At 70.8% G+C, this 112635-nt stretch carries 111 protein-coding genes (1 of these 111 only partly in view); 75 read left to right on the top strand and 36 right to left on the bottom strand.

Going from position 1 to position 112635, the window contains the following annotated elements; genetic code table 11:
- The 4 genes from QSK21_RS18265 to QSK21_RS18250 all read right to left on the bottom strand — a co-directional run.
- Nucleotides 1–307 carry the 5' portion of an arsenate reductase/protein-tyrosine-phosphatase family protein gene (locus QSK21_RS18265; protein ID WP_285697268.1) on the bottom strand. Its footprint begins 473 nt before the window's first position, so 307 of the gene's 780 nt are visible here — the first part of the coding sequence; it begins with the start codon at nucleotides 305–307; its stop codon lies off the left edge, out of view.
- A gap of 97 nt (nucleotides 308–404) precedes the next feature.
- Nucleotides 405–1406 carry a hydroxymethylglutaryl-CoA lyase gene (locus tag QSK21_RS18260; RefSeq protein ID WP_285697266.1) on the bottom strand — a complete coding sequence of 334 codons (1002 nt, stop codon included), beginning with the start codon at nucleotides 1404–1406 and terminating at the stop codon, nucleotides 405–407.
- Nucleotides 1403–2677 (bottom strand): hydroxymethylglutaryl-CoA reductase, degradative, encoded by a 1275-nt coding sequence (locus tag QSK21_RS18255; protein ID WP_285697264.1) that lies wholly within the window; start codon nucleotides 2675–2677, stop codon nucleotides 1403–1405. The genes QSK21_RS18260 and QSK21_RS18255 overlap by 4 nt, the downstream gene beginning before the upstream one ends.
- 99 nt (nucleotides 2678–2776) lie before the next feature.
- Entirely contained in the window at nucleotides 2777–4612 is a 1836-nt protein-coding gene (locus QSK21_RS18250) for a helix-turn-helix domain-containing protein (RefSeq protein ID WP_285697262.1), read from the bottom strand.
- A gap of 204 nt (nucleotides 4613–4816) precedes the next feature.
- Here QSK21_RS18250 and QSK21_RS18245 point away from each other — a divergent pair, with 204 nt between their 5' ends.
- The 6 genes from QSK21_RS18245 (at nucleotide 4817) to QSK21_RS18220 (ending at nucleotide 13525) form a co-directional block, all read left to right on the top strand.
- Entirely contained in the window at nucleotides 4817–6874 is a 2058-nt protein-coding gene (locus tag QSK21_RS18245) for a hydantoinase/oxoprolinase family protein (protein ID WP_285697261.1), read from the top strand.
- A 26-nt stretch (nucleotides 6875–6900) separates the two neighbouring features.
- Nucleotides 6901–9051, top strand: a complete 2151-nt coding sequence (locus QSK21_RS18240) for a hydantoinase B/oxoprolinase family protein (protein ID WP_285697259.1) — start codon at nucleotides 6901–6903, stop codon at nucleotides 9049–9051.
- Nucleotides 9052–9079: 28 nt separating this feature from the next.
- Entirely contained in the window at nucleotides 9080–10339 is a 1260-nt protein-coding gene (locus QSK21_RS18235; RefSeq protein WP_285697257.1) for a CaiB/BaiF CoA transferase family protein, read from the top strand.
- A complete protein-coding gene (locus tag QSK21_RS18230) occupies nucleotides 10339–11136 on the top strand; it encodes an enoyl-CoA hydratase/isomerase family protein (RefSeq protein ID WP_285697256.1) in 798 nt (265 codons plus the stop codon). The genes QSK21_RS18235 and QSK21_RS18230 overlap by 1 nt, the downstream gene beginning before the upstream one ends.
- A 103-nt stretch (nucleotides 11137–11239) precedes the next feature.
- A complete protein-coding gene (locus QSK21_RS18225) occupies nucleotides 11240–11752 on the top strand; it encodes a hypothetical protein (protein WP_285697254.1) in 513 nt (170 codons plus the stop codon).
- A 252-nt stretch (nucleotides 11753–12004) separates the two neighbouring features.
- Nucleotides 12005–13525, top strand: a complete 1521-nt coding sequence (locus QSK21_RS18220; RefSeq protein WP_285697252.1) for a high affinity choline transporter 1 — start codon at nucleotides 12005–12007, stop codon at nucleotides 13523–13525.
- 8 nt (nucleotides 13526–13533) lie between these two features.
- On the opposite strand, the gene QSK21_RS18215 is transcribed toward QSK21_RS18220, so the two are convergent.
- Nucleotides 13534–14139: a TetR/AcrR family transcriptional regulator gene (locus QSK21_RS18215; protein ID WP_285697251.1), complete on the bottom strand. Its 606-nt coding sequence runs from the start codon at nucleotides 14137–14139 to the stop codon at nucleotides 13534–13536.
- A gap of 115 nt (nucleotides 14140–14254) precedes the next feature.
- On the opposite strand from QSK21_RS18215, the gene QSK21_RS18210 reads away from it, so the two are divergent.
- Genes QSK21_RS18210 through atzF form a run of 4 tightly spaced genes read left to right on the top strand, consistent with a single transcriptional unit; the run spans nucleotide 14255 to nucleotide 21123 of the window.
- Nucleotides 14255–15088, top strand: coding sequence for an urea amidolyase associated protein UAAP1 (locus tag QSK21_RS18210; RefSeq protein WP_285697250.1), 834 nt, complete (start codon nucleotides 14255–14257; stop codon nucleotides 15086–15088).
- A complete protein-coding gene (locus QSK21_RS18205) occupies nucleotides 15085–15774 on the top strand; it encodes an urea amidolyase associated protein UAAP2 (protein ID WP_285697249.1) in 690 nt (229 codons plus the stop codon). Before QSK21_RS18210 ends, QSK21_RS18205 begins: the two co-directional genes overlap by 4 nt.
- Nucleotides 15767–19387, top strand: coding sequence for an urea carboxylase (uca, locus tag QSK21_RS18200; RefSeq protein WP_285697248.1), 3621 nt, complete (start codon nucleotides 15767–15769; stop codon nucleotides 19385–19387). Before QSK21_RS18205 ends, uca begins: the two co-directional genes overlap by 8 nt.
- A complete protein-coding gene (gene atzF, locus QSK21_RS18195) occupies nucleotides 19384–21123 on the top strand; it encodes an allophanate hydrolase (protein ID WP_285697245.1) in 1740 nt (579 codons plus the stop codon). Before uca ends, atzF begins: the two co-directional genes overlap by 4 nt.
- 16 nt (nucleotides 21124–21139) lie before the next feature.
- Here atzF and QSK21_RS18190 read toward each other — a convergent pair whose 3' ends face one another.
- Nucleotides 21140–21685: an alpha-ketoglutarate-dependent dioxygenase AlkB gene (locus tag QSK21_RS18190; RefSeq protein ID WP_285697244.1), complete on the bottom strand. Its 546-nt coding sequence runs from the start codon at nucleotides 21683–21685 to the stop codon at nucleotides 21140–21142.
- Nucleotides 21686–21785: 100 nt separating this feature from the next.
- Here QSK21_RS18190 and QSK21_RS18185 point away from each other — a divergent pair, with 100 nt between their 5' ends.
- A complete protein-coding gene (locus QSK21_RS18185) occupies nucleotides 21786–22322 on the top strand; it encodes an HXXEE domain-containing protein (protein ID WP_285697242.1) in 537 nt (178 codons plus the stop codon).
- Nucleotides 22323–22372: 50 nt separating this feature from the next.
- On the opposite strand, the gene QSK21_RS18180 is transcribed toward QSK21_RS18185, so the two are convergent.
- Nucleotides 22373–22753, bottom strand: a complete 381-nt coding sequence (locus tag QSK21_RS18180; RefSeq protein ID WP_285697241.1) for a hypothetical protein — start codon at nucleotides 22751–22753, stop codon at nucleotides 22373–22375.
- On the bottom strand, nucleotides 22731–23450 hold the full coding sequence (locus QSK21_RS18175) for a CBS domain-containing protein (protein ID WP_285697239.1): 720 nt from the start codon (nucleotides 23448–23450) through the stop codon (nucleotides 22731–22733). Before QSK21_RS18175 ends, QSK21_RS18180 begins: the two co-directional genes overlap by 23 nt.
- Nucleotides 23451–23832: 382 nt before the next feature.
- Between QSK21_RS18175 and QSK21_RS18170 the strand changes: the two genes are divergently transcribed.
- From QSK21_RS18170 to QSK21_RS18145, 6 genes are all read left to right on the top strand, one after another.
- Nucleotides 23833–24807, top strand: a complete 975-nt coding sequence (locus tag QSK21_RS18170) for an Acg family FMN-binding oxidoreductase (RefSeq protein ID WP_285697237.1) — start codon at nucleotides 23833–23835, stop codon at nucleotides 24805–24807.
- Nucleotides 24808–24935: 128 nt separating this feature from the next.
- The gene (locus QSK21_RS18165) at nucleotides 24936–26585 is read left to right on the top strand and encodes a CocE/NonD family hydrolase (protein ID WP_285697235.1); all 1650 of its coding nucleotides are present in this window, start codon (nucleotides 24936–24938) and stop codon (nucleotides 26583–26585) included.
- A 57-nt stretch (nucleotides 26586–26642) separates the two neighbouring features.
- The gene (locus QSK21_RS18160; RefSeq protein ID WP_285697234.1) at nucleotides 26643–27848 is read left to right on the top strand and encodes an ABC transporter substrate-binding protein; all 1206 of its coding nucleotides are present in this window, start codon (nucleotides 26643–26645) and stop codon (nucleotides 27846–27848) included.
- 34 nt (nucleotides 27849–27882) lie between these two features.
- Nucleotides 27883–28764 carry a branched-chain amino acid ABC transporter permease gene (locus tag QSK21_RS18155; RefSeq protein WP_285697231.1) on the top strand — a complete coding sequence of 294 codons (882 nt, stop codon included), beginning with the start codon at nucleotides 27883–27885 and terminating at the stop codon, nucleotides 28762–28764.
- A complete protein-coding gene (locus QSK21_RS18150) occupies nucleotides 28761–30578 on the top strand; it encodes a branched-chain amino acid ABC transporter ATP-binding protein/permease (protein WP_285697230.1) in 1818 nt (605 codons plus the stop codon). The genes QSK21_RS18155 and QSK21_RS18150 overlap by 4 nt, the downstream gene beginning before the upstream one ends.
- Nucleotides 30575–31285 carry an ABC transporter ATP-binding protein gene (locus QSK21_RS18145; protein WP_285697229.1) on the top strand — a complete coding sequence of 237 codons (711 nt, stop codon included), beginning with the start codon at nucleotides 30575–30577 and terminating at the stop codon, nucleotides 31283–31285. The genes QSK21_RS18150 and QSK21_RS18145 overlap by 4 nt, the downstream gene beginning before the upstream one ends.
- Here the strand turns inward: QSK21_RS18145 and QSK21_RS18140 are convergent.
- Nucleotides 31273–31977: an SDR family oxidoreductase gene (locus QSK21_RS18140; protein WP_285697227.1), complete on the bottom strand. Its 705-nt coding sequence runs from the start codon at nucleotides 31975–31977 to the stop codon at nucleotides 31273–31275. The genes QSK21_RS18145 and QSK21_RS18140 overlap by 13 nt on opposite strands.
- A gap of 89 nt (nucleotides 31978–32066) precedes the next feature.
- Between QSK21_RS18140 and QSK21_RS18135 the strand changes: the two genes are divergently transcribed.
- The 10 genes from QSK21_RS18135 (at nucleotide 32067) to QSK21_RS18090 (ending at nucleotide 43496) form a co-directional block, all read left to right on the top strand.
- Complete coding sequence (locus QSK21_RS18135; protein WP_285697225.1) at nucleotides 32067–32849, top strand: SDR family NAD(P)-dependent oxidoreductase; 783 nt, start codon at nucleotides 32067–32069, stop codon at nucleotides 32847–32849.
- A gap of 61 nt (nucleotides 32850–32910) precedes the next feature.
- A complete protein-coding gene (locus tag QSK21_RS18130; RefSeq protein WP_285697224.1) occupies nucleotides 32911–33738 on the top strand; it encodes an enoyl-CoA hydratase/isomerase family protein in 828 nt (275 codons plus the stop codon).
- Nucleotides 33735–35417 carry an AMP-binding protein gene (locus QSK21_RS18125; RefSeq protein ID WP_285697222.1) on the top strand — a complete coding sequence of 561 codons (1683 nt, stop codon included), beginning with the start codon at nucleotides 33735–33737 and terminating at the stop codon, nucleotides 35415–35417. Before QSK21_RS18130 ends, QSK21_RS18125 begins: the two co-directional genes overlap by 4 nt.
- 109 nt (nucleotides 35418–35526) lie before the next feature.
- Nucleotides 35527–36300: an SDR family NAD(P)-dependent oxidoreductase gene (locus QSK21_RS18120; RefSeq protein ID WP_285697220.1), complete on the top strand. Its 774-nt coding sequence runs from the start codon at nucleotides 35527–35529 to the stop codon at nucleotides 36298–36300.
- 109 nt (nucleotides 36301–36409) lie between these two features.
- On the top strand, nucleotides 36410–38005 hold the full coding sequence (locus QSK21_RS18115) for a flavin-containing monooxygenase (protein WP_285697219.1): 1596 nt from the start codon (nucleotides 36410–36412) through the stop codon (nucleotides 38003–38005).
- Nucleotides 38006–38013: 8 nt separating this feature from the next.
- Nucleotides 38014–39198 (top strand): acyl-CoA dehydrogenase family protein, encoded by a 1185-nt coding sequence (locus QSK21_RS18110; RefSeq protein ID WP_285697217.1) that lies wholly within the window; start codon nucleotides 38014–38016, stop codon nucleotides 39196–39198.
- A complete protein-coding gene (locus tag QSK21_RS18105) occupies nucleotides 39191–40231 on the top strand; it encodes an acyl-CoA dehydrogenase family protein (RefSeq protein ID WP_285697214.1) in 1041 nt (346 codons plus the stop codon). Before QSK21_RS18110 ends, QSK21_RS18105 begins: the two co-directional genes overlap by 8 nt.
- Before the next feature lie 25 nt (nucleotides 40232–40256).
- A complete protein-coding gene (locus tag QSK21_RS18100) occupies nucleotides 40257–41501 on the top strand; it encodes an acyl-CoA dehydrogenase family protein (RefSeq protein ID WP_285697213.1) in 1245 nt (414 codons plus the stop codon).
- Nucleotides 41498–42628 carry an acyl-CoA dehydrogenase family protein gene (locus tag QSK21_RS18095; protein WP_285697210.1) on the top strand — a complete coding sequence of 377 codons (1131 nt, stop codon included), beginning with the start codon at nucleotides 41498–41500 and terminating at the stop codon, nucleotides 42626–42628. Before QSK21_RS18100 ends, QSK21_RS18095 begins: the two co-directional genes overlap by 4 nt.
- A gap of 25 nt (nucleotides 42629–42653) precedes the next feature.
- Nucleotides 42654–43496 carry a FadR/GntR family transcriptional regulator gene (locus tag QSK21_RS18090; RefSeq protein ID WP_285697209.1) on the top strand — a complete coding sequence of 281 codons (843 nt, stop codon included), beginning with the start codon at nucleotides 42654–42656 and terminating at the stop codon, nucleotides 43494–43496.
- 176 nt (nucleotides 43497–43672) lie between these two features.
- On the opposite strand, the gene QSK21_RS18080 is transcribed toward QSK21_RS18090, so the two are convergent.
- Entirely contained in the window at nucleotides 43673–44557 is an 885-nt protein-coding gene (locus tag QSK21_RS18080; protein WP_285697413.1) for an SDR family NAD(P)-dependent oxidoreductase, read from the bottom strand.
- Nucleotides 44558–44581: 24 nt separating this feature from the next.
- On the opposite strand from QSK21_RS18080, the gene QSK21_RS18075 reads away from it, so the two are divergent.
- Nucleotides 44582–45139, top strand: coding sequence for a TetR/AcrR family transcriptional regulator (locus tag QSK21_RS18075; protein WP_285697207.1), 558 nt, complete (start codon nucleotides 44582–44584; stop codon nucleotides 45137–45139).
- Between the two features lie 576 nt (nucleotides 45140–45715).
- Here QSK21_RS18075 and QSK21_RS18070 read toward each other — a convergent pair.
- Nucleotides 45716–46033 carry a DMT family transporter gene (locus tag QSK21_RS18070; RefSeq protein WP_285697206.1) on the bottom strand — a complete coding sequence of 106 codons (318 nt, stop codon included), beginning with the start codon at nucleotides 46031–46033 and terminating at the stop codon, nucleotides 45716–45718.
- Between the two features lie 29 nt (nucleotides 46034–46062).
- Nucleotides 46063–46812 carry an SDR family NAD(P)-dependent oxidoreductase gene (locus QSK21_RS18065; protein WP_285697203.1) on the bottom strand — a complete coding sequence of 250 codons (750 nt, stop codon included), beginning with the start codon at nucleotides 46810–46812 and terminating at the stop codon, nucleotides 46063–46065.
- Between the two features lie 94 nt (nucleotides 46813–46906).
- Here QSK21_RS18065 and QSK21_RS18060 point away from each other — a divergent pair, with 94 nt between their 5' ends.
- Entirely contained in the window at nucleotides 46907–47491 is a 585-nt protein-coding gene (locus QSK21_RS18060) for a TetR family transcriptional regulator (RefSeq protein ID WP_285697201.1), read from the top strand.
- Between the two features lie 737 nt (nucleotides 47492–48228).
- On the opposite strand, the gene QSK21_RS18055 is transcribed toward QSK21_RS18060, so the two are convergent.
- From QSK21_RS18055 to QSK21_RS18045, 3 genes are all read right to left on the bottom strand, one after another.
- Complete coding sequence (locus QSK21_RS18055; RefSeq protein WP_285697200.1) at nucleotides 48229–49524, bottom strand: outer membrane protein assembly factor BamB family protein; 1296 nt, start codon at nucleotides 49522–49524, stop codon at nucleotides 48229–48231.
- Between the two features lies 1 nt (nucleotide 49525).
- Entirely contained in the window at nucleotides 49526–50521 is a 996-nt protein-coding gene (locus QSK21_RS18050) for an alpha/beta hydrolase (protein ID WP_285697197.1), read from the bottom strand.
- A gap of 214 nt (nucleotides 50522–50735) precedes the next feature.
- A complete protein-coding gene (locus QSK21_RS18045) occupies nucleotides 50736–52283 on the bottom strand; it encodes an MFS transporter (RefSeq protein ID WP_285697196.1) in 1548 nt (515 codons plus the stop codon).
- A 39-nt stretch (nucleotides 52284–52322) separates the two neighbouring features.
- Here QSK21_RS18045 and pgfA point away from each other — a divergent pair, with 39 nt between their 5' ends.
- Both pgfA and QSK21_RS18035 read left to right on the top strand, forming a co-directional pair.
- The gene (gene pgfA / locus QSK21_RS18040; protein ID WP_285697195.1) at nucleotides 52323–53336 is read left to right on the top strand and encodes a cell envelope lipid trafficking protein PgfA; all 1014 of its coding nucleotides are present in this window, start codon (nucleotides 52323–52325) and stop codon (nucleotides 53334–53336) included.
- Nucleotides 53333–54451: a DUF1214 domain-containing protein gene (locus tag QSK21_RS18035; RefSeq protein WP_285697194.1), complete on the top strand. Its 1119-nt coding sequence runs from the start codon at nucleotides 53333–53335 to the stop codon at nucleotides 54449–54451. Before pgfA ends, QSK21_RS18035 begins: the two co-directional genes overlap by 4 nt.
- A gap of 80 nt (nucleotides 54452–54531) precedes the next feature.
- On the opposite strand, the gene QSK21_RS18030 is transcribed toward QSK21_RS18035, so the two are convergent.
- Together QSK21_RS18030 and QSK21_RS18025 are read right to left on the bottom strand one after the other, a co-directional pair.
- Nucleotides 54532–55770 (bottom strand): alkyl sulfatase dimerization domain-containing protein, encoded by a 1239-nt coding sequence (locus tag QSK21_RS18030; protein WP_285697192.1) that lies wholly within the window; start codon nucleotides 55768–55770, stop codon nucleotides 54532–54534.
- Between the two features lie 117 nt (nucleotides 55771–55887).
- Entirely contained in the window at nucleotides 55888–56454 is a 567-nt protein-coding gene (locus QSK21_RS18025) for a TetR/AcrR family transcriptional regulator (protein WP_285697191.1), read from the bottom strand.
- Between the two features lie 224 nt (nucleotides 56455–56678).
- On the opposite strand from QSK21_RS18025, the gene QSK21_RS18020 reads away from it, so the two are divergent.
- The 6 genes from QSK21_RS18020 (at nucleotide 56679) to QSK21_RS17995 (ending at nucleotide 59914) form a co-directional block, all read left to right on the top strand.
- On the top strand, nucleotides 56679–57134 hold the full coding sequence (locus tag QSK21_RS18020; RefSeq protein ID WP_285697189.1) for an NfeD family protein: 456 nt from the start codon (nucleotides 56679–56681) through the stop codon (nucleotides 57132–57134).
- Nucleotides 57122–58198: an SPFH domain-containing protein gene (locus tag QSK21_RS18015; protein ID WP_285697188.1), complete on the top strand. Its 1077-nt coding sequence runs from the start codon at nucleotides 57122–57124 to the stop codon at nucleotides 58196–58198. Before QSK21_RS18020 ends, QSK21_RS18015 begins: the two co-directional genes overlap by 13 nt.
- A gap of 78 nt (nucleotides 58199–58276) precedes the next feature.
- Nucleotides 58277–58876, top strand: coding sequence for a hypothetical protein (locus tag QSK21_RS18010; RefSeq protein ID WP_285697187.1), 600 nt, complete (start codon nucleotides 58277–58279; stop codon nucleotides 58874–58876).
- Between the two features lie 129 nt (nucleotides 58877–59005).
- Nucleotides 59006–59332 carry a YciI family protein gene (locus QSK21_RS18005; protein ID WP_285697185.1) on the top strand — a complete coding sequence of 109 codons (327 nt, stop codon included), beginning with the start codon at nucleotides 59006–59008 and terminating at the stop codon, nucleotides 59330–59332.
- 7 nt (nucleotides 59333–59339) lie between these two features.
- Nucleotides 59340–59609 carry a sigma factor gene (locus QSK21_RS18000; protein WP_285697184.1) on the top strand — a complete coding sequence of 90 codons (270 nt, stop codon included), beginning with the start codon at nucleotides 59340–59342 and terminating at the stop codon, nucleotides 59607–59609.
- Nucleotides 59567–59914, top strand: a complete 348-nt coding sequence (locus tag QSK21_RS17995) for an MFS transporter (protein ID WP_285697183.1) — start codon at nucleotides 59567–59569, stop codon at nucleotides 59912–59914. Before QSK21_RS18000 ends, QSK21_RS17995 begins: the two co-directional genes overlap by 43 nt.
- Before the next feature lie 63 nt (nucleotides 59915–59977).
- Here the strand turns inward: QSK21_RS17995 and msrA are convergent, their stop codons facing one another.
- Nucleotides 59978–60484 carry a peptide-methionine (S)-S-oxide reductase MsrA gene (gene msrA / locus QSK21_RS17990; RefSeq protein WP_285697182.1) on the bottom strand — a complete coding sequence of 169 codons (507 nt, stop codon included), beginning with the start codon at nucleotides 60482–60484 and terminating at the stop codon, nucleotides 59978–59980.
- Between the two features lie 9 nt (nucleotides 60485–60493).
- Nucleotides 60494–60961 carry a peptide-methionine (R)-S-oxide reductase MsrB gene (msrB, locus tag QSK21_RS17985; RefSeq protein ID WP_285697181.1) on the bottom strand — a complete coding sequence of 156 codons (468 nt, stop codon included), beginning with the start codon at nucleotides 60959–60961 and terminating at the stop codon, nucleotides 60494–60496.
- Between the two features lie 186 nt (nucleotides 60962–61147).
- On the opposite strand from msrB, the gene QSK21_RS17980 reads away from it, so the two are divergent.
- Both QSK21_RS17980 and QSK21_RS17975 read left to right on the top strand, forming a co-directional pair.
- Complete coding sequence (locus tag QSK21_RS17980; RefSeq protein WP_285697179.1) at nucleotides 61148–61645, top strand: hypothetical protein; 498 nt, start codon at nucleotides 61148–61150, stop codon at nucleotides 61643–61645.
- Entirely contained in the window at nucleotides 61642–61941 is a 300-nt protein-coding gene (locus QSK21_RS17975) for a transcriptional regulator (protein ID WP_285697177.1), read from the top strand. The genes QSK21_RS17980 and QSK21_RS17975 overlap by 4 nt, the downstream gene beginning before the upstream one ends.
- Before the next feature lie 14 nt (nucleotides 61942–61955).
- Here the strand turns inward: QSK21_RS17975 and QSK21_RS17970 are convergent, their stop codons facing one another.
- From QSK21_RS17970 to QSK21_RS17945, 6 genes are all read right to left on the bottom strand, one after another.
- Nucleotides 61956–65657: a discoidin domain-containing protein gene (locus QSK21_RS17970; protein WP_285697174.1), complete on the bottom strand. Its 3702-nt coding sequence runs from the start codon at nucleotides 65655–65657 to the stop codon at nucleotides 61956–61958.
- Between the two features lie 96 nt (nucleotides 65658–65753).
- Nucleotides 65754–66878, bottom strand: a complete 1125-nt coding sequence (locus QSK21_RS17965; protein ID WP_285697171.1) for a mandelate racemase/muconate lactonizing enzyme family protein — start codon at nucleotides 66876–66878, stop codon at nucleotides 65754–65756.
- Nucleotides 66875–67933, bottom strand: a complete 1059-nt coding sequence (locus QSK21_RS17960) for a Gfo/Idh/MocA family protein (protein ID WP_285697170.1) — start codon at nucleotides 67931–67933, stop codon at nucleotides 66875–66877. Before QSK21_RS17960 ends, QSK21_RS17965 begins: the two co-directional genes overlap by 4 nt.
- Before the next feature lie 34 nt (nucleotides 67934–67967).
- Nucleotides 67968–68960: an ABC transporter permease gene (locus QSK21_RS17955; protein ID WP_285697168.1), complete on the bottom strand. Its 993-nt coding sequence runs from the start codon at nucleotides 68958–68960 to the stop codon at nucleotides 67968–67970.
- Between the two features lie 43 nt (nucleotides 68961–69003).
- Nucleotides 69004–70530 carry a sugar ABC transporter ATP-binding protein gene (locus tag QSK21_RS17950; protein ID WP_285697166.1) on the bottom strand — a complete coding sequence of 509 codons (1527 nt, stop codon included), beginning with the start codon at nucleotides 70528–70530 and terminating at the stop codon, nucleotides 69004–69006.
- Between the two features lie 5 nt (nucleotides 70531–70535).
- Nucleotides 70536–71642, bottom strand: a complete 1107-nt coding sequence (locus QSK21_RS17945; protein WP_285697164.1) for a sugar ABC transporter substrate-binding protein — start codon at nucleotides 71640–71642, stop codon at nucleotides 70536–70538.
- Between the two features lie 309 nt (nucleotides 71643–71951).
- On the opposite strand from QSK21_RS17945, the gene QSK21_RS17940 reads away from it, so the two are divergent.
- Together QSK21_RS17940 and QSK21_RS17935 are read left to right on the top strand one after the other, a co-directional pair.
- Nucleotides 71952–73127, top strand: a complete 1176-nt coding sequence (locus QSK21_RS17940; RefSeq protein WP_285697163.1) for a mandelate racemase/muconate lactonizing enzyme family protein — start codon at nucleotides 71952–71954, stop codon at nucleotides 73125–73127.
- Complete coding sequence (locus tag QSK21_RS17935; RefSeq protein WP_285697161.1) at nucleotides 73124–73906, top strand: SDR family NAD(P)-dependent oxidoreductase; 783 nt, start codon at nucleotides 73124–73126, stop codon at nucleotides 73904–73906. Before QSK21_RS17940 ends, QSK21_RS17935 begins: the two co-directional genes overlap by 4 nt.
- Nucleotides 73907–73969: 63 nt before the next feature.
- On the opposite strand, the gene QSK21_RS17930 is transcribed toward QSK21_RS17935, so the two are convergent.
- Nucleotides 73970–74281 (bottom strand): L-rhamnose mutarotase, encoded by a 312-nt coding sequence (locus QSK21_RS17930; RefSeq protein WP_285697160.1) that lies wholly within the window; start codon nucleotides 74279–74281, stop codon nucleotides 73970–73972.
- 128 nt (nucleotides 74282–74409) lie between these two features.
- Here QSK21_RS17930 and QSK21_RS17925 point away from each other — a divergent pair, with 128 nt between their 5' ends.
- From QSK21_RS17925 to QSK21_RS17910, 4 genes are read left to right on the top strand one after another with little or no spacing between them, the layout of a single operon-like run.
- Nucleotides 74410–75282, top strand: coding sequence for a sugar phosphate isomerase/epimerase family protein (locus QSK21_RS17925; RefSeq protein ID WP_285697159.1), 873 nt, complete (start codon nucleotides 74410–74412; stop codon nucleotides 75280–75282).
- Nucleotides 75283–75304: 22 nt separating this feature from the next.
- On the top strand, nucleotides 75305–76396 hold the full coding sequence (locus QSK21_RS17920; protein ID WP_285697158.1) for a LacI family DNA-binding transcriptional regulator: 1092 nt from the start codon (nucleotides 75305–75307) through the stop codon (nucleotides 76394–76396).
- Nucleotides 76393–77406 carry a thiamine pyrophosphate-dependent dehydrogenase E1 component subunit alpha gene (locus tag QSK21_RS17915; RefSeq protein ID WP_285697156.1) on the top strand — a complete coding sequence of 338 codons (1014 nt, stop codon included), beginning with the start codon at nucleotides 76393–76395 and terminating at the stop codon, nucleotides 77404–77406. Before QSK21_RS17920 ends, QSK21_RS17915 begins: the two co-directional genes overlap by 4 nt.
- Before the next feature lie 52 nt (nucleotides 77407–77458).
- Nucleotides 77459–78439, top strand: a complete 981-nt coding sequence (locus tag QSK21_RS17910) for an alpha-ketoacid dehydrogenase subunit beta (RefSeq protein ID WP_285697155.1) — start codon at nucleotides 77459–77461, stop codon at nucleotides 78437–78439.
- Nucleotides 78440–78898: 459 nt separating this feature from the next.
- Here the strand turns inward: QSK21_RS17910 and QSK21_RS17905 are convergent, their stop codons facing one another.
- On the bottom strand, nucleotides 78899–79750 hold the full coding sequence (locus QSK21_RS17905) for an SDR family NAD(P)-dependent oxidoreductase (RefSeq protein ID WP_285697153.1): 852 nt from the start codon (nucleotides 79748–79750) through the stop codon (nucleotides 78899–78901).
- Between the two features lie 70 nt (nucleotides 79751–79820).
- Between QSK21_RS17905 and QSK21_RS17900 the strand changes: the two genes are divergently transcribed.
- From QSK21_RS17900 to QSK21_RS17880, 5 genes are all read left to right on the top strand, one after another.
- Complete coding sequence (locus QSK21_RS17900; protein WP_285697151.1) at nucleotides 79821–80228, top strand: winged helix-turn-helix transcriptional regulator; 408 nt, start codon at nucleotides 79821–79823, stop codon at nucleotides 80226–80228.
- Between the two features lie 354 nt (nucleotides 80229–80582).
- Complete coding sequence (locus QSK21_RS17895) at nucleotides 80583–80954, top strand: hypothetical protein (protein ID WP_285697149.1); 372 nt, start codon at nucleotides 80583–80585, stop codon at nucleotides 80952–80954.
- Between the two features lie 30 nt (nucleotides 80955–80984).
- Complete coding sequence (locus tag QSK21_RS17890; RefSeq protein ID WP_285697148.1) at nucleotides 80985–81371, top strand: SCO5389 family protein; 387 nt, start codon at nucleotides 80985–80987, stop codon at nucleotides 81369–81371.
- A gap of 118 nt (nucleotides 81372–81489) precedes the next feature.
- Nucleotides 81490–81792 carry a phosphopantetheine-binding protein gene (locus QSK21_RS17885; protein WP_285697147.1) on the top strand — a complete coding sequence of 101 codons (303 nt, stop codon included), beginning with the start codon at nucleotides 81490–81492 and terminating at the stop codon, nucleotides 81790–81792.
- Nucleotides 81793–82107: 315 nt separating this feature from the next.
- A complete protein-coding gene (locus QSK21_RS17880) occupies nucleotides 82108–82563 on the top strand; it encodes a condensation domain-containing protein (protein ID WP_285697146.1) in 456 nt (151 codons plus the stop codon).
- A 187-nt stretch (nucleotides 82564–82750) separates the two neighbouring features.
- Here QSK21_RS17880 and QSK21_RS17875 read toward each other — a convergent pair whose 3' ends face one another.
- The gene (locus QSK21_RS17875; RefSeq protein WP_285697145.1) at nucleotides 82751–83158 is read right to left on the bottom strand and encodes a cupin domain-containing protein; all 408 of its coding nucleotides are present in this window, start codon (nucleotides 83156–83158) and stop codon (nucleotides 82751–82753) included.
- Between the two features lie 211 nt (nucleotides 83159–83369).
- On the opposite strand from QSK21_RS17875, the gene QSK21_RS17870 reads away from it, so the two are divergent.
- From QSK21_RS17870 to QSK21_RS17815, 12 genes are all read left to right on the top strand, one after another.
- A complete protein-coding gene (locus QSK21_RS17870) occupies nucleotides 83370–83927 on the top strand; it encodes a carboxymuconolactone decarboxylase family protein (protein WP_285697144.1) in 558 nt (185 codons plus the stop codon).
- The gene (locus QSK21_RS17865) at nucleotides 83924–85489 is read left to right on the top strand and encodes a sugar ABC transporter ATP-binding protein (RefSeq protein ID WP_285697143.1); all 1566 of its coding nucleotides are present in this window, start codon (nucleotides 83924–83926) and stop codon (nucleotides 85487–85489) included. The genes QSK21_RS17870 and QSK21_RS17865 overlap by 4 nt, the downstream gene beginning before the upstream one ends.
- A complete protein-coding gene (locus tag QSK21_RS17860; protein WP_285697142.1) occupies nucleotides 85486–86496 on the top strand; it encodes an ABC transporter permease in 1011 nt (336 codons plus the stop codon). The genes QSK21_RS17865 and QSK21_RS17860 overlap by 4 nt, the downstream gene beginning before the upstream one ends.
- A gap of 141 nt (nucleotides 86497–86637) precedes the next feature.
- Nucleotides 86638–87525 (top strand): sugar ABC transporter substrate-binding protein, encoded by an 888-nt coding sequence (locus QSK21_RS17855; RefSeq protein ID WP_285697140.1) that lies wholly within the window; start codon nucleotides 86638–86640, stop codon nucleotides 87523–87525.
- Nucleotides 87526–87643: 118 nt separating this feature from the next.
- The gene (locus tag QSK21_RS17850; RefSeq protein WP_285697138.1) at nucleotides 87644–88555 is read left to right on the top strand and encodes a LysR family transcriptional regulator; all 912 of its coding nucleotides are present in this window, start codon (nucleotides 87644–87646) and stop codon (nucleotides 88553–88555) included.
- 131 nt (nucleotides 88556–88686) lie between these two features.
- On the top strand, nucleotides 88687–89604 hold the full coding sequence (locus QSK21_RS17845) for a VOC family protein (protein WP_285697137.1): 918 nt from the start codon (nucleotides 88687–88689) through the stop codon (nucleotides 89602–89604).
- A complete protein-coding gene (locus QSK21_RS17840) occupies nucleotides 89601–91049 on the top strand; it encodes an NAD-dependent succinate-semialdehyde dehydrogenase (protein WP_285697136.1) in 1449 nt (482 codons plus the stop codon). The genes QSK21_RS17845 and QSK21_RS17840 overlap by 4 nt, the downstream gene beginning before the upstream one ends.
- An 11-nt stretch (nucleotides 91050–91060) precedes the next feature.
- Nucleotides 91061–91852 carry a fumarylacetoacetate hydrolase family protein gene (locus QSK21_RS17835; protein ID WP_285697135.1) on the top strand — a complete coding sequence of 264 codons (792 nt, stop codon included), beginning with the start codon at nucleotides 91061–91063 and terminating at the stop codon, nucleotides 91850–91852.
- A gap of 31 nt (nucleotides 91853–91883) precedes the next feature.
- A complete protein-coding gene (locus QSK21_RS17830) occupies nucleotides 91884–92225 on the top strand; it encodes a VOC family protein (RefSeq protein ID WP_285697134.1) in 342 nt (113 codons plus the stop codon).
- A 17-nt stretch (nucleotides 92226–92242) separates the two neighbouring features.
- The gene (locus QSK21_RS17825) at nucleotides 92243–93022 is read left to right on the top strand and encodes an alpha/beta fold hydrolase (protein ID WP_285697133.1); all 780 of its coding nucleotides are present in this window, start codon (nucleotides 92243–92245) and stop codon (nucleotides 93020–93022) included.
- Entirely contained in the window at nucleotides 93019–93483 is a 465-nt protein-coding gene (locus QSK21_RS17820; protein ID WP_285697131.1) for a GlcG/HbpS family heme-binding protein, read from the top strand. Before QSK21_RS17825 ends, QSK21_RS17820 begins: the two co-directional genes overlap by 4 nt.
- Nucleotides 93476–94528 carry a uroporphyrinogen decarboxylase/cobalamine-independent methonine synthase family protein gene (locus QSK21_RS17815; protein WP_285697128.1) on the top strand — a complete coding sequence of 351 codons (1053 nt, stop codon included), beginning with the start codon at nucleotides 93476–93478 and terminating at the stop codon, nucleotides 94526–94528. Before QSK21_RS17820 ends, QSK21_RS17815 begins: the two co-directional genes overlap by 8 nt.
- Nucleotides 94529–94576: 48 nt before the next feature.
- On the opposite strand, the gene QSK21_RS17810 is transcribed toward QSK21_RS17815, so the two are convergent.
- Nucleotides 94577–95503, bottom strand: a complete 927-nt coding sequence (locus QSK21_RS17810) for a LacI family DNA-binding transcriptional regulator (protein WP_285697124.1) — start codon at nucleotides 95501–95503, stop codon at nucleotides 94577–94579.
- Between the two features lie 178 nt (nucleotides 95504–95681).
- Here QSK21_RS17810 and QSK21_RS17805 point away from each other — a divergent pair, with 178 nt between their 5' ends.
- From QSK21_RS17805 to QSK21_RS17780, 6 genes are all read left to right on the top strand, one after another.
- Complete coding sequence (locus QSK21_RS17805; RefSeq protein WP_285697123.1) at nucleotides 95682–97034, top strand: hypothetical protein; 1353 nt, start codon at nucleotides 95682–95684, stop codon at nucleotides 97032–97034.
- A complete protein-coding gene (locus QSK21_RS17800; RefSeq protein WP_285697122.1) occupies nucleotides 97027–97887 on the top strand; it encodes a methylenetetrahydrofolate reductase in 861 nt (286 codons plus the stop codon). The genes QSK21_RS17805 and QSK21_RS17800 overlap by 8 nt, the downstream gene beginning before the upstream one ends.
- Nucleotides 97888–97898: 11 nt before the next feature.
- Nucleotides 97899–98144 (top strand): hypothetical protein, encoded by a 246-nt coding sequence (locus tag QSK21_RS17795; protein ID WP_285697121.1) that lies wholly within the window; start codon nucleotides 97899–97901, stop codon nucleotides 98142–98144.
- Nucleotides 98141–99001: a formyltetrahydrofolate deformylase gene (gene purU / locus QSK21_RS17790; RefSeq protein WP_285697119.1), complete on the top strand. Its 861-nt coding sequence runs from the start codon at nucleotides 98141–98143 to the stop codon at nucleotides 98999–99001. Before QSK21_RS17795 ends, purU begins: the two co-directional genes overlap by 4 nt.
- Before the next feature lie 13 nt (nucleotides 99002–99014).
- Entirely contained in the window at nucleotides 99015–99233 is a 219-nt protein-coding gene (locus QSK21_RS17785; protein ID WP_285697118.1) for a tetrahydrofolate dehydrogenase/cyclohydrolase catalytic domain-containing protein, read from the top strand.
- An 83-nt stretch (nucleotides 99234–99316) separates the two neighbouring features.
- Nucleotides 99317–100582 carry a hypothetical protein gene (locus QSK21_RS17780; RefSeq protein ID WP_285697117.1) on the top strand — a complete coding sequence of 422 codons (1266 nt, stop codon included), beginning with the start codon at nucleotides 99317–99319 and terminating at the stop codon, nucleotides 100580–100582.
- A 4-nt stretch (nucleotides 100583–100586) separates the two neighbouring features.
- On the opposite strand, the gene QSK21_RS17775 is transcribed toward QSK21_RS17780, so the two are convergent.
- Nucleotides 100587–100874: a putative quinol monooxygenase gene (locus tag QSK21_RS17775; protein WP_285697115.1), complete on the bottom strand. Its 288-nt coding sequence runs from the start codon at nucleotides 100872–100874 to the stop codon at nucleotides 100587–100589.
- A 174-nt stretch (nucleotides 100875–101048) separates the two neighbouring features.
- Here QSK21_RS17775 and QSK21_RS17770 point away from each other — a divergent pair, with 174 nt between their 5' ends.
- The 7 genes from QSK21_RS17770 to QSK21_RS17740 all read left to right on the top strand — a co-directional run bounded on the left by QSK21_RS17770 (nucleotide 101049) and on the right by QSK21_RS17740 (nucleotide 109478).
- Nucleotides 101049–102503 carry an aldehyde dehydrogenase family protein gene (locus QSK21_RS17770; RefSeq protein WP_285697114.1) on the top strand — a complete coding sequence of 485 codons (1455 nt, stop codon included), beginning with the start codon at nucleotides 101049–101051 and terminating at the stop codon, nucleotides 102501–102503.
- The gene (lhgD, locus tag QSK21_RS17765) at nucleotides 102500–103720 is read left to right on the top strand and encodes an L-2-hydroxyglutarate dehydrogenase (RefSeq protein ID WP_285697113.1); all 1221 of its coding nucleotides are present in this window, start codon (nucleotides 102500–102502) and stop codon (nucleotides 103718–103720) included. Before QSK21_RS17770 ends, lhgD begins: the two co-directional genes overlap by 4 nt.
- 16 nt (nucleotides 103721–103736) lie before the next feature.
- The gene (locus QSK21_RS17760) at nucleotides 103737–104597 is read left to right on the top strand and encodes an amidohydrolase family protein (protein ID WP_285697112.1); all 861 of its coding nucleotides are present in this window, start codon (nucleotides 103737–103739) and stop codon (nucleotides 104595–104597) included.
- An 11-nt stretch (nucleotides 104598–104608) separates the two neighbouring features.
- Nucleotides 104609–106312, top strand: coding sequence for a thiamine pyrophosphate-dependent enzyme (locus QSK21_RS17755; RefSeq protein WP_285697110.1), 1704 nt, complete (start codon nucleotides 104609–104611; stop codon nucleotides 106310–106312).
- A 40-nt stretch (nucleotides 106313–106352) separates the two neighbouring features.
- Nucleotides 106353–107402 carry an Ldh family oxidoreductase gene (locus QSK21_RS17750; protein WP_285697108.1) on the top strand — a complete coding sequence of 350 codons (1050 nt, stop codon included), beginning with the start codon at nucleotides 106353–106355 and terminating at the stop codon, nucleotides 107400–107402.
- A 17-nt stretch (nucleotides 107403–107419) separates the two neighbouring features.
- The gene (locus QSK21_RS17745) at nucleotides 107420–108271 is read left to right on the top strand and encodes a siderophore-interacting protein (protein ID WP_285697107.1); all 852 of its coding nucleotides are present in this window, start codon (nucleotides 107420–107422) and stop codon (nucleotides 108269–108271) included.
- 91 nt (nucleotides 108272–108362) lie between these two features.
- The gene (locus QSK21_RS17740; protein ID WP_285697105.1) at nucleotides 108363–109478 is read left to right on the top strand and encodes a cobalamin-independent methionine synthase II family protein; all 1116 of its coding nucleotides are present in this window, start codon (nucleotides 108363–108365) and stop codon (nucleotides 109476–109478) included.
- 327 nt (nucleotides 109479–109805) lie between these two features.
- Here the strand turns inward: QSK21_RS17740 and QSK21_RS17735 are convergent, their stop codons facing one another.
- The 6 genes from QSK21_RS17735 to QSK21_RS17710 form a co-directional block, all read right to left on the bottom strand.
- Entirely contained in the window at nucleotides 109806–110048 is a 243-nt protein-coding gene (locus tag QSK21_RS17735; protein ID WP_285697103.1) for a hypothetical protein, read from the bottom strand.
- A gap of 207 nt (nucleotides 110049–110255) precedes the next feature.
- Complete coding sequence (locus tag QSK21_RS17730; RefSeq protein ID WP_285697100.1) at nucleotides 110256–110687, bottom strand: IS3 family transposase; 432 nt, start codon at nucleotides 110685–110687, stop codon at nucleotides 110256–110258.
- Nucleotides 110644–111069: an IS3 family transposase gene (locus tag QSK21_RS17725; RefSeq protein WP_285697098.1), complete on the bottom strand. Its 426-nt coding sequence runs from the start codon at nucleotides 111067–111069 to the stop codon at nucleotides 110644–110646. Before QSK21_RS17725 ends, QSK21_RS17730 begins: the two co-directional genes overlap by 44 nt.
- Nucleotides 111070–111209: 140 nt before the next feature.
- A complete protein-coding gene (locus QSK21_RS17720) occupies nucleotides 111210–111437 on the bottom strand; it encodes a transposase (RefSeq protein ID WP_285697096.1) in 228 nt (75 codons plus the stop codon).
- Nucleotides 111438–111743: 306 nt separating this feature from the next.
- Nucleotides 111744–112013: a hypothetical protein gene (locus tag QSK21_RS17715; RefSeq protein WP_285697095.1), complete on the bottom strand. Its 270-nt coding sequence runs from the start codon at nucleotides 112011–112013 to the stop codon at nucleotides 111744–111746.
- 119 nt (nucleotides 112014–112132) lie between these two features.
- Complete coding sequence (locus QSK21_RS17710; RefSeq protein ID WP_285697094.1) at nucleotides 112133–112279, bottom strand: hypothetical protein; 147 nt, start codon at nucleotides 112277–112279, stop codon at nucleotides 112133–112135.
- Nucleotides 112280–112635 lie beyond the last annotated feature (356 nt).

The following is a 112635-nucleotide window of genomic DNA, read 5'->3' as shown; positions in this document are numbered from 1 at the left end:
CGGGCGGCGAGGAGAGCGCGGGGTGCAGGGCGGCACCGACCGCGGCCAGCCCTTGCCCGAGGCGCTCCAGGTCCAGGTGGTAGTAGCTGTCGCGGCCGTCGAAGCTGCTGCGCCGCGCGGTGACCAGCCCGCCCGAGCGCAGCAGCCGCAGGTGGTAGGAGACCAGGTTCTGCGGCTGGCCGACCAGGGCGACCAGTTCCCGTACGCGCAGATCGCTGCGCGCCAGCTCGCTCAGCAGCCGCCATCGCAGCGTGTGGGCGACCAGGCCGAGCAGCGGTGGTTGGGCGGCTTGACCGGGGAGCGACATGCCCCGCACGATACATCAAGCCCGATTGATGCATCAAATCTGGTTGATTTATGAGAACTGGTTGATGTAGTCCAGCGGCCGGAGAGGTGATGCCGGTCTACCTGCTGCCGCCGGCCGATCTCGCGCTGCCGAGCGGGCGTTGGCTGGACGGTCCCGGGCGGCGTCCGCCGCCGCCGTTCTGTAGCGCGCGGACGACCAAGGAGGGGCTGGGGCGGCCCAGCCGTTCGGCGAGCCAGGCGCTGGTGTCGACCATCTTCGCGAGGTCGATGCCGGTGCGGATACCGAGACCTTCGAGCTGCCAGAGGAGGTCTTCGGTGGCGAGGTTGCCGGTGGCGCTTTCGGCGTAGGGGCAGCCGCCGAGGCCGCCTGCCGAGGTGTCCACGGTGGTCACCCCGTGCTGGAGCGCGACGAGCGTGTTGGCGAGTCCCTGACCATAGGTGTCGTGGAAGTGCACGGCGATCCGGTCGACCGGGATCCCGGAGGCGGCGAGTGCTTTGAGCAGGGCGCTGACCCGTCCCGGGGTGGCCACGCCGATGGTGTCGCCGAGGCTGAGTTCGGTGCAGCCAAGGGAGGTCAGTGCCGTCGCGACGGTGACGACCTGGTCCGCGGAGACCGGCCCTTCCCATGGGTCGCCCCAGCACATGGAAAGGTAGCCGCGTACCCGCATCCCGGCTTCGCGGGCCTTGGCGATGACGGGAGCGAACATTTCGAGTGATTCGGCCACTGTGCGGTTGAGGTTGGCTTTCGCGAAGCTCTCGGTGGCCGACGCGAACACGGCTATGTCGGTGACGCCCAGGTCGAGGGCTCGTCGAAGACCTCGCAGGTTGGGCACGAGAACGGGGTACCGGACACCCGGGCGGCGGTCGAGGCGGCGGAGCACCTCCTCGGCGTCGGCGAGCTGGGGCACCCACGCGGGGTGGACCATGCTCGTCGCCTCGACGAGGGTGTGGCCGGCGTCCGCGAGGCGCTCGATGAACTCGACCTTCACGCCGGTGTCCACCGGCGCGGGCTCGTTCTGGAGGCCGTCACGGGGACCCACTTCGCAGATCGTGACGGATCCGGGGAGGCCCGGCAGCCGCTGGGTCCCGTACCCGTTCATCGTCCGGCCCGTAGTTCGGCCAGGACCTTCTCGGCGTGGTCGGCGCGGACCTTCCTGTCCGCGACGAGCCGGGCGACGAGGGCCGGCACCTCCTCCGGTGTCGCCCCGACCGTCGAGGCGATGTTGCGGGCGTGCAGGGACATGTGGCCGCGCTGGATCCCCTCGGTGGCCAGGGCCCGGACGGCGGCGAAGTTCTGCGCGAGGCCGACGGCGGTGATGATCTCCGCGAGCTCGGTGGCGGTGCGGACGCCGAGCAGGGCGATCGACGCCTGGGCGGCGGGATGGATCTTGGTGGCGCCGCCGACGAGACCGACGGGCATGGGCAGTTCCAGGACCGCGGCGATGTTGCCGTCGGCGTCCTTCTCGAACCGGGACAACGAGGTGTAGCGCCCGGCGGGGGAGACGGCGTGGGAGTGGGCGCCGGCCTCGACGGCGCGGGTGTCGTTGCCGGTGGCGAGCACGACCGCGGTGATGCCGTTCATGATGCCCTTGTTGTGCGTCGCGGCGCGGTAGGGGTCGGCCTCGGCGAGCGCGGCGGCGTGGATGATGTCGTCGACCACGTCGGGGCCGCCGAGCGTGGCGGCGTCGAACACCGCGCGTGCCCGGGAGAGCCGCAGGTCCGCCTTGTTGGTGAGGATCCGCAGCAGGCTTCTCCCGCCCGCGATCTCGGCCGCCCGGGCGGCGACGGCCTCGGCCATCGTGTTGACCGCGTTCGCGCCCATCGCGTCGCGGACGTCGACCCGCAGGTGCGCGACGACATAGGTGCCGGCACGCGAAGGGACCAGGCGCACCGCGATGTCGCGGACGCCGCCGCCGAACTCGACGAGCTTCGGGTCCTGGGCGTTGGCGAGCGCGATCAGCTCCTCGCGGGCCTCCAGGAGCCGTACCCGTCCCGCTTCGGGATCGGCGACACCCACGATCTGGATCTGTGCCTGCATGATGGGCGCGGTCGAGGACGTGGTGAACCCGCCATGGACGCGCGCGACCTTGGCGGCGTTGCTCGCCGCGGCCACGACCGACGCCTCTTCGGTCGCCATCGGCACGAGCACGTCCGAGCCGTTGACGACGAAGTTCGTCGCGACCCCGATCGGGACTCCGAGGATCCCGGTCACATTCTCGATCATGTGGTCGGCCAGCGCGGTGGTGAGGCCGTGCGCGGGGTCGAAGGCGGCGATCGCCGCGAGGTCGAGGCCGGCGGCGTCGGCGACGGACTTGCGCCGGTCCTCGATGGAGAGGTCCCGGAGACGTTGGATACGGCTGGTGCGCGGCATGTCGGTATTCCCGCCTACGTGTGGTTGCAGTACGGGAAGGACGTTAGTTCGCGCAAGATCGACCGGGAACGGACCGAACGTCCATGCTTGCCGGGTTTTCTATGGGCGATCGGTCAGGGAGGCGAGGCGGACCGCGACGGTGATCCGGAAGAGAGGGTCCGGTTCCTGCCAATCCTCGCCAAGGAGCTGGGTCACTCGTTCCATGCGTTGCAGCACCGTGTTCTTGTGCAGGTGGAGAGCACGCGCGGTGCTGACCGTGCTCATCCGGTTGCCGAGGTAGGCGGCCAGCGTGGGCAGCAGCTTGGCCGAGTGCTCGGCGTCCCAGTCCAGAACGGGCCCGATGACGCGCCGCACGTAGGCGTCCACCCGCGCTTCCCCGGGGCCGAACAGGGCCGTGTAGGGAAGGTATTCGTCGGTGGTGACGGCGGCGTCGTCCAGTCCGAGCGACGGCAGGATCCGGAGACACGCCGCGGCCGCGTCCACCTGCGCACGCAGATCCCCGGCGGCGTCGGTGACGCCGGCGCCGACCGCCAGGACCGGCACCTGGACCCTGCGGCTCACCGCTTGGTGGACGTGCGTGCTCGCGGTGCGCGGATCGGGATCGGGCGTGAGGGCCACGACATGCTCGGCGTGCCCGCCGGCCAGGCCGCCGATCTGACGCAGGGCAAGGAGGGCGTCACGGCGGAGTTCGGACGGCACGCAGACCACGACGACGGATCGCAGTTCACCGAGCCGGATGCCCTGTGCGCGGGCCCGGGCGGCGATGTCGGCCCGGCGTCCGGGGGAGTCGGACAGCAGGTCGGCGAGCAGGTCGCCGCGGACGCGCTTCTCTGCCTCGATCATGGCCTCTTGCTTGAGGTTGAGCAGCGCGGTGATCTGTGCGGCGCGTTCGGCGGTCCGCAGCTCGACGGGGCCGAACGCGACCTCGCCCTGCTCCAGCAGCAGGGCTCCGAGAGGGGTCGACCCGGCGACGACCGCCACCACGAAGGACCCGCCGCCAACGGGGACGCAACGTCCGCTCCGGCGGCTTCGCTCCACGGCCTCACGGAAGGGTTCGTCGGGATTGTCGGTGTCGAGCAGCCTGACGTGACATCGCAACGCCCGTCCGAGCGCCGTCGCCACATCGGGTGCGTCGCCGCCCTGGAGGATCAGGTTCGTGAGGTCGTTGTGGACCTCACTGGCACGTTCGACGGCCTCGACATGGCGGGTGAGCTCTCCGTAGGCGCGGCGTGCCTCATCGGCCGAGTCCCGTGCCCGGGCGAGCAGGCGGGCGGTCTGGAGCACGACCGCGGCGTGGTCGGCGAAGGCCGACAGCAGGGAGATCTCCTCAGGGGAGAAGGCGTGCTCGAAGCGGTTGGCGGCGAACAGCACGCCGAGCACTTCATCGTCGGCCAGCAGCGGGACGCCGAGCAGCGACACCAGACCCTCCGCCCGGACGGCGGCGTCGATGCCGGAGTCATGTGGCACCTGCGTCATCGTGGCGTACCTGGACGTCCAGCACGGCCGGCGGCCCTCGACCACCTGGCTGGCCAGACCGATGCCGGGAGGCACCCGCAGCCCCAGGAGGGACGGGGAGATCGAGCCGAGGGTGGTCCGCACCCGGAGCTCCTTGCTGTCCGCGTCGAACTCGGAGAGGTAGGTGACGTCGGTGCCCACCAGGTCGTGTGCCCGTTCGACGAGTCGGCCCAGTAGTTCGTCCACGTCACGGAGTTGTGCGAGCTCGCGTGCCGAGGAGAAGAGGGCCGACAGCTCCCGCCCGCGGCGGCGCCAGCGGTCCGAGGTCGCGCGCAGGCGCCGAAGCTCGTAGGCGATCTTGGCGGCGTCCTGCTCGGGCAGGGCCACCGTCGACAGGAGGCCGTCCACGTCGATCTCCTGGTCGGTCGACGCGGCTTGGAGCAGGTCGATGACGGTCTCGACCGGGATGGTGCTCGCCATGCCGCCCCTGCCTTGCTGTACCGATCGAACAGGAACTTTTCCGAGATAGTAGACGAATGATACATAGTCTGAATCGGTTGGCGGCCGTAGCGTCCACGGCGGGGATGGCGGAATCTCCGACGAATCGAAACCGACCGTTGGTGCGGACCTACCACCCGTCAGCCCGGCACGATCAGTACCAACCCATCCGAGGGGACGGCGAGCATGGCGCTTCATGTTGGCATCGACGTCGGTGGCACCTTCACCGACGCCGTGGCGATCATCGACGGGCGCATGATCCGAGGCAAGGCGTTCTCGACCAAGGACGTGACCACCGGGATCCTCGGCGCCCTGGACGTCCTGCGGGAGCGTGTGGGCATGGCCGAGGAGGAGTTCTTCGCCGCGGTCGACCGCTTCGTGCTGGGCAACACCATCGTCACCAACGCGGTGGACGAGCAGAAGTACGCCGCGGTGGGGCTGCTGACCACGCAGGGGTTCCGCGACACCTTGCGCATCGCCCGCTCGGCCCGCACGGACGAACGCGACCCGCACAGGATGTCGGCGCCGCCGGACATCGTGGAGCGCCGCCGCATCGTCGAGGTCGCCGAGCGGGTCGATGCCCACGGCACGGTCCTGGTCCCGCTCACCGAGGACGCGATCGCCACCGCGGTGGACGCGGTGCTGGCCGCCGGCGCGGAAGCGATCGCGGTCTGCCTGCTGTGGTCGTTCCGCAACGCCGCGCATGAACAGGCGATCGGCGATTACCTGGACACTCACCACCCCGACATCCCGTACACGCTGTCCAGCCGCCTCACACCGGTCTACCGCGAGTACGAGCGCATGGTCACCACCGCGCTGGACGCCGCCGTGAAGCCGATCGTGGCCAAGCACTTCGAGCACCTGGCCGAGGACCTCCGGAGCAGGGGGCTCCGCGCCCGGGTACAGATCATGCAGGTGCACGGCGGATTCCTGTCGGTGGAGGAGACCGGCAAGGCCCCGATCTCGATGTTCAACTCCGGCCCGGTCGGCGGCGTCACCGGCGCGCGGCTGCTGGGCAAGCGCCTGGGGCGCCGCCGGGTGCTCACCGCGGACATGGGAGGCACGAGCCTCGATGCCGCGGCGATCCTGGACGAGGAGTTCCGGTTGCTGCCCCGGGCCGAAATAGGCGGCCTGCCCACGAGCCTCACCGCCGTGGACATCGAGACCATCGGAGCGGGAGGCGGCAGCCTGGCCTGGGTGGACGGGCGGAACCTGCTGCGCGTCGGCCCGCAGAGCGCGGGCTCGACACCCGGCCCCGCCTGCTACGGCAAGGGCGGCACCCGGCCGGCGGTCACCGATGCCGCGCTCGTCCTCGGCTTGATCAACCCGGACTACTACCTCGGCGGCACCGTCCCTCTGTACGAGGAGAAGGCGCGGGCGGCGCTGCGCAAGCACGTGGCCGAGCCCCTGGGGATCTCCGAGGACGCCGCCGCCGAAGGCGTGTACCGGCTGGCGACGTCACAGATGTCCAACGCGCTGCGCAAGATCACCGTGAACCGCGGGCACGATCCGCGCGAGTTCACCCTCGTCGGCTTCGGTGGCGCGTGCGGCCTGTTCGCGGCGGCCATCGCCGCCGAGGCCGGGGTCCGGGAGGTCGTGATCCCGCGCAATGCCGCGGTCTTCTCCGCCTATGGCCTGATGCACGCCGACTCGGTCTTCTCCGCCGTCCAGACGAGCCCGTGGACGATGGACCAGCCGGCCGCGGCGCTGGAGAAGGAGTTCGCGGCCCTCGAGGAACGCGCGCGGGCATGGTTCGAGACCGAGGGGATCCCGGAGGACCGCCGGGAGCTCCAGCGCGAGGCGGACATGAAGTTCGTCGGCCAGATCTTCGAGGTCACCACCCGCCTTCCCGTGGGCACCTTCGGCGAGGCGGACAAGGAGGCGCTGCGCGACCGGTTCGTCGCCGACTACGAGGAGGAGTTCGGTACCGGCACCGCGTGGACGGAGGCCGACATCCTGCTCGTCAACACGCGGGTCCGGGCCATCGGCCGCAGCGACGTGCAGGCGGTGAAGCAGGTCGTGGGCGACGACGAGGAGCGGCACGAGCTCACCCGCCGCGCCGTGCTCGAGCCGCTCACCGGGGAGCACGCCGAGATCGACGTGCACCGGGGGTTCGGCGCGCTCGGCCGCGCCGACGGTCCCTGCCTGCTGGAGGAGCCCGACACCACGGTCTACGTGCCCAGCGGCGCCACCGTCGAGCTCACCGAGGGCGGCGACTTCCTGCTGAGCCTCGCCGACCGCTGACCCGTCCGCCGAAGGAGACGACCACAATGACCAGCACCCAGCCCAAGCTGCCCGAGGGATTCGACCCGGTCACCCTGGAGGTGATCCGGATGCGCCTGGACTCCATCGTGGAGGAGATGGGCATCGCGATGATCCGCTCGTCGGGGTCCCCGGTCATCACCGAGGCGGGCGACTTCAACACCGCCCTGTTCGACCCCACCGGCCATATCTACGCCTACTCCGACTACGTCCAGTTCCACATCGGATCCGGCAGCGTCGCCGTGCGGAACCTGGTGGAGGCCATCGAGGGCGAGCCGCTCGCGCCAGGTGACGCGTTCATCTGCAACGACCCGCACACGGCCGGCGCGAGCCACCCGCCGGACACCAACGTGATCTCCCCGATCTTCCACGGTGACGAGCTGATCGGCTGGGCGCAGTCGCAGGCGCATCTGGTCGACGTCGGCGGGATGACCCCCGGCGGCTTCGCGCCCGGCGCCCATGACTGCTACGCCGAGGCGCTGCGGCTGCCGCCCGGTGTGAAGGTCTTCGAGCGGGGCGAACCCGTCGAGTGGGTGCGCCGGATCCTGCTCAACAACGTCCGTGTGCCCACGCTGTACTGGAACGACGTGCGCAGCCTGGTCGCGAGCAACAACACCGGCATCCGGCGGCTGCTCGGCACCATCGAGGAGTTCGGGCTCGAACGGTTCCGCGACTACACCCGGCTCTCCTTCGAGCTGGCCGAGCAGGTCGTGCGCGAACGGATCCGCGCGATCCCCGACGGCACCTACAGCGCCGAGGAGTGGACCGAACACAACGGACACGTCGACGAGCTGTACCGCATCGCCTGCACCATGACCAAGAGCGGCGACCAGATCACCTTCGACTTCACCGGCTCCAGCGAGCAGACCGGCGGCTTCGTCAACTGTAGCTACGGAGCCCTGGTCGGCAGCGTCGCCACGGCCATCGTGCCGATCCTCGCCTGGGACGTCCCGTTCAACGAGGGTGTCATGACCGCGTTCGACATCATCGCCGAACCCGGCTCGATCGTGAACCCCCGGCCCCCGGCGCCGATCAGCAACGGGCACCTCACCACCGGTGCCCGTGTGAGCCGGCTGGTCACCAAGCTCATGAACGACGCGTGCCACCGGAGCGACGACGACACCGTCCGCAACCGCACGCAAGGGGTCTGGGGCGACTCGTGGACCGGTGGGATCTCCGCGGGCACCACCGACGGCGGCGAGTACTTCGTGCTGTTCAACATGGACGGCGGAGGGATAGGCGCCGGTGCCCAGCCCGATGGCGACGGGCTCGACTGCGCGGGGATGATGACGCAGGTCAACAACATGCTGCCCGACGTCGAGATGAACGAGATGCTCTACCCGGTGCTCTACCTGTGGAAGCAGCTCAACATCGACAGCGCGGGCCACGGCGCCCACCGCGGTGGCCTCGGCCTGCGTTTCGCCTGGACCCTGCACGGGGCGCGGGAGGTCACGCAGACGGTGTTCGCCCCGAGCGCCCAGGTGGTCGCCGACGGCTTCGGCGGAGGTCTCCCCGGTGGCGGCAGCGGGCACGAGATCTGGCGCCGGACCGATGTCGCGCGGCTCCTCGGTGACGGCCGGGTCCCCTCCCAGGACACGTTGAGCGCCGAGGAGAAGGAACTGCTGGCGATCAACCAGCAGTCCGTCACGGTCCGCGCCGGGGACGTGTTCGTGCAGTGGATCGCGGGCGGAGGCGGCTACGGCGACCCGCTGCTGCGCGACCCGCAGCTCGTCGCGGCCGACGTTCGCGACGGCTACGTGACCGCCGAGGCCGCGCGGAGGATCTACGGTGTGATCCTCGCCGATGGCGTCGTCGACGAGACCGCCACGGAGCGGGCCCGCGCCGGGCTCCGCCGGGAGCGGCTCGGCGAGAGCCCCGCTCGGCGGGTCCTGCCGGCCTCGCCGGCCGGGGCCTCCGCGCCGCGCCGTGACGCGGAGGGCTGGTTCGTCCCCGCCAGCGGTGCCCGCCTGGGCACAGGCGAGGATTGGCACCAGGCCGCGCGGAAGGTCACCAACGTGGCGGCCGACAGGCTGGCCGCGTACGGAGTCCGCATCCGTCCGCGCGCCAACGGGCAGCGCGTTCTGATCGACGAGTACTACAGCCCCGAGTGCGGCACCCTGTTGGAGGCCCGCGTCAGGGTCGACGCGGCGGCGGGCTGACCGGCCGATCTGGAGATCAGAGGCGAACATGACCATCAACGACTACGGCGCGATCGCGGACATGCTTCCCGGCGGGCCGTCCCGGGGCGCGCTGCGCGGCATCGTGGTCCTGGACATCACCCGGGTCGTCGCCGGCCCCTTCTGCTCGATGCTGCTGGCCGACCTCGGCGCGACCGTGATCAAGATCGAGAATCCCAGGGACCCGGACTACGCCCGGGACTTCCCGCCGAAGCTCAAGGCCGCTTCCGGCGAGGAGTTCAGCGGGTTCTTCGCCCAGTTCAACCGCAACAAGTTCGGTCTGACCCTCGACCTGTCCCAGCCGGACGGCAAGGAGCTGCTGAAGAAACTGGTACGGCGCGCGGATGTCGTGGTCGAGAACTTCCGGCCCGGCACGATGGACAAGCTGGGCGTCGGCTATGAGACGCTGCGCGCGCAGAACCCGCGGCTGGTGTACACGGCGATCTCCGGCTACGGGCAGTTCGGCCCCTACAGCCGCCGGCCCGCGTACGACAACAGCGCGCAGGCCGCGGGAGGGCTGTGGTCGATCAACGGGTTCCCCGACCGGCCTCCCGTGCGCGTCGGCACCATCATCGGTGATCTGTCGGCCACGCTGTACGCGGTCATCGGTACCCTGGCCGCGCTTCGGCACGCGGAGAAGACCGGGGAGGGGCAGATGGTCGACGTGTCCCAGCAGGACTCGGTGCTCAGCCTCACCGAGAACGCCGTGGTGTCCCACGCCGTCGAGGGCAAGGTCCCCGGTCCGCTGGGCAACGAGCACCCTTTCGTCAAGCCCTACGAGCTCTATCCGTGCCGGGACGGGTTCGTGTTCTTCGGCGGTTACACCGACAAGTTCTGGCGTCTGTCCTGCCACCTGTTCGGACAGCCCGAGCTCGCCGACGATCCCGAGATCGACACCATGGCCAAGCGGTTCGATCCCGAGGTCTACGAGCGGCGGATCCGGCCGCTGCTGCACAAGTGGTTCGAGGACAAGACGAAGGCCGAGCTGGAGGAGATCGTCGGCGACGCCGTACCGCTGAGCGCGATCAAGGACATCGGCGAGGTCGTCGAGGACCCGCAGATCGCCGCGCGTGACATGGTCGTCGATGTCGACTATCCCGACTTCGGCCGACTGCGCATGTTCGGCTCGCCCATCAAGCTCGACGGCACGCCCACTGAGCCACGCGGCCTGGCACCGAAGGTCGGCGAGCATTCCGACACCGTTCTGCGGGCTCTGGCCGATCTCGACGAGCACCGCATCGCCGAGTTGCGCGAGAAGAAGGTCATCTGATGGGCGGCATCACCCTCGACCGCGACGGGCCGGTCGGCATCATCCGTTTCGACCGGCCCGACAAGCTCAACGCGCTGACGCTCGCGATGTACGAGGAACTGGGAGCGGCCTTCGCCGAGGTCCGCGACGACGACTCGCTCGCCGTCGCGATCCTCACCGGCAGCGGCGACCGCGCCTTCTGCGTGGGGGCCGACCTCACCGAGTCGATCCCCGCCCTGGCACAAGGGCGGTTCGACATCTCCGAATGGGATGCCGCGCACCAGAAGCACACCACGCTGTTCAAACCCGTGATCGCCGCGATCAACGGTCTCTGCCTCGGCGGCGGCTTCGAGATCATGCTGTCCACGGACATCCGGATCGCGGCCGACACCGCCGAGTTCGGCCTTCCCGAGAGCGGCGTCGGCGTCGTGCCCGCAGGGGGTACCCTCACCAGGCTGACACGGCAGATCCCCTACGTGTGGGCGATGGAGCTGATGCTCCAGGGGGATCGGATCTCCGCGGCGCAGGCACTCCGATACGGACTGCTCAACGAGGTGGTGCCCGCTCCGGCCTTGCTGGAGTCCGCGCTCGGCCGCGCCCATCGGCTCGTGGCTCGCAGCGGCACCGCCTTGGGGATCATCAAGGAGGCCGTGCTCAGGCTCGGTGACCTCCCGCAGGATCAGGCGTTTCACAGCGAGGCCCTCTACGGCCAGAAGGCGTTCACCTCACCGGACGCCCGCGAAGGCATCGCCGCCTTCACCCAACGCCGCGCGCCGAACTTCCCATCTCGTGACGGCACGGTGAAGCCGACCCGGTGATCGGGCAGAGAACGCGGATTCCGCCCGATCAGGCATGCCGGCCTGCTCGCCGTCCACTCGAGACCAAGTTGACCGGCGGCCTGATCCATGCTTCTCATTGGCCATGCTCGGTAAAGCGCCAGGATGGGTGTTCATCGGTTCGGTGGGGTTGGCCTGTGTCTATTTGCTCTGGTCGGAGTGGACGGTCGGACTCGGCTTCAACTACGAGTTCGCAGCCTTCCTCGTCCTGGTGGTCGCTGTGCCCGCCATCATCGTGCGGCTGGTCCTGGCGTGCCTGCGGTCGCCGCTTGACGACACTGCTTTCCTGGTGAGGGTCTCTGCGGCTCCGGTACTGCTGGTGGGCACAATCGCTCTTCTGATGGGAGGGGTGCCGCACAAGGTCAGGTTCGGGCTCTCGGAGGACGCGCTCAACGAATACGCGAGGACCGTGACCGCCACGCAATGCGACCGCACCTCCTTCGAGAAGCGACGTGTGGGCCTCTACACCGTCGTCTGCGCGTCACGCTATGGCGACAGGAACGAGATGGTGGATCTGGAGATCCGGGATCGCCTGACGTCCGAGGACTGGCATATCGGCGGAATCCCCGGAGACTGGGTGTTCGAACTCCGCGACTAGAAGCGTGACGGTCCGCTCGATCCTTCACCGTGCCCCGGCCCGCAGCTCGGCAAGCTGCGGGCCGGTGGTGTTTCTGGGGCCGATCCACTGATGCCTGCCGCGGCGGCCGCCGGCCCGCACTCGGCGCGCGGGGGGCTGTGAGGACTGGTTTACCTGGCCGTTGCATGGGGCCGCCTTCGGCGTAACAGCAGGCGGGCTAACTGGACGCGACTATCGGTCGCTTGACAGAAATTCGAGCGTCCAGGAGGACGAATGATCATCGCCGGGGTGGGCCTGACGGTTCTGCTCGTGCTCGTGGTCGGCATCGCGGTGGCCCGCTTCGTCGACGGCGATTCCACCAACTATCTCGTCGCCGGGCGGCAACTGGGGGTGCCGCTGGTGTCGGTCGCGCTGGCCACCGCCGCCGTCGACTCCAACGCCACCATCGGGAACACCGACCTGTCGGCCGACCTGGGGTTCTGGGCGGGCGCCTCGCTGGCGCTGGGGCTGGCCATCTGCCTGCTGCTGGCCGGGCTCTTCCTGGCCAAGCCGATGAACCGGATGGGGCTGATGACCCTCGCGGACTTCTTCGCGCGCCGCTACACGCGCCGCGTCGAGGTCGGCGCGAGCGTGCTCATGGTCGTGGCGTTCACCGTGCTGCTGGCCGGGAACCTGGTCGCCCTCGGGTTCCTGATGGAGAGGTTCGCCGGGGTCCCGTACGAGCTGGGCGTCGTCGTCGCCGTCGCGCTCATCCTGGCCTACACCGTCGGCGGCGGGCTGTTCTCGGACGTCTACACCGCCGTCATCCAGGCCGCCATCACCATCGGCGCCACCCTCGCGCTGTTCGGCTGGGTGGTCGCCGACCACGGGATCAGCGTCCCGGACGGGGCCGGGCCCTTCGACCTTGGGCAGCTCACCGATCCGGCGCAGGGCGCCGCCATCAACTGGGCGACGCTGGTCTCGCTCGGCATCGGGGACCTGGTCGCCATCGATTTCATGCAGCGCATCTTCGGAGCCCGCAGTCCCGAGGCGGCGCGCCGCGCCTGTTTCGTCGGCGCCGGTTTCACCGCGCTCATCGGCGTGGTGTGGTCGCTGATCGCGCTGACCGGCGCCGCCGAGCTCGGGCTGAAGCCCGCCGACGGGCCCGTCGTCTACCAGTTGCTCGACGGCGGGGCGCCGATGCTGCTCGCCGTGCTCGTGCTGTCCGGGGTCGTGGCCGCGTCCTTCTCCACCGGGTCGGGTGCCGTGCTGGCCACCTCGGCGGTGACGGTCCGCAACATCGCCGGTCTCAAGCGCGGCGTCGAGCCGGGCCGCAAGGACCCGCTGCTGCGGTGGGTGCGCATCGCGATGCTGCCCGTCGCGGTGTGCGCCACGCTCCTGGCCGTACGGGTCTCGCAGACCGGCATCCTGCTGACGCTCGCGTTCGACCTCATGCTGGCCTGCCTGATCGGCCCGTTCCTGCTCGGGCTGTTCTGGCGGCGGTCGACGACGACGGGCGCGCTGGTGGGCATGGGCGTGGGGCTGGTCGTCCGGCTGGTGTTCCTCGCGCTGACCCCGACCCTCTACGGCGTGCCGAACGACCTCTTCCACATCGAGAACGGCCTGGTGGGGGAGGGGTTCGACGGATGGGCCACGCTGCTCGCCGGGGTGGTCGGCGTCGGCGCGTTCGTCCTGGCCTCGCTGGCCGGCCGCCCGCGCGACGAGGAGGAGCGCGACCTGCGGTCCTTCGACCACCGGGTGGTGGACGTGCCCGAGCCGGAGGCTCCGGGCGGCGTGCCCGTCGCCGGGGTGTGACCGGCCGCTCAGCGGCCGACGATCCGCAGCGCGGCCTCGGCGATGCGGTCCCCGGTGCCGGCGGGCATCGGGGCGCCGCCCGCGCGCTGGCGGCACAGGATCACGCTCTCGACGAGCCCGAACACGAGGTCGGCGACGGCCTCGTGCTCGGGCTCCGGGGCGTCCGGCAGGCACTGCCCGACCAGGGCGCGGTAGGCGCCGACCAGGCGGTCGCGCTCGGCGCGGAAGGGGGACAGGGCCTCGTCGGCGACCTCGGGCAGCAGGTAGAGCGCGCCGAGGTTGCGGGGGCTGGTCGCCAGGAGGTCGGCGTCGTAGGCGCACAGCCGGCGCAGCCGCTCGCGGGCCGGCAGGCCGTTCTCGCCGGCGATCCGCTCCGCCATGACGATCGACGGCCGGACCGTCTGCAGGAGCAGGGCGAGCAGCACCTCGTGCTTGTTGGCGAAGTAGTGGTACAGCGTCGCCTGGGAGATGCCCGCCGCCTTGGCCAGCCGGTAGGTGCTCACCGAGCCGAACCCCGCCGTGCAGAAGAGGTCGGCCCCCGCGTCCAGGATGTCCTGCTCCGTGCTGCCCGAGAGAGAGGGGCCCTTGGTCCGGGGTCGTCCGCGTCCTGCCATGTACGGAACGTAGCAGGACCACCGATTTACATGCCGTTCACACGTCTGAGATCTGGCGCGTCACCGCGCCCGTTTCACTTTCTGTTGATCGACAGAAATTCGGAGGAGGTAAGCCGTGCCCGCAGCGACCGCCACGACGGCAGGGGCCAGGGAACACGCCCGTGCCCAGGAGGGGACCGTCGTCTACACTGCGCCGACCGTCCCGGCCTCGGCGCAGACCGACGTCCCGGACGGTGTCGCACCGGAGGACGTCGTCTGGAGCGACCGCCTGCCCGGCGGCGGCTACGCCCATCGCGTGCTGGCTCCCGGCATGCGGGTGCGCCTGACCGACGTCACCGGTGACGCCTGCGCGCAGGTCGTGCTGTACCACGCGGACATGCCGTGGGAGCGGCTGAACATCGCCGACACCGCCAAGATCCAGTGGCAGGTGTACCCGCACGCGGGCTACCTGCTGCTCAGCGACCAGGCACGGGTGCTCGCGACGATCGTCGAGGACACCTCCGGTCACCACGACACGATCTACGGCGCGTCCACCAAGGCCCGCAACGAGCGGCGCTACGGGGACGGCTCCGTGCACGGCCCCAGCCCCGCCGGACGCGAGCTCCTGGTCAACGGGGCCCTCAAGAACGGCCTGGAGCGGCGCGACGTGCCCCCGGCGATCTCGTTCTTCCAGGGCGTGCGCATCGACGACGGGCGTCCCGTCTGGCAGGGGTCGGCGGGCGCGGGCGCGCGGGTCACGCTGCGCACCGAGCTGCCCGTCGTCGTGCTCGTCGCCAACGCCGCCCACCCTCTCGACCCGCGCGAGCGGTACACCTGCGGCGCGCTGGAGGTGCTGGCCTGGCGCGACCGCGTCACCACCCCCGAGGACCCGGAGTGGACGGCCACCCCCGAGGGCCGCCGCGCCTTCGAGAACACCGCCGACCACCGCGCAGGACGGAGCACCCGATGAGCGTCACCCATCTCGGCACGAAGACCCCGGGCGACCCGGCCGCCGCCGAGGCGTCCATCACCGCGGCCGTGGAGCGGTTCGGCGAGATCGTGCACCGCGAGACCGTGGCCCCCCGCGCCCCCTGGTCCCGCGTCCTGACGGCGGGGGAGGTCCTGACCATCGTGGACCTGGACGGCAACCAGGCCGTCGACTTCCTCGCCTACGACGCCCACGACCACTCGCGCGCGTACAGCGCCCAGGTCACGCTTCAGGAGCAGGACTCGGTGTTCCTGACCACCGGCTCGGTCCTGCGCGACAACGAGGGCGAGGCCCTGCTGGTCATCGCCGCCGACGGCGTGGGCCGCCACGACACCCTCGGGGGCGCCTGCTCCCGGGAGTCCAACACGCTGCGCTACGGCCACCACACCTACGCCCAGCACGCCTGCGCCGACAACTTCATCAACGAGCTGTCCAAGTACGGGATGGGCAAGCGCGACCAGGTCTCCAACATCAACTGGTTCATGAACGTCCCGGTCGACCCGGACGGCGCGCTCGGCATCGTCGACGGCATCTCCGCGCCCGGCCTGGCCCTGTCGCTGCGCGCGGAGAAGGACACGCTGGCGGTGGTGTCGAACTGCCCGCAGATCAACAACCCGTGCAACGGCTTCGACCCGTCCCGCGTGGAGATGGTGGTGCACCGTGGCTGACCGGCCACACGGGGGGCTCGGCGTCTCCACGGTCCTGGTCGCCAACCGGGGCGAGATCGCCTGCCGCGTGATCCGGTCCGCCAGATCTCTCGGCCTGCGCACCGTCGCCGTGTTCTCCGAGGCCGACCGGGGCGCCGCGCACGTCCTGGCCGCGGACGAGGCCGTCCTGCTCGGCCCCACCGCGCCCGCGCGGTCGTACCTGAACGCCGAGGCCGTGCTGCGCGCCGCCAAGGAGACCGGCGCCGACGCCGTCCACCCCGGATGCGGCTTCCTGTCCGAGGACGCCGACTTCGCCGAGGCGGTCGAAGGCGCCGGAATGGTGTTCGTCGGCCCGACCCCCGCGCAGTTGCGTACCTTCGGCGACAAGCACACGGCGCGGGCGGCGGCGGTGGCCGCGGGCGTGCCGGTCTTTTCCGGCACCGGCCTGCTCCGGGACGCCGAGCACGCGGTGGCCGAGGTCGAGCGCATCGGGTACCCGGTGATGGTCAAGGCCACGGGCGGGGGCGGCGGCATCGGCATGAGCGTGTGCCGGGACGCCGCCGAGCTGCGCGCGGCCTACGCCCGCGTCACGTCCCTGGCCGAGCGCTCCTTCGGGTCCGGCGGGGTGTTCGCCGAGCGGTACGTCGCCGACGCCCGCCACGTCGAGGTCCAGATCTTCGGGGACGGGGCGGGCGGCGTCGTGACCCTCGGCGACCGCGACTGCTCCCTTCAGCGCCGCAACCAGAAGGTCGTCGAGGAGGCGCCGGCCCCGGCGCTGCCCGCCGAGGTGAGGCGGCGGCTGCACGACTCGTCCCGGGCCCTGGCCGCCGGGATCGGCTACCGGTCGGCGGGGACCGTCGAGTTCGTCTACGACCCCGTGCGGCGGGAGGCGTCCTTCCTGGAGGTCAACGCCCGCCTCCAGGTCGAGCACCCCGCGACCGAACAGGTCACCGGTGTCGACCTCGTCGAGTGGATGCTGCGCCTGGCCGGTGGCGACGCCGCCTTCCTCGCCCCGTACGAGCGGACGGGCGCCGTGCCCGTGCGCGGCCACGCCGTCGAGGCGCGCGTCTACGCCGAGGACCCGGCCAACGGCTTCCGCCCGTCCGCGGGCCCGCTCACCCGCGTGGACCTGCCCGAGGGGGACGGTGTCCGCGTCGACGCGTGGGTCACGACGGGCACCGACGTCACCACCGCCTACGACCCCCTGCTCGCCAAGGTCATCGCCACGGGCGCCGACCGCGCCGACGCGCTGGACCGCCTCGGCGGCGCGCTCGCCGCGACCCGCCTGGACGGCATCGAGGTCAACCTCGGGATGCTGCGCGCCGCCGTGCGCCTGCCGGAGTTCCGGGCCGCCGAGCACACCACGTCCACCCTGACCGGCCTGGGAGACCCCGAGCCCCGCATCACCGTGGGGCGCGCGGGCCTCATGACCACCGTGCAGGACGCCGACGGCCGTTTGGGCCACTGGCAGGTCGGCGTGCCGCCGTCGGGCGCCATGGACGACCGCTCGCTGCGCCTGGCCAACCTCGCGCTCGGCAACGACGAGAACGCCGCCGGCCTGGAGTGCACCGCGGGCGGCCCCGAACTCATCTTCACCCACGACACCACCGTGTGCGTGGCCGGTGCCCCGTCCCGGGTCACCGTCGACGGGGCTCCGGTGCCGATGTGGGAGCCGGTGCGCGTCCCCGCAGGCGCCACGCTGGACGTGGGCGCGCCCGAGGCCGGGCTGCGCAGCTACATCGCGTTCGCGGGCGGCGGCCTGGACGTCCCCGCCTATCTGGGGTCGGCGGCGACGTTCACCCTGGGCGGGTTCGGCGGTCACGGCGGTCGCGCCCTGCGTCCCGGGGACGTCCTCCGGACATGCGGGGACGCCGAAGGCGCGGAGGCCGCGCCCGTCCCGGCGTCCCGCCGTCCCCGGTTCGGCACGCACTGGCAACTGATCGTCACCGAGGGCCCGCACGCGGCCCCCGAGTTCTTCACCCGCGCGGACATCGACCGGCTCTACGCCACCGACTACGAGGTCCACTTCAACTCCGCGCGCACGGGCGTGCGCCTGATGGGGCCCAAGCCGGCCTGGGCCCGCCCGGACGGCGGAGAGGCCGGCCTGCACCCCTCCAACATCCACGACACCCCCTACTCAGTGGGCGCCCTGGACTTCACCGGCGACACCCCCATCCTGCTCGGCCCGGACGGGCCCAGCCTCGGCGGGTTCGTGTGCCCGCTCACCGTCGTCTCCGCCGACCGCTGGAAGCTGGGGCAACTGCGTCCCGGCGACACCGTGCGGTTCGTGCCCGTCCGGCTGGCGGACGCGCCCGCGCCCCGCGGCCTCGATCTGCCCTCGCCGCCCTCGTTCGTCCCGGGCGGCGACGGCGACGACGGCGTGCTGCGCCGCCTCGGCGACGGCGAGACGCCGGTGACCTACCGGCGCCAGGGCGACGACTCGGTCCTGGTGGAGTACGGCGAGATGGTCCTCGACCTGCGCCTGCGCGCCCGCGTGCACGCCCTCCACACCGCGCTGGAGGAACGCGCCGAACGCGGCGTCCTGGACATCACGCCGGGCATCCGCTCCCTCCAGGTGCACGTGGACCCGTCCGTGCTGCCCGTGCCCGCGCTGCTCGGGCTGCTGGAGGAGATCGAGCGGTCCCTGCCGCCGGTCTCCGAGCTCACCGTGCCCTCGCGCACCGTCCGCATGCCGCTGAGCTGGGACGACCCCGCCACCCGCGAGGCCATCGAACGGTACATGGCCGGCGTGCGCGACGACGCGCCCTGGTGCCCCTGGAACATCGAGTTCATCCGCCGGATCAACGGCCTGGACTCCGTCGACGACGTCTACGCGACCGTCTTCGAGGCCACCTACCTCGTGCTCGGCCTCGGCGACGTCTACCTGGGCGCGCCCGTCGCGACCCCGCTGGACCCCCGCCACCGCCTCGTGACGACCAAGTACAACCCGGCCCGCACCTGGACGGCGGAGAACTCCGTCGGCATCGGCGGCGCCTACCTGTGCGTCTACGGCATGGAGGGCCCCGGCGGCTACCAGTTCGTCGGGCGCACCCACCAGGTCTGGCGCAGGCACCCCGACGACGACCGGGACCCGTGGCTGCTCAGGTTCTTCGACCGGATCTCCTGGTATCCCGTCTCCGCCGAGGAACTCCTCGACATCCGCGCCGACGTGGCCGCCGGGCGCCGCGGGCTGGAGGCCGCCGAGGGGACTTTCTCCCTTGCCGAGCACGAGCGGTTCCTGGAGGAGAACGCCGAGTCCATCGCCGCGTTCCGCGCCGCCCAGGCCGCCGCGTTCGGCGCCGAACGCGACGCGTGGGAGGCGGCGGGCGAGTTCGAGCGCGCGGCGGCCGCGGAGGCGGCCACCGTGCCCGCGCCGGCGACCGTCCACGTCCCCGAGGGCGGCACCCGCGTGGACGCGCCGTTCGTCGCCAACGTGTGGAAGGTCGACGTCGCGCCCGGCGACATCGTCGAGGCCGGGCAGACCCTGGTCACCCTGGAGGCCATGAAGATGGAGGCACCCATCACCGCTCCCCGCGCGGGCGTCGTCGACGCGATCCTCGCGGGCACGGGCGACCAGGTCGCCCCCGGCGAGGCGCTCGTGGTGCTGGCGCCGCACGCGGAAGGGGCGGAATGACCATCGAGACCACGACCGGCGCGCGGCGGCTCGCCGAGGACGCGGCGTCACCGCGTCCCGAGGCGTGGATCTGGCGCCTGCCGGAAGCGGAGATCACGGCCGGCGCGGCCGCCGGTCCGCTGGCCGGGCTGCGGCTGGCCGTCAAGAACAACGTGGACGTCCGAGGCGTCCTGACGACCGCAGCCTGCCCCGGGTTCGCCCGGGGACCGGCCGCGGAGGACGCGCCCGCCGTGGCGCGGCTGCGCGCCGCCGGTGCCGCACTGGTCGGCGCCACCAACCTCGACCAGTTCGCCACCGGCCTCGTCGGGCAGCGCAGCCCCTACGGACGCGTGCGTTCCGCCCACCGCGCCACGCATGTGTCCGGCGGGTCGTCGTCCGGGTCCGCCGTGGCCGTCGCCACGGGCGAGGCCGACATCGCGATCGGCACCGACACCGCCGGCTCCGGGCGCGTCCCGGCCGCGTTCAACGGCATCGTGGGGATCAAGCCCACCCTCGGCATCGTCTCCACGGACGGGGTCGTCCCGGCGTGCCGCTCCTACGACACGCTGACGATCTTCGCCCGCGATCTGGGCACCGCCTCCCTGGCCATGTCGGTGATGGCGGGCGGGCCCGGGACACGGGCCTGGCCCGCCGACGCCCCGCTCGCCGCCCCGTACGCGGCCCGCGTCGCCATCCCGGATGAACTGCCCGCCATGGCCCCGGGCTGGGCCGAGGCGTTCACCGCGGCGGCCGACCGGCTCCGGGCCGATGGCTGCACGGTCGAACCGATCCCCTTCGCCCGCTTCCTGGAGACCGCGCGCCTGCTGTACGACGGCGCCCTCGTCGCAGAACGGCACGCCGCCGTCGGCGACTTCGTCGACGCCCGCCTCGACGACGCCGACGCCGGCCTCGACCCGACGGTCGCGGGGATCATCCACAGGGCGGGCCTGGTCACGGGCTCGGCGCTCTCCCGCGACCAGGCCCGCCTGAAGGACCTGCACCGGGAGTGCATGGCGCTGCTGGAGGGCTTCGACGCCCTCCTCGTGCCGACCGCGCCCTTCCACCCGTCTGTGGCCGAGGTCGCCGCCGACCCGCTCGGCACGAACGCCCGCGTCGGCACCTACACCAACTTCTGCAACCTGCTCGACCTGTGCGCCGTCGCCGTCCCGTCCGGGACGGTCGACGAGGGAGAGGCCGGTGCCGCCCAGTTCGGCGTCACCGTCGTCGCCCGCACGTTCCACGACGCCGTCGCCCTCGACCTCGCCTCGCGCGTCATGGTCCCGGCGGACCCTCCCGCGGAGACGTTCCCGGGCGCCGACCTCACCCCGTCCATGGACGCCCCGTCGCTGCCGTGGCCCGCCGCGATCACCGGGGCCGTGGACCTGTTCGTCGTCGGCGCGCATCTGCGCGGCCAGCCCCTGGAAGGGGAACTACGGGCCCTGGGCGCCCGCTGGGCGGGGGAGGCCACGACCGCCCCGGCGTACCGCCTCGCTGCGCTGGACACGACACCCCCCAAACCCGGGATGAGCCGCGTCCCCACGGGCGGAAGGTCCATCGCGGGGGAGGTCTGGCAGCTCACCCCGGGCGCGCTGGGCCGCTTCCTGGCCGCCCTCCCCGCACCCATGACGCTGGGCCAGGTCGAACTCTCGGACGGCCGCCGCGTGGTCGGCTTCGGCGCCACCGCCGACGCGATCGCCTCAGGCCGGGACATCACCGTCCACGGGTCGTGGAAAGCCTGGCTCGCCACCCGCGCCTAGGCCGTGCTCCGGCCGCTCAGAGGGTCGTGCGCAGGGTCACGGACACTCGCCGGCCGCGGGGCACCCGTCCGTTCGGTCCAGGGTCGGTCTTGCGCGCCGGGATGGAGTGCCGCCAGGTGAAGCGCGCCGGGCCGGTCATCACGCACAGGCTGCCGACGTCGAGACTCACCGGCACGCGCGTGCCGTCCTCCGGGTGGGTGAACTCCATGACGCAGGCCGACAGCAGGCTGACCGAGGCGACGACCGGTCCGAAGCTGGGGACGCGGTCGACGTGCGCGCTGATCCCTTGACCGGGAAGGTACTCGTTCACGATCACCTGATCGGGTGGCCGGTCGAAGTGGCCGTCCTCGTGCAACCGCCGGGCCAGCGCCACCGCCCACGCGGGCAGCGGCGGGGCCGGAGCGCCGCCCACGCTGCGATTGCCGTAGTCGTAGCGGTGGCCGTAGTGCTGGACACGCCGCTTCAGTTGCGATGACCAGGGCGCGGCGTCGATCTCCGCCACGAGCCGCCGCTGCTCGTCCTCGTCCAGCCAGCGGTCGAGACACACGAGACCCGGAACCATGATCGAGAATCTAGCCGACAACGGCCGATCCCGGTGCGGAGTCGGCTCGCATCTCGATCACCTCGCGGACGAGAGCGATCGTGCTGGCAGGATTCCGGGCATGGACGATGCCGACGCCCGCGTCACGCTGGGGTTGCTGGGCGCGTGGGCACTGCATGACGCCGAGGAGGTGGTCATGGTGCCGCGCTGGCTCCGTGCCCACGTTCCCAAACTGCGCGAACGCTTCCCGGGCGTCCCCGACCGGGTGTGGCGGCGCCTGGAATCCATCGACGAGCACGAGTTCCGCGTCGCCGTCACCGGGATGGGTGTGCTGATCGCGGCGTCGGCGGCCCACGGGCATCGCACCGGCGGACGCTCGGCCGCCTACCAGACGGCGCTTCTCGCGTTCGGGCTGCACGGCGCGGGCCACCTGGCGTTGTCCGGTGCTGTCCGCGGCTACACCCCCGGTGCGGCGACCTCCGCGATGGTGGTCGTCCCCTTCACCCTGTGGGCGCGGAACGAGCTGCGGCGGGCCGGAGTCCTGCGTTCGACGCGGACGCGCGACATCGTGTGGGGCGTGGCCCTGACCGCCGCTGCCCTGACCGCGACGCACACCCTGGCCCAACGGCTCACGCACGGCCGTCAACGAAACAGGTGAACGCCTAGTTTTGGTGGCGGAGCCGCGAGGTATGGGAGGACGGCGCACGTTCATCGCACGTCCCTCCGTGAGGTCGTTCCGCGCTTGGTTGTGCGGGCCTTCTTGCGCTGCGCCTCCCAGTACGTGGCCATGTGCTCGACCCGGGCGCGCAGGCGCCTGCCGGACTGGGCGATGGCCTGGGGCATCGAGGCCGCGGCGGCATGGGCGTTGATCGGCACGCCGTTGAGGTCGACCCGCAGCGAGACCAGGTTGGGGTACGGCACGGCGGGGTCCTTGAGGACGCTGAGCGTGGCCTTGGCGTACAGGACGGGACGCGCGACATGGGCCAGCGCCCAGGCGACGGCCTCACGAGCCAGGCGCACGTCCTCCTCGCCCACATCCTTGGTCGTGGTGAAGTGGATGTCGAGCTCATCCGGAGCGATGCCGGGCAATTCGAGCCTCCTGATCAAAAGGGCCGTAGGGCGCGGGGCGCGTGTCGTCGAAGTCGTAGGACAGGTCGTTCACGACGTCGACCACCCCTTCGACCGATGCGGTGAGGCGCACGCAGATGGGGATGAGGCTTCTGGTCTCCACGTTCCCGGACAGGTGCACGACGCCGTCCCGCACCTGGACATGGACGCGGGAGGGGTCCTGCCACATGGCGTGGACGAGCACCTCGCGGACGATCTCGTCCCGGATGTCGTCGTCGGAGCGCAGGAACAGGTGGAGCAGGTCGGTCCGGGTGACGATCCCGGCCAGGTGCCCGTCCTCGTCGATGACGGGGGCCTGCTTGACACCGTACCGGGCCAGGGTCCTCGCGGCCTTCGCCACGGGCGTGCCGGCGGTCACCGTGACCACCGGTGTGGTCATGAGGCCGGCGGCGTGGGTGGCGGACGCCTTCGTACGGGCCTTGCGGCGGCGCCGGCTTTCCAGCAGCGGGTGCTCGTTGGCGGCAGGGTCCTTGTACTCCTCCTTACGGAGCAGATCGGCGTCGCTGACGATGCCGATGACGCGGCGGTCTGGGTCGATGACCGGTACGGCCTTGATGGAGTGCTCGGCGAGGAGTTCGACGATCTCCATGAACGGGGTGTCCTCGGCGACGGTGACGACGTCCTTGGTCATCACGTCCGCGACTGTTCGGCGTTGCATGGTGTCCTCCGGTTGTCCGACCCCGACGTTAGGAAGCGGGACGAGTGGCGCAGAGGGCCGAAGGTCCCCTGGCCACCAGGCCAAGGTCAGTCGTCCCCTTCGTCCGGCGTCCAGAGCATCCCGGCTGAAACGGTCCTAAGGGACGACTTCCGGGACCTTCGCCCCTGACCACGACCCTGCTGGCCTGGTGATGCTCTGGCCGAGGACCACCCACCGAGCCCCACCCACCGAGCTGGGGGCTGGGCGGGTTCGCCGGCCTGACTCGCACACGGGAGCCCCCGGGACGAAGGTCCCTGGTCGGAGGGGCTTTGGGACGGTGCCGCCGGACACTCCGACCGGCACGCTGGGCGCATCGGACAGCTCACGGTTGGAGGTCATCCCCATGGTCAGCGCCATACATCCCGCGGCCGGGCGTGGAGATGCGGTTTCCAGACGCGTACGGCCCGGCCAGGCGGCCTGCTTCGTCGTCCGCGCGGCGATCCTGGCGCCGTCCGTGCACAACACGCAACCGTGGCGGTTCGTCGACCGACCCCGCGGCCTGGAGTTGTGGGCCGATCCGTCGCGAAGGCTGCCGGTCGCCGATGCGGCGGGTCGCGAAATGGTGATCAGCTGTGGCGCGGCGCTGTTCAACGCGAGGCTGGCCGTCCGGCACCTGGGCTTCACTCCGCGTGTACGGCTCCTCCCCGATCCGGCCCGCCCGGATCTGCTCGCCAGAATCACCTGGGGGACGAGAACGGCACCGCGGCCCTACGAGGAACTGCTGTATCGGGCGATGCGGCACCGCCACACCCACCGCGGGCCCTTCTCGACGACCGCGCTCCCGCCTACGCTGCCGACCGTGCTGGCGGGCATCGCCCGGCATGAAGGCGCCGGACTGCGCATCGTCCACGATGACCGGCAGCGGGCGTTGCTGGAGGTGCACGTCCACGTGGCGCAGGCGATCCAGCGCCTTGATGCGCGTTTCTCCGGTGAACTGGATGCGTGGGCGGCTCCGGGCCGCGACCATGCCGCCGGGTCGCCGTGGGGATTCCAACTCCCCGCCGGTCACCGGGACGCTGATCGACCGGTCGATCCGCGCGCCGTGGGAACGGTGGCGGTGCTCACCACCCGAGAAGACAGAAGGACGGACTGGCTGCTGGCCGGACAGGCCCTCCAGCATGTGCTGCTGCACGCGGCAACGGTCCAGGTCAGCGCGGCCTTCCACACCCAGCCCTTGGAATTGCCCTACCTACGGACGGCGGTGCGGCGGGACCTGGGGTGCGGGCATCCGCAGATGGTGTTGCGACTAGGCCACACGGAGCACAGCCCGCCTAGCTCGCGGCGACCCGTCACCGACGTCCTCAGCGCCGAAGGCTAGGCGCCTTCGCGCCGCGCCATCGGGGACAAGCCCCGATGAGGCGGCGGTGCTGTCCAGTCCCGGGCGATGGACTGATTCCGCTGATAGGACGGTTGTCGTCAAACTTGTAATCCTTTATAACCTTGTGGGTGAGCAGCGACATACTGGTGAACCTGGATGTCATGGTCCCGATGCGGGACGGTGTCCGGCTCGCCACCGATGTGTACCGACTTCGCGGGAGCCGTCCGGTCCCGGTGATCGTTCAGCGGAACCCGTACGGGAAGTCCTCGACGGGAATCGTGAACAACTGGCTGGACGTGCGCCGCGCCGTCGAGGCGGGCTTCGCCGTCGCCGTGCAGGACACCCGCGGCCGATTCGCCAGCGAGGGCGACTTCGAGCCGTTCGTCGCCGAGCGGGCCGACGGCGCGGACACGATCGACTGGCTTGCGCGGCAACCCTGGTGCGACGGGCGTGTGGTGATGGTCGGCGGCTCGTATACGGGCACGACGCAGTGGTACGCGGCCGCGTCGCGGCCTGCGGGGCTCAAGGCGATCGCACCCGCCACCACCTCGGCGGACGTACGCGACGGCTGGGCGAGAGCGGGTGGGGCTTTGCAGCTAGGGTTCGTCGCGCTGTGGATCGCCGAGTCGCTGATCCCCTCCGAGCTGGCCCGCCGGGCCGCGCGTGGCGAGGACGTGGCGGCGGCGCGCGCCCTGCTCGCGGAGCTGACGGCGAGCGCGGGCGGGCCGTATGCAAGCGGGCCGGCCGATCTCGCGGAGCGGTTGCGCGACGTGGCGCCGTACGCCGGTGACTGGCTGGGCGGCGAGCTGCCGGCCGGGGTGCTCGGACCGGAAGAGGTCTATACGGGCGAGGTCCCGGTGCTGAGCATCGGGGGCTGGCACGACATCTTCCTCGACGGGACGCTCGAAGGGCATGCGGTCGCGAGCCGTTCGCCGTCCTCGCGGCTGGTGGTCGGCCCGTGGGCGCACGGCGCGCACTCCGGCTGGTTCCCCGAACGGTGGTTCGGGCCCCGGTCGAGCGCGGCGGCGATCGACCTCGGCGGCCTCCAGTTGCGGTGGTTCAAGGAGGTGCTGGACGGCGGGGAGGTCACGGGCCCGCCGGTGCGGATCTTCGTCATGGGCGCCGACGAATGGCGCGACGAGCAGGAGTGGCCGCCCGCCCGCGCGGTGTACACGCCGTTCCGGCTCGGCGCGGGCCCGGAGGGCGGACGGCTCACCGCGGACCGGGAGGCGGGCCGGGAGGCGGGCCGGGACGGGGTCACGACGATCCGGCACGACCCGGCGGATCCCGTGCCGGCCACCGGTGGCGCCACCTACCTGCCGGGCCTGTTCATCTCCGCCAACTCGGGCCCGCGTGACCAGCGGAAGGTCGAGGCGAGGCCGGATGTCCTGTCCTTCACGTCCGGGCCCCTGGAGGAGCCGCTGGAGGCGATCGGGCCGGTGTCGGCGCGGCTGTTCGTCTCGGGAGACGCCGGTCCGGCGGACTTCGTGGCACGGCTGGTCGACGTCGAGCCCGGCGGGCGGGCCATGTCGGTGTGCGACGGCATCCTCCGGGTCGACCTGACGGAGGAGGTCCGTGAGATCGAGGTGCGGATGTCGTCCACCGCCTACGCCTTCGGGCCGGGCCACCGGATCAGGCTGGACGTGGCGGCGAGCTGCTTCCCGCGCTTCGATCTGGCCAGGCCACCAGGCACGCCGGTCGCCGAGCAGCGCCTGCATCACGGACCGTCCCACCCCTCGTGCCTCATCCTGCCGGTCATTCCTCTCCATACCCGTTGACATCGGAGAACGCCGAGAGTTCAATCCTTGTAATATTAATAAGCCTGGGGAGGATTCATGTGGCGTTCCATGGGCGTGCTCGCGGCCTGTGCCGCCCTGCTCGTGCCGGCCGTCTCGGCGTGCGGTGGCGGCGGGTCCGGCAGCGGTGAAGACAAGATCGTTTTCGGCTTCGTCGGGGCCCTCACCGGACCGCTCTCGTCCAGCGGCATCGCCGCCCGCGCCGGGGCGGAGGTGGCCGTCGACAAGGCGAACCAGGCGGGCGGCCAGGGCGGCCCCAAGGTGGAGCTCATCGTCCGCGACACCGGCGGCGACGCGACCAAGGCGGTCGCGGCCACCCGCGAACTCGCGCAGAAGGGCGTGCAAGCCATCTACTTCACGACCGAATCGATGCCCGCCGTCCAGGACGTCCTGAACCAGTCGAAGATCCTCGGCCTTGGCCCCGGCACCGGGCCGATCCTCGCGAAGCTCGGTGAGAGCAAGACCTACAAGTGGGGCTTCAGCGTCGGCGACAACGACGGCGACCCGGCGGTCCAGCCGCTGGTCGACTACGCGTCCAAGCACGCGACCGGTGGGATCGTGGGGCAGCTCAACGAGGCGTCCGCCTACGGGAAGGCGCAGGTCGAGATCACCAAGTCGCTGGTGTCGCGCAGCTACCCGAACATCCGCCTCGTCAACTCCGACTTCCCGACGGGCGCCACCTCCGTCACCCGCCAGCTGAACGGCCTCAGGAGCCAGGGAGCGAACGCGCTGATCGCCTGGACCTACGGCGCCGGGCTCGTCCAGACCATGAAGAGCGTGGGCGAGTCGGGCTACAAAGGTGTGCTCGTCGGGCCCAAGGCCATGGGCGACCCTGCGGTGATCGCGGCGGCGCCCAAGGAGGTGCTGGCCAAGTCGGTGGGCGGCCCGCTGCCCAAGACGTTCCTGGCCGACGGCGACGGGCAGGCCCCCAGCGGGGCGGCCGGGGAGTTCGTCCAGGGATACAAGGCCAAGCGCGGGAAGCAGACCTTCTCGGCGCTCGACCAGGTCGGCGCCTACGGCTTCGACGCCGTGACCCTCGTCCGCACCGCGGCCGACAAGGCCGGCAGCACCGACCCCGCTGAGATCAAGAAGGTCCTCATGTCCGGGCAGCGCTTCGCCGGCGCGCAGGGCAACTACGTCTACGGGCCCGACAAGCGCCTCGGGCTCTCGCCCGACCAGCTAGGGCTGTTCCAGCCGTCGTTCCCCTGCGACGCGGGAACCTGCCGGCAGGCGGCGGTCGGCTGATGCCCGCCCCTCGACTCGGTAAGGCCGGTGAGCGGTGAACGGGCTGCTCAACGAGATCGTCGTCCCCGGGGTGGCGGTAGGGGCGATCTACGCCCTCGTCGCCCTCGGGTTCGCGGTGCTGCAACGCACGACGGGTGTGCTGAACTTCGCACACGGCGAGCTCATCATCGCCGGCCCGATCGTGGTGCTGGCCGCCACCCGGCTCTGGCATCTGCCGCTGCCCATCGCCATGCCGCTGGCGGCGGCCGCGGTGATCGGCGCCTCGCTGGTCGAGGAACGGCTGGCCATCCGCCCGTTCCTGCGCGTGCACAACGGCCTTCCGTGGATCCTGTCCACGCTGGGGGCGAGCGTCATCCTCGCCCAGCTTCTGGCCGAGCCGTTCGGCGGCCAGTCGGTGGCCTACCCCTACGGCGCCGGCACCGAAAAGATCAGCCTCGGGCCGATCCGGATCTCGCCCGCCGAACTGGTGTTGATCGCGGCCCCCGTCGTGCTCGCGCTGCTGCTGGGTCTGCTCTACACGCGCACCCGGGTCGGGCGGATGCTGCGCGCCGTCTCCGAGGACGTGGACGGAGCGGCGGCGATCGGGATCTCGCCCGCCCGGATGTCCCAGCTCGCCGCCGTCCTGGCCGGAGTCGTGGCCCTGGTGTCCGGGCTGGTCATCGCCCCGACCGAGCTGGTGAGCCCCGGCCTGGGACTGGCCTATCTGTTCAACGGGTTCGTGGCCGCCGCGCTCGGCGGGCTGGGCGACCTGCGGGGCGCGCTGCTCGGCGGCCTGGTCGTGGGGCTGGTCGTGCAGATCGCGGACGCCTTCGTAGGAAGCCTGCTCATCAACCTGGTGATGTTCGCGGTCCTCCTGCTGGTCTATCTGGTGCGGCCGTTCGGCGTGTTCGGTGCGATGGGAGCGCGGACGGTATGAGCGGTGCTCTTCGCGGCCTGCGGGCAGCGCAGGCCGGCATCGGCGCCCGTGTGACGGCGGCGGTGGCGGCGCTGCCGGCACCGATCCGCGGACCGCTGGCGAATCCCTGGATCAACGGCCTCATCGCCGTGCTGATCGCGTTCGCCCTCGTCTCCTTCTGGGGCGGCGGCACCTACGACAGTTACGTGACCCTGCTGCTCGCCGTGTACGTGATCGCCGCGCTGGGCCTCAACATCCCCGCGGGCTTCGGCGGCGCCCTTTCGCTGGGGCAGGGCGCCGCGTTCGCGGTCGGCGCCTACGTGGCCGGGATCCTGACGTCCGAGCTCGGCTGGGTCATCTGGTGGACGCTGCCCGCCGCCCTGGCCGCGGGGTTCGTCGTGGGGCTCGGCATCGGCGCGCCGGCCGGGCGGCTGGGGACCATCGGGCTGGCCATGGTGTCACTCGGGCTGACCCTGGTGACGACGGACCTGATCCTCGAACTGGATTCGCTCACCGGTGGCACGGCGGGCGTGTCCGGCATCGTGCCGATCGTGGTGCCGGGCGGCGAGCAGACGGACTCCGAGTTGCTGCTGCCCGCGATCATCCTGGCCTGCGCCTACCTGGCCTACGTGGCACACCACCGCATCCGGCACTCGCGGTTCGGCCGCGCGTCCCTCGCCGTCCGCGACGGCGAGCCCGGCGCGATCGCCCTCGGCGTGTCTCCGTACCGCACGCGGGTCCTCGGGTTCGCGCTGGGCTCGGCCTTCGGCTCCCTGGCCGGCGGGCTGTTCGCCTATCTGTCCCTCTACCTGACCCCCAACGCGCTGAACTCGCAGCTGTCCATCATGCTGCTGGTGATGGTGATCCTCGGCGGTGCCGGATCGGTGTACGGGCCGCTCCTCGGAGCCCTTGTCCTGACCCTGGTCCCGCTGGAGCTGACGGCGTTCCCCGGGCTCAACGCGTATCTCTACGGCGCGCTGCTGATCGCGCTCATGCTGCTGCGCCCGCGCGGGCTGCTGAGCGGCACGAGCGCCGCCGTCCCGAACCCGTTCGCGGGCCGGGCCGCGGGGACGGGCGAGCCGGACGCCGGGAAACCCGAGCCGGACGGTCAGGCGCCGGTGCTGGTGGCCCGTGGCGTGGCGAAGTCCTTCGGCGGGGTCCGCGCGTTGGACGGCGTCGACCTGGAGGTGCGCCCGGGGCAGGTGCTCGGGCTCGTCGGGCCCAACGGCTCCGGGAAGACGACGCTGCTCAACGTCCTGTCCGGGTTGTACGCCCCGACCGCGGGCACGATCACGCTCGACGGGGAGAACCTGGTCGGACGGCGGCCGCACGAGATCGCGCGGCACGGGGTGGGCAGGACGTTCCAGATCCCCAAGACGTTCCCGGGACTGGGCGTCGGCGAGCACTTCGCGTTGCACCGGCGCGCCGGCGTGCCCGCCGGGACGGGCGCGGCGATGGCGGCCGAGCTGCTCCGAGCGGGTGGGATCGATCCCGGCGACGCCGCCGCGATGCGCGGTGAGGGCGGCCGCCTGAGCCATGGGCAGTTGCGGTTCCTGGAGATCGCCGTGGCCGTCCACGCGGGCCCTCGCGTCCTCCTGCTCGACGAGCCGGCCGCCGGCCTGGCCTCGGCCGAGATCGACAAGCTCGCCGAGTGCATCCGCGCGCTGGCCGCCGCGGGGTGCGCGGTCATCGTGGTCGAGCACCACCTCGACTTCATCCGGCGGCTGGTCGACGAGGTCATCGTGCTCGACCTCGGCACCGTGCTCTGGAAGGGACCGCCCGGCGAGCTCGCGACCGCCGACGCCGTCCGCACCGCCTACCTGGGAGAGAAATGACCGGCGACGCGCTGAGCCTGTCGGGGCTCGTCGTCTCGTATGGCGGCATCACCGCCGTGCACGGGGTGTCCCTCGACGTGCCGGAGGCCACCTGTGTGGGGGTGCTGGGCGCCAACGGGGCGGGCAAGACCTCGCTGCTGCGGGCGGCCGGCGGGCTGGAACCCGTCCGCGGCGGCCACGTCCTGCTGAACGGGACCGACGTCACGGGGAAGGACGCGGCGGCGCGGGCCCGGATGGGCCTCGGGCATGTGCTGGAGGGGCGGCGAGTGTTCCCGGGCCTGTCGGTGCGGGACAACCTCGCTCTCGGCGCGACCGCGGTACGGGGCCGGACCTCGACGTACACCGTTGACGGTGTGCTGGCGCTGCTCCCGGAGCTGGTGCCGCACCTCGGCAAGGCCGCCGGGGCTCTCAGCGGTGGGCAGCAGCAGATGCTGGCCATCGGCCGCGCGCTGGTCGGCGGTCCCCGGGTCCTGCTGATGGACGAGCCGACCAACGGTCTGGCGCCCGCCCTCGTGAACCGGGTCGAGGAGATCATCATGCGGATCACGCAGGAGGGAACGGCCGTGCTCCTGGTCGAGCAGCGTCTGGAGGTCGCCAAGGCGGTCTGCTCCCGGGTCCATATCCTGCAGCGCGGCCGGCTGGTCGGCTCCGGCACCCCCGCCGACCCCGGCCTGGACCGCAACCTGCAGGACGCCTACCTGTCGTGACGCCTGCGGGCGAAGGGCCCCTTGATCGGGGCCCTCAGGGTGATCTTCTTGATCACGACGTCGGTGGGGAGCCGGCTCAGCCAGTCGACGACCTCGGCCACCCGGCGCGCCTCGAGCTGGAACGGGGAGGTGTCCGGCAGGTCGAGCAGTGGGGTCGCCGTCGGGCCGGGGGCGACGACGTGCACGGCTACGCCCTTGGGCTCCAGTTCGGCGGCGAGCGATTCGGCGAACCGCTCCAGCCCCGCCTTGGAGGCCGCGTACGAGGACAGGCCCGGCTGTCCCTTGTCGGCCGCGACCGACGACACGAAGACGATGCGGGCGCCGGGCTCCAGGGCGGGGACCAGCGCGCGAGCCGTGAGGAACGCGCCGCGCAGGTTCACCGACAGGATGCGGTCCCAGTCCTCGACCTCGGTGCGGTGCACGGGGGACGGCTTCATCACCCCGGCCGAGTACACGACGAGTGCCGGGCGCAGACCGCGCTCGCGCACGTGCTCGCCGAGCCGTCGCACGTCCTCCGCGACGGTGACGTCGGCGGCGAGGAACGACCCGCCGATCTCGTCCGCGAGCGCGCGCAGCCTGTCCGCGCGGCGGGCCACGAGAAGGACCTCGTACCGCTCGGCCAGGATCCGGCCCGTCTCCGCGCCGATCCCGGATGACGCCCCCACGACGATCGCAAGCCTCTCGGTGTCCATCCGACCGACCTCGCTCCCCGGCGCCGGTCCCGCACCGGCGGCCGCGCCGAACCTTAACACGATCCCTTCTTGTCCTTTCAATACTTTTAATGTTAACTGGGATCGTGATCGGGGAGGAGAGCGAAGAGCGTCCGCGTCCGATTCTGGTGACCGGGGCGGCGAGCGGCATCGGGCGGTGCGCGGCCGAGGTGCTGGCCGCCCGCGGGCACCCGGTCGCCGTCACCGACCGGGACGGGGACGGCGCCGAGAAGGCCGCGGCCGCGATCCGCGACGCCGGTGGCGCGGCCCACGCGTTCCTCCTGGACGTCACCGACGCCGCCACGATCCGTGCGGCCGTCGCCGAGGCCGCCGCGCGGCTCGGCGGCCTCGGCGGGCTGGTCAACAACGCGGGCTGGACGCTCAACGTCCCGCTGGAGGATCACGACGACGACCTCGTCGACACGTTGCTGGCCATCAACCTCAGCGGGACCATCAAGGTCACCCGGGAGGTCGTGCCGGTCCTGCGGGAGTGGGGCGACGGCCGCATCGTCAACGTCGCCTCGGACTCGGCGCGGACCGGCATGTCGAACGGGGCCGCCTACACCGCGGCCAAAGGCGGCGTGCTCGCGCTCACCCGGTCGCTCGCGCGCGAGCTCGCCCGGGACGAGATCACCGTCAACGCGGTGTCGCCCGGGATCGTGGACACCCCGCTGTTGGCCGACTCCATGCGGCAGGCCCCCGGAATGCTGGACAAGCTGCGGCGCGGCATCCCGATGCGCAGGCTCGGCACCCCGGCCGACGTGGCGTCGGCCATCGCCTACTTCTGCGGCCCCGGCGCGGGCTACGTCACCGGCCAGACGCTGTCGGTCAGCGGCGGGATGGTCATCGTCTGAGCCCGATCCGGGCCCGCCGGCACGGCCGGCCCATTGTCGAACGCCGAGGAGAAGAGAGACCGTGGCAAGCGAGGAGACCCCGCTCGCCGGCGTACCGGACCCCGCATCGCCGGCGACGCTGATCACGCGGTGGGAGGACGACGGCCGGATCCTGGTGGTCACCTTGAACCGGCCGGACCGGCTGAACGCCTTCGACGCGCGGATGATGCGCGAGCTGAGCGCGCTGTGGGACACGGTGGCCGGAACGCCGGGCGTGCGTTGCGTCGTCGTGACGGGCGCCGGGAAGGGCTTCTGCGCCGGTGCCGACGCCTCGATGCTGGAATCGACGCGCACGCGGTACGGGGCGACCTCGAAGGAGGAGCTGGCGTTCCTGCCGCGGCATCGGGTCGAGGTCCCGGTCGTCGTCGCGGTGAACGGGGTGTGCGCCGGCGGGGGACTGCACTTCGTCGCCGAGGGGGACATCGTGATCGCGGGGGAGAGCGCCTCGTTCCTCGACCCGCACGTGACGATGGGCCAGGTCACCGCACTGGAGCCGGTGATGCTCGCGCTGCGGGCGCGCTTCGACGTCATCACGCGGATGGCGCTGCTCGGCCGGTCCGAGCGGCTGGACGCCGCGGCGGCGCAGGAGGCGGGCCTGGTCTCCGAGGTCGTTCCCGACGGGACGCTGCTCGACCGGGCGCTGGAGCTGGCCCGGGCGATCGCCGCCAACTCGCCCGCCGCGGTCAGGCGCAGCAGGAAGGCGCTGGTGGACCTCGAGGAGACGCTCCTGCGCGCCGTCATGGACCGCGGCTGGGACTCGATCCGCGCGCACTGGGCGCATCCCGACGCGACCGAGGGGCCTGCGGCCTTCCTCGAAGGCCGTTCCCCCGTCTGGAGCTCGGCCTCATGACCGGCGGCGGGATCAGCGGCGGCGGGTCCGGCGCGGGCGGGAGCGGCGTGCTGGCGCGCGGCAGGTTCGACAAGTACCGGCAGCCCGAGCGGTTGCGGACGGCGTGGCGGCGGGCGGGTCTCATCGACGACTCGGTGGTCGGCGAGCGGCTGATCGCGCGCCTCGACCAGTTCCCCGACCGGACCGCGATCGTCGACGGTGCTGTCAGGGTGACCAATCGTGGGCTCCGGCGGCGCGCCAACGCGCTCGCGGCGGCCTTCCGGGACGCCGGGATCGGACCCGGCGACGTGGTGGCCTGGCAGATTCCCAACTGGTGGGAGGCCGCCGTGGTGGCGCTGGCCACCTGGCAGGTGGGCGCCGTCAACAACCCGATCGTCATGATCTACAGGGAGCACGAGCTCCGGCAGATCCTCTCCGAGCTGCGCCCGGCGGCGGTGGTCACCCCCGTCCGGTTCCGCGGGCACCCGCACACCGCGTTGCTCGACACCGTCCTGGACGGCCTCGGGACGCCACAGCCACGGCTGCGGCTGGCGGTGCGCGGCACCGCTTCGGGCTGGACCGAGCTGGGCCCGCTCCTGGAGCGCCCGGCGCCCGACGTCCGCGTGCCGGCGGTGGTCACGGCGGAGGATCCGTGCGTGGTGGCCTACACCTCCGGGACGACCGCACGTGCCAAGGGCGTGGTCGTCGACTCGGTGGGACTGCTCGCCGAGACCCGCCAGATGCGGGAGACCTGGGGCGTCTCCTGGCGCGACGTCAGCTTCATGCCGGCGCCGTTCGCGCACCTGACCGGCCTGATCGTCGGGTTCACCATGCCCGTCACCGCCGGGGCTCCCGTCGTCCTGCAGGACGTCTGGGACGCCGGGCGGGCGGTGCGCCTCATCGAGGAGGAGGGATGCACGATCTCCTCCGGCACCCCGATCTTCCTGCAGGAGATCCTCGCCGCCTACGAGGCCGCCGGGATGACCCGGTCATCGCTGCGGGGGTACTCGGTCGGCGGCGCGGCGACCGATCCTGGACTGATCGACCGGGCCGAGCGGATCGGGCTGCACGCCTGGCGCTGTTATGGCTCGACCGAGCACATGAGCACGACGATCGCCAACGCCACGACGCCGATCGCCGTCCGCCGCGATACCGACGGCCCCGTCGGCCCGGGTTCGGAGGTGAGCGTCGTGGACGCGTCGGGCGTGCCACTGGGGCCGGGCAGGGACGGGCTGATCCGCGTCCGCGGGCCCGAGCGGATGCTCGGCTACGTGAACGAGGACGACAACGCCGCCGCGCTCGATCCGGCCGAGGGCTGGTTCGTGACCGGCGATGTCGGCCGCGTCGACGAGGACGGGAACGTTGTGATCACCGGCCGGGTCAAGGACATCGTCAACCGGGGCGGGGAGAAGTTCTCGACGCGCGAGATCGAGGAGGCCGTGCTCGCGCATCCCGGCGTCCTGCACGTGGCGGTCGTTCCCGGCCCCGATGAGCGGTACGGCGAGGTCCCGGTCGCGTTCTACGTGGTCCGCGCCGACTCCGAACCGCCCGGTGCCGAGGAGCTCGTGGAGTTCGTCCGGGCGCGCGGTCTGGCCCGTCAGAAGGTGCCGGTGGCGTGGTTCGCGCTCGACGAGCTGCCGACCACGGCGTTCGGAAAGATCCGCAAGCAGGAACTGGTGGCCCGGATCCCGAGACGCTGACGCACCACAAGGCGGCATGGGCTCGGCCATGACCGAGCCGCCCCTATTCGTCCCTTCTAATTCTTGATAAGATAGCAAGTATTACTACTTTACCTGGTGGAGGAAGGCAATGCCTGAGAGGTTCGCCGACCGGGTCGTCCTGGTGACCGGGGCCGCGCAGGGGATCGGCGAATCGGTCGCGGTGCGGCTGGCTTCCGAGGGCGCCCGGGTGGCGCTCCTCGATCTGCCGGGCTCGCCGGTCTCCGACGTCGCCGCCCGGATCGACGCCGCCGGGGAGCGGGCCCGCCCTTACGAGCTCGATGTCACCGACACCGCGGCGCTGAACACCTGCGTCGCCAAGGTCGCCGAGGACTGGGGCCGGATCGACGGCCTGGTCAACAACGCCGGCATCAACGGCCCCAGCGCCCCTGTCGAGGAATACCCGGAGGACGAGTTCGACCGGGTGGTCGCCGTCAATCTCAAGGCGGTCTGGCTGGGCACCAAGGCCGTCTTCCCCCACCTCAAGCGGGTCGGCGGGGCCATCGTCAACCTCGCCTCGACCGCGGGCACGGCCGGCTATCCCGGCCGGGCGCCCTACAGCGCGGCCAAACACGCGGTGATCGGCCTGACGAAGGCGACCGCCGTCGAGGGCGCGCCCTTCGGCGTCCGGGTCAACTGCGTCTGCCCCTCGGGCGTGGAGACCCCGATGATGCTCGACGCGGAGCGCGCGGCGGGCGGCGACGCGGCGCGCGCCCGGGAGGCGTTCCTGGCGAGCAAGCCGCTTGGCCGGTACGCGCGTCCCGAGGAGATCGCCGCGCTGATCGCCTTCCTGCTGAGCCCGGAGGCCGGCTACATCACGGGTGCCCCGTACCTGATCGACGGTGGCCAGACGGCCCGCCCCTGACACGCATGCTCCGACCGGCCCAACAGGCCCCGACAGGCTCCAACAGGTTCCGCACATCGACATGGCGAGGCGAGAAGATGAGTGAGGCGTTGATCGGCGAGGTGCCGGCATGAGTCGGCCGGATCGGGATGTGATCGTCATCGGGGCCGGGATGGGCGGCATCTACGCCGTCCACCGGCTGACGCGCCAAGGACTGTCGGTGCTCGGCATCGAGAGCGCTCCCGAGGTGGGGGGAGTGTGGTACCACAACGCCTACCCCGGCGCTCGCGTTGACCTGGAAAGTCACTACTACTGTTACCTCTTCGACGACGACCTGTACCGCGAGTGGCGGTGGAGTGAGCGGTATGCCGCGCAGCCGGAACTCCTGCGGTACCTGAAGCACGTCGCCGACCGGTTCGACGTCCGGCGGCACTTCCGGTTCCGCACCTCGGTGGTCGGCGCGCGCTGGAACGAGGACGCGCGGCGGTGGGTCGTGGAGACCGACGCGGGCGACGTCGTCACCGGGCGGTTCCTGGTCTGCACGACCGGCCAGCTGTCCAAGGCCCGTGAGCCGCGGTTCCCAGGGCTCGGCACCTTCCGCGGCCGGTGGGTGCTGACCTCCCACTGGCCACAGGACGGTGTCGACCTGAGGGGGAAGAAGGTCGGGGTCATCGGGACGGGATCGTCGGGCGTCCAGGCGTCCACGGCGATCGCCGCGGAGGCCGAGCGCCTCGTGGTGTTCCAGCGGACCCCCAACTACTCGGTGCCGGCGCACAACCGGCCCGCCGACCCCGTGCTGCACGCCGAGCTGTCCCGCGACCTGGCCGCGGTGCGCAGGAAGGTGGCCGCCGCGCCCGCCGGCAACCTCACTCCGGGTTACGTCGGCCGGGCGGCCGACTTCTCCCCCAAGCGGCGCCGCGAGCTGCTCGACGAGCGCTGGGCGTTCGGCGGCCAGCCGATGCTGACGCTGTTCTCCGACCAGGGAACGGACCTGGAGGCCAACCGGATCGTGGGCGACTATGTCCGCGACAAGGTGCGCGAGGTCGTCAAGGATCCGGTGGTGGCCGAACGGCTGGTGCCCAACGCCTACCCGATCGGGACCCGGCGGCTCTGCGTCGACACGGGCTACTACGAGATCTTCAATCAGGACAACGTGACGCTGGCGGACATCAGGTCCGACCCCATCCGCCGGATCACCCCCGGCGGCATCGAGACCAGGGACACCTCCTACGACCTCGACGTCATCGTGTTCGCCATCGGATTCGAGGCGTTCACCGGCGCGCTGGACGGGGCGGACATCCGCAACGCCGCCGGCGAACTGGTCAGCGACCGGTGGCGGCGCGGCCCGCAGACCTATCTGGGCCTCATGACGGCGGGCTTCCCCAACCTCTTCCTGATCACCGGGCCGGGCAGCCCGTCGGTCCTGGCGAACATGAACGTGCACAACGTGCAGCACCTCGACTTCGTGGGCGACCTGATCGATCACGCACGGGAGCGCGGAGCCGATCGGATCGAGCCGACGCGGCAGGCGCAGGACGAATGGACCGCGCACGCCGCCGAGGTCGCCCGGCCGCTGATCAGGAGGCAGGTCGACAACTACATGGTCCATGTGAACAAGGACGACGGTTCGCGGATCTTCATCCCCTACGGGGGTGGATTCCACCAGTACGTCCGCCGGTGCCACGCGGTCGCCGAGGCCGGTTTCCGCGGCTTCGATCTGCGGTGAGGACGCGGATGGAATTCGAGTTCGGAGCCGAGTCCGACGCGCTGCGCGCCCGGCTGCGCGAACTGATCGCGGAGCATGTGCCCGCGGACTTCCTCGGCGCCTTCACCGACGACCCCCGCGACCTGGAAGTGGCGCAGGCGTTCTGCCGTGTACTGGCCCGCGATGGCCTGCTGACGATGGCCTGGCCGGAGGAGTACGGCGGGCGCGGCGGCTCGATCTGGGAACAGACCGTCATGCGCGAGGAGATGTGGGCGCACCACGAGCCGCGCGGAGCCCAGTACATGGGCGTCAACTGGGTCGGTCCGGCGATCATGAAGCACGGCACCCCGGAGCAGCGCGCGCGGTTCCTGCCGCCCATCGCCGCCGGCGAGGTCATCTGGTGCCAGGGCTTCAGCGAGCCGGACGCCGGATCCGACCTCCCCGCCCTGCGAACCACGGCGACCAGGGCGGACGGCGGCGGCTGGCGGATCAACGGTCAGAAGTGCTGGACGTCCTACGCGGGCATCGCCCAGTGGTGCTTCCTGCTGGCCCGCACCGGCGGTCACCGGAGGCGCGGCATCACGGTGTTCCTGTTGCCCGTCGACTCGCCGGGCATCACGGTCCGCCCGATCCGGAGCATGCTCGGACCGCACCACCTCAACGAGGTCTTCTTCGACGACGTCGCCGTCGACGACTCGGGCGTCCTCGGGGAGGTGGGCGAGGGCTGGGCGGTGGTCCGGGACGTCCTCGCTTACGAGCGCGTCGGGATCTCCCGTTACGCCCGCTGCGATCGGCTGCTCCAACTGGCCCCCCAGGCCCTCGCGGACGTATGGGACGACCTTCCGGAGAGCCAGGTCACCCGCTGGGCGACCGCGCTGCTGGAGACGCGGGGGGTGCGGCTTCTCGCGTACAAGGTGCTCCAGGCCCAGGCGGAAGGTCACACCGACCCCGCCGTCGTCGCCGCCTACCGGGTCGCCGCGACGCTGCTCGACCAGAGCGTCGCCGAGGTCCTCATGGACCTGCTGGGTTCGGCCGCGCTCGGACCGGCCGATCCGGCCGCCGCCGCCGACCCGGCCGATCCGGAGCATCGCCTGGCGCGCTTCGCCGCCGCCGTCGAGGACCACTGGCGCTACGCGCAGGCCGCGACCATCGCCTCCGGGACGCTCGAGATGCAGCGGAACCTGATCGGAAGGACCCTCGTCCGACATGGCTGACCAGCGTTTCATGCCCGACTTCGACGAGGAGGCCCGCGAGCTGGACGCGGTCGTCCGCCGGGCCCTGCGAGACGCCGGCGGGTTCGACCTGGTGATGCGCGCGGAGTCCGAGCCGGAGGTGCGGACTCGCGAGATCGAGCCGCTGTTGGACTCGCTCGGGCTCCTCGAACTCGTCCCCGACGCGGGGGAGCAAGAACTGCAAGCGGCCGCGGCGGCCTGCCGCTCGGCCGGGGCGTTCGCGCTGCCGTACCCGCTGGCCGAGCGTGTGGCGGGCAACATGGTGGCCGCGCACGGCACCGCCGGCGCCGCGCTCGCGGTGGTCGACGACCGCCGGGCGGGCCGCGGCGGTCGCTTCCGGGTCAACATGGGCGACCTGCCGCTCGACTGGTGGCTGGCCGGGACGTCGGGCAGCCTGGCACCCGCCCGGGCGGACGCGGCCTCCGGGCCACGGCGCGGCGGCCGCCTCGGCCCCTTCGTCGCCGACCTCATCCCCGGAGAGCCCGTTCCCGGCTCGCCGGTCACGCTCGCGCTGGCGCTGCACCTGCAGATCTTCACGCTGCTGGGCATGCTGGAGAGCGCACTGGAGCTGACGGTGACCCACGCCCGCGAGCGCGTCCAGTTCGGCGCCCCGATCATCGAGAACCAGGCGGTGCAGCACCGGCTGGCCGACGCCGTGACCGCCATGCAGATGTTCGAGCAGCAGGCTCTCTACGCGCTCTGGTCGGCCGACCGCCGCCGCGCGGGCCTGCTGGCCGATGTCGCCGCCGCCCGGGTGGCCGGGCTGCGGGCCGCCGAGGTGGTGCTGCGGGCCGGCCACCAGTTCCATGGGGCGACCGGCTTCTGCGATGAGGTGGCCATATCGTGGATCTCCCGGCACAGCCAGCCGTTGCGCCGGCTGCCGCTCAACCGGCCCGATACCGAGCGCTGGTTCACCGATCTGGTGCTGGCCGACGGGTTCGACGGGCTGTTCCCGTCCACGGTCCCAAGCCTGCGCAAGGAGACGTCCCCGCGGTCAGGGCGTGCCGGCCGGTGAGGCAGCCGATGAAGGAGGAGAGCGCGTGAGCAGCCGTACCGCGGCGCCGGTGCGTCCGGTGAGGACGGACACCGGCGAGCCGGATCTGGCGGCGCTGCGGGCCGCCGTCCGCGACTGGTGCGCCGCCAACGTTCCGGCGGGCTGGCAGGAGCGGCAGACCGGCGCGAGCCACGAGGAGTTCGTCCGGTTCCAGAGGGAATGGCTGGGCACGCTGCGCGCCGGTGGGCTCGCCGTGCCGCACTGGCCGGCCGACTACGGCGGGGGCTTCTCCCTTGCCGAACAGGCGGTGATCTTCGAGGAACTGGCCCGGGCCGAGGCGCCCCGGCTGGTGCTGCACTTCGTGTCGCTGCACCACGCGGCGGCCACCCTCCTCGACGCGGGCACGGCGGAGCAGCGCGAGCGCCACCTCCCGGCGATCCTCGACGGCGAGGTCTGGTGTCAGGGCTTCAGCGAGCCGGAGGCCGGTTCGGACCTGGCCTCGTTGCGGACGCGGGCCGAGCGGCGCGGTGACGTCTACGTCGTCAACGGCCAGAAGGTGTGGGCCAGCCTGGCGATGTACGCGGACTGGTGCCTGCTCCTTGCGCGCACCGACCCGGACGCCCCGAAGCGGCGCGGCATCTCCTACTTCCTGATGGACATGCGCAGCCCGGGACTCACCGTGCGGCCCATCCGGCAGGCGGGCGGCGAGGAGCACTTCTGCGAGATCTTCCTGACCGATGTCGAGATCCCGGCCGCCAACCTCATCGGGCCGGAGAACGACGGCTGGCGGGTGGCCCAGCGGACGCTGAACACCGAGCGCGGGGCGACCATGGTGGAACTCGCCGAACGCCTGGCGGTCGGATTCGGCCGGCTTGTCGACCTCGCCCGCCGCACCACCGGGCCGGACGGCTCCCCGATGGCCGACGACTCCGCCGTGCGCGACCACCTCGCCCGGCTTGCGACGCAGGTGCGCGCGCTGCGCCTGCTGGTCGCGAGGGCCGTGGCCGAGGCCGAGTCCGATGTGCCCGCCGCGGGCGCCCTGGCGTCCGTCATCAAGCTCTACTACAGCGAACTGCTGCAGCGCGTCACCGGCTACGGCGTCGAGATCGCCGGGCCGGCCGGGCAGCGCGCGGCCCGCCGGCCGATGAGCGCGGGCTGGGAGTCGGGCGCCTGGTTGCTGGACTTCATCGGCTCGTGGGAGTGGACCATCCCGGGCGGCACCAGCGAGATCCAGCGGTCGATCATCGGTGAGCGGGCCCTCGGCCTGCCCCGCGAACCGGGGTTGGCATGAACGGCGCCGACCAGCAGGAGATCGAGGCCCTTCGCGAGGTGGCCGCGCGGTTCCTGACGGTCGAGGCGTCCTCCGAACGGGTGCGCGCCGTCGTCGAGGCGGGAGGGGAGCCGGATCCGCGGCTGGTCCGCGAGGCCGCCGAGCTGGGCTGGTTCGGCCTGGAGGTCCCCGAGCCGTACGGCGGCGCCGGTGCCGGCTTCGCCGCGGTGATGACGCTGCTGGAGGAGACCGGCGCCCGTGCGGCCTCGCTCCCGCTCGTCTCCTCGGCGGTCCTGTGCGTGGGCGCGCTGCTGCTGACCGATTCGCCCGGACCGCGGGAGCGCTGGCTCCCCGGGCTCGCCGCCGGCACGCTGCGCGGAACGGCGCTGCTCCCCGGCGCGTTCGGCGCCGGTGACGGCGACGCGATCACTGCCCGCGAGGTGGGCGGCATGGTCCTCGACGGGGCGTGCGGTCACGTCCTGGACGCCCGGTGCGGCGACCTGTTCGTGGTCGCCGCCCGGACCGCGGCGGGGGAGCGGATCGTCGCCGTCGTGGCCCGCACCGATGCCGGGGTGAGCGTGGAGCCGCTGGAGATGGTGGACGGGACGCGCTGCGTCGACGCCGTCCGGCTCACCAGGGTCCGGGTGGACGAGACGAACGTACTGGCGCGGGGCGCGGCGGCTGAGCGTCTCGTCGCCGCCTTGGTGAACCGGGCCGCGACCGCCGTCGCCGCGGACTCCCTGGGAATCGCGCGCCGCGTCCTGGACATGACGGTCGACTACGCCGGTCGGCGCGTCCAGTTCGGCCGCCCGATCGGCTCCTTCCAGGCCGTCAAGCATCAGGCGGCCGACATGCTGGTCGACGTCCACACCGCCCGGGAACTCGTGCGCGACGCGGCGTGCCGAGTGGACCGCGGCCCCGCCTCCCCCGCGACGTCGGAGGCCGCCTCGATGGCCAAGTCACATGTGTGCGAGGTGGCCGCCCGAAGCGCCGGAACGGCGGTGCAACTGCACGGCGGTATCGGCTACACCTGGGAACACGACCTGCATCTGTTCCTCAAACGCGCCAAGCTCAACGAACACCTGTGCGGCGGCGCGAAATGGCATCGCGCTCGTGTCTCCGCGAACCTCTTCTCCGCCGAGCCATGACTCTTTCCCTGCTAGGATTGTAAGTATGGTTTTGCCACCCGGCGGGGGCCGTCTCGGCCAGACGCGCATCGCGGAAGAGGTCGCGGCGGCGCTACGGCACCGGATCCTTACCGCCGACCTCGTCAATGGCTCCGAGCTCCCAAAACAGGACGAGTTGGTCGCCGAGTTCGGTGTGAGCTACCCGTCGGTTCGCGAGGGCCTGCGCATTCTGGAGACCGAGGGCCTGATCACCATCCGCCGCGGCAATGTCGGTGGCGCGATCGTGCACGCCCCCGACGAGGGCACCGCCGGGTACGCGCTGGGGCTGACCCTCCAGGCACTCCGGGTGAACGTCACGGATCTGGCGAACGCGCTGGCGGAGCTCGAACCCCTCGCCGCCAAGGCGTGCGCCGCCCGCCCCGACCGTGCCGAGGTCGTCATCCCGCGGCTGGAGGAACTGGTCGCGATCAGTGAGGAGCACCTCACCGACGACGTCGAGTTCACCCGTATCGCCCGGGCCTTCCACGACGAGATCGTGTCCTTCCACGAGAACGCCACCCTGCGCCTGGTGATCGGCAGCCTGACCTCCCTGTGGTCGGTGCAGGAGGAGCAGTGGGCCCAGACGGCCGCTCCGAGCGGCAGCTACCCGGCGGCGGACGAGCGCAACGACGTGATCGTCACCCATCGCCGGATCATCGAGCTGATCGCCGCCGGAGACGGTGAGGCGGTCGCCCGGCTCGCCGGCTCGCACCTTTCCGCGACCCATCAGCGCGTCTGCCTGAACCTGAAGGACCGCGTCATCGACGCCGCCTCCCCTCAGGCCCGTGCGCGCATCCGCCGCCCTCCCCACTCCAGGTTCATTACCGAGCGTCGCCTCCCCGCCGAGTGATCCATCCCCGGTGGCGCCCTTCTCATCGGCCAGGGGGTTCGGTGTAGGCGAGCCGGGAGAACCCGTCAGCCATGGAGTGCAGGTAGACGTGGCCGCGCTTCGCGCCCGCCGCTGGGGTCGATGCACCGCCGTTGACCAAGTCCGAGCCTCGCGAGGTGCCTCGACACGGTGCGGCGTCAGAGGATCTCCTCGACGGCAAAGGCGAGGCGTGCAGCGTCCTTATCGTCCTGGGCACCGACGGTGAGCGGGCGTTTCCTGGCACCGCGGTAGGCGGCTCGACCCGGGGTGGGCGTGTCGATGATGTCGATGATCGGCTGGATCGCATCGTCGGGACGTTGGCCCAGCAACGGCCCCAGAACGGCGGCAGCGATCTTCATGCCCGGCCCCAGGTCGCCGGCGAGGCTGGAGCGGACCAGGCGGGCGGGTCCCCAGGTGACGTAGCTGAGATCCGGGTTCTGGTCGGTGGCGAGGATTCCGAGCAGTTCGTTCGCTCGACGCTGCTGAGCGTTCGACCGTTTGAAGGTGAACCCGTGGACCATCTCCAGATCGTCGAACGCGATGGCACCCGGGCGGGCGCCCGGGACAGCGGTGTTCACGATGACCGGCCTGTCGCCGACGCGCAGAAGGTCGGCAAGTCGCGTGACGAACAGGTACTTGCTGAGGAAGAACAGCGACCAGGACGCCTCGTGCCCTTCGGGGGTGCTCTGCCGGCGCTGCCGGATGAACGACGCCGCGAGCACCAGCGCGTCGATGCGTTCGTGGGTCTCCTTCAGCAGGCTGACCACGCGGCGACCGTCCTCAACGAGGGAGAGGTCGGCCGCGATGAACTCGCCCCTGGATGGCGCCGAAGGGGACCGATGCGCCGAGGCCGCGACCAGCGCCTCGAACTTGGCGCGGCTACGCCCGATCACCACCACGCGATCCCCTGCCGCGAGGTAGTGGCGCGCCAGGGCGGCGCCCATCCCGTCCGTGCCTCCCGTGACCACGATCGTCCTCACGACGCCCCCCCATCTTTCCGGAACGCTAGTTCCGGAACAGTGTAGCGCCGATGCGGAACGCATGTTCCGTATTGTTATGCTGAGGACATGGCGGAAGGCCGGAAGCAGCGACGCGACGCGGTGGCGAACAAGGAACGGATCCTGAAGGCCGCAGAAGACGCGTTCCGGCACCACGGCCTTTCCGTCGACATGCGTGCGGTCGCGGCGGCGGCGGGAGTCGGCATCGGCACGCTCTACCGGCACTTCCCCACCAGGGAAGACCTCGTGCAGGCCATCGCCGGGTCCGACCTCGCCGAGCTCGCCGTCACGCGCCTCCCTGATCGGGCGTCGGCGATCGACGGACTGCGGGAACTCTTCACCAGGACACTGGCTCAACTCACCGCCAACAAGGCCATGATCGACCTACTCGCGGGCGGATCCCCCTCCGACGCGGATCTCGAGCGATGCCTTGCCCATCTGACAACCGTTGGCCGCGAAGCCATCGAGCGATCCGCCAACGACCGCACCCTTGCCCCGGACGTCACCGCGGAGGACATCGCCTACCAGCTCCTCGGCCTCATCCGGATCGTGCAACTCATCCCCGAACCGGCGCCTGGCACGATCGAGCATCAGGTTGACCTCGCGCTACGAGGGTTGGCGGCCTGATGCTCGCGATCAACACGCCCGACGCGTCGATCGCTCCCAGCGTCACGAACGTCCGCAACACCTGGTGAGTCTTCTTCACCTACGGCCGGAGGCCGCTGATCACAGCAACCTTGGCCCCACCAGAGGCTTCACGTGCTTTTCTATCGTTCTTCGCTGCCGTTGCCGCGCCGGACCCTGGACTACACGGCGGGCGTGGCCCGCCGGCACCGTGCGGGAATCGGCGGCAAAGGCCGGGCACTCACGTCCGGCACACTAGCGCCGATGGTGCTATCCACCTGCGCAAGGGCCAGACGTGCGCAGAGCTCGCCGCGCTGCCCGGCAGCACGTACGACCTGACGGCGGCCCGCATCTGGGGAGTCCTGCGCGTGCTGGAGGCTGCCGGGCTGCTGGTACTGGCCGACAAGACATCCCATGCGGTTAGCTGTCAAGCTGCGGCTACCACGGCGCGGGCGCCACTGCTCACGCCCTACAGGGGCAAGGGCAAGCCAGAGCCGCAAAGGACGCCAACCGTTCTCACGCCCGGCTCCGTGCGCCCGGCGCGGATCGTGCCGGAGCGCGGTGTCTTGGTGCCGGCCCTCATTCGCCGATCGCCTTGAGGCCGATGACTCCGGTGAGGATCAACGCGAGGAACGTCAGCCGCGCGGGGGAGTGGCTTTCGTGCAGGACGGCGATGCCGGTGACGGCCACACCGAGGGTGCCGACGCCGACCCACACGGCGTACGCGGTGCCGACGGGCAGGCTCTTGAGGGCCGCTGTCAGCATGACGAAGCTGGCGGCGGCGGTCGTGACGCCCAGCGCGGTGGGCCAAGGCCGGGTGAACCCGGCGCTCTGTTTGAGCGCTATCGCCCACACGATCTCCAGCAGTCCCGCACCGATCAGCATGAGCCAGGCCATCTGTGGTCTTCCCGTCCTCGTAGGGCTTGTCATGCGGCGAAGCCGCCGTCCACGGCGATCGCGGTACCGGTGATGTACGCGCCGGCGGGCCCGGCGAGGTGGGCGATGGTCGCGGCGATCTCCTCGGCCTCGGCGTAGCGGCCGAGGGCGATCAGTTCGCGCTCGGCATCGGCGCCGGGGCCGTCGGCGGGGTTCATGTCGGTGTCGGTGGAGCCGGGGTGCACGACGTTGGCGGTGATGCCCCGTGGTCCGAGGTCGCGCGCCAGCCCCTTGGTGAGCCCGGTGAGTGCGGCCTTCGTCATGGCGTAGAGGGTGACGCCGGGGTAGGGGACCCGCTCCGCGAAGCAGCTTCCGATGCTGATGATGCGGCCACCGTCGTCCATGTGGCGGGCGGCGGCCTGCGCGGCGACGAAGGCCGCGCGCACATGGACGGCGAGCGCGCTGTCGGTCTCGTCGAGGTGTACCTCCTCCAGCGGCCCGTTGGGGAAGACGCCCGCGTTGTTGACCAGGATGTCCAGGCGGCCGAGGGCGTCGCGGGCGTGGTCCACGGCGGCCGCGACGGCGTGCGCGTCGGCCACGTCGGTACGGATGGCGGCGGCGCGGTGTCCACGAGCCTCGATATCGGCGACGACCGCCTTCGCGCGGTTCGCCGCGTTGACGTAGGTGATCGCGACATCGGCGCCGCGCTCGGCCAGGGCCCGGGCGACCGCCGCGCCGATGCCGCGACTGCCGCCGGTGACCAGCGCCGCCCTGCCTGTGAGGTCGTCCTCGTTCGCCATGTGCCCGAACCCCTCTATCCGGAGAATTCTCCGGATAGAGTAAGCGGAGGATTCTCCGGATTTCAACTGGAAAGTTCTCCGATAGGGTGGGGGGATGCTCGACCAGCCCGGTCGGCGCCGGTCCTCCGAGCGAGCGGACGCGGCCCGCAACCGGCGGCGGATCCTCTCGGCCGCCATGGCGATCGTGGCCGAGCGGGGCGCCGGCGCCCTGTCGATGGACGCGGTGGCGGCCGCCGCCGGGGTGGGGGTCGGCACGGTCTACCGTCGGTTCACCGACCTCTCCGGCCTGGTCTACGCGCTCGTCGACGAGCAGGAACGCCGCTTCCAGGACGCGTTCTTGCGCGGGCCCGCGCCCCTGGGGCCCGGCGCGCCCCCGGCGGTGCGGGTGCGCGCCTTCCTGCACGCCTTGGTCGATCGCACCGAGGACCAGGCGGAGCTGCTGCTGACTGCGGAGTCCGCCACACCGATGGCCCGCGTGGAAAGCGGCGCCTACGCCGCCTACCACCAGCATCTGGCGATGCTGATCGCCGAGCTGCGCCCCGGTCTGGACGCGCACTACCTGGCCGACGCCCTGCTGGCACCGTTGGCCGCCGAGCTGTTCGTTCACCAGCGCCGCACGATGAGCCTCGAACGCATCAAAGACGGACTCGACACGCTGCTGGCCGGAATCGTCTCCTGAGCGCGCCATCAAGGTCCTGGAGATTCGCGACGAAAACGCACCACGCGGTCGGCCGCGCTGCCGTTCGCCGCGCTGGTCAAGGGGGACTTGGCAGGAGGTGTGGGCGTGGCTCAGTCGGCAGATAAGGGGATGGGCGAATGCGAACCAGGTACCCCGGCTGGAAGAAGGCAGCGCTGTTTGACACCGGCCAGACGAGCTCGGCTCGCTGCGTCGTCAAGGCGGCTTCTTCCAGCATTCCGGGACAGTGCGGGATTCCCGACCGACCTGCATGCGGCGATGCGCCGCTCACCGCCACCTGGGCCTGTCTGGACGGATGCAGAGCCGTCCGCGCGCCCGACACCTGGTTCGCACAACTGGCCGCGAAGTCGCGGTAGCCGATTCCGCAGCGGCCTTCGCGAGCTGTGTACCGCGTTCGCCGAGTGCCTGGACGACTCCGAGCGACTCAACACCACCGTGCCGGACGACAACGTCCACCGGCCGAGTTCCCTGGCGGCCGGGTCGTCCTGACCACCGCCGGTGTCACGGAAAGGTCGTACGGCAGTGTTCAGGGCATTCACTGGGGACGCGACCACGTCGACCCCGTGCGGACGATGCCGCGCTGCTGGTCGCACCTCACACTTGCGGGCTGCTCGCCGGGTTCGCCATGCCGCGGGGTTCGCGGCCGCCGAGCGCGTCGCCGTAAGCCGGAATGCCCGATGCCGAGCGGACAACGCCGCTCGGCATCGGGCACAGGGGGATCAGCCTTGCGCTGGGCGGAACGCGAACAGGTCTCCGGTGATGGTCGGCACGAGGACGGTTCCGTCGGGGGCGACGGTCGTCCCGACGGTGAAGATGGTCAGGCCCGGCATCGGTTCCCGGTCGAGTTCGGCGCCGGTGGCGGTGTCGACCACGACGAGGTCGTTGCCCAGCGTCGTCGAGACCGCCGCGTAGGCGACGCCACCGGCGGCCTGCGTGGGGATGCCGCGGTTCACCAGGGCGTCCTTCGTCCAGACCCGCTGGGCCCTGTCGCCCATGTCCTTGATCGCCATCAGTCCGCCGTCTCCGCCGCCCGACGGCATGATGAGGCCCTCGGGGGAGAGGGACGGGCTGCCGCCGGCCGCATAGCCGGTGGCGTGGCTCCAGATCGTCTCACCGGTCGCGGCGTCCAGGGCGTGGATTCCGCCTTCGTTGTCGCCGACATAGACGCGGGATCCGTCCGCCGACAGGTCTGGACTGGTCGCGCTTCCTCCGGGCAACGACTCGTTCTTCCACAGTGGACGGATCGAAGGGCTGGTTCCCTCGTCCAGTTGCATGGCCCGGATGTCGGCGCTCGGCGCGCCCTTGTCCCAGAAGGTGAAGAAGATGCGGCCGGTGTCGAGGTCGACCGCGAGGGTGTTGGAGGACGGGCATTCTTCGGTGCCGCGCATGCATGCCCCTGTGTCGTCGGTCACAGGCGCGCCCGGGATGAGTTCCATGGGCGGGAGGATGGGCTGGCCGGTCGCGCGGTTCAGTACGTAGATCCGCCCGATGTGAGTGATGAAGATGAGGTTGCCGGCGGGTGTGAACTGTGCCGAGAGCGGCGTTCCGACGATGGGGGTCTCCCATCGGACGCTCCCGTCGGCGTCGAACGAGTGCATGGCCTCGCCGTCGGCGAGATAGAGATGTCCGTCCCGGTCGAGAAGGGCGGAGGAGGCGACGGCCTGGCGATCGACCTCGCTGGAGCACCACACCGTTCTCCCGGTCGTCACGTCGAGCGCGTGCAGGTGGCATCCCAGGCCGTTCGTGGTCACGTACACCCGCCCGGAGGCGTCGTTGGTCGCGCCCAGATAGATGCTGCCTGGGAAGCTGCGCTGCCATGCCTGGGTCAGGTCTCTCGCGCCCGTTACCGGTGAATAGTCGGTGTTCTTGGCGTCGGCGTGGGCGGCGGACCAGCCTGGCCCGTAGACCGACGGGAGCCGGTCCAGGGCGCGAGGGGCGGCGTGGAGCGAGGACGCCCCCAGTGAGGCCAGCACCAGGAACGCCAGGGCCGTTGCCTTGACGAGTTTTCCCGGCATGTCAGCAGCCCTTCGTGCCGCTGCCCGGCGGGCAGGGCGGCTTGGTGGTCGAGACGGACAGCGGACGGACCGGCACCCCATCGCTCCACGCGCCGAGCGAGGTCTGCCGCGCCGTGTTCCCGAGCGCGTAGTCGCAGTCGGTGCCGAAGAAGCCGCAGTTGCGCAGCGCGTCCCCGAGTTTCCAGATGCCGTACCAGTCCAGCGCGTCGACCACGGCACCGTCCCTGTTGCTGGTCGGCACGCGGTGATCGGCGATGAGATCCGGGGTCCCGTGCGTGTCGTTGAACATCCACAGGTAGTTGCGGTTGGTCACGGGAACGTGGCCGGTCAGGTCCCAGAGCGCGTCGCAGCCGGTGCGGCCGACGATCGTGTCCACGTCACCGACCAGGCAGCCGATCTTGGTCGTGGCGGGGATGCCGGCCAGGGACGAATCGATGGTCCCGTTGTGAGGCTCGGCGAACAGGATCGCCTTGGGCTGCGGAAGCGACTCCGCCGACCAGCGGGCGGCGATGTTGGCGCTGACCGGCCCGCCGTAGGAGTGGGCGATGAGCGTCATCCCGAGCGTGGTGTCGGGCAGCACGGACCCGGCGGGGAACGCCGGGCTGGACGGCGCCAGCGCGTGCTTGATGGAGTAGATGGCGTTGGACGTGAATTCCCGCGGTGGTGTCAGCGCGCTCGTCTGGAAGCGCGGGAAGATGACCACGTTCCCCTTGCGTACGAGGTGCGCGATCCAGTCTTCGTACCACTGAGGGTCGTCGCCGAGCCACCCGTGCAGGAGGGCGACCAGGGGCGCGGTCGAAGGCGCGGGTCCGCTTCCCTGCCAGCCCGAGGGGCCGAAGACCCAGTAGTCCTTGGTGCGGTCGGTGAAGGTGATGCGGCGAACGGTGGACGCCGACCACTGGTAGTCCGCACCTCCCGGGCCGGACGCGGGCTGCGTGGGCGGCGTGGGCTCGGCGGCGAGCCCGGCGAGAGCGCCGGGCGCCGGTCCGAAGAGCATGACGACCGCGATGATCAGAGTGAGGATTGATGTTCTTCTGGACGCCGTTTTGGGGGTGGTGCCTTGTGTCGTGTTCAGCATCTGACTGCCTCCTCGGGACCCACCCGGAGTTCGCTGACTTCCGGGCAGGAGAAAATGGAGTCAGGGCGCGGTGGAACGTTGAGCGCCCTTGGGTGGGGTGAATCGGCCGGATCGGTGTCGGGGTGGGTGGTCCTCAGCGCGCGAGCGCGCGGACCCGGTCGCGTTCGAAGGACAGGCGTGCCGTGATCGTCAGAAGCCCGCCCAGCAGCAAGGGAACGGCCAGCGCGTACATGGCCGTGATCATCGATCCGGTCCGGTCCGAGATCGCGCCGACCAGCAGCGGGCCGAAGGCGACACCGAAGGCGCCGAACACGTGCACGACCGCGAACCCGAGTCCGCGCGAGGACGCGTTCAGCACGTCGGCCATGGAGGCGGTGAGGTTGGGGATCGCCATCGCCATGGCCGCCTTCGACAGCAGGAGCAGTCCGGCGAGCGCCCAGAGCGAAGACATCGAGATCGCCGTGAAGAGGATGATGCCGCCGATCACGATCCCGCTGCCTCCGGTCAGCAGGCGGCCGGCGTTGCGCCGGTCGTGCCAGCGGCGGCCGAGCCAGGTTCCGGTCATCACGCCCGCCACGACCCCGACCACCGTGACCGACCCGCTCACCGACGCCGCGAGCCCCTCGCTGACGCCGAACTCGCGATGGATGAGGGTGGGCATCCAGTAGGAGATTCCGGAGAGGCCGAAGGTCACAGCCGCCAAGGCGGTCGAGAGCAGGGCGATCGTGGGGATCGCCGGCACCTGCCGGAGCTGCCGCCAGAAGCTCGGGTGTTCGCGCGGGCCGCCGGATGAGTTGTCCGGCACGGTATCCGTGGCGGCGCCGGAATCATTCTCGCCCGCGGTCGCGTCGGCGGCACCGGCCATCCGGTCGAGCAGGCCGCGCGGTGGTTCCTTCAAACGCGCGCACATCGCGGCGACTATCAGTCCAGGAATGGCGGCGATGACGAAGGCGGCCCGCCAGCCGAAAAGCTGTGCCAGCAGCCCGCCGACCACGACGCCGATGCCCGCGAGATACGGTGTGAGCCCTCTCCAGCCGTACGCCTTCGCCCGGCTCTGCGAGGGATAGAAATCGGCGAGCAGGCTTCCGGAGAGCGGGCCGTAGAAGCCCTCGGAAGTCGCCAGCAGCAGCCGGATGACGAAGAACATCGCGAACCCGGTGGCCAGGCTGGAGGCGAGCGTGACGACCGCCCAGCACAGCACGATGACGGTGAGGATACGGGTGCGGCGGTACCGGTCGGCGAGGTAGCCGGCCAGCGGGGTCAGCGTGATCGCGGCCAGCGCCCCGCCCAGTGGCAGCAGCCCCGCCGCGGTGTCGCCGAATCCCCACTCGTCCTGAATGAAAGGAAGCACACCGGGCAGCAATTGGTGCTCGAAACGGTCGATGAACCCTGCCGCCGCGACGACCGCCAGGGGCTTCCACCCGTAGGGCGCGTGGTCGGCGGGTGAGCCGGACCCGTGCCGGGGCGGCACCAGGTCCGGTGCTCGGCGGCTTTCGAAGTCGTCCTTGAGCATCTGTCTTTCCCAACTGCGCGGGCATAACGATCGGACATCCTCCGCCCGCCTTCGAGCAAGGCCGGTCCGGCGCCGGTGGGATGTTTCCGTTTGATGTTCTCCAGGTAAATAGTGGCGCACTTGCACTCGGAGTGCAATAGTCGTTTTCATGTCGAGATCCGAGCTCACGACCGGGGAACGGGCCGGCCGCCGCGAGGGGAGACCGGGATGAGGGCGGCGCGCGCTTTCGGCCCGGTGACCGTCACGGGTGGTGCCTTCCTGCTCACCCTCGCGCCGCTGCTGCGCTTCCACGTGGCACCGCAGATCATCACCGCGCCCGCGAACATTCACCAGGTGACGCGGCTGCACGCCACCAACGCCACATACCTGGACACCACGGCCCTCACCGTCAGGCGCGGCGCACGGATCACCGCCGTGAACACCGTGCGGGGCGATGTCCGTGCCAGCGACGACAGGATCGCCGTCTGGGACTCGTTCACCTGGATCGGGGACGCCACCACCGGCGCGGAGCTCGAGCTCCAGTCGCAGCGGGTGGCCTTCGACCGCCGGACGGCGCGGCTGTACAACATCCGGGGCGCCGCCGTCGACGGCGACACCGGGGTCAGGCAAACGGGGATCGGGCCGTTCTGGCCGATCGGCGTGCAGAAGCGGACCTATCACGTCTTCGACGCCAAGACCCGCACGAGCCGCGCGATGACCTTCGCCGGTGTCGAGCGGATCCACGGCGTCACCGTGTACCGGTTCGTCCAGCGCGTCGAACCGACGGTGCTCGCCTCGGCGCCGACCCGGGTTCCGGTGTCGCTGCTCGGCCTGGACGGGCTCCGCGCGGGATTCCCCGGCTATGACGCCGGACGCGGTGACATCGAGGTGGACCGGGTCTACGAGGGGACGCTCACGGTGTGGGTCGACCCGCGCACCGGCACCCGGATCGACCAGCGCCAGCAGAGCAAGACCGTCCTCCGCACCAAGGACGGGGTCGATCGGCTGGTCGTCGGCGATCTCACGTTCCGGCTGTCCGAGGCCGACCGGCGGGACCGGGCGATCCGGGCGGACAGGACCGCCCGCAAGATCGCGCTGATCCGGACGATCCTGCCCCTGGCCGCGGCCGTACTCGGCACGGCCGTTCTGGCGGTGTACCTGGCGGCTCGTTCCCGGCGGGGTGGCCGTCCGGTGGCCGCCTCCGCGCCCACGCGCGAGACCGACCTCAAGGAGCACGCATGACCGCGCGACGTACCGAGCCGTCTCCGGCCGAGGCGGGCTCACATGCCCCGAACGGCTCCCGTCCCCTCGAAAGCGTGGCGGCCTGGCGGGAGCTGCTCGACACGCTCGCCGAGACGGGCGAGGTGGTGACGAGCCTGGCGGACGGCGTGCCCGCCGCCGATGTGGCGGAGGGCTTCGGCCACATCCTCAACGTCCTGGCCGACCAGTTCGAGCGGGCGGCGCTGCGGCGATCCCGCCATCCGGTGTTCTTGCCGGGCGTCACACCGGTGCGCAAGTTCTTCTTCGACAATCCCGACACCGACTACGACATCGCGGTGCTCGGCAGGAGCCCGCGTTACCGGATCCACGGGAACCGGGGGACCTGCACCTACCTGTCGTTCTGCGTGTACTCCGCGTTGGGCCGGGACGCGACGACCCGGCTGGTCAACCTGTCCGACCGGGACATGCACTTCTCGCCGGACGGTGACTTCGAGGTGATCCTGTCACCCGAGGAGGTGCCGGGGAACTGGCTCCGCATCGACACGGGCTCGCGGGCGGTGATCGTCCGGCAGTACTTCCTCGACCGCCGGACCGAGGTCCCCGCCGAATACCGGATCGAGGCGCTGGACGACCCGCCCCCTGATCCACCGTTGGACGACCTCGGCTTCGCGCGTGCCGTGCGTACGGCCGCCATGTTCGTCCAGGCGGCGACATCGCTGGCGGTCCAACGGGTCGAGACGTTGCGCGCAACACCGAACCGATTCGTCCAGATAGGGGAGCACGGTCCCTACAGGACGCCGGACAACGACTACCTCGCCTGCTGGTACCGGCTCGGCGAAGACGAGGCGCTGCTCATCGACGTGGAGCCTCCGGAATGCCGTTACTGGGGCGTTCACCTGGCCAACCGATGGGGGCAGTCCCTGGACCACCGGACCCGGCGGACGGCGCTCAACGGCCGTACCGCGACGCCCGAGGCCGACGGAAAGGTCCGTGTCGTGGTGTCCGGGACCGACCCCGGGTCGCCGAACTGGCTCGACACCAGCGGCCATCCCGAAGGATGGGTCCTGTTCCGCTGGCTTCTCGCGGACGAGCCGGTCGTGCCCAACGTCGAGCGGATCAAGCTCACGAGCCGGTGATCTGGGCGAAGGCCCGGTAGCGAAGAAATGCGCCCTCCCCGGCGTCCGTACTCGGGACGCGGGGGAGGGCGCATTCCGATTCAGCCGTTGGCGGCGGCCAGATAGATGCCCCGGGTCATCAGGGACGTGGCCGACTGGGAGAGCGCGGAGAAAATGTGGCGGTAGGCGTCCTTGATGGCATCGTCCTCCGGCGCGGCCTGCCGGGCCAATTCGATGAGGGAGGCCGCGAGCCGCGGTTCGGAGTCCTCCTCCAGCGCCCGGCGGGCGCGTTCGGCGAGATCGTGCGGGCCGCCGGCGAGTTCCGCCAGCACCGAGGCGAGCCGGTCCGATCGAGGCGGTTTGAGCGAGGCCGGATCGCCGTCCCACCACCCGCCGTAGAGGCGCCAGATGTTGCGGACGATGAATTCCGGCTCGTCGTAGGCCGCCCGCAGGTAGGGCTTGGCGGCCAGGTGCTCCGGAGCGCGAACGGTATGGATGATCTCGGAAAGGCGCGCGCCGCCGTTCATCAGCTCCAGGGTCTGGGACACCAGCGATTCCAGGTATTCCGCCACATCGGTCAACGCCGTCCGGACGCGGTCCTTCCCGGCGATGGGGACGCCGTGCCCTGGGAGCAGAAGCGATGCGTCCAGTTCGGCCATCGCCCTCAGCGCCGCGGCCCACTCGGCCGGATAACGCTGGACCTTCTGCGGGTTCCCGCAGTTGGGCGAGTTCCAGATGAACAGGTCACCGGCCAGCAGAAGGTCCCGTTCGGGAACGTAGGCCCAGGTGTGGTCGTCGGTCTCGCCCCGCGCGTGATGCAACTCGAAGGTGAGTCCGCCGACGCGCAGCCGGTGGTCGTCGCGATAGGTGAGGTCGGGATATCTGAAGGTCTCGGGCCAGCGGAACTTCGGGTTCGCGAACTGCCGCGCGTTGACCACCTGGTTGTAGTCCCTGGTCAAGGTATAGCGGTCGAATCTGTCCTTGACCGCCTCGTGCGCGACGACGACGGGGCGTTCCCGGCCGTTCCGGTCGGCCTCCTCGTCGAAGGGGCCGAGACCGAGGACATGGTCGATGTGCCCGTGCGAGTAGATCGCATATCGAACGGGATCGTCCCGCCAGGCTCGAATGGCCCGATGATTGCGCCTGGCCGTGTTCGGGGCCCCGGTGTCGAAGAGCACCAGGCCCTCGTCCGTCGCCAAGACGATGACGTTCGCGAACGTGGGCACCACGGCGATGCCGTCGGCGATGTCGAATGCCACTCCCTGAGGTAGGTCGCCGTTGAGAAGCCCTTCCATGCGGGCCTCGCCATGCCACATCCGTTCCGCATACCGCATCAGCATGACCACACTATTGCACTCAGAGTGCAAAGATGCCAGTGCGCGATGGAAACGATCTCGGGAGACACGTGGACGGGCCGACGGACAAGGAGGCCGCGGCCCGGCGCCCGACGACGGCGATCAGGCGGCTAGCAGCCTGCCGAGCAGTTCGCGGAAGCAGCGCCGCCTGTCCTCCGCGCTCAGCCGCCGCAAGTGGTACCAGGCGCCCCAGCTCACGGCGGCGTCCACGATGTCGGGAAGCAGCGGGTCCCGTCCGGAGAACTCCGCCGCGAACACCTCCGCGAGCATGCCCCGCAGCCACTCGTCGCCCTCGTTGATCAGCCCGGACACCACCGGGGAGGTGGATGCCGCGAGCGCCACCCGCCGGACCGGCGTCATGGTCTCGTACACCCGCTCGAGCTGGTCGACGAACCGGGCGATGCGCTCGGGAAGCGGACGGGCGGGGTCGATCGGCTCCACCGTGGCGAGCAGCCGCTCGGCCTGGCGGCGCCCGGCCTCCACGTACAACTCGTCCAGATCGGAGAAATGGACGAAGACGCTCCGGCGGGACACGCCGGCCCGGGTGGCGATCGCGGCGGCGGTCGGCACCCGCCCGGACTCGCGCAGGAGGTCCAGCAGGGCCTCGGTGATCGCTTTGCGGGTCTGCTCCGGGCTACGCGAACGCTGAGGTGAGGCGGCCGTTCCCATGGAACCGCCAGTAGACCAGTCCCCGTACACCAGCGCAAGCGCACGCCCTGCCGACAGTCCGGCACGCCGCCCCACCGAACCCACACTCGTACCGCACGACGCCACCCGCTGCCGGCCGCGCTCCTTCGCCTGCACGCCGACGACCGCGCCGATGGTTCAGGCGCCTTCAACGGAGATACGGTGAGAGAAGGGCACAACGACTGCCTGCCCGCAAGGAGACGCCAATGGAGGCGTGGGTCGTCTGGCTGATCATCGCCGGCTTCTTCGCGGTCGCCGAGGTGCTGACCTTCACCTTCGGCCTTGGACTGCTGGCGGTCGCCGCCGCGGCCGCATGCGTGGCGAGCGCGGTCGGGCTTCCGGTAGGCGTGCAGATCGCCGTGTTCGGCGCGACGTCGGCGGCCGGGCTCGGTGTCGTCCGCCCGTTCGCTCTCCGCCATGTGCGGCGGCCTCCGGTGCTCAAGTCGGGCGCCGCGGCGCTGGTGGGGCGGGAGGCCGTGGCGCTCACCGAGGTGACCAGGCATTCGGGCCTGGTGCGCATCGGCGGCGAGGAGTGGTCCGCGCGGCCGTTCGCGCCCGACCTCGGTGTCGTCATTCCCGAGGGTGCCCGCGTCGACGTTCTCGCCATCGAGGGCGCGACCGCCCTCGTGCACCCACGAGAGGAACCGTTATGGACGTTGTGACCCAAGCCGTCATCGGTGCGATCGTTGCGGTGGTGGCGGTCGTCGTCGTGCTGCGGACGGTGTGGATCGTCCCGCAGGCGCGCGCCCAGAACGTGGAGCGCTTCGGCCGGTATCTGCGGACGCTGGAGGCCGGGCTGCACTTCGTGGTGCCGTTCGTCGACAAGGTCCGGCCCCGGATCGACCTCCGTGAGCAGGTGGTGTCGTTCGAGCCGCAGCCGGTCATCACCGAGGACAACCTGGTGGTGCGCATCGACACGGTCCTGTACTTCCAGGTGACCGATCCGCGGGCGGCCGAGTACGAGATCGCGGACTACATCCAGGCCATCGAGCAGCTCACGGTGACCACGCTGCGCAACGTGATCGGCGCGATGGACCTGGAGGAGTGCCTCACCTCGCGGGAGAAGATCAACAGCCAGCTCCGCATCGTGCTGGACGAGGCGAGCGGCAAGTGGGGGATCCGGGTCAACCGGGTCGAGATCAAGGCGATCGACCCGCCGCCCTCGATCAAGGAGGCCATGGAGAAGCAGATGCGGGCCGAGCGGGACAAACGGGCCGCGATCCTGACCGCCGAGGGCGTACGGCAGTCGAAGATCCTGACCGCCGAGGGCGAGAAGCAGAGCGCCATCCTGAACTCCGAGGGTGCCCGGCAGTCCGCCATCCTGCGGGCCGACGGCCAGGCTCAGGCGATCGACCGGGTGTTCACCGCGATCCACCGCAACGATCCCGATCCCAAGCTGCTGGCCTACCAGTACCTACAGGTGCTTCCCGAGCTCGCCAAGGGGAAGGGCAACACCTTCTGGGTGATCCCGAGCGAGGTCACCAACGCGCTGCAGGGCGTCAGCAGAGCGTTCGCCGAGGACACCGGCGAAAGCACGGGCCCGAAGGAGCCCCCGCACGATGCGGTGAACGCCGAGGAGCGGGAGGACGACTCCGGACCCGCGGCGCTTGAGGCACCGTCCCGGAACCGCGCGGCCGAGGTGGCCAGGGCGGCGCAGGAGGCGGCCGCCGAGGCCCGCCAGGAAGCCGAGAAGGCCAAAGCGGACGGCCTCGACGCCCGCCCGTGACGCGCCGCCGCCACGGAGGGCCGTGGCGCTCGTTCGCCTGTCGATAAGGGCGTTCACCTGGGCATCTACAGTGAGACCATGACGACGGTCGAGGTGGTCGAGCTGCTGGTGTCGCCTGTGCATCGGTACGCGGGACGGCCTGGGGACGGCGCGGCGCCGGGTCCGGACGACGAGCTGGTCGATCGCATCGAGGTGCGGCGGAACCTGGGCATCGTCGGGGACCGGTACTTCGGCAAGCCCGCACACCGGAACGCCTCGATCACGATCATGTCCGCGGAGAACCTGCCCGTGGACATCGACCCGGCGGTGGGCCTCCGGCAGACACGCCGGAACATCCTCCTCCGGGGCATCGACATCGACTCCTTCGCGGGCCAGACGGTGGCTCTGGACAGCGGCGAGGGTCCCGTGACGCTCGCGGTGAACCGCCCGGCACGGCCCTGTGCGTGGATGACCGCCGTCATCGGTCCCGGCGCCCAGCGCGCGATGCTGGGAAAGGGCGGGGTGCGGTGCACGCCGCTGTCCGACGGAGTGCTCACCCTCGGAACGGCGGGTTTCTCGGTGGTCACCGCGTCCAGCGGTACGGACAACGCGGTGTCGGGCCTGCGTCGCGAACGGCACCCGTCCCGCGGCGCGCAAGCTGCTGTTCGACCGCATCGACGGGGACGATCCGGAGACTAGCGCGACCCAGAACCCGTCCAGCGGGAGGTTCCGGGAAACTCGGTGCCTCGCAGTGTCCATCGGCGGGGCCTCGGTTCGTCGTGTTGGCATGGCGTCGTGTTGACGCGGCGAACGGAACGGAGAGGTGAGATGCGGTACTTGATGCTGGTCTGCGTGGACGAGTCCGTCGAGGCGACCGTGGAGGACCCGGAGCCCACGGCGTGGGCCGAGGAGATGGACGCGCGGGGCGTGCGGAGACTCGGGTCGCGGCTGCGCCCGGTCGCGGATTCCACCACCGTCCGGGTGCGCGGCGGCGAGGTGCTGCTGTCGGACGGGCCCTTCGCCGAGACCAAGGAGCAGATCGCCGGGTTCGACCTGATCGAGTGCGAGGACCTGGACGAGGCTGTCGAGATCGCCGCCGCGCACCCGGCCGCCCGGTTCGGGACGATCGAGGTCAGACCTCTCTGGGAGGCGTGAGCCGGACGTGACCGAGGCGGGGGTCGCGGACGCGTTCCGGCGGGAGTGGGGCCGGGTCGTGGCCACGTTGATCCGGGCCACCGGTGATTGGGACCTGGCCGAGGAGTGCGCTCAGGAGGCTTTCGCCCAGGCGTTGCGGACCTGGCCCCGCGACGGCGTTCCGCGCCGTCCCGGGGCCTGGCTGACCACGACGGCGCGCAACCGTGCCCACGACCGGCTGCGCTTCTCGTCGGGGTGGGCACGATCACCGGGGCCGCGGGCCTGGCCGTCGCGGTGATCAGCCCGTGGCCCGTCCTCACCGTCGCCGGGTTCACCGTGATGGGCCTGGGCCTGGCCACTCCGCTGCCCGTGCTGTTCAGCGTGGTCGGGCACGAGGGCGAGGACACCGGCCCCGGAGCCGCGGGTCTTCTCTCCCGCTTCACCACCATGACGTACTCGGGCATCCTGCTCGGCCCGGCCCTCATCGGCTGGTCGGCGCAGGGTGTCGGGCTCAGGTGGACGCTGGCCCTGCTGGTCCCGCTGCTGGCCGCCCTCCACCCACTGGCCGGGACGGCCCTCAGGAGGGCTCGTCGACACTCGTGATCGTGCGGGTTGCCTTCCCCGGTAACGCGCCGGCGCGCGGACGGGGTCCGCGCGCCGGTAGTGTCAGGCGTTCGCCCGCTTCGGAAGCCTCCACCCGGGACGGGGGAAGTGGCAGGTGTAGCCGTTGGGGTACTTCTGCAGGTAGTCCTGGTGCTCGGGCTCGGCCTCCCAGAAGTCGCCGGCCGGGGCGACCTCGGTGACGACCTTGCCGGGCCACAGGCCCGAGGCGTCGACGTCGGCGATCGTCTCCTCGGCGATCCGCTTCTGCTCGTCGCTGGTGTAGAAGATCGCCGAGCGGTAGCTGGTGCCGATGTCGTTGCCCTGGCGGTTCTTCGTCGTGGGGTCGTGCACCTGGAAGAAGAACTCCAGCAGTTCGCGGAAGTCGGTCTTCTCGGGGTCGTAGACGACCTCGATCGACTCCGCGTGGGTGCCGTGGTTGCGATAGGTGGCGTTCGGGACGTCGCCGCCGCTGTAGCCGACGCGCGTGGACACGACGCCGGGCTGGTGGCGGAACAGCTCCTGCATACCCCAGAAGCAGCCGCCGGCGAGGATCGCCTTTTCGGTGGTCACGTCGTCTCCCTACTCGTCGTCGGTGTCACCAGTGAACAGGGTGCGGTATTCGCCGTACCCCTCGTCCTCCAGGTCGTCGAGGTGGATGAACCGCAACGACGCGGAGTTGATGCAGTAGCGCAGTCCGCCCTTGTCCAGGGGGCCGTCGTCGAAGACGTGGCCGAGGTGGCTGTCCCCGTGCCGCGAGCGGACCTCCGTACGGACCATCCCGTGGCTGAAGTCCTCGCGCTGGACGACGTTCGTCTCGGCGATCGGCTTCGTGAAGCTCGGCCAGCCGGTGCGGCTGTCGTACTTGTCGACCGACGCGAACAGCGGCTCGCCGGACACGACGTCGACGTAGATGCCGGGCTCGTGGTTGTCCCAGTAGGCGTTGGCGAACGGACGCTCGGTGCCGTCCTCCTGGGTCACGCGGTACTGCTCCGGGTCGAGCCTCGAGACGGCTTCCGGGTTCTTGTGGTAGCGGGTCTGCTGGGGCATGCCTCCCCCTTCCCAGGCCCTTCAGAGTGAAGCTGTGGAAAACCAGGTGAAACGCACCTGGACGTGCACATACAGACATCCCACAGGCCGGCTTTATTCCCCCCGAGGGCCGCTCCGTGGGGGGTGTTTCCGCATCGGAAACCTGACTCTTGCCATACTGGAAACTCACGGGCTAGAGTTTCCGGCATGGAAACTGATGCTGGAGCGCACCTGCCGACGCCCGAGCAGGCCCGCGCGGCCTTGGCCGACACCGACCACGTCCGCGCGTCCGTCGCGGCGCTCTCGGCCACTCCGTGGCAGCCCTGGTTCGCCGCGACGATCACGGCGATGTTCGTCGTGCTGCCGATCTTCCTCGGCGGCGCGCTGGCCGAGCCCGAATGGCTGATGCCGCAGTGGGCGTGGCTGGTCACCATGGTCGCGACCGAGACGGTGTTCTCCGCGCTGCTGGCCCTCGCGGCCAGGAACTGGCGCGCCAAGACGGGCGTGGCGCTGCGGCTCGACATCCTGCCGAAGTGGGCGGTCGTGTCGGCGTTCACCGTGCTGCCGCTGCTCATCGTGGGCGCCGGGTACGCGTTCCGGTACACCCAGCAGCCGCTATGGCTGTTCGGCGCCGCCTCCGTGGGCGCCGCGGCGTCCATCGGCGCCCACCTCTGGTTCGTCCGCCTGCACCGGAAGGCCCCGTGACCGCCTCCGACCCGGTGGCCGGCTTCAACACCACCATCCACGCGCCCAACAGGCTGCGCATCTGCGCCCTGCTGAACACTGCGGGCGAGGCGGAGTTCAGCGCGGTCCAGCGGCAGCTCGGCGTATCGGCGTCCGTGCTCAGCAAGCACGTCACCGTGCTCATGAACGCCGGATACGTCGAGCAGCGCAAGGCGGTCCGCGACACCCGGCAGCGGGTGTGGCTGAAACTGACCCCACAGGGCCGCGAGGCCTATCGCGCCCACCACGCCGCACTGCGGGCCATAGTCGGCCCCTGAGACGGCTCAGGCGCTCATGGGCGGCGCACCTCCAGTTCGGCCGTCTGGACGTTGCGCGGCGGTCGGATCCTGTCCCAGGAATCGGTGATCGACAGTTGCAGGTAGCGTGCCGTGACGGCCGGGAAGGCGGTGGTGACGGGGCCGTTCGCGGCGTCGGGCACCGTGGCCACGGTGCGCCAGGTCCGGCCGTCGTCGCTGACCTGGATCTGGTACGCCTTGGGACCGTACCCGGTGCGGGGACGCATGGTCACCGAGCCGAGGGTCAGCGGGTGCCCGAAGTCGACGCCCAGCGTGACCGGTCGCGTGGGGGAGGGGCCGTCGCCGGGAGCCGTGCCGTCGCTCACCCAGAAGGACGCCGGGTCGCCGTCGAAGGCGAGGCCGGGCGGGAAGGCGCTCTGGTGGTCGACGGCGAACCCGGCGGGCCACCGCGATCCCGACGGGTTGAGCGCCAGGTTGTCGGAGAAGGACAGGTCGATGGACGTCTCGGCCGCCACACCGCCCGTCGTGGTCGTGACCGTGAGCCGGCCGGTTCCGCTGAGCCGGGACCCGTTCGACAGCTCGAAGGCGGCGTTCGCCGACCCGTGCGCCGGGACGCGCAGATCGGCGGTGGCGGGGGTGACGGTGATCCCGTCCGGCGCGGTCGCGGTCAGGCGCACGTCGAGGGGCCGGTCGGCATTGCTGCGGACGGTCACGGCGGCCTGGTTCCAGCCGCCCGCGGCCAGGGGCAGCGACGGCGCGTCCGGGACGAGCGTGATCAGTGGCAGTACCGGCGCGGTCACCGAGCCGGTCGTGGTGGTCCGCCGGCCGGCGGCGCGGTAGGTCAGGGACGCGCCGATGTCCGCCGCCGTCCCGGGGCGCGCCGATGGCGACACGGTCGCGGTGAGCTCGACGGTGGTCGCCTTGCCGGGCGGCAACGTGGTGAACGCCGGGACGTTCGAGGGCAGTGTCCACCCCTCGGGCCCGCGTAGCGACAGCCGTCCCGCCACGGCGGCCGCCGCTCCCCGGTTGAGCAGCGTCGCGGTGAGCCGGAGCGGCTCGCCCGGCAAGGCGGGGCCGGACGCGCGGAGCCCGACGACGACCCGCAGCGAACCTTGGGCGGCGATCAGTTCGGTCTCCACGCTCCGCCGGGCCGCCGCGACCGCGGCGGCGACGTCGCCTCGGCCCGCGGAAAGACGGCCGGTCCAGCGCAGGGCGTTCGCGACGGCGACGGCCGCGCGCCCGGTGTCCGGCCGCTCGGCGGTCACCGCGCCGAGGGCGTCGGCGATGCCGCGGTCCACCTGCGCCGCGGTGGCGGTCAGGCGCGCGGCCTCGGCCGGGCCGATCCGGCCCGAAGCCCGCCAGCCGGCCACCTTCCGCCGCAGGTCGCTGATCGTGGCGTGTGCCGCGCGGAGATGCTCGTACTCGGGCCCGGCCAGGATGAGCCGGCCGTCCACCATCCGCGCGGTGAGGGTCTCGCCGGGCTCGATGACCCGGACACCGGCCCAGGTCCGGCCGTCGCGCACGTACCGCACCGTCGCCCGTACCGCCGAAGCGCCGGGGTTGGTCAGGACGGCGCGGTCCTCACCGTCCTGGCGGGCGAGCAGTTTCCCGTCGGAGTGGACGAAGTAGCGGAGCACCTCGCCGGTCGAGGCGGGCGCGCCGAGCCCCATGGTCACCGCGGCGGTGTTCCCGGTGATCTCGGCCTGCTCGCGCGTGACCGGGGCGCCTCGGGCGTCGTCCAGGGACAGCCTGGCGGTGGGCTCGCCGGACCACCGGGCGACCGCGAGCCTGCCGGTGCCGTCGTCGGAGCGGGCGAGCAGCGCCGACCAGCCGGCCGGAACGGACGGCTGGCTCGCGGTCCCCGCCAGCCGGGCGGTCGTCTCATGGTCGGCGAGCGGGAGCACCACGGCGCCCCTGTTGCCGCTGCCGTCGCCGATCGAGCCGGTGACCAGCGTGGTGTCGTTGGTCCCCGTGGTCCGCTGTGCCCTGATGCCGCTCCCGCCGAGCACGACCATGCCCAGCCGGTCGGCCAGGTTCACCCAGTTCCCGCTCAGGTCGCCGAGGCCGGTGCCGCCGGCGGAACGCACCGGACGCTCGCCGGTGACGCCCGGGATGTGCTCCATCGAATAGGTGAAGGCGCTGCCGGTGCCGCGGTCGAGCAGCAGGGTGACGCCGTCGGGGAACGCGGTCATCGAGAAACCCCGGTCGCCGATGGTCCCGGCGGTGGAGAACCGGTCCTGCCGGCAGTCGCAGGTGTACTCGCCGGGACCCCGCGCCGTCCCGATCAGGCTCTGCGGGGCGTAGTAGGTGAACACGGGGTCGTCGAGGTGCCCTTCGGCGCGCGGGACGACCAGGCCCATCGGCCGTGCGTCGTCCCACGACATCGTGGCGATGGACCGGGCGAACCGGCCCTGGACGAGCTGCGCGTCAGGGTGGTGCCGAACCCCGGCGGTCCTGGCGCGCTCCCGCTGGTACTCGCTCTCGGACGGCGTGGGCGACGGCCCGAAGAGCGTGTGGTGCCACCAGGAGCCCGCGAGCCGCTTGACCAGCATGCTCTCGTAACCGAGCTCGGGCTGGCCGAGGATCGAGCCGTTCTGGTGGGTCGACTGGCGCCGTGCCACGGTGGTCAGGGCCCGCGACTCCAGCACCGAGGCGTCCGGCCGGCCGAACCGGGTGGCCAGGATCGACAGGTAGCCCAGATGCTGGTAGTCCTTGCTGGTCCAGTCCTGGCCGGCCGGCATGATGAGGTCGCCGTCGTCGGCGGCGAGCGGGCCGAGGACGCGGTCCCAGATCTCCCGCGTCCGGAACGAGTACGCCTCGGGCAGACGGTGCCCGGCCTGCGCTTCGATGATGGCCGCGTCCCCGACGTTCAGATGGGTGACCTGCTGGTAGATCGGATTGAAGAAGCCGTGGTTCTCCAGGGTCAGGTCGGGCTTGAGGTTGACCGAGGCCATCCGGTCCTTGACCGGCCGTCCGTCCACGACCTGCTCCGACTCGGCGTCGGCGGCGGTGGACGAGGCGTTCAGGGCGAGCTTGATCGACGTCTCGCGCCAGGTGGGCGCGCGCGGGTCGTCGGGTGACAGCACGGCCGCCAGGGCGGGGGTCGGGGCGTTCCAGGCGTTGTCCTCCGCGCCGGTGTCGCCGTCCCTGGCCGTCGCGATCGGCTTGGTGACCAGGATGTCGGCCTCGGCCTCCACGACCTTGCGCACCAGGGCGCGGGTGTCCCCGTCGAGCCGGTCCCACAGCACCTGAGCGGCGAAGCCCCAGAGGTAGGTCTCCAGGGACGCCTGCCAGGTGCCGCCGCCCCACTTGTCGTACCCGGCGCCGGACAGCTTGTTGGTGAGGGCGGTGTAGCGGATCGAGCGGATGGTGTGGTCGAGCATCACCTCGCGCGCCACCCCGCCGAACGACCGCTGCCGCGGCCTGGCCTTGAGCAGCGTGGCATACACGAACGCGATGTCGCCGGCGCCGCGCGGCTGGGTGACGCCCGAACCCGTGGCCAGGTAGCGGCCGGTGTTCGGCTCCGGGATGTCCGAGTCCCGCCAGTAGCTCTCCGCGTGCGGGACGAACTTCTCCAGGATGGAAAGCAGCAGTTCACGTTTCTGCTGGTCCGTCAGAACGGAGTATCCCGTCGGCGCGGCGTGGGCGGCGGGCGGCCGGAGCGGCCCCGCGGTGACGGTCAGGCTCACTAAGAGGACGGTGACGACGGCGATGGCGGCTCGGACGCGTCGGTTCACGGCGCGATCTCCCCTCGGGGTGGCTCGGGGCTGGGTGGTTCGGGGGTTGGGTGGCTCAGGGGTTTGGGTGGCTGGAAGCTTCGGGTGGCTTGGGGCTCAGCGGTCCATGCGGTAGTGGGCCACCGCGGCGGGGTCGACCTCGATGCCGAGGCCGGGCCCCTCGGGCTGGGGCAGGACGCCGTCGCGCGGCTTCGGCGCGGCGGCCAGGTCCCTGTGCAGCGGGTTGGCCAGCGGCTGCACCTCGAACTGCCGACAGCACGGATGGGCGTACGAGACCGCCAGCGCGGCGGCGAACGAGACAGGGCCGGCCCAGGCGTGCGCGTTCGCCTGCCGCCCGGCGGCCTCGACGAGCCGGCAGGACCGGCTGAAGCCGGTCACGCCCTCGGTGCGCCCCGGGTCGATCCCGACGACGTCCACGGTTCCGGTGGCGAGGATCCTCTGGACGCCGCGAACCGTCCACTCGCGCTCGCCGTAGGCGATGAGCGTGGCCGTCTTGGCCCGCAGCGTCGCGTAACCCTCGGGGTCGTCGGCGCCCAGCGGCTCCTCGATCCAGTGCAGGCCGTGCTCCTCGAACGCCCGCACCCGGCGTACCGCCTCGGCCACGGTCCACCGGTTGCGCACGCCGAGATCCACCATGATCTTCGGCTCCGGTCCGAGCGCGGCGCGCAGCGACCGGACGAACTCAACGTCCCGGTCATGGTCGAAGCCCAGGTGTGCCTCGCCCCGCTTGCCGAAGCCGACCTTGATCCCGGCCGCCCTCTGGTCGGCCACCCAGCCCGCCATCTCCTCGGCGCCCTCCCGCAGCCCGGCGCGGGCGGCGTGGCAGGACACCACGGCGGGCAGCCCGTCGTGGACGGGACCGCCGAGCAGGTCGAGGACGCGCTGCCCGGTGATGCGGCCCTTGAGGTCCCACAGGGCGGTGTCGATGGCCGCGTGGGCGAAGGTGGCGATGCCCCCGACGCCGTACCACCAGGTGTGGTCGCGGACGGCCTGCCACAGCGCGGAGGTGTCGCGCGGGTCCCGTCCGACCAGGACCTCGGACAGGCCGCGGACGATCTCGGCCGTCGCGAGCGTGGCCTCCGGCCAGATCGTGACGGCCTCGCCCCAGCCGACCGGCCCGTCGCCCGCCGACACCCGTACCAGGCAGACATGCCGGGTCCCGCCGTGGTCGTTGGGCTCGGTGTAGGCGAGCGGGACGGCCTCGACGGCGTCGATCCTCACGACCGGGCCTCCAGCCGTCCGCTGCGGGCGCTCCGGTAGGCCAGGTCGAGCGCCTCGACGGTGCGCGCCCCCAGGTCACCGGGAGCGGCGTTGGCGCCGGCATGGCCCAGGGCCGCGTCGACGAGGGCGTTCGCCGGTCCCCACGGCTGGTACGCCCCGTCACCCGGCGACACGGGCAGCCTGATGTCGGTGCCGTCCGGCCGGTAGAGCCAGACGAGCTCGCGCTCGACGTCCACCAGGAGCTGACCCTCGCTTCCGATGGCGCGTACCTCCAGGGCGTGCTTGTTGTCACCGGCGCCGAGGTGCGCCGACCCTCCCGACAGCGTTCCGACGCCGCCGCCGGTGAACCGGAGCGCGATGGCGTCGTGCAACTCCACCGGCGCCTTGCCGGGCGCGCTCATCAGCGCGAACGCGCACTCCACGCGCTCGGGCACCAGATGCAGGGCGAGCCCGAGCGCGTGCGAAAGCTGCGCCTGCCCGTATCCGCCGCCGGACACCCGCGGGTCGGTCCAGGTCGCCGGTTCGGGGACGGTGTCCGGATCCGCGTCGGGATAGGCGCCGGTGTTGGACAGCAGCTCGCGCGTCTGGGACGACATGTGGACGGTCAGGTGCTCAAGCCGCCCCAGGCCGTGCTCGTCCACCAGCCGCCTCGCCGCGCGGATCATGGGGGAGTAGTTCCAGCCGAAGCTGATCAGCAGTTCCCGCTCGGCCCGGCGGGCGGTCTCGACCAGGTCCCAGGCGTCCTCCGGCCGGATCGTCATCGGCTTCTCGCACAGGACGTGGGCGCCCGCCTCAAGCGCGGCCCGGACCTGCTCGTGGTGCAGGGCCGTGGGGGAGGCCACCACGCAGATGTCGACCCCCGCGTCGAGGACGTCCCGGTAGTCCTCGGACGCGACGCGGAAGCCGTACCGGTCCTTGATCCGGCGCAGCGCCTCGCCTCCCTTGCGGCAGACCCCGGTGAACTCGATCTCCTCGCCCCGTTCCGCCAGCGCGGGAAGGTGCGCCGCCACGGCCCAGGACCCCGCTCCGATCACACCCAGTCTCAGCTTGCCCATGCCCCATGCCTCTCGTGGTCACGCCGTGCCGCGGTCACGACGCGGAGAACCGCTGCCGGATCTGGTCGAACGACACCGCCAGGATCAGCAGCGATCCGCGTGCGACGTCCTGCCAGAACGAGCTGACGTTCATCAGCGTGAGCCCGTTGTTGAGCACCCCGATCAGTACCAGCCCCAGCACGGTGCCCATCACCGTCCCGCGGCCACCGGAGAGGCTCGCACCGCCCAGTACTATCGCGGCGATCACCGACAGTTCCAGCCCGGTGGCGGCCACCGGCGAGGCCGCGCTGAGCTGTGAGGTCAGGATCAGCCCCGCGAGGGCCACCGCCATCCCGGACAGCACGAACCCGGTGAACACGCTCCACCGTCCCCGGATCCCGACGAGCCGCGCCGCCGCGGGGTTGGCGCCGGTCGCGTACAGCGAGCGCCCGTAGACGGTGTAGCGCATGACCAGCGCCCCGGCGGCGACGATCACGGCGAAGATGACCACCGGGACGGGGATGCCCAGGAAGCGGGACGTGCCCAGCAGCGTGAAGCCCGGGAACAGCGCCGTCTGCCCGTCGGCCAGTAGCTGGGTGAGGCCGCGCAGCACCGCGAGCATGCCCAGCGTCGTGATGAGGGCGTTCACGCCCACGACCGACACCAGCGTCCCGTTGACCACTCCCACGGCCAGCCCGGCCAGCAACGCGACCAGGACGCCCATGGTGATGCCGTGGTCGGTTCCGACGGTCGCGAGCACCACACCGCAGAACGCGGCCCCCGACCCCACCGACAGGTCGAACTGACCCGAGATCAGCAGCATCGTGCCCGGCACCGCGATGATCCCGGTCACCGAGATCGCGGTGAGGATGTTGAGCAGGTTGGACGAGCGCAGGAAGAAGTCGCTCTGCACGCTGAAGAAGATCACCAGCACCACGAGCACGGCCAGCAGCGCCGCGAACTCGGGCAGGCCGCGGCCGGTCCTGTCATCGGACGGCGGCGGCGTGTCCCGCCGCTCCGGCGCCTTGGTCACCACGTCATCGGCCACGGGCCCGATTCCCTCCGGCTGTGTCCTGGTATGCCATGTCCCCTCATCCTCCGGCCGCGTCGGTCAGTGCCCTGGTCGTGACGTCGTCGCCGCCGAGCTCGGCCACCACCCGGCCGCGGGCCATCACCAGCGCCCGGTCGGCGAGCTGGACGACCTCCTCGTAGTCGGAGGTGGCCACCAGAAGCCCGGCCCTGCCCGTCACCAGCTCGCGCAGGGCCGTGTAGATCTCCTGGCGGGCCCCGACGTCCACGCCCCGGGTCGGCTCGATCAGGATCAGCAGCTTGGAGCCGCGTTCCAGCCAGCGTCCGAGCAGCACCTTCTGCTGGTTGCCACCGGACAGCGTCGCGATCGGCTGCCGCGGGCCGCGCCCGGCCCTGATCCGTAGCGCCTCGCGCCATCTCGCGTACGCGGCGTCCTCGCGGCGGGACGTCAGGACGCCCAGCCTGGACATCAGCGGCCACGACGGCGCCGCGAGGTTCTCGGCCACCGGGCGCACGGCGAATCCGCCGTCCCGCTGCCGGTCGGCGGGCAGCAGCCCGACCCCCGCCCGGATCGCCGCGGCCGGGTCGCGGAAGGACCGCGCGTGCCCGTCCACCTCCACGGTGCCGGACGTCAGCGTGCGCAGCCCGAAGGCAGTCTCCGCCACCTCGGCGATCCCCGAGCCGACCTTCCCGTACAGGGCCACGACCTCACCGGGCGCGACCGACAGCGAGACATCGGTGAACACGCCGTCGATGGACGCCTCCCTGAAGCGCAGCACGGGTTCCGCCCCCTCGCGCGCCGGGGAGACGGCGGCCGGCCTGGCCACCGTGCCGGCGGAGCGGCCGATCATCGCCGAGACCAGCTCGTCCCTGCCGACCGAGCCGACCGGAGCCGACAGCGCGGTCCGCCCGTCGCGCAGGACCTGCACGCGGTCGGCCAGCTCCCGGACCTCGTCCAGCCGGTGCGTGATGTAGATGATCCCCACGCCCCGGTCGCGGAGCCGCCGGACGAACCGGAACAGCCGCGCCACCTCCTCCGACGACAGCGCGGCGGTCGGCTCGTCCAGGATGAGCACGCGCGCGTCGTCGGTCAGCGCGCGGGCGATCTCCACGATCTGCCGTTCGCCGATGCGCAGCGCGCCGACCGTGGCGCGCGGGTCGAGGTCGGCGTCCAGCTCGGCCAGGATTCCCGCCGCGCGTGACCGCATGGCCGCCCAGTCCACCCGGCCGGCGGTGGTCGGCCAGCGTCCCAGGAAGACGTTCTCCGCGACGCTCAGGGACGGCGCGTCGGCCGGCTCCTGGAAGATCATCCGGATGCCGAGCGCGCGTGCCCGCTTCGGGTCCAGGGCGTGGACGGACACGCCTCCGAGCGAGATCGTCCCGCCGTCGGGCCGGTGGTCGCCGGCCAGGATCTTCACGAGGGTGGACTTGCCCGCGCCGTTCTCACCCAGCAGCGCCAGCACCTCGCCGGGGCGCACGTTCACATCCACCCCGTGCAGGACCGGCACCCCGGCGAAGGACTTGTGGATACCGGTCGCCGTGAGCAGCGAGGGTCGCGCCGTCGTCGCTTCGGTCGTTTCCGCGGTCATGGACGTCAGCAGCCCGAGGGCTTGTAGAAGGCCCCGATGTTCGACGAGTTGATGATCGTGTGCTTCACGTAGAGCCGCTTCGGGACGTCCTTGCCCTTGATCAGGTCGATGAGGTAGGGGACGCCGATCTCGCCGTAGCGCTCGGGGAAGTAGGCGGTGTCGGCGACCCAGTGCGAGTTCTTGGAGATCTCGCAGTGGGCCGAGGGGTCGGCACCCTGGCCCGCCATGTACAGGTCGTTCTGGCGTCCGGCGGTCCTGGCGGCGGCCAGCGCGCCCAGGATCGCGTCGTCGTTGATGGCCGCGACGACGATGCGCTTCGCGCCCGGCAGCGAGGTGAGCACGTCGGTGAAGGTGGTGCGGGCGTTGTCGATGCGGAACGCGTTGACCTGCTTCAGGTTCTTGATCTGGCCGCACTCCTCGGTGAAGCCCTTGCGCTGGCCGTCCATGCGGGCCTGGTTCACCTCGCCGGCCTCCGGCTGCTCCATCGAGACGAAGGCGTCGTACTCGCAGTCGAACACCTGCTTGAAGTACCGGCCCAGGGCCTTGCCCGCGAGGTAGCCCGCGTTGGCGTTGTCGGCTCCCATGAACGCGCGCTCGCACGGCGGCTGGTGGATGTCGATGCCGATGACGGGCACCTGCGGCCCGGCCTGGCAGATGGACGCCGCCGCCTTGGAGTCGGGCTGGAAGTTCAGGTAGCCCTGGACGCCCTGGGTCTTGAAGTTCCGCACGCAGTCGAGCGCCGTGGCCGCGTCCCCCTTGGAGTCGCAGAAGACGAGCTGGGCGCCCGCGGCGGCGGCCTGCTTGCGGACGCCGTCGCTCACCAGTTTGCCGAACGGGACGTTCTCACCCAGGGAGATGTATCCCAGTTTCAGTCCGCGTCCGCTGCCGGGCGTGGCCTGGCGGAAGTCGACCGCGCCCGCCGACGGGGTGGTCGGCGCCGCCGTCACGGCCTTGAGCGCTTCGCGTGCCTTCGCGGCGTCCGGCTCGTCGTCACCGCCCTGGCCCGGACCTGTGCTGCAGGCCGCGGCGAGCGCGAGCGAACCGGCGAGCGCCGCGCCCTTCGCCGCGCCCTTCGCCATGCGCGCGCCAAGCCTTCCGTCACCGAGCCACATGCCGGCCTCCTCGTCGATACAGCGGTCGATATGGCAGTCGATCCGGAACCAAATCCTGGAATCCTTTCCAGAAGCGATCCCTTTCGTAGTCCGTGCGCCATGAGGCTGTCAAGACCTTGCGGCGCCTTGAGCGGCAGATCTTGGCTTGTGGAACGGGGTCCTGCGAGCCGGGGTCGCCGCGCCGCGTGGTTGATGACTTGGCCGCTCGCGGGTTACGGTGCACACGCTCCTGGAATCGTTACCAGTGGATCGCGCGATCCGTGACCGCGATCCGTGACCGAGAGAGCCCGTGACCGAAAGAGAGACCCGATGACGTCCCACGACGCGCCTGCGGCGGACCGCACCGACCGGCACCCGGCCGGGGACGGCCGCGGCAGCGGCCTGATCATCACGAGGGTGGAGACCACGCCCGTCCGGGTGCCCCTTCCGACCGTCTTCCGCGGCAGTCACTACCAGATGACCCATCGCTCGACCCTGGTGACGCGGCTCCACACCGCGGACGGCATCGTGGGCGAGTGCTACGTCGGAGACGAGGACGCGAGCCTGCTCGAGATCGAGCGGATCGTGCAGACCGAGATCGCCCCCGTGCTGACGGGCATGGACGCCATGGCCACCGAGCGGTGCTGGCACGCCGGGTATCCGGCGACCTACGACATCCTGCGCGACCGCCGGCTCGGCCTGGTGGCGCTCGCCTGCGTCGACACCGCCATCTGGGACGCGGTGGGCAAGGCGCTCGGCCAGCCGCTGTGGCGGCTGTGGGGCGGATTCACCGACCGGATCCCGCTGGTGGCGATCGGCGGCTACTACGGGGAACCGGTCGGCACCCTCTCCGACGAGATCGCCCAGTACCGGGAGATGGGCCTGGCCGGGATGAAGCTGAAGGTCGGCGGGCGGTCACCGGCCGAGGACGCCAAGCGGGTCGAGGCCGCCCGCCTGGCCGCCGGCGAGGACTTCGTCATCACGATCGACGCGAACCAGGGCTACACCCCGGCCGAGGCCCTGGAGCTGTGCGCCCGCATCCAGGGACTCTCCATCCGGTGGTTCGAGGAGCCGGTGCGCTGGCACAACGACCGGCGTTCGCTGCGCGACGTGCGCATGATCGGGGGGATCCCGGTCTGCGCGGGCCAGAGCGAGCTGTCGGCCAGTGGTTGCCGCGACCTCATGGAGGCCGGCGCCGTCGACGTCTGCAACTTCGACGCGTCCTGGTCCGGAGGCCCGACCGCCTGGCGCCGGACGGCCGCGATCGCCCACGGCTACGACGTGCAGATGGGCCACCACGAGGAACCGCACGTGGCGTCCCACCTGCTGGCCAGCCAGTCGCACGGCACCTATGCCGAGTGCTTCCACCCCGACCGGGACCCGATGTGGTGGAACATGGTCCGCGGAGTGCGGCTGGAAGGGGGGCAACTGGTGCTGCCGGACGCGCCGGGCCTGGGCTGGGAACTGGACTGGGACTACATAGAGCGCCACCGGGTGGAGCGATGAGCGAGGGCACCGCGCCGGGACGCCTGCTGGGCGAGGGCCTGGCCGGCCGGGGAGTGATCTGCACCGGCGGAGCCGGAGGCATCGGACGCGCGGTGTGCCGCCAGTTCGCGCTGGCCGGTGCCCGGGTCCTGGTCGTCGACCGCGACGAGGCCGCCTGCCGCGAGGTGGCCGGGGACCTGCCCGGCTCCGGTCACGAGCCGTTCGCCGCCGACCTGTCCGACCCGCACGCCGCCGCGTCCCTGCCGGAGGCCGCCGAGGAACGGCTCGGCTCCTGCGACGTGCTCGTCCACATGGCCGCGGTGCTGCTGCGCAAGCCCCTGGGCGAGGTGAGCGAGGCGGACTGGGACCTCCAGACCGAGGTGAACCTCAAGGCGACCTTCTTCCTCGCCCGCGCCGCCGGCGACCTGATGCGGCGGCGGGGCCGTGGCGGACGCGTCGTCCTGTTCGCCTCGCAGGCATGGTGGACGGGCGGCTATGGCGGCTCGGTCGTCTACGCGGCGGGCAAGGGCGGAGTGGTCTCCCTGGCCCGGGGCCTGGCCAGGGAGTACGGGCCCGACGGCATCACGGTCAACACCGTCGCGCCCGGCAGCGTCGACACCCCCATGCTCCGCACCGGCCTGGCACCGGAGGTCCTGGACGGGGTCCTGGAGGCGACCCCGCTGCGCCGCCTGGGCACCCCGGAGGAGATCGCCACCGCGACCCTGTTCCTGGCGTCCGACAACGCCTCCTTCATCAGCGGCGCGACCCTCAACGTCAGCGGCGGCTGGCTCGCCTACTGAACCGGCCGCCTCGCCGGGGACGACCCCGCAGCCCCGGGAGGAACGCTCCCGGGAAGGGCGGGCTCATTCCAGGTGGAAGACCTCCTTGTAGGACGTCTGCCAGTCGCCGTCCGCGATGCCCACGATCACGCCGTCGAACCAGTCCGCCCAGCGCCTGTTGACCTCGGTGTCGCCGACGGCGCCGAACGCCGAGGCCGCGTCCGGCTCGCACTCGGCGTAGGCGATCACCGTGCGGCCGTTGCGGAAGATCGAGTAGTTGCGGACGCCGTTCTCGCGCAGCGCGTCCAGCAGCTCCGGCCACACCGCCCGGTGCCGCCGGTCGTACTCGTCCTCCTGCCCCGGCACGAGCTCGAAGGAGAAACAGACCCGTTCCATCCCGACTCCCAGAATCGATTCCAACGAGTGAGCGGGCACCATCCCATTCATCCTGCGTCGTACTTGTCAAGCAGTGTGGACGCTGGCATGCTCTGGGACTGGAAAGGTTTCCAGGAAAGGATGCAGCTGTGGCGATCGAGCTGTCCTGCGCCGACTACACCTGGCCGGCGGCACCGCACACGACGGCGCTGGACATCATCAGCGGCCTCGGCTTCACCGCCGTCGACCTCGGCTACTTCACCGGCCGCAGCCATGTCCGTCCCGAGGACGTCGGCGCGGAGATCGCCCAGCATGCCGGGCGGGTGGCCGAGCGCTGCGCGGAGCGCGGGCTGGCCGTGGCCGACGTGTTCGCCCAGACCGCCGACTTCGAGGACGCGGCGGTCAACCACCCCGACCCCGCCGAGCGGGAGCGCTCGCTGGAGTTCTTCGACCGGGCGCTGGAGTTCGCACGCCGCGTCGGCAGCCCGGGCATGACGATCCTGCCGGGCGTCGTCTTCGGCGGAGAGCCGTGGGAGGACGCGGCCGGTCGTGCCGCCGAAGGGCTGCGCGTCCGGATCGACAAGGCGGCGGCGGCCGGGCTGCGGTTGTCGGTGGAGCCGCACCAGGGGTCGTTCATCGACACGCCCGAGCTCACCGCCCGGTTCCTCGAAATGGTCCCGGGCCTGCGGCTCACCCTCGACTACGGGCACTTCGTCTTCGGCGGCTCCAGCGATGACGACATCGAACCGCTGCTGCCCGCCTCGGGTCACGTCCAGTGCCGGGGAGGACGTACCGGGACGTTGCAGGCCGACATGCGCGCCAACACCATCGACTTCCCCCGGATGGTCCGCGGTCTGGCCGCCACCGGCTACGAAGGGTTCCTCGCCACCGAATACGTGTGGGCGGAGTGGCATCGTTGCAACGAGGTCGACAATCTGACCGAGACGGTGGAACTCCGGGACGTGCTCGGCCGGGCGCTCGACGATGTCGCCGCGACAGCGTCCAGCCCGACCGGCGCCTGACGACGGACACGGCGGGGACCATATGGCAGCGAACCAGCGCAGGCCCACGGGCGGAACACGGCGGGCGGACGGCGGCGCGGCGGCACCGGCACGGCGGGCGGGGGTGAAGGAGGTCGCCGAACGCGCCGGGGTGGCGCCGTCGTCGGTCTCCCGCGTCCTGTCCGGTCACCCGGACGTGAGCACGGTCATGCGCAACCGGGTGCTCGACGCCGTGGCCGCCCTGGGATACGAGCCCGACCTGCTGGCCCAGAGCCTGCGCCGCGGCGCCACGATGACGGCCGGGTTCGTGGCGGGCGACATCTCCAACCCCCTGGTCTCGCAGATCGCGCTCGGCGCCGAGGTCGAACTCCGCTCGGCGGGCTACTCGATCCTGCTGATGAACTCGATGAACGACCCCGCGCTCGACGCCGCCCACGTGCGGATGCTCCGCCAGCGCCGGGTCGACGGCCTGCTCCTGCTGCTCGCCGACGAGGGCAACGCCGAGACCCTCGACGCGCTGCGCGGCAGCGACAGCCCCTACGTGCTGGTCGACCGCGACCCGGCGCCCCTGCCGGACGCCAGCGCGGTGCTGAGCGACCACCGCCGCGGGATCGCCGACGCGGCCGAGTACCTGATCTCCCTCGGCCACCGCCGCATCGCGCTGGTCAACGGCAATCCGGCGGTGCGTCCCGCCAGGGAACGCGCCGCGGCCCTGCGCAGGGCGTGCCGGGCGCACCCGGACGTCACCGCCGTCGTCCGGTCCGGCGCGTTCAGCGCCGAGCACGGCGAGGCGGCCACCGAAGCGCTGCTGTCGGCGGCCGAACCGCCGTCCGCCATCATCGCCGGCGGCAACCAGATCCTCACCGGGGTGCTGCGCGCGCTGCGCCGCGCGAACCTCCGGATCCCCGACCAGATCTCCCTGATCACCTGCGACGACGTGCCGCTCGCCGAGCTGTCCGAGCCGCCCATCGCCACCATCTCCCGCGATCCCGAGGACATCGGGCGCCAGGCGGCACGGCTGCTGCTCGACCACAGGGAAGGCCGATCGGCCCGTGTCACCACGCTGCCGGCGGTGTTCCGTCCCGCCCGCAGTTGCGCGGCGCCACCCCCACCCGGCGACCTGGAGGAAACGTGACCGACACCAGTACCACCCCGTCCGACCACGCCGCCGAGCCGCGCACCCTCGCCGCGGGCCCGCCCGGCGACGCGGCCGACCTTCTGCGGGACATGCTCCGCATCCGCTTCTTCGAGGACGAGACCCAGGACCTGTTCACCCGTGGCCTCATGCGCGGGAGCACCCACCTGTGCCAGGGGCAGGAGGCCGTGTCCGTCGGCGTGTGCCGTGCGCTGCGCCACGGCGACGCCATGACCTGCACCTATCGCGGGCATGGCGCGGTGCTGGCGATGGGCGCCCCGCTCGACCGCGCCTTCGGCGAGCTGCTCGGCAAGGCCGAGGGACTGTGCCGCGGCAAGGGCGGCTCGATGCACTTGACCGATGTGTCGGTGGGCGCGTACGGCTCCAACGCCATCGTCGGCGCCCACCTGCCCATCACGGTCGGCCATGCCCTCGCCGCACGGCACCGCGGGACGGGCGCGGTCGCGGTCGCCTTCTTCGGCGACGGCGCCACCAACATCGGCGCGTTCCACGAAAGCCTGAACCTGGCGGCGATCTGGCGGCTGCCGGCCGTCTTCGTGATCGAGAACAACCAGTACGGCGAGTACAGCCCGCTGGCCGCGACGACCCCCATCACGCGGCTGGCCGACCGGGCGGCGTCGTACGGCATGCCGGGCGTTCACGTTGACGGCAACGACGTCGTGGCCGTACGGGCGGTGGCGGGCGAGGCCGTCGAGCGGGCCCGCGCGGGGGACGGGCCCACGCTCATCGAGGCCGAGACCTACCGCCAGTCCGGGCACTCCCGGTCCGACCCCGGGACCTACCGCCCTCCGGGCGAGCTGGAGTCCTGGCTGCGACGCGACCCCATCACACTCCTCCAGGACGCCATGGTCGCCGCGGGTCGTGCGTCGTCCGAGGAACTGTCGGCGCTGCGCGAGGAGGTGCGCCAGGAGGTCGCTGAGGCGGCCCGGCGCGCGATCGCCTGGCCGGCCCCCGACCCGCGGACCCGGTTCGAGGACATCTACGCATGAGCGGCGAAGCCGTCCAGGGGGCGTGGGCGGCCGCCCCCAGAAGGGACACAGCATGAGCGAGCAGATCAACTACCGGCAGACGATCGCGCGGGCGCTCGCCGACGCGCTCGCCGCCGATCCCGACGTCATCCTGATCGGCGAGGACGTGGCCGCGGCCGGCGGAGCCTTCAAGTCCACGGTGGGACTGCTCGACAGGTTCGGTCCGGAGCGGGTGCGCGACACCCCGATCTCCGAGCAGGCCATCGTGGGGGCCGCGATCGGCGCGGCCATGTGCGGCCTGCGCCCGGTCGCGGAGATCATGTTCGCCGACTTCGCCGGCGTGTGCTTCGACCAGATCGCCAACCAGCTCGCCAAGTACCGCTACATGACCGGCGGGCAGGTGCGCCTTCCGGTCACCATCCGGATGGCGGGCGGCGCCGGGAGCGGCTTCGCGGCCCAGCATTCCCAGGCGGCCGAGAACTGGTTCCTCAACATCCCCGGCCTCAAGATCGCCGTTCCCGGCACGGTTCCCGACCTGTACGGCCTGACCCGGGCGGCGATCCAGGACGACAACCCGGTGCTGATCTTCGAGCACAAGAACCTGTTCGCGGTCAAGGGCACGATCCCGCCGGACGCCGAACCGATCCCGCTGGGCCGGGCCGACGTGGTCCGCCACGGCGGCGACGTCACGATCGTGGCGACCCAGCAGATGCGCTGGCGCGCCCTCGAAGCGGCCGGACGGCTGGCCACCGAGGGCATCGAGGCCACCGTCATCGATCCGCGGACCCTCGTCCCCTTCGATGACGACACCGTCGTGGAGAGCCTGACCACCACGTCCCGCCTCACCGTCGTCCAGGAGGCGCCCGCGGGCGGCAGCTGGGGCGCCTCCCTGATCGCACGTATGACCCAGCACCACTTCTTCCTGTTCGACGCGCCCCCGCTGCTGTTGTGCGCCGATGACACCCCGGTCCCGTACGCGGCGAACCTTGAGGAGGCATGGATGCCGAGCGTCGAGGAGATCGTCAGCGAGGTCCGCAAACAGGTCCAGAGCTGAGGACCTGCCCGCAAGCAGGTTGCTGATGCGGCGTGACATACGGGGACGGTCCGCCCCGTGGGTCACGTGGGCTCGTGGCTCTATGGCCGATACAAATGCGAGCAGCTTGCGCGTGTGCGGATGTTGCACAGGTGGCCGTGGCGTTCGTAACGGACGCCGGCGGAGGTTGACCGCGATCACCTTGTCGAAGAGTCCCTCGATGACCGGTTCGGCCAGCATCTCCACCTGGGCCGGTGTGAAGGCGACGATCCTTCCGGTCGAGCCGATCTGTGCAATCACCGTGGCGGCCAGCTCGATCTCGTGGGTCTTGGCCCCAGGGCCATCACCACGGCGGGCCGGCCAGCGCCGCGGTGCGCGTATGGTCGCTTCACCGACGGGTGTCTCGGACTACGCCGTCGGACTCGCACGTTCGCGAACATCAACGTGCTGCACCACCGCATGGACACGGCGTAGCGCGGCTTACCGGTGGGGGAGCGAGTGCAAGAGATCCTCGGTGAGTTGGGCGAGGCGTTCGGCGTCGTGTTCGTCGAGGGTCGGCAGGGACAGGTCCACGGGCCTGCCACGGTCGACGGCGGTGAGCGGAGCGGGCGGTGGTGCGTCGATCCATTCGACGATGGGCCGGATCGCGGTCTCCACCGGCCGGGCCTTGAACCGCGCCAGCAGCCTGATCGCCCCGCGCATCACCGGGTGCAGTGGGGACAGGTCTCCGCTGCGCGTGAAACCGGGGTGGTAGAGCACGTATCGGGCCTTACCCGCCGCCCGGCCGGCGAAGGAGACGCCGAGCAAGTCGTTGGCCCGCCCCGCCTGGAGTTGCGCCCGAACCATGCCGTACTTGCGCCGTAGCTGCAGGTCGTCCCAGTGCACCGAACCGGCCGTATTGCCGACCCCGGCCACGTTCACGATCAGCGGCGCGGACGCCGCGTCCATCACCGGGCGCAGCAGCTCGCCCAGCAGGTACCGGCTCAGGTAGTACAGCGCGAAGGTGAACTCCAGCCCGTCGGCCGTCTCCCGACGTTTCGGGCTGTGCCGGTTAGCGCACAGGACGAGCGCGTCGACCACCGGATGCCGATCGGTGATCTCGTCGGCGACCCGGCGGACCTCACCGACGGCGCTGAGGTCCGCGCGCAGGAACCGGAACCGCTCGCCGGCACCCGTACGGGTCGCCTCCTCGGCCAGCGCCCGGCCCTTCGCCCCGCTGCTGCCGATGACGATCACGGTGTCACCACGGCCGAGGCGCGCGAGCGCCGTCGCCCGGCCCATGCCGTCGGTCCCACCGCTGATCACCACTGTCTTGGTCGTATGTCCGGACATGCGCTCGCTCCTCGGTCGTTCGGCGACAATCATCAAGCGACCACTCGTCCGGCCGAAAGAAGGCAATTCGATGTCTGATACGCACACCGATGTCCCCTCGGTGATCAGCGCGCCGCTGCCGATCCCGGTACCGCTGGAGGAGCATCGGGCCTGCCCGGTGACGGACGTCCTGCGGCGCGTCGGCGACCGATGGAGTGTGCTGATCATGATCCTGCTGGGCAAGCGCTCGTACCGGTTCAACGAGCTGCACCGGTCGATCGAGGGGATCAGCCAGCGGATGCTGACGCGTACCTTGCGTGGCCTCGAACACGACGGCTTGGTGAGCCGGACCGTCCATCCGACCATCCCGCCGACGGTCGAGTACGACCTCACACCCCTCGGCCGTACGCTCCTCAAGCCGCTGTCCGCCCTCGCGGACTGGGCGGTTCTGCACGGCGCGGACATCGCCACCGCCCGGAAACGCCACGCCGCCCGCTGAGGCGCATCGTGACGCATCAACACCGAGTCCACGCTCGGCGACTGGGCACGGAGCCTGGGGCTGGCCAAAGTGCGTACCTGCCGGGGCGTCCACCACGTGCCGTTGACGTCGGGGCAACGCGTGGGACCGGGTGCTGGGGAGCGGGTTTCGCGGAATGCTCCACGGCCTGGATGACGTCGCCGTCAGCCGCGTTCGTACACGCTGCCTGGACGCGCTGAACGCCGAGGGGCCCGGCCACCTCGATGCCTCATCGCTCGTCGCCATCGGCACGGCCCAACTCTGGACATTGATAACCGTTTTCATTAACGTGGGACGTGCGTTCCTGCGCAGGGCCGTGGCGGGAGGAGGATGTCAGTGGCCGATCGAGCGTTCACGGTGGTCGTCTGCGGCGCGGTCCCATGCAGCCCGCCGGAAACCATCGGCGACCTCCTCCTGCCACGGCTCGCCGAGGTCGTCCGGAGAACCCCGCACGGCGTACTGGTCCGCGGCGGATGCCTGCTGGGGGCGCCGCGCTGCCTGTTCCAGGGCCGGTCGGAGGCGTTCCGCGACAGCGGCACCTACCTGGCCGTCCAGCCCTGCGACACCGACCGCAGACCGTGCGGCAAGGCGATCCGGGTCGGCCCGGTGCTGGCCCGCGACGACGCAGAGGCCGTCGCGTCCTGGCTGGCGGACGGTGACCTGGACGCCGATCGCCTGACCCCGAGACTCCGCCCCGCCAGGTTGTGATCCACTCGTTCGCCAGAAAGGCGTGAAAACATGTCGCTGACCGTGCCCCCGCGACTGCTCGACCAGGCCCAGAAAGGCGACATCGACGACGCGGCCTTCGTCGAATGCATCCGCACATCACTGCCGTACGGGTGGCAGGTCGTGACGGAACTGGTCGACCGGCTGCACCATGACGGCGGTGACTTCGCCGACAACCAGGTGCCGCCGCCGGACGAGGTGGCCCGCGGGCAGTTGCTGCGGATGATGGCCAGCGACGCCATGCGCACCGCGCTGGAGAACCATTTCGGCGTGCGGCTGGCCTTTCAGAACTACCACCGCGCGGCCGCCTTCCGGCCCGGTGCCGAACAGGCCTACCTCGAATTCGTCACCCCGCGCGCGCAGATCCTCAACCAGAAACCCGACCTGGTCGACTGCTGACCGCTACTCGCTGAACGGCGGACCGCGCGGCGGTCCACCCGCGCCAACGTGCCCATCTTCTCGCGATTCCTTGCCCGCCAAACCTCTCGCCCTTCTCCGTGTTGCCTGAAGGGGCGTCATGCGTGATGTGTCGCCTATGTCCCTGTCCGTATCGATTGACGAGGTGGCCAGGGTGGTCGCCGAGGTGCTCGCCCTGCCGGCCGGGTCGGTGGATCACGACGCGATCCTGACCGTCCCGGGACTGGACTCGTTCACCGCGGTGCGGCTGAGGCGCAGGCTGCGGGATCTGGGATTGGACCTGCCGATGACGGCCTTCCTTGGGACCGCGACCGTCCGGAGTGTCGCCGCAGGCGTAGCCGAGCCCGGTGCGGCACCGGGCGCCGAAAGAAGGATCTGCGGAGGGCGACGGGGGTTTCGCTGACTCCCTTGCAGGCCGCGTACTGGATCGGCAGGAACCCGGAGTTCCCGCTCGGCGGGGTCGCGACGTTCTCTTACCGCGAGTACGACAGGGTGCCGGAGGCGGAGGGTCCGGAGAAGGATCTGGCCCGGCTCACCTTGGCGTGGAACCGTCTGGTGAAGCATTATCCGATGCTGCGCATGGTGGTGGACGGGGAGGGACGGCAGCACATCCTTCCTGAGGTGGCGCCCTACGAGATCGAGGTCGTGGCTGCGGGCGGCGACGCCGGAGGGAGCGGACGGCCGACTCGGCGAGCTACGTCACGACTGCTCGCACCAGGTGCGGGACGCGTCGCGGTGGCCGCTGTTCGACGTCCGGGCGGTGTTGCTGCCGGACGGCCGGACGCGCATCCTGCTCGGCATCGATGTTCTCGCCCTCGATCTGGCGGGCTGGATGCAGATCCTGGACGAGTGGGGGCGGCTGGTCGCCGATCCCGACGCCTCGCTTGCGGCCGCCCCGATCTCCTTCGCGGAACTGGTCGAGCGCCGGGCCGCCGATCCGGACGAGGCGCGGCGCAGGGAGCGCGACGCGGAGTACTGGCGGCAGCGGGTGCTTCCCGCAGGTCCTGGACTGCCCTGGGCGACCGATCTGGCGGACCTGCGGTCGCATCGCTTCAGCCGGTGGTCGGCCGAGTTGCCGGCCACCGAGTGGAGTGCGGTGCGGCGGGCGGCCGAGCGGGGACTGAGCCCGACGGGTGTCCTGCTCGCGGCCTTCGGCCTGGTGCCGGCGCGATGAGGCGCGGGCGCGCCGTTCTGCCTGAACACGACGCTGTTCGATCGTCCCGACGATCCGGAACTAGCGGACGCCGGAACGCTGGGGCGTCGAGCGCGACGAGATGCTGGACGTCCTCACCGAGAGCCGGGTCGGCACCATCGGCCGCCGCTGACCAGGGAGATCGACCGACGCCGGCCGATCCGGCCCGCTACCTGTCCATCCGATCTTCGGGGGACAGGTGCTCGACGGTGACGCCGGTCTCGGTGAACGTGCGGGTGACCTTGGCCGAGCTGTAGACCCACAGGATGCGCAGCGGGGTCTGGCCCACGTTGCGGAACAGGTGGGGGATCGGGGACGGGATGTAGGTGGTGTCGAACCGCCCCAGCCGGGTGACTTCGCCGTCGACCAGCACCTCGGCCTCGCCGTCCAGGACGGTGACGTGCTCGTCGCAGTTGTGCGAGTGCAGCGGCGCCCCGGTGCCCACCGGGTAGACGCTCATCCCGGACGTGATCAGGTTCTCGCCGCCCGACGACCGGGTGGTGACCAGCGGGGTCGTGGTGATCGCGCCGCCGCGGTCCAGGACGGGGACCCGGTCCACCTTGATGATCGTGGTCATGGAGCCTCCTCGGGGATTCTGTCCCGAGGTTAGATCCGTGCTTCCGCAGGCAAGCGTCGCAGGAGTTGCACCCTTACCTTGCAGCGGGCGCTATATAGGGCTTTCGCATCGACCTGTACTTTCTGGCAGCACCACCCCATCAGGAGTGGTGCGGATCACAGGAACGAGGGTTCGGTCGCTCATGAGACTTCCCATCATCGCCGCGGACGAGATGGACGAACGGCAGCGGGAGATCAGCGCGCGCATCGCCGGGAGGCGGGGTGCGGTGCGCGGTCCCTACCTGGTCTGGCTGCAGAGCCCGGAGTTGTGTGAACGGGTCGAGGCGCTGGGCGCCTTCGTGCGCTTCGACTCCAGCATTCCGCCGCGGCTGCGCGAACTGTCGCTGCTCATGGCCGCCCGGCACTGGGACGCCCAGTACTCCTGGAACGCCCACGTCGACAAGGCCATCGAGGCCGGCATCCCGGCCGCGGCGCTGCGGGCGATCGCCGAGCGCCGGGAGCCGGACTTCGACCGGGACGAGGACGCCGCCTTTTACCGCTTCTGCCACGAAATCCTCGAGGAGCATTTCGTTTCCGAGGACACCTTCCGGGAGGCGGAGAAGCATTTCGGTCCGCGCGGCCTGGTGGACGCGGTCGGATCGCTCGGCAATTTCTCCATGCTCGGCATGTGCCTCAACGCCTTCGAAGTCGACCTGCAGCCCGACCGCACCCCGCCCTTCCCCGACATCCGCGGTTACGCGCGTGTGAGCGACCCCGAGGATTCGAGATGACCTCGACCCACCCGGCGGAGACCACCTGCCGCGACCTGTACCCAGTGACCCCCGAAGCGTTCTCGCCGAACGGCGCCGGGCCGGTCATCGGCGTCCGCAACGTGACCAAGCGGTTCGGCGGCGCGGTGGCGCTCAAGGACGTGGACCTGGACTTCCACCCCGGCGAGATCCACGCGCTGATGGGCATGAACGGGGCGGGCAAGTCCACCCTGGTCAAGATCCTCTCGGGGGTCCAGCGGCCGGAAGTGGGCCATCTGGAGATCGGCGGCCGGGTCGTCCACCTGCTGACCCCGCGGCGCGCCCGGCGGCTGGGCATCGCGATCGTCCCGCAGCGCCGCGAGCTGGTCATGGGCCTCACGGTGGCGGAGAACATCATGCTGGGCGACCTGCCCGCCCGCCGCTCGCTGGTGCGCTGGCGGTCGCTGCGGGACGGGGCGCGGCAGGCCCTCGACCAGCTCGGCGTCGGCCTCGACGTCGACCAGATCGCGGGGGAACTGACGGTCGCCGAGCAGACCATGGTCGAGGTGGCCCGGGAGGTGCGCCGGGGCGGCCGGGTGCTCATCCTCGACGAGCCCACCGCCTGCCTGGGCGCCGAGGCCGCCGAGCAGATCCGGGCCATGGTGCGCAGGGTCCGCGACAACGGCGTGGCCGTCGTCTACATCTCCCACCACATCGACGAGGTGCTCGGGCTGGCCGACCGCATCACGGTCCTGCGGGACGGCGCCGTCGTGCGGAGCGGCCCGGCGGAGGAGGCCGACGAGCGCGGCCTGGTCCATGACATGGTCGGCCGCGAGGTGGTCTCCCGGCGGCCGCCCCGGACCGGGACGTTCCGCGAGGTGGGCATCAGCATCCACGACCTGTGCGACGGCCGGTTCATCGACGGCTTCGGCGTGGACGTGCGCAAGGGCGAGATCGTCGCGGTGCTCGGCCCGGCGGGGGACGCTCAGTCGCGCCTGTTCGACCTGCTGTCGGGGCGGCGCCGTCCCGCCCGCGGCTACCTGGCGGTGGACGGTACCCCCGTTCCGTTCGGGAGCATCTCCCGGTCGCTGGCCAGCGGCCTGCGCTGCGTGACCGGGGACCGCCGTACCCTCGGCCTGATCCCCGAGCTGTCGGTGGACGAGAACCTGCTGCTGGCCCGCGACCGCCTGGACGGGCGCCACCTGCATCGCCGGGCCCTGCTGAGCCGCCGCGCGGCGGCGCTGCGCGAGAGCTACCGGGTGGTGTCGCTGTCGAAGAATCCGCCGGTCGACCGGCTGTCGGGCGGCAACCAGCAGAAGGTGCTGCTGGCCAAGTGGCTGTCCAGCGACCCGGTGGCGTGCCTGCTGGAGGACCCGACCAACGGCGTGGACGTGGCCGCGATCGCCGAGATCCACACGCTGGTGGACGGACTCGCCGCGCAGGGGGTGGCGGTGCTGCTGGCCTCCTCGTCCGTGGAGGAGGTGATGCGGCTGGCCGACCGCGTGATCATCGTCCGGGACGGGCGGATGGTCGCCGAGCACGAGATCGCCAAGGTGACGCGGGACGACCTGGTCGCCGCGGTTCTGGGAGGAGACCTGACGTGAGTGTCCCTGTCGAGAAGGCGGCCGCGCAGGCGGGGCCGGGGGCGCGGCATGAGGCGCCGAGGCGGAGCCCGGTGCCGCCCGTGCTGCGCGGGATCCCGCACTCGGGCCTGATCGTGGTGCTGGTCCTGATCGTGGTGTTCGCGAGCGTTCGGACCGACTCCTTCCTCACCTCGACGAACCTGCTCAACGTGCTGCGCCAGATCAGCGTCGTGGCGGTGATCGCCGCCGGGCTGACGCTGCTGATGACCGCCGGCGGCATGGACTTCTCGCTCGGCAGCACCGTGGCCGTCACCACGGCCGTCTCCGCGCAACTGCTGGAGGGAGGCCATTCGACGGTCCTGGCGGTCGTGGCGTCGATGGTGCTGGCCACCGCGGTCGGCCTGGTCAACGGCCTGGTCGTGACCTTCACCAAGGTGGCGCCGTTCGTGGCGACCCTCGCGACCGCGACGCTCCTGGACGGCGTGGCCCTGCTGGTCATCAACGGGCTCAGCGTCTCCATCGGCGACAGGATGACAGAGCTGGGCAACGGGAGCGTGCTGGGCCTGCCCTACCTGACGATCGTGGCGGGCGTCATCCTGGCCGCGACGGCGTTCGTCATGCGTTACACCACGTTCGGGCGGGACGCGTTCGCCATCGGGGGCAATGAGGACGTCGCGCGTCTGAGCGGCATCAACGTCAACCGCGACAAGCTCATCCTCTACAGCCTCGGCGGTGCCCTGGCCGGTCTCGCCGGGCTGATGCTGCTGTCCCGGCTGGGCGCCAGCAGCCCCGGCACGGGCGGCCTGACGCTCCAGCTCACCGCGGTCGCCGCCGTGGTCATCGGGGGGACGTCGCTGGAGGGCGGGCGCGGCACGATCTTCGGCACCGTCCTGGGCGTGCTGCTGCTCGGCATCGTCGCCAACGTGCTCAACCTGCTCCAGGTCTCCAGCTACTACCAGCAGATCTCGGTGGGGGCGGTGCTGCTGATCGCCGCCATCGCCAACCTCGTGCAGCGCCGGAGAAGGTGAATCCGCCCTTTTCGAGTGAGCCCCCGGCTCGTCCCACCCCGAACACGCGACCACGCCAGAAAGGCGGCATCCGTCATGCGCTCATCCGTCCTCAGAAGATCCCTTGGACGTCCCCTGGGAGTACTCGTCACCGTGGCCTCCATGGCCGTGCTGAGTGCCTGCGGCAGTGGTGCCGCGGGCGACGACAAGGTCAAGCTCGGCTTCGTCAACGGCGCCAACACCGAGTTCCACACCTGCCTGCTGAAGGCCGTCGACCGCGAGGCGAAGGCGAACGGCGCGGAACTGCTCACGGCCAACTCGGGCCAGAACCCCGGGACCGAGCTGTCCAACATCGAGGACATGATCTCCCGCCAGGTGGACGCGCTGATCGTCCAGACCGTCAACGTGGACGCGCTGGAGGGCGCGATCGGCAAGGCCAACCGCGCCAAGATCCCGATCTTCCTGACCTCGGTGGTCACCGATGACCCGTCCAAGATCGCGGGTGCCGCGGTGGTGGACCTCAAGCGGGTCGGGGCGCTGGACGCGCAGTGGGTCGGTCAGGACGCCAAGGGCGCCGCGGTGGAGGTGGGCGTCATCGCGGGTGCGCCGGGCGCCGCGTCCGACCTGATGACCGGCGGGTTCTCCGGCGCGCTGCCCGGCAACGCCAAGGTGGTCGCCAACCAGCCCGGCATGTTCAACCGGACCAAGGCGCAGGACGTGGCGGAGAACATGATCCAGGCGCATCCCGGGCTCGACTATGTCTTCGTCGCCAACGAGGACATGGCCTTCGGCGCGCTGAACGCGTTCCAGGCCGCCGGGTCCAAGGTCAAGATCGTCACCACCAACGGCACCGACCACGGCCTGGCGGCGGTCAGGGACGGGCGGTTCGCCGCCACGGTGGCCAACTCACCGACCGTGATCGGCCGGCTCGCGGTGCGGAACACGCTCGCGTACCTCCACAAGAAGCCGATCCAGAAGATCACCCAGGCGCCGGCCACCCTCATCACCAAGGACAACCTGGACGAGGCGCCCCAGTACTGCCTGAAGTAGGAGCCTGTTCCGGCCGTTCTGCTGTCCGGAAGAGGCTGTCCGAAAACACGAATTTTTCGGACATAATCGGCCCGTCAGTCCGCATCCCACCCCCTTCCCGCATCAGCCGGAGGAGCCCATGGATCGCCTGCTCGTTATGCGCAGCTTCGTCACGGTCGCGAAGGTCGGCAGCTTCAGCGGCGCCGCCAAGGTCCTGGGCTCCTCCGGCTCGCTCATCTCGCGGCACGTGGCGGACCTGGAGAAACAGGTGGGCGTGCGGCTGGTCAACCGCACCGCGCGCTCCATCAGCCTGACCGAACCCGGCATCCGCTACAGCCGGTTCGCCGAGCGCATCCTCGACGAGATCGACGCCGAGGACGCCAGCATCGCCGAGCTGCACGACCGCCCCGAGGGCACGCTGTCGGTGATCTGCCCGAAATGGATCGGCAGCCTGGACCTCGGCGACGCCATCGCGGCCTTCTCCGTCGCCTACCCCAAGATCGAGGTGCGGTTCGAGCTGGGCGGCATGTCCGACCGCACCTACGACTTCCTGGACGCCGGCTTCGACGTCGCCTTCCACACCCGGGACCTGCGCGACTCGTCCGTCCGGCTGAAGAAGATCGCCTCGCTGCCGTTCGTGCTGTGCGCGGCCAAGTCCTACATCGACGGGCACGGGGCCCTGACGCATCCGAACGAGCTGGCGTCCCATGACTGCCTCGTCCACCTCAACGACCCGGTGTGGCGGATCGGCCACGGGCACGCCAGCACCCTGCACAAGATCCGCAACATCGCGTTCCTGTCGAACTCCTACATCGCCATCCAGAAGGCGGCGGTGCACGGCCGCGGCATCGCCCTGCTGCCGCAGCGCCCCGCGTACGAGGAACTGATGAGCGGCGCGCTGCGGGTTCTGCTGCCCGAGCTGCCGGTTCCGGCCAGGTCGCTGTACGCCATCTACGGGCCGGCGCAGCAGATCCCGAAGAAGGTCGAGGTCTTCCTCGATTTCCTCACCGGCTGGTTCTCCGACAACCCCATGCCGGCATTCGAAATCTGATCCCGTCGGCTGTGCAAGTAACGGTTGCAGCTTCGGTAGTGCTCGGCGTATTGGGATCGGCCTGCCCGGTTTCTAGGATCAACGTGCCGGCGCGGCGAGCACGCACCGGCCCGAAGGAGGGTGAGCGACCAGTGGGAATCCAGCGCATCGAATCGGTCGTCTACAGCGTCGAGGACCTCGCCGAATGCGTCCGTTTCTTTTCCGACCTGGGTCTGGCACTCGTCACCCGCACCGATGATCAAGCGGTTTTCGAGACGATTGTCAAACAGACGGTGCGGCTGCATGCGTCGCCCATCGCCGGGGCGCCTCCCGCATTGGAGCCGGGCCCCACGATCCGCGAGGTGGTGTGGGGAGTCGACACGCCCGAGGCGCTGAGCGATCTGGTGGACGCGCTGGCGAAAGACCGCGAGGTCGTCGGCGACGAGGGCGGCGTCTACCACACGATCGACGAGACGGGCTTCGGCCTCGGGCTCACGCTGGCCGGGCCGTCGGTGGCGGAGGTCGTCACCCCTCGCGAGGCGAACGTGCTGGGTCACGTGCGGCGCTGGAACGCCCCGGTGACCTCGGCCGGGCGGGTCAGGCCGCTGCGGATGTGCCACCTCGCGCTCAACATTCCCAAGGCGGGGCGGGACGAGGCCGTGGCGCTCTACACCGACCGCTTGGGCTTCGTCCCCACCGACATCGTGCGGCCGATGGGCGTGTTCATGCGATGCGAGGGCGACGCCGACCACCACAACTTCCTGCTCTGCCACCGTCCCGACCGGGCCGGTGTGAACCATGTGGCCTTCGAGGTCCCCGGCTTCGACGAGGTCATCGAGGGCGGCAACCACATGGTCGGCCAGGGCTGGCGGGAGGCGCGGCGGCTCGGCCGGCACACCATCGGCTCGAACGTCTTCCGGTTCGTCCACGCCCCCTGCGGCGGACGCGTCGAGCTCGCCGCCGACATGGACCGTGTCGACGGCACCTACGGGACGCGCGTCCACGAGACCGCCCCACCCCACCACATCTGGACTCTGCGCACATCCGGCGACCCCAAGGACGACCAATGACCGGGAACGCCTATCCACCCCCGCGGCTGTTCATCGCGGGAACCTGGCGCCCGTCGTCGGCATCGGGCCGCACCGCCCCCGTCCTCAACCCGGCCAACGAGCGGGTCATCGGCGAGGTACCCCTGGTCGCCACGGCCGAGCTGGACGAGGCCCTCGCGGCGGCCGGCACCGGCTTCGCGGCGTGGCGCAACACCCCGATCGCCCGGCGGACCGCGATTCTGCACGACGCGGCCGACCGGCTCACCGCGCGTGCCGACGAGGTCGCCCGGATCATGACCCTGGAGCAGGGCAAGCCGTTCAAGGAGGCGCGCGGCGAGGCGCTTCGGGTGGCGGACGCGCTGCGCTGGGACGCCGACGACGCCCGCCGCGCCTACGGCCGGGTCATCCCCTCGGCGGACGACACGCTGCTGACGGTCCGCCGCGAGCCGATCGGCCCCGTCGCGGCGTTCACGCCGTGGAACTTCCCGGCGGGCTCCCCGATGCGCAAGATGGCCGCCGCCCTGTCGGCCGGGTGCTCGATCATCATCAAGGCGTCCGAGGAGACCCCCGGCACGGCCTGCGCGCTGGTCCGGTGCTTCGAGGAGGCCGGTGTTCCCGCGGGGGCGCTCAATCTGGTGTTCGGGGAGCCCGCCGAGGTCTCCGCGCACCTGATCGCCGCGCCGCAGACCCGGCTCATCGCGTTCACCGGGTCGGTCCCGGTCGGAAAGCTGCTGGCCGCGGCCGCGGGCGCGGAGATGAAGCCGTGCCTGATGGAGCTGGGCGGGCACGCCCCGGTGATCGTCTGCGCGGACGCCGACCCGGTTGCCGCGGCCCGCCGCGCCGCGACCGCCAAGTTCATCAACGCGGGCCAGGTCTGTACCTCGCCGAGCCGCTTCCTCGTCCACGAGAGCCTGCTGGAGGAGTTCGTCGACGCGTTCGTCCAGGCCGCCGAGGCCGTGGTCGTCGGCGACGGCCTGGAGGACGGCGTGACCATGGGCCCGCTGGCCAACGAACGGCGGCTCAAGGCGATGGACGAGCTGGTCGCCGACGCCACCGCGCGCGGCGCCAAGGTCCTGTGCGGCGGTTCGCGGATCGACCGGCCGGGGTTCTTCTTCCCGCCGACCGTGCTGACCGGCGTCCCGGCGGACGCGCGCCTGATGCGGGAGGAGCCGTTCGGCCCGGTCGCACCCATCACACCGTTCGGCGACCTGGACGAGGCGCTGCGGATCGCCAACTCGCTGCCCTACGGCCTGGCCGCCTACGGGTTCACCCGGTCGTCCGCCACCGCCGAACGCCTGGTGCGGGGCTTCGAGGCGGGCATCTTGTCGATCAACCATTGCGGCGGGTCGGTGCACGAGGCGCCGTCCGGCGGGGTCAAGTCGAGTGGTTACGGCAAGGAGGGCGGCCCGGAGGGGCTCGACGCCTACCTCGTCACCAAGCGCGTCTCCCACCTGCTCACGGGCTGAGGCGCGCCGAGATGAGGTACTCCCGGATCTCCGTCGACGGCCGCGCGGTGTGGGCGCGGGTGGACGGGGACGTCCTGCGCCCGCTGCGCGGCTCCCCGCTCGAGGGTGGCGGTAACGCCGAGGCCGGACGGGCCGTCCCGGTGGCCGATGCGACCTTCCTGCCGCCCGTCGTCCCGAACGTGTTCTACGCCGTCGGAATGAACTACAAGCGTCACGCCGAGCACGCGGGCGTCGCGATCCCCGAACGTCCCGAAGTCGGATACCGGGCCAACAACGCGCTGATCGGCCACGGCCAGGCCATCGTCAAACCGGACGGCGTCGAGGGCCGGTTCGAGGCCGAAGGCGAGGTCGTCGCCGTCATCGGCAGGCGGCTGCGCCGCGCCACCTACGCGGAGGCGCGCGAGGCGGTCTTCGGGTGGACGATCGGCAACGACGTCAGCGCCCGCGCCTGGCAGCACGCCGACCGGAGCTTCTGGCGCAGCAAGAACAGCGACACCTTCAAGCCGATGGGCCCGTGGATCGAGACCGATGCCGACCCGCTGGCCCAGACCACCACCGTGCGGGTGGACGGGGAGGTCCGCGCGTCCTTCCGCACCGGGGCGATGATCTTCGACCCGTACGAGTACATCGTCGAGACCACCCGGTACATCACGATGCACCCCGGCGACGTGCTGTGGATGGGCGCGGACGCGACCGTCCAGCTGGAGCCCGGGAGCACCGTCGACATCGAGATCAGCGGGATCGGCACGCTGTCCAATCCCGTGCTTTCCGAAAGCCGCGCAGAAAGGCAGGACGATGAATGACAGGGCCAGCCGGCCTCGATACATCCACCATGTGAACTTCCCGACCACCAACCCCGAGCGGACCATCGAGTGGTACTCGAAGGTGTTCGGCCTCAAGGCGATCAAGCCCAAGAGCAACACCAAGGTCGTGCTGATGACGCGCGGCAACTTCGACCTGCACTTCACGCCGGTCGAGGAGATGGAGCGGATGGCGCCCTACCACTTCGCCATCGAGGTGGAGGACTGGGACGGTTTCCTGGCCCACCTCAAGGAGCTGGGCATCCGGCACACGCGTCCCATCGAGCGGCCCGAGAACCAGTCGAAATTCTGCTACATCCACGATCCCGACCACACGATGATCGAGCTCGTCTACCACGGCAATAGGCCCGAGTGAGCGGGGGAGAGGCGCACATGGGCGTCGCCACCTCGGACGGCCACTCGATCTATTACGAACGGCACGGCTCGGGCCCGCCGATCCTGCTGGTCCACGGCTCCGGCGGCAACCACGCGGCCTGGTGGCAGCAGGTGGCCGCATTACGCGACCGCTACACGGTCGTGACCGTCGACCTGCGCGGCTTCGGCAACTCCGACTCCTCGATGCCCGAGTTCGACGGCCGCGACTTCCCCGGCGACATCGTCGCCGTCCTGAAGAAGGAGGACCTCACCGACGTCCTCCTGGTCGGCCAGTCGATCGGGGCCGCGGCGGCGCTACGGGCGGGGCTGAGCTGTCGCGACCGCGTGCGCGGGGTCGTATTGGCCCACTCGCTCGGCGGTATCGATCATCCCGAGCTCTCCGAACTGGTCGCCGCGAACCGGGCCGAGGCCGTCAAGCTGCCCGTCATCGACCGCCTGCTCAGCAAGCGGTTCCAGGAGGACGAGCCCGCGCGCACCTTCCTGTTCCAGCAGATGGGCACGTTCAACGTGGCCAAGATGGCCGACCTGCGCAACCTGTCGGTCGGCGGCCCGAGCATCGACGAGGTCGTCGCCTCCGGGCTCGACATCACCTTCCTGGCCGGTGAGGCCGACGCCGTCCTGCGCCCCGCCACCGTCCGGCGCGCTCACGAGCTGGTCAAGGGCTCCCGCCTGGAGCTGATCCCCGGCACGCCGCACTCCATGTACTGGGAGGCGCCGGAGGAGTTCAACGCCGCGGTCGCTCGCGTCCGTGCAGCCCTCACGAAGGAGACCGCATGAAACTCACCCTCGCCGAAGCCGAGGAGATCACCGCCGCCTGCCTGAAGAGCGGCCAGAGCATGGGCAAGGCACTCAGTGTCGCCATCGTGGACGCCGGCGGCTTCGCGCTGGTGGTCAAGCGCTCGGACGGCGCCCGTCCCCTCACCCCCAGCATCGCCATGGCCAAGGCGTACAGCGCCGCGGTCATGGAGCGCCCCACCCGGATGCTGAAGCCCTGGGCCGAGAGCAACCCCGGCTTCTTCGCGCAGCTGTCCACGATGGGCACCCACCCGATCGTCGCCACCGACGGCGGCGTCACCATCAAGCGCGAAGGCGAGATCCTCGGCGGCCTGGGCATCTCCGGCGGCACCGCCGAGGAGGACCAGCAGGTCTGCGACGAGGTGCTCGGCGCGCTCGGCTACCAACTGCAGTTCGAGGCATGGGGTGGCGCCCGACAGCGAACGGAGGTCCGCAATGGCTGACACCTACAAATTCCGGATCGACCACCACGGCAGCCTGATCCGTCCCCCCGAGCTCCTGGCCGCGCGCGCCCGGCACGCCGCCGGAGAGATCGACGACGCGCAACTGCGTGCCGCCGAGGACCAGGCGATCTCCGAATCCGTCCGGTCCCAGCGCAGGCTCCGCCTGTCGGTCGTCACCGACGGCGAATTCCGTCGCGCCGACTTCCGAAGCGCGGTTCTGGACTCGGTAAGCGGCTTCCACCGGACCGGCGGCAAAGACCCCCACGGCCGCGACGAATGGACGGTCGACGGCGAAGTCAAATCCGGCGGCCCCCTCATCGCCGACGGCTTCGAGCCCGTCAAGAGAATGGCCGGCCTGACCGCCGCCCCCAAGGCGACTTTGCCCTCTCCCGCCTACCTGGCGGCAAGCTGCTATAACCCAGCGGTTTCCGGAGCGGCTTATAGCAGCGCCGTCAAGCTGGGCGAAGCCCTGGCCCGAATCGTCCGCGACGAAATCGAACTGCTGATAGCCCAGGGCGTCCGCCTGATCCAGCTGAACAACTACCGCTACTCGGCATACCTTTGCGGCAAGGGCGGCCAGCCACTGACCCTGGACGAGGCCGTGGCCATCGACTCCATCGCGGTGAACGTGGCCGCCAAACCCGAGAACGTCCGCATCGGCCTGTGCCCGACGCACCGAGCGGTGGGCGCCGTAGACCGGGCCGCAGCCACCCACCTGTTCTCCGCCCTGCCCGTAGACCGCTGGGTCCTGCCCTACGACAAGGGCACCGAAGGCGAGGTCGCCCTGCTACGCGCGGTCCCCGCCGACCGCGACGCCGCCCTGGGCATCGTCGACCCGTCCGTCCCCGACCTGGAGGACGTAGAGACGATCATGCAGCGCATGGACGTGGCGGCCGAGATCAAGGATATCGAGGACATCGCGGTGACCCCGAGCGCGGGTTTCTCCGACGTGGCGGGCCAGGCCGCGATCTCCCCCGACGACCAGCGCCGCAAACTGATCCACGTGGAGACCATCGCGCGCATGTGCTGGGGCAACGAGCTCTAGCCGCGTCGTCGAGCGGCGCGTTCGTCCCGCGCCGCGTGCCGCCCCAGGTCAGGCCGATTCGCGAACGATCACCTCGGCCGGCGCGTGGTGGGGCGGGGACGGATCGAGTCCGAGGATGGTGCGGGCGTCGTTGCGGCCGTGGTCTTCGGCGTCGATGCGGACCGTGGTGAGGGCCGGGGTGGTCAGCGCCCCGTATCCGGACTCGTCGAAACCGATGACGGCGAGATCGTCCGGCACGGCCACGCCGAGCTCGCGCAGGGCGGCCAGCAGGCGCAGGGCGACCTCGTCGCTGGCGGCGGCCACCGCGGTCACGTCGCCGTGGGCGCCGCGGAAGGTCCGGGCGGCAGCGGCGCAGGCCGCATGATCCGGCGGCAGGGTCAGGACCCGCGGCGGCGGCAGGCCGAGCGTCCGCGCCGCCTCGCGGGCGAAGCGCAGCCGGATCGGGCCCAGCGGGTCCTGGTCGCCGGGGAGCGCCATGGCGGTACGGGTGTGGCCGCGTTCGGCGAGGTAGCCGAATTGCAGCGCGATGTTCCCGGCGAGGCCGCCGCTCTGGCCGCCGTCGTCGTACTCGTGGCCGGGCATCAGGTATTTCTGCCCGAATCGCAGCACGGCGAGCGGGGCGATCGCGTCGATCACCTGCTGGGCCGATTCGGGGGTCGTGTGACCATGCCGGACGAACAGGACGTGGCCGTGCCTGGCGAGCTCGTCGTCCAGGCCGCGGATGTAGCTGCGCGAGTAGTTGCCCTCCAGGCCGCTGTCGATGGTGAGCACGACGATCCTCGACGATCCCTCGCGCAGCGCCCGGGCGATGCCGTGCGGCACGTATCCCAGGTCGCGCGCGGCCTGCCGGACGCGCTCGCGGGTGGCGGGTGAGATCGAGATATTCGGCGTGTCCCGGAGCACGAAACCCGCGGTGGACCGCGACACCCCGCTCGCCGCGGCCACGTCCCGCAGCGTCACCCGCTTCGCGCCCATCACCACCCTCTCCTGGCCACCCCCTTTGACGATACCGGGGCCGCCGGGGCTGGGGCGCTGCCTGCGTCGCCACGTGCAACCTAAGCATGCGACCCGGTGCCGTTGCCTGCCGGAAACCCTGCGGTTACATTCGCTAGATCGATCTACTAGATCGATCTAGTCCACCTGGGAGGTTCTCATGGCGGTACCGAGCCTGCAGGCCGGCATCGATCAGGCGGGATCACCCGTGCGGTTGCTGTGGGAGCCCGACCCGGCGCCGTGGCTGCCGGAGGTGATCGAGCCCGAGTACGCGGGGTGGCGCGAAGAGCAGGCGGCGTGGCATTCCGGAGTGGCGATCTCGGACCTGTGCCACCACATGTTCGACACCTTCATCGAGGGGCCCGACGCCACCCGGCTGCTCGCGGCCGTGAGCGCGAACGACTACGAGCGGTTCGCCGTGGGCCAGGCCAAGCAGTTCATCCCGGTGACCGGACGAGGTCATATCGTCACCGACGGCATTCTGCTGCGCGAGGCGGAGCACCGCTACGTCCTGAGCGGAATTCCCGCAGCGCAAAACTGGGTGAAGTATCACGGTGAGAAGGGCGGATACGACGTCGCGTTCTCGACCGACCCGTCCTCGGCGTTCCGTGGCGGCGGTGACCCGAAGCTGTTCCGCTTCCAGGTGCAGGGGCCGCTGGCGCGGGACCTGGTCGAGGCCGCGTTCGGCGGGCCGCTGCCGCCCGCCAAGTTCTTCCACTCCGTCCCGGTGTCCCTGGCCGGGCGCCACTTCCGCGCGCTGCGGCACAACATGGCGGGCCAGGACGGATTCGAGTTCGTCGGGGACTGGCAGGACGCGGCGGCGGTGAAAGACGCGCTGATGACGGCCGGTGAGCCGTTCGGGCTCGTCCACGTCGGCGGGTACGCCTACGCGAGCGCGAGTGTTGAGAGCGGCTGGATTCCTTCCCCGATCCCGGGTATTTACACCGACCCGGAACTACTCGACTATCGCAACTGGCTTCCGCTGTTCGGCATCGAGGGAAAGCGTCCCCTGAACGGAAGCTTCTTCTCCGAGAACATCGAGGACTATTACTGCTCGCCGTACGAACTGGGCTATGGCCGCTCCATCTCGTTCAACCACGACTTCATCGGCCGGGCCGCTCTGGAGAAGGCCAAGGACGAGCACCGGCGGACGAAGGTCACCCTCGTCCTCGACCCCGAGGACATGCGGAAGGTCATCGGCGAGGAAATGGGCTACCACCTCACCTACGCCCGGCATCGGGTGGAGGCCGGCTCGTCCCTGGTCGGCCTCACCCACCAGACCGCCACCATCGACGGGACGGGCACCCTCCTGTCGCTGACGCTGATCGACAAGCAGTACGCCGAGCCCGGCACCGAGGTGACCGTCGTGTGGGGCGAGCATCCCGGCCCCGGAACCAGCCCCGACGCCGACCTCGGCTTCCCGCGCGTCCGGGCCACGGTGCAACCGGCACCCTTCGACGAGCACGCGCGCAAGCAGTACCGGCGGCACGACCTGTCCCGTCCCAATGCCTGAGACGGCGCGGTCGCGGGGTGCTGACCTGCTGCGCGACTTCTCGCTGGAGATGACCGGCAAGGACGCCGCCGAGCTCGAACAGGCCCGCGCCGCCATCCCGCCCGGCACCCGGATCAACGTGACCTTCCTGGGCAACGAGGACCTACCGATGCGCCTGACCGCCGCGCGCATGGTCAAGGAGTTGGGATTCGTCCCGGTACCGCACATCTCGGCCCGCCGCCTGCGCTCACGGGCGACGCTCGAGGAGTTCCTGGCCGTGCTGGCGGCGGACGATGTTCTCGGCGAGGTGTTCGTCGTCGGCGGCGATCCGTCCGAACCGCACGGCCCGTACGAGGACGCGCTGTCCGTCCTGAACACCGGCTTGCTCCAGGCCCACGGCGTCAGGCACATCGGCGTCACCGGCTACCCCGAGGGCCACCCCGCCATCACGGACCGGGCGCTGTGGACGGCCCTCGAGGCCAAGACGGCGCTGCTCCGGGAACAGGGGCTCCCGGCCGGCATCATCACCCAGTTCGGTTTCGCCGCCGAGCCGGTGCTGACCTGGATCGAATGCGTCCGGGCGCGCGGCATCGACCTGCCGATCCGGGTCGGCGTACCAGGCCCCGCCGGAGTGCGGCGGCTGCTGTCCTACGCCACCCGCTTCGGCGTCAGCACCAGCGCAGGCATCGCCAAGAAATACGGACTGTCGCTGACCAACCTCATGGGCACTGCCGGACCCGACCGCTTCATCCACGCGCTGGCGGACGGCTATGACCCGCACCGCCATGGCGAGGTGAAGCTGCACTTCTACACCTTCGGTGGCCTCAGGACCACTTCTGAATGGATCGCCGAATTCGCCTCGGCCACCCACTGAGAGGACTTTCCATGCCCAGCCTTGAAGACGAGATCCGCGCCGCCGGAGGACCGCTGCAGCTCATGCGCAGCGGCCGATCCGCCGCGTTCCCCTTCCCGATCCGAGCGGAATTCACCAACTGGCGCGACGAGCAGGAGAGCCGGCTGATCTGGGGAGAACCGAACGGCGGCTCGGCCAATCCCGCAGTGGAACGCCACACCCAGACCGTCATCCGGGCCACCATCACCCAGCGCCCCTTCCCCGTGGAGGGGCGATGACCGCCGACCATGCCTCCCTGATCGTCCAAGGAGAGGACAGAGTCGGCCTGGTCGCAGCCATCACCTCGGTTCTGACCGCCCATGATGCCAACATCGTCTCCCTGGACCAGTACTCCGACGACCCGGCGGGCGGCGCGTTCTTCCAGCGGACGGTGTTCCGCCTGGACAACCTCAAGGCGGCCCTGCCCGCACTGGAAAAGGACCTCCAGAAAAACCTGGAGAAACGCTTCAACCTGCGTTTCACACTTCGCGACCTTTCGGTTCCGAGACGGATGGCCATCTTCGCCTCGAAATCCGACCACTGCCTGCTGGATCTGCTCTGGCGCCAGCGCCGTGGCGAACTCCCCGTCACCATCCCAATGGTGATCTCCAACCACCCCGACACGGCCGAGGACGTCAGAGCCTTCGGCGTGCCCTTCTTCCACGTGCCTTCGTCCGGCCCCGACAAGTCCGCCGCCGAGGCAGAGCATCTCCGGCTTCTTCAGGGCAATGTCGACTTCATCGTCCTGGCCAGATACATGCAGATCCTGTCCGGCGAGTTCATCGAAAAGGTCGGCGTCCCCATCATCAACATCCACCATTCCTTCCTGCCCGCCTTCATTGGCGCCGGCCCGTACAACAAGGCCAAGGAACGCGGCGTGAAACTGGTCGGCGCCACCGCCCACTACGTGACCGAGGAACTCGACCAGGGCCCGATCATCGAGCAGGACGTCGTCCGGGTCACCCACGCCGACACCATCACCGAGCTACAGCGCCGGGGCGCGGACGTGGAACGCGTGGTCCTGGCCCGCGCCGTCAAATGGCACAGTGAGGACCGCGTCATCCGGAACGGCAACCACACCATCGTCTTCGCCTAGCCGGGCGGCCGACATGACCAAGCTGATCGACGGAAAGGCGATCGCACGACGCATCCGCGGGTCGGTCGCCGCAAAGGTCAAGGACTCCGGCACCGCCCCCGGCCTGGCGACGATCCTGGTGGGCGACGACCCGTCCGGCGCCGTCTACGTGGCGAGCAAACGCCGCCACGACGTCCGCGCAAGCCTTGACGCCGTCCGCGTAGCCGATGCCTGGACCGGGAGGATGTTCTGATGCATGTCAGCGAGCGACAGCGGCAGGCCTATGAGGCGCTCCTGAGTGCGCCGGACGGGCCGTTCGTCACCGAGCGTCCAGCCTTGTTCAGTCCGGCAGCCGCCGCTCAGGACGAGGTCAATGAAAAGGGTGGCTTCGGCCGGTTCGCACAACTCCTCCTCCCGCTGGAGTACACGAACTGGGTCGAGGAGAACCGTGCTCATGTCCAATCGTGCTACATCGGCGACTGGACGTCCCTGAACAAGGTGAGCGTCCGTGGACGGGAGGCACTGAAATTCCTTGCCTGGGCCGGGATGAACGACCTTTCCCGGTTCGAGATCGGCCAGATCAGGCATCACATCCAATTGGACGAGAACGGATGGATCGCCTCCGAGGGTGTCCTCTACCGACTCGGCGAGGAGGAGTTCGTCTACACGGCGGGGAGTTGCGACTGGCTCTGTTGGCAGCTCAGCCGCGGGAACTGGGACGTTGAGATCGCGGACATCAGCCCGGAGACCTTCATCTTTGGCGTGCAGGGTCCCACGTCCCTGCCCACCCTCGAGAAGGCCACCGGGGAGAGCCTGCGGGACATAGGCTTCAACCGGACGCGTCCCGCACGGATCGGTGGCGCCCCGGTACGGGTGCTCCGCACCGGGATCTCCGGCGAACTCGGATATGAACTGCACGGGTCGGCGGACGACGCCAACGAGATCTGGTCGGCCGTCGTGGCCGCCGGGGAGCAGTTCGGCATCCGCCGGCTCGGTTTCCGCGCCCAGCCCGTCCAGCACATCGAGGCCGGCATCGCGACCAACGGCCTGGACTATCTCCCGGCCGCGATCATCACCCCGGGCGCACCGCGACAGTTCCGGCGCGGCTCGATCGGGGGCAGCTTCGTCCCCGCCCAAGGGATCACCGACTACTTCCGAAAGCCGGGCGAGCTCGGCTGGGGGCCGCGCCGGATCCCGCCGCATGACTTCCTCGGCAGGGACGCGCTGCTCGCCGAGCCCGAGCCCACTCGGACGCTAGTGGGCCTGACCTGGAATCGAACCGACGTGGCCGAGGTGCTCACCTCGATGCTGACCGGCGAGGAGCTCCCTGAGCAGATGGAGCTCCCGCGCCGGCTCGGACCCAGCTTCGACCAGGTCCTCTTCGCCGGGAACCCTGTCGGCGTGTCCACCGGCCGCACCCTGAGCGCCAACCTGCGAGCGACCATCTCCCTGGGCGTTGTCGACCGCCGGCACGCGGCCCCCGGAACCGAACTGATCATCATATGGGGAAGGCCGGGAACACCACAGAGGCGGATCCGGGCGACGGTCACCGAACTCCCGTTCAAGCCGGATAATCGCCGAGTCGACGTCACGACCCTCTGACCTTTCAAAGCACATCGCCCGACCACACCGTCCGCTCCAAAAGGCGGGGGCGGACGGTGGCGATGATGAGCTTGGCGAAGTGTTCCGACTGTGTGTGGGCGTGGAATGCCTCGCGGTCGGTGTACTGCTCGTAGAGGGTGAAGGCGGCCTCCTCGTCGGCGTCCGTGTGGACGATGTAGAGCAGGTTTCCCGGTTCGCGCAGGGTGTGTTCGCGCATTTCCATGAGGGCTGCCCGGACCAGGTCCGCGTCGGTGGGGTCGCAGCGGTAGTGGGCGATGACGGCGTATGGCATGCGGCAGATTTCACCATGTCTCGGGGGCCGGGCGGGGGGCGCCAGAGTGCGAAGCGTGCAAGCAATGCATGCCTCTGCGCCCGTAGTCGGCCCTGACGTGAGGTTCTTATCGTTGGCCGTCGACGCGGGGAAGTCCGGCTTCCCCTCGATGACTTCCGGCCCTGAGGAGCGGTGATGCCCGTGCAGCAGATGGAGACCCTCTCGGGGGGACGCTGGGTGGGGGCCGACGCCTGGGTGGACGTGTTCGACCCTGCCGACGTCCGCGCGCCCGTGGCCCGCGTCCCGGCGCTGACCGCGGAGGATGTCAGGAAGGTCTACGACGCGGCGGAGTCGGGCTTCGTCGGCTGGCGTGCGACCTCGCCGTTCGAGAGGGCCCGTGTGCTGTTCCGGGCCGCCGCGCTGCTGCGCGAGCGGGTCACGGAGGTCGCCGCCGTGGTCGTCAGGGAGAACGGCAAGACATCGGCAGAGGCTCGTGGCGAGACCGAGAAGGCCGCCGACTTCCTGGAGTACTACGCCTCAATGGCTCGCAGCGGGTACGGGACACTGCTGCATGACGTTCGGCCGCGGACTCGAGCCGAGGTTCGGCGTGAGCCGGTCGGTGTGGTGCTGGCTATCACTCCCTGGAACGACCCACTGCTGACACCGGCCCGCAAGCTCGCCCCGGCGCTGGCGGCAGGGAACGCCGTGGTGCTCAAGCCCGCGACGGAGACCCCAGGACCGGCGCTGGAGTTCGCGCGAGCGCTGGACGATGCCGGTATACCCCCCGGGGTCGTCAATGTGGTCACCGGTCGTACGTCCCAGATCTCTGACGCCCTTCTGGAAGACCCGCGCATCGCGGCGGTGACCTTCACCGGTGGTAATGAGGTGGGGGAGCGGCTGCGGGTGCGGATGGCCGCTCGCAACGTTCGCTTCCAGGGGGAACTGGGCGGGAAGAACGCCTCGGTCGTCCTCGCGGACGCGGATCTGGACGCCGCCGCCGACGCCGTCGTTCTGGCGTCGTTCGGGCAGGCGGGGCAGCGGTGTACCGCTACCAGTCGTGTTCTGGTGGAGCGTTCGGTGTTCGAGCGGTTCGCCGGGATTCTGCGCGGGAAGGTCGCCGCACTGCGGGTCGGCCCGGGAGACCACCCGGGCACGTCGGTCTGCCCGGTCGTCAGCCCGGCACACCGCGAGAGCGTATTGGCCGCTATCGCCCTGGCCGTCAAGCAGGGGGCGCGGATCGAGATCGGCGGGGACGTGCCGGACGAGGAGGGGCTCGCCCACGGGTGCTACGTCCGTCCCACGATCCTGGCGGACGTGACGCCGGAGATGGACATCTGGCGGCACGAGGTGTTCGGGCCGGTGGTCGTCCTGCGGCCGGTGGAGGGTCTGGACGCGGCGATCGCCGAGGTCAACGACTCCGACTTCGGGCTCGCCGCGGCCGTCTTCACGCGGAGGCTGGACGCGGCCCACCGGTTCGCCGACGGCGTCGAGTGCGGTCAGGTCGCGGTGAACACGACCACGTCCGGGTGGGACGTCCACCAGCCCTTCGGGGGATTCCGCGACTCCGGCTCGCCGTTCAAGGAGCAGGGGACCGAGGCTCTCCGCTTCTACACCCGCGTCAAGACCGTCGCGATCCGTTTCGGCGCATGACCGAGCAGCGGACCACCGGCATCGTGGGCGCCGGCATCGTCGGCCTGGCGATCGGCCGGGAGATCGTCAAGCGGCGGCCCGGGACGCGGGTCGTCGTCGTGGAGAAGGAAGACCGCGTCGCCGCCCACCAGACCGGCCACAACTCGGGTGTCGTCCACGCCGGCATCTACTATGCGCCGGGCAGCCTCAAGGCGCGGCTGTGCGCGCGGGGCGCGGCCATGCTCCGGGAGTACTGCGCCGAGCACGGGCTGCCCTACGAGGAGTGCGGCAAGCTCGTGGTCGCGGTGGCGTCCGAGGAGATGGCGCGGCTCGACGAGCTGGAGGTGAGGGCTCGCGCGAACGGCGTGCCAGGGCTGAGGCGGCTGGGCCCGGACGAGATCCGCGACATCGAGCCGTACGCCACCGGCCTGGCCGCGCTGCACTCGCCGCGCACCGCGATCACCGACTACACGATGATCGCCCGGTCGTTCGCCGACGAGATCGTCGCGGCGGGCGGCGAGGTGCGGCTGTCGTTCCCGGTCACCCGCATCGCGCGGGGCGGTGGCGCGCTGGAGCTCGTGTCCGGGGACGGCGCGGTCACCGTCCACGAGCTGATCATCTGTGCCGGGGTGCAGGGTGACCTCGTCTCCCGGCTCGCCGGGGACGTCGCCGAACCCAGGATCGTCCCGTTCCGGGGTGAATACCTGCGCGTCTCCGCGGAAAAGGCGCCCATGGTGCGCGGGCTGATCTACCCGGTTCCCGATCCCCGTTATCCCTTTCTCGGTGTCCATTTCACGCGGCGGGTCTCGGGTGCGGTCGAGGTCGGGCCGAACGCCCTTCTCGCCCCGGCACGCGAGGGTTACGCCCGTTCGGATATTTCACCGCGGGACCTGTGGCATACGGCGACCTGGCCCGGTACCTGGCGCATGGCGTTCCACCATTGGCGCACGGCGATCAGGGAAATGCGCGGCTCGCTGTCCAAGCGCGCCTACATGAAGGACGCCAGGCGCTACGTCCCGGAGATCGGCGCCCACGACGTGGTCCGGGCCGGGTTCGGGATCCGGGCTCAGGCGCTGGACCGCGACGGCTCGCTGGTCGACGACTTCCGCGTCCACCGGCTCGGAAAGATCACCGCCGTCCGGAACGCACCCTCGCCCGCCGCCACGTCCTGCATGGCCATCGCAGAGCACGTCCTCGACATCGTCGAAGGCGAAAAGAGCGCGCCTCACCGGGCGTGACAGAGAGGAAAGCCCTATGTTCGTCGTCGACTCCCAGGTGCACATCTGGAAGGAAGAGACTCCGGACCGTCCTTGGGTTCCGGGGGCGCGGGAGCGGATCCGGCTCAACGGCCACCGCGAGGACCCGTTCAGCTACGAGGAATGCCTGGCCCTGATGGACGAGGCCGGCGTCAACCGCGCCCTGCTCCTGCCTCCGTCGTGGGAGGGCAACCGCGTCGACTACTCGCTGGAGGCGTGCGAGGCCCACCCCGAGCGCTTCGGCGTCATGGCCCGCATCCCGCAGAACGACCCGGTCGAGGGCACGGCCATGCTGAAGGACTTCGCCCAGAACCCCCACATCAAGGGCACCCGGCTGACCTTCCACCGCCCCCAGGACCGCAACTGGATGATCGACGGCACCAACGACTGGTACTGGCCGATCGCCGAGGAGCTGGGCATCCCCACGATGGTGCACGCGCCGATCTGGAAGGCCGAGCTGGGCGCCATCGCCGCGAAGCACCCCGGCCTGAAGATCATCATCGACCACATGGGGATCATGGCCCGGTGCGTGGACGACGCCATCGGCTACTGGGTCCAGGAGACCGCCGACCTGCACAAGCACCCCAACATCCACGTCAAGGTGTCGGCGCTGCCGGGCTACTCCACACACCCCTTCCCGAACCTCAACATCGAGAAGTACGTGCGCCAGATGGTCGACGCGATGGGCCCCGAACGCTGCTTCTGGGGCACCGACATCACCCGCCTGCTCGGCCGCGGCCTCACCTACACCGACGCGATCGAGCAGTTCACCAAGCACTTCGACTTCACACCGGAGGAGCTCGACTGGATCATGGGCCGCGGCATCTGCGAGGTCCTCGACTGGCCGATCGAGGGCTGAGGCACCGGCACATGACCTTCACCCCGGACGGCGGGGACGCCGTCATAAGCGCGTTCAACGCGGTCGGAGCCGACTACCTGTTCTCCTCTCCCGGGTCCGAGTGGGCCCCGGTGTGGGAGTCGCTGGCCCGGCGCCACCGCGACGGGCTGCCCTGCCCGCGCTACCTGGACCTGACGCACGAGACCGTGGCCGTCGGCATGGCCACCGGCTACGGCCTGGTCACCCGCCGTCCCCAGGGTGTCCTGCTGCACGCGGGTCCCGGCCTGCTGCAGGGCTCCATGGCCGTACACGGCGCCCTGCTGGCCGGGGTGCCGATGGTGGTCGCCTCGGCCGAGTCCACCACCTATGGGGACGCGGACGGGCCGGACCCGGGCGGGCAGTGGTACCGCAACCTGTCCGTCGTGGGCGGCCCGCACACCCTGGCCCGGCCGTGGGTGAAGTGGTCGAACCAGGCGGCCGACGTCTCCGTCCTGCCCGGCATGGTGACACGCGCGGCCGAGATCGCCGCGCGGGCACCCGCGGGGCCGGTCTACCTCAACATCCCGCTGGAGGTCCTGCTCGACCCCTGGGACGAGCGCGACCCGAAGCCGGTGGCGGCTCCGGGGACGACGGTCAGCGCGCCCGAGGAGGTCGAGACAGTTCTCGCCCTGCTGGCGGGCGCGGACAAACCGGTGATCGTGACCGAGACCGCCGGGCGGGAGCGCGGCGGCATGGAGGCGCTCCTCGACCTCGCCGAGACGCTGCAGATCCCGGTGATCGAGCCGAGCTCGGCCGTGTGCGCCAGCTTCCCCCGCACGCACCACCTGCACGCGGGCGGCGACATCGGGCCGTACATGGACACCGCCGACCTGATCGTCCTGGTGAACTGCCGGGCCCCGTTCTACCCGCCGAGCCGGCGGCCGGCGCGGGCGAAGATCGTGGTGATTGACGCGGTGCCGCAGCGCCCGCACCTCGCCTACCAGGTACTTCACGCGGACCATTACCTCGAAGGGGGAGTGGTCGCCACGCTGCGCGAGCTCACCCGCAGGGCCCGGGAGGATGGCCTGCCGTCCGAGGCCGTGCTGCGGTCCAGGCGTGCGGCGCAGCTGGCGCGGCACGCGGCGGACGAGGCGGCGCTGCGGGAGAGCGAGAGCCGCGCGGCCTCGTCCCCGGGTCTCGACCCGGTCGAGGTGGCCGTGGCGCTCCGCGAACTCCTCGCCGGAGACGACCCGATCGTGGTGGACGAGACCATCACCCACAGCCGGGCCGTCCAGCGGCACCTACGGCGCAGCAGTCCGGACTCCTATTTCTACGTCCAGGGCGGCCTCGGCCAAGGGATTGCCGTGGCGCTGGGGGTCAAGCTGGCCGCGCCCGAACGGCCGGTGGTCTTCACCGTGGGGGACGGGGCGTTCATGTACAACCCGATCGTCCAGTCGCTCGACGCCGCCAGAACCTACGGCATCCCGGTGCTGATCGTCATCTTCAACAACCGCGAGTACGCGTCCATGAAGGCCAACCACCTGCGGTTCTATCCCGAGGGTGCGGCGGTGCAGACCGGCGAGTTCCTCGGGGTCGACCTCGGCGGCCGGCCCGAGCCGGCGAGCTTCGCCGAGCCGTTCGGCATGCACGCCGAGACCGTCGAGCGCCCCGGCGATCTCGGCGACGCGCTGGACCGGGCGCTGAAATCCGTCCGCGGCGGCACCACCGCCATCGTCAACGTCCACGTCTCCCGCTGATGAGCGCGAGCCGTCCGGACCCGGAGCCTGGAGTCTGCCGATGCCCGAAGTCGTGATTCCCGCCACCGAGCTGACCGCGTTCGCGACCGCGCTGCTCACCGGGGCGGGCGCCCGTCCCGAACACGCCCGCACGATCAGCCAGGTGCTGATGTGGGCGAGCCTGCGCGGGGTCGACTCCCACGGCGTCTCGCGCGTTCCCCGCTACCTGGAACTGCTGGACTCCGGCGAGGCCAACGCGGCCCCCGACATGCGCATCTCCTCGGACGTGCCCGGCGTGGCCGTCCTGGACGCCGACCGCGCCCCGGGCCCCGTCGCGCTCACCGCGGCCACCGCCGAAGCGGCGACCCGTGCCCGCACCAGCGGGATCGCGGCCTTGGGCGTGCGGCGCACCGTCCACACCGGGGCGATCGGCTACTACACCTCCCGCCTCGCCGACGACGGGCTGGTCGGCATCGCGTTCGTCGCCGGAATGCCCAACATGAGCTACACCGGTGTCAGAGGGCGCGCGGTGGCGACGAGCCCGCTGTCGATCGCCGTCCCCGCCGACGGGCACCCGCCCGCGCTGCTCGACATGGCGACCGCGGGCATCGCCCTCGGCAAGATCGCCCAGTACCGGAACAGCGGCACCCCGCTGCCCGAGGGCGTCGCCGCCACCGCGGACGGCGTCCCCACCACCGACCCGGCGATCGCGAAGCTGCCGCTGCCGCTCGGCGGCGCCAAGGGCGCAGGCATGTCGCTGCTGTTCGAGCTGATCACCAGCGTCCTGGTCGGTGCCCCGATTCTCGCGTCCTTCCACGGCGACGACCCGGACGGACGCGTCCACCGGCAGAACGCCCTGCTCATCGCCCTGGACCCGGCCGCCTTCGGCGCCGCCGAGGCGTTCACCGCCGCCACCGCGACCACGCTGGACACCCTGAAAGGTCTCCCGCGCGCGGACGAGGCCACCGAGATCCGTTACCCCGGCGAAGGCAGCGCGGCCGTCGCGGAGAAGCGAACGGCGAACGGCATCCCCGTCGCGCCCAAGGTCTGGGACGAACTCCTCACCGCCGCTGACAAGCTCAACATCCAGCCCCCGGCCGCGACCGCCTGACGCCCAAGGAACCCGCCATGACAGGACCCCCGGAACGTCAAGGCCGCCGCCAAGGCCGCCGCACCACACGCGCCCAGGTGCGGAGCGCCGAGCGGATCACCCCGCACATGATCCGCATCGTGCTGGGCGGGCCCGGGCTGGCGGACTTCGCCACCCGCGGCCGCACCGACCACTACATCAAGCTGATCTTCCCGGCGGAGGGCGCCGTCTACCCCGAGCCTTTCGATCTCCAGCAGGTCCGGGCCGAGTTCCCGCGTGAGCTATGGCCGCGCCTGCGCACCTACACCGTCCGCCGTTGGGATCGCGACGCCCGCGAGCTCACCATCGATGTCGTCCACCACGGCGACGAGGGCCTCGCAGGACCCTGGGCAGCGAGCGCCGAACCCGGCGACGAAATCCATTTCGTCGGGCCGGGAGGCGACTACACCCCGTCCCCGGACGCCGGCTGGCATCTGTTCGCCGGAGACGAAAGCGCTCTTCCCGCGATAGCGGCCTCGTTGGAGAACCTCCCGTCCGGGGCACGCGCCCACGCCCTCGTCGAAGTCAGCGGTCCCGAAGAAGAACAGAAAATCGAACCCTCCAGCGACGGGGCCACCATCACCTGGCTGCACCGATCGGGTGCCCCGGTCGGCAACGCCCTCGTCCAGGCGGTCGGCGAACTGGAATTCCCTGACACCACCGTCCACGCCTTCGTCCACGGCGAGGCGGGCTTCGTCAAGGAGCTGCGCCGACTCCTTCTCCGTGAGCGCGCGATCCCGCGCGACCGGGTGTCCATCTCCGGCTACTGGCGCATCGGCCACGACGAGGACCGCTGGCAGACCGTCAAACGCGACTGGAACCGCCAGGTCGAGCAGGAACAGGACGGCTGACGCGGCAACCATTGCAGCCACCCCTTGACGGACCCTTCTATCGCAGGCACGTCCGGACGATGCCGTCCGGGACCCATACGAGGAGACCACGATGGCCGATTCCGTCACATTCCGCGCAGACCACGTCGGCAGCCTGATTCGTCCCCGGGCACTGCTGGAGGCGCGCCGCCGCCACGACGCGGGGGAGATCGGGGCCGGGGAACTACGCGAGGTCGAGGACGCGGCGATCGCCGACGCCGTGGCCGCGCAGCGGCAGGCGGGGATCGACGTCGTCACCGACGGCGAGTTCCGCCGCCGCGACTTCCGCACCGGATTCGCCGACGCCGTCGACGGGATCTCGATGCGGACCTTCGACATGCCCTGGCACACCGAGGACGGGGTCACCACGCTGCCCAGCAACCAGTTCATCATCACCGAACGCCTCCGGCAGCGGCGGCGTCTGGCCGAGGGCGAGGCGGCGTACCTGCGGAGCCTGACCTCGGCGCCGATCAAGGTCACGCTGATCGCGCCGGGCTTCCTCGTGGACAGGTTCTGGTCGGACGAGGAGACCGGCCGGTGCTACGCCTCACGCGAGGAACTGGCCGCCGAGGTCGCGGCGATCACGCGCACGGAGATCGAGGCGCTGATCGCGGAAGGGGTCCGCTACGTCCAGCTCGACAACCCCGGATACGCGGCCTTCCTGGGCGCGCACGCCCGCGAGAACTCCGGCGCACAGGCCAGGCAGGCCGCCTTCAAGCGCATGCTGGACACCGACAGGGCCGCCGTCGAGGGGGTGCGGCGACCGGCGGGAGTGACGATCGGGCTGCACGTCTGCCGCGGTAACCAGTCCAGCATGTGGCTGGCGGAAGGCGGTTACGAGCCCATCGCCGAGCAGCTGTTCGCCTCGATTCCCGTCGACCGGTTCCTGCTGGAATACGACGACGACCGCTCGGGCGGCTTCGAACCCCTGCAGTTCGTCCCGAAGGGCACCATGGTCGTGCTCGGGCTGGTGAGCAGCAAGACCGCCGAGCTCGAAACACCCGAAACGCTCGCCCGCCGCATCGAGCGCGCCGCGAAGGTCGTGGACCTCGACCACCTGGCGATCAGCCCCCAATGCGGCTTCGCCTCGGTCGCCGAGGGTGGCAACGACCTGGAGCCGGCCGACCAGTTCGCGAAGCTGCGCCTGGTGGCCGACACCGCAAGGGCCACCTGGGGCCACGCCGACTGAGCACGGCCCACCGAGAGACCGGCCCAGGGCCGTCGATCGTGCAGAACCTGGTCGAGGCCGGCCTCAGGCACTTTACCCCCACCACCACACAACCCACTCCGGCGATCACGAGCACGCCCGACACAAGGCCACAGGCTAGACAACACGCGCACATGCCGATGTACGGACGTTCGGTGTAGGTTTAGCTCTCAGCCCGCTCAGACCATGAACTTCCGGTCAAGACGGCGATGAAGCATGCCGAGAGGCGCCGCGAAGGTCCTACCCGCGGTAATCGGGGTTTCGTGGATGCCAGGTGACCATGGGGCCTGGATCGTACGGTAGGTGTGTTCAGGGGTTGGCTGGTTTGCGGGCGGTGAATAGGCGGGTGGGGACCCAGGGACTGCCCCACCAGGCGCGCCAGCCTAGGTTGCGTACGGTGATGTCCTGGGCGTTCAGCCGGGACAGCACCGCGGCGTACTGGCGGGGGGTCCGCGCCAGGTCGGCGATCAGCAGCCGGCCGCCCGGTCGCAGCACCCGGTACGCCTCGGCGATCGCTTGGGCGCGGGCGTCCGCGCCGAAGATGGTGTGCACCGTCAGGCTCCACAGCCGACCAGCTCGCCGCCGAACACCCGACACCGTGGTGACACCGACGCCTCAACCTTGGGACGGCGGGCGTTCTACAAGCCAACGACGAGTAGCCCGTCGTTCAGCCGAACCTGCACTTCATCTTCAGCACACCCGGTGAATTCGTTTGTGTGCTAGTGAGGTTTTCCCGTTGCACGGACACCTGCGGTGAGGTCACTCGGCGGTGTCTGAGGGCAGGTTGAGCCCTTCGAACGTGACGGGACTGTGCATCCCAATACTGGAATGACGTCTGTACGGATTATACCAGCACTCAAGCCATTCGAAAACGGCACTGGCAAGTTCTTCGCGGGTTCTCCAGGTCCGGGTATCGAGCAACTCCAGCTGCATCGTCCCCCAGAACGATTCCATCATGGAATTGTCGTGACAATCACCGACCGTGCCCATCGACCCGAGTAGCCCGGCATCCCGTAGCCGCTTCCCGGACGCCCAGGAAGTATATTGCGTTCCGTGGTCGGAATGCAGGATAGTGGAACCGCTCGGCGGGTTACGCCGCGTCACAGCCATCGCCAGGGCATTGACGACGAGATCGGTGTCCTGGCGGTCATCGATCGACCAGCCGACGATCCGCCTGGAACAGGCGTCCATGACCGCCGCGCAGTACAGTTTCCCCCTCTGCGGTGGGGTGCTCGGTGATGTCGGTCAGCCACAGCCGATCCGGCGCGGCCACGTCGAACCGGCGCTGCACCAGGTCCTCCTCGGTCACCTGATGTACCAGGTTGCGGCGCCCTCGGCGCCGGTAGAGGCCCTGCAGCCCAGCAGCACGCATCAGCCGCTCCACCCGCTTGCGGCTGACCCGCTCACCCAGTCCGAGTGTCAACTCGGCGTGCACCCGAGGCGAGCCGTAACCGCCGCGCGATTCGGCGTGGATCTGGCGGATCATCTTCGTCAGTTCCTTGTTCCGCAGCGTGCGAGGCGGCTCGGGCTGGCCGAGCCAGTCGTGATATCCCGACGTGGACTCGTTCAGCACTCGGCAGGCCACCGCGACCGGGATCGAGTCGGCGGCGAGTTCACCGACCAGCGAGTAGATTACTTTGGGAGTACGTTCTCCCGGGCGAAGCAGGCGGCCGCCCGCGCTTGAGGATCTCGTTCTCGGTCTCCAGCTGCCGGTTACGCCGCCCGCAGCTCGGCCAGTTCCTTCTTCTCCGCAGTGGTCAGACGGCCGCCACCGTCTTCTCCCCCGGCCCTTTTGTCGTCGGCGTTGGCCTGGTTCACCCAGTTCTGCAAGCAGGACCTACTGATGCCCAGATCCTTGGCGATCTGGACCATGGACTTGTCGCCCTGGCGGGCCGGCTCGACCGCGCGGCGCCGGAACTCGGGCGGGTGTGGTGACGGCATGGCGAGCATCCTTCCTGATGATCGCCGGTGACCTCAGGTCAGGTGTCCGCCGAACGGGGGGAAGCTCACGGACGGCCATGCAGATCCTCCGACACAGCCAGATCAGCATCACGATGGAGGTCTACACGGAGGTTCCCACAGAGGTCACAAGGGATGCTCTAAAACGACTGGGAGCGAGCCTTTCTGGTCCTGAAGTACAGAGTTTCGAAGGTGGTTAGTTGTTCGGAGGGGCTGCTCCCCACCCCCTTGGGAAGCAGCCCCCCGCTGACCAGACTTCGACTGAGAGCGATGTTCGGATCTGCCGCTTCAGAGGCGGCGCAGACGCCTGGCTTCTCGGGCTTGGAGCCTCTCAGCGCGGCGCATGCGACGCTCCGCCCGAACCTTCAATCGATGCTTACGGCGCGCCTTGACCATGCGGTGCCGATGCTTCCAATAGCTGTGCCACCAGTCCTTCCGGTCCGACGAAGGCGGCATTACCGCCTTGACGGTCCGGATGACCATGAGCAGCACCAGCGGACCAAGCAGCGCCGAAGCCACCAGCCAAGTAGGGGTGTTCGACGACAACAAATCGATCACTGAGGCTTGCCCTTCCACGTACTCCAGGAAGGGCGGGACGGCTGCGTCTAGCTACAGCGCTCCTCGGATAGGCGGCACGCAGAGTACGCCCAGCCCTTCACGAAACGAGGAAGGGCCAGTCAGCCCGTGAAGGTGGCAGAGTCCTCAGCCGGGGAGGCGGTGGCCTTATCGCGGTCCAGGCAGAGGAACAGGCCCTTGAGGATGAAGAAGACCAGCACCAAGGCCATCGGCGGCAGCGATACGTGGTACCACCAAGTACGACTCACAGAGTCCTCCATCCGGAACCTTCCTTGGAGGGGAGAAGTTCAGGATCCATCCCAGGGTGGTGGCCTCGCAGTAGCTGTACAGCTGAGCTGTACAGCCGCCTAGAGGCCCCGCCGTAGCAACGGCAGAGGGCCTGTGACCTGCGTCGGGACGGCGGGATTTGAACCCACGACCCCTTGACCCCCAGCCACAAAAGGCCAGTCGATCTTCGTCGATCTGAGTCGAACGGGGGGCCGCGTCCAGGCGGGTGGTGTATGAGAAGGCCACCTCGCGATCTATTGATTAGTTAAGCACTGATTGCCTCAATTGTCACATCAGCATCATTGGTGTCGCTTTCGTGGCCGACTTTCTGGCAGGC

The sequence above is a fragment of the Actinomadura sp. NBRC 104412 genome (assembly GCF_030269515.1).
Classification (GTDB): domain Bacteria; phylum Actinomycetota; class Actinomycetes; order Streptosporangiales; family Streptosporangiaceae; genus Spirillospora.
The sequence above is the reverse complement of the archived record's forward strand: the minus strand, read 5'-3'. Positions and strand labels throughout refer to the sequence as shown.

Coding starts and splice junctions, on each gene's coding strand:
- QSK21_RS18125 (WP_285697222.1), top strand. CDS start 33,735: ATGACCGGCGGCGGGATCAGCGGCGGCGGGTCCGGCGCGGGCGGGAGC.
- QSK21_RS17820 (WP_285697131.1), top strand. CDS start 93,019: ATGAAACTCACCCTCGCCGAAGCCGAGGAGATCACCGCCGCCTGCCTG.
- QSK21_RS18030 (WP_285697192.1), bottom strand. CDS start 55,770: ATGCTGATGCGGTATGCGGAACGGATGTGGCATGGCGAGGCCCGCATG.
- QSK21_RS18140 (WP_285697227.1), bottom strand. CDS start 31,977: ATGGACACCGAGAGGCTTGCGATCGTCGTGGGGGCGTCATCCGGGATC.
- QSK21_RS18220 (WP_285697252.1), top strand. CDS start 12,005: ATGATCATCGCCGGGGTGGGCCTGACGGTTCTGCTCGTGCTCGTGGTC.
- QSK21_RS17905 (WP_285697153.1), bottom strand. CDS start 79,750: ATGTCCGGACATACGACCAAGACAGTGGTGATCAGCGGTGGGACCGAC.
- QSK21_RS18190 (WP_285697244.1), bottom strand. CDS start 21,685: ATGGTTCCGGGTCTCGTGTGTCTCGACCGCTGGCTGGACGAGGACGAG.
- QSK21_RS18050 (WP_285697197.1), bottom strand. CDS start 50,521: ATGCTCTTCGGACCGGCGCCCGGCGCTCTCGCCGGGCTCGCCGCCGAG.
- QSK21_RS18105 (WP_285697214.1), top strand. CDS start 39,191: ATGGCTGACCAGCGTTTCATGCCCGACTTCGACGAGGAGGCCCGCGAG.
- QSK21_RS18095 (WP_285697210.1), top strand. CDS start 41,498: ATGAACGGCGCCGACCAGCAGGAGATCGAGGCCCTTCGCGAGGTGGCC.
- QSK21_RS17940 (WP_285697163.1), top strand. CDS start 71,952: ATGACGTCCCACGACGCGCCTGCGGCGGACCGCACCGACCGGCACCCG.
- QSK21_RS18110 (WP_285697217.1), top strand. CDS start 38,014: ATGGAATTCGAGTTCGGAGCCGAGTCCGACGCGCTGCGCGCCCGGCTG.
- QSK21_RS18160 (WP_285697234.1), top strand. CDS start 26,643: ATGTGGCGTTCCATGGGCGTGCTCGCGGCCTGTGCCGCCCTGCTCGTG.
- QSK21_RS17720 (WP_285697096.1), bottom strand. CDS start 111,437: ATGCCGTCACCACACCCGCCCGAGTTCCGGCGCCGCGCGGTCGAGCCG.
- QSK21_RS18150 (WP_285697230.1), top strand. CDS start 28,761: ATGAGCGGTGCTCTTCGCGGCCTGCGGGCAGCGCAGGCCGGCATCGGC.
- QSK21_RS18025 (WP_285697191.1), bottom strand. CDS start 56,454: ATGGGAACGGCCGCCTCACCTCAGCGTTCGCGTAGCCCGGAGCAGACC.
- purU (WP_285697119.1), top strand. CDS start 98,141: ATGACCGCCGACCATGCCTCCCTGATCGTCCAAGGAGAGGACAGAGTC.
- QSK21_RS18115 (WP_285697219.1), top strand. CDS start 36,410: ATGAGTCGGCCGGATCGGGATGTGATCGTCATCGGGGCCGGGATGGGC.
- QSK21_RS18250 (WP_285697262.1), bottom strand. CDS start 4,612: ATGGCGAGCACCATCCCGGTCGAGACCGTCATCGACCTGCTCCAAGCC.
- QSK21_RS18240 (WP_285697259.1), top strand. CDS start 6,901: ATGACCAGCACCCAGCCCAAGCTGCCCGAGGGATTCGACCCGGTCACC.
- QSK21_RS18035 (WP_285697194.1), top strand. CDS start 53,333: ATGACCGCGCGACGTACCGAGCCGTCTCCGGCCGAGGCGGGCTCACAT.
- QSK21_RS17935 (WP_285697161.1), top strand. CDS start 73,124: ATGAGCGAGGGCACCGCGCCGGGACGCCTGCTGGGCGAGGGCCTGGCC.
- QSK21_RS18255 (WP_285697264.1), bottom strand. CDS start 2,677: ATGCCGCGCACCAGCCGTATCCAACGTCTCCGGGACCTCTCCATCGAG.
- QSK21_RS17890 (WP_285697148.1), top strand. CDS start 80,985: ATGTCGCTGACCGTGCCCCCGCGACTGCTCGACCAGGCCCAGAAAGGC.
- QSK21_RS17865 (WP_285697143.1), top strand. CDS start 83,924: ATGACCTCGACCCACCCGGCGGAGACCACCTGCCGCGACCTGTACCCA.
- pgfA (WP_285697195.1), top strand. CDS start 52,323: ATGAGGGCGGCGCGCGCTTTCGGCCCGGTGACCGTCACGGGTGGTGCC.
- QSK21_RS17755 (WP_285697110.1), top strand. CDS start 104,609: ATGACCTTCACCCCGGACGGCGGGGACGCCGTCATAAGCGCGTTCAAC.
- QSK21_RS17885 (WP_285697147.1), top strand. CDS start 81,490: ATGCGTGATGTGTCGCCTATGTCCCTGTCCGTATCGATTGACGAGGTG.
- QSK21_RS17750 (WP_285697108.1), top strand. CDS start 106,353: ATGCCCGAAGTCGTGATTCCCGCCACCGAGCTGACCGCGTTCGCGACC.
- QSK21_RS18245 (WP_285697261.1), top strand. CDS start 4,817: ATGGCGCTTCATGTTGGCATCGACGTCGGTGGCACCTTCACCGACGCC.
- QSK21_RS18005 (WP_285697185.1), top strand. CDS start 59,006: ATGCGGTACTTGATGCTGGTCTGCGTGGACGAGTCCGTCGAGGCGACC.
- QSK21_RS17805 (WP_285697123.1), top strand. CDS start 95,682: ATGGCGGTACCGAGCCTGCAGGCCGGCATCGATCAGGCGGGATCACCC.
- QSK21_RS18135 (WP_285697225.1), top strand. CDS start 32,067: ATGTTAACTGGGATCGTGATCGGGGAGGAGAGCGAAGAGCGTCCGCGT.
- QSK21_RS17870 (WP_285697144.1), top strand. CDS start 83,370: ATGGACGAACGGCAGCGGGAGATCAGCGCGCGCATCGCCGGGAGGCGG.
- QSK21_RS18060 (WP_285697201.1), top strand. CDS start 46,907: ATGCTCGACCAGCCCGGTCGGCGCCGGTCCTCCGAGCGAGCGGACGCG.
- QSK21_RS17875 (WP_285697145.1), bottom strand. CDS start 83,158: ATGACCACGATCATCAAGGTGGACCGGGTCCCCGTCCTGGACCGCGGC.
- QSK21_RS17770 (WP_285697114.1), top strand. CDS start 101,049: ATGCCCGTGCAGCAGATGGAGACCCTCTCGGGGGGACGCTGGGTGGGG.
- QSK21_RS17740 (WP_285697105.1), top strand. CDS start 108,363: ATGGCCGATTCCGTCACATTCCGCGCAGACCACGTCGGCAGCCTGATT.
- QSK21_RS18020 (WP_285697189.1), top strand. CDS start 56,679: ATGGAGGCGTGGGTCGTCTGGCTGATCATCGCCGGCTTCTTCGCGGTC.
- QSK21_RS18080 (WP_285697413.1), bottom strand. CDS start 44,557: ATGCGTTCCGCATCGGCGCTACACTGTTCCGGAACTAGCGTTCCGGAA.
- msrB (WP_285697181.1), bottom strand. CDS start 60,961: ATGCCCCAGCAGACCCGCTACCACAAGAACCCGGAAGCCGTCTCGAGG.
- QSK21_RS17910 (WP_285697155.1), top strand. CDS start 77,459: ATGAGCGAGCAGATCAACTACCGGCAGACGATCGCGCGGGCGCTCGCC.
- QSK21_RS17775 (WP_285697115.1), bottom strand. CDS start 100,874: ATGCCATACGCCGTCATCGCCCACTACCGCTGCGACCCCACCGACGCG.
- QSK21_RS18010 (WP_285697187.1), top strand. CDS start 58,277: ATGACGACGGTCGAGGTGGTCGAGCTGCTGGTGTCGCCTGTGCATCGG.
- QSK21_RS17795 (WP_285697121.1), top strand. CDS start 97,899: ATGCCCAGCCTTGAAGACGAGATCCGCGCCGCCGGAGGACCGCTGCAG.
- QSK21_RS17760 (WP_285697112.1), top strand. CDS start 103,737: ATGTTCGTCGTCGACTCCCAGGTGCACATCTGGAAGGAAGAGACTCCG.
- QSK21_RS17855 (WP_285697140.1), top strand. CDS start 86,638: ATGGCCGTGCTGAGTGCCTGCGGCAGTGGTGCCGCGGGCGACGACAAG.
- QSK21_RS17815 (WP_285697128.1), top strand. CDS start 93,476: ATGGCTGACACCTACAAATTCCGGATCGACCACCACGGCAGCCTGATC.
- QSK21_RS17920 (WP_285697158.1), top strand. CDS start 75,305: ATGGCAGCGAACCAGCGCAGGCCCACGGGCGGAACACGGCGGGCGGAC.
- QSK21_RS17745 (WP_285697107.1), top strand. CDS start 107,420: ATGACAGGACCCCCGGAACGTCAAGGCCGCCGCCAAGGCCGCCGCACC.
- QSK21_RS17980 (WP_285697179.1), top strand. CDS start 61,148: ATGGAAACTGATGCTGGAGCGCACCTGCCGACGCCCGAGCAGGCCCGC.
- QSK21_RS17800 (WP_285697122.1), top strand. CDS start 97,027: ATGCCTGAGACGGCGCGGTCGCGGGGTGCTGACCTGCTGCGCGACTTC.
- QSK21_RS17825 (WP_285697133.1), top strand. CDS start 92,243: ATGGGCGTCGCCACCTCGGACGGCCACTCGATCTATTACGAACGGCAC.
- lhgD (WP_285697113.1), top strand. CDS start 102,500: ATGACCGAGCAGCGGACCACCGGCATCGTGGGCGCCGGCATCGTCGGC.
- QSK21_RS17900 (WP_285697151.1), top strand. CDS start 79,821: ATGTCTGATACGCACACCGATGTCCCCTCGGTGATCAGCGCGCCGCTG.
- QSK21_RS18015 (WP_285697188.1), top strand. CDS start 57,122: ATGGACGTTGTGACCCAAGCCGTCATCGGTGCGATCGTTGCGGTGGTG.
- QSK21_RS17945 (WP_285697164.1), bottom strand. CDS start 71,642: ATGTGGCTCGGTGACGGAAGGCTTGGCGCGCGCATGGCGAAGGGCGCG.
- QSK21_RS17730 (WP_285697100.1), bottom strand. CDS start 110,687: ATGGACGCCTGTTCCAGGCGGATCGTCGGCTGGTCGATCGATGACCGC.
- QSK21_RS18170 (WP_285697237.1), top strand. CDS start 23,833: ATGGTCAGCGCCATACATCCCGCGGCCGGGCGTGGAGATGCGGTTTCC.
- QSK21_RS18185 (WP_285697242.1), top strand. CDS start 21,786: ATGGACGATGCCGACGCCCGCGTCACGCTGGGGTTGCTGGGCGCGTGG.
- QSK21_RS17810 (WP_285697124.1), bottom strand. CDS start 95,503: ATGGGCGCGAAGCGGGTGACGCTGCGGGACGTGGCCGCGGCGAGCGGG.
- QSK21_RS18055 (WP_285697200.1), bottom strand. CDS start 49,524: ATGCCGGGAAAACTCGTCAAGGCAACGGCCCTGGCGTTCCTGGTGCTG.
- QSK21_RS17835 (WP_285697135.1), top strand. CDS start 91,061: ATGAGGTACTCCCGGATCTCCGTCGACGGCCGCGCGGTGTGGGCGCGG.
- QSK21_RS17840 (WP_285697136.1), top strand. CDS start 89,601: ATGACCGGGAACGCCTATCCACCCCCGCGGCTGTTCATCGCGGGAACC.
- QSK21_RS17785 (WP_285697118.1), top strand. CDS start 99,015: ATGACCAAGCTGATCGACGGAAAGGCGATCGCACGACGCATCCGCGGG.
- QSK21_RS17930 (WP_285697160.1), bottom strand. CDS start 74,281: ATGGAACGGGTCTGTTTCTCCTTCGAGCTCGTGCCGGGGCAGGAGGAC.
- QSK21_RS18260 (WP_285697266.1), bottom strand. CDS start 1,406: ATGAACGGGTACGGGACCCAGCGGCTGCCGGGCCTCCCCGGATCCGTC.
- QSK21_RS18175 (WP_285697239.1), bottom strand. CDS start 23,450: ATGCAACGCCGAACAGTCGCGGACGTGATGACCAAGGACGTCGTCACC.
- QSK21_RS18205 (WP_285697249.1), top strand. CDS start 15,085: ATGAGCGTCACCCATCTCGGCACGAAGACCCCGGGCGACCCGGCCGCC.
- QSK21_RS18120 (WP_285697220.1), top strand. CDS start 35,527: ATGCCTGAGAGGTTCGCCGACCGGGTCGTCCTGGTGACCGGGGCCGCG.
- QSK21_RS18215 (WP_285697251.1), bottom strand. CDS start 14,139: ATGGCAGGACGCGGACGACCCCGGACCAAGGGCCCCTCTCTCTCGGGC.
- atzF (WP_285697245.1), top strand. CDS start 19,384: ATGACCATCGAGACCACGACCGGCGCGCGGCGGCTCGCCGAGGACGCG.
- QSK21_RS18090 (WP_285697209.1), top strand. CDS start 42,654: ATGGTTTTGCCACCCGGCGGGGGCCGTCTCGGCCAGACGCGCATCGCG.
- QSK21_RS18225 (WP_285697254.1), top strand. CDS start 11,240: ATGCTCGGTAAAGCGCCAGGATGGGTGTTCATCGGTTCGGTGGGGTTG.
- QSK21_RS17960 (WP_285697170.1), bottom strand. CDS start 67,933: ATGGGCAAGCTGAGACTGGGTGTGATCGGAGCGGGGTCCTGGGCCGTG.
- QSK21_RS17850 (WP_285697138.1), top strand. CDS start 87,644: ATGGATCGCCTGCTCGTTATGCGCAGCTTCGTCACGGTCGCGAAGGTC.
- QSK21_RS17950 (WP_285697166.1), bottom strand. CDS start 70,530: ATGACCGCGGAAACGACCGAAGCGACGACGGCGCGACCCTCGCTGCTC.
- QSK21_RS18235 (WP_285697257.1), top strand. CDS start 9,080: ATGACCATCAACGACTACGGCGCGATCGCGGACATGCTTCCCGGCGGG.
- QSK21_RS18230 (WP_285697256.1), top strand. CDS start 10,339: ATGGGCGGCATCACCCTCGACCGCGACGGGCCGGTCGGCATCATCCGT.
- QSK21_RS18065 (WP_285697203.1), bottom strand. CDS start 46,812: ATGGCGAACGAGGACGACCTCACAGGCAGGGCGGCGCTGGTCACCGGC.
- QSK21_RS18145 (WP_285697229.1), top strand. CDS start 30,575: ATGACCGGCGACGCGCTGAGCCTGTCGGGGCTCGTCGTCTCGTATGGC.
- QSK21_RS18075 (WP_285697207.1), top strand. CDS start 44,582: ATGGCGGAAGGCCGGAAGCAGCGACGCGACGCGGTGGCGAACAAGGAA.
- QSK21_RS18070 (WP_285697206.1), bottom strand. CDS start 46,033: ATGGCCTGGCTCATGCTGATCGGTGCGGGACTGCTGGAGATCGTGTGG.